The 115,343-nt window shown below is 34.9% G+C and carries 95 protein-coding genes, 1 tRNA gene and 1 riboswitch (2 of these 97 running past the window's edge); of the genes, 68 read left to right on the top strand and 28 right to left on the bottom strand.

Going from position 1 to position 115,343, the window contains the following annotated elements:
* Both BUB95_RS07025 and BUB95_RS07030 read right to left on the bottom strand, forming a co-directional pair.
* Positions 1-725: the 5' portion of a M56 family metallopeptidase gene (locus BUB95_RS07025; RefSeq protein ID WP_073084684.1), read on the bottom strand. The gene continues 1,486 nt to the left of window position 1, outside the view; the window shows 725 of its 2,211 coding nt (coding positions 1-725); its start codon is at positions 723-725; its stop codon lies off the left edge, out of view.
* A 2-nt stretch (positions 726-727) separates the two neighbouring features.
* Positions 728-1,093 carry a BlaI/MecI/CopY family transcriptional regulator gene (locus tag BUB95_RS07030; protein WP_073084686.1) on the bottom strand — a complete coding sequence of 122 codons (366 nt, stop codon included), beginning with the start codon at positions 1,091-1,093 and terminating at the stop codon, positions 728-730.
* Between the two features lie 125 nt (positions 1,094-1,218).
* On the opposite strand from BUB95_RS07030, the gene BUB95_RS07035 reads away from it, so the two are divergent.
* The gene (locus BUB95_RS07035; protein ID WP_073084688.1) at positions 1,219-2,391 is read left to right on the top strand and encodes a M28 family peptidase; all 1,173 of its coding nucleotides are present in this window, start codon (positions 1,219-1,221) and stop codon (positions 2,389-2,391) included.
* Between the two features lie 8 nt (positions 2,392-2,399).
* On the opposite strand, the gene BUB95_RS07040 is transcribed toward BUB95_RS07035, so the two are convergent.
* Both BUB95_RS07040 and BUB95_RS07045 read right to left on the bottom strand, forming a co-directional pair.
* Positions 2,400-3,650: a DoxX family protein gene (locus tag BUB95_RS07040; RefSeq protein WP_073084690.1), complete on the bottom strand. Its 1,251-nt coding sequence runs from the start codon at positions 3,648-3,650 to the stop codon at positions 2,400-2,402.
* Complete coding sequence (locus tag BUB95_RS07045) at positions 3,651-5,039, bottom strand: dipeptidase (protein ID WP_073084692.1); 1,389 nt, start codon at positions 5,037-5,039, stop codon at positions 3,651-3,653.
* A 127-nt stretch (positions 5,040-5,166) separates the two neighbouring features.
* On the opposite strand from BUB95_RS07045, the gene BUB95_RS07050 reads away from it, so the two are divergent.
* Positions 5,167-5,248: transfer RNA gene (locus BUB95_RS07050), tRNA-Leu, on the top strand.
* A 165-nt stretch (positions 5,249-5,413) separates the two neighbouring features.
* On the opposite strand, the gene BUB95_RS07055 is transcribed toward BUB95_RS07050, so the two are convergent.
* The 4 genes from BUB95_RS07055 to BUB95_RS07070 all read right to left on the bottom strand — a co-directional run bounded on the left by BUB95_RS07055 (position 5,414) and on the right by BUB95_RS07070 (position 14,301).
* Positions 5,414-8,326, bottom strand: coding sequence for an alpha-amylase family glycosyl hydrolase (locus BUB95_RS07055; RefSeq protein ID WP_073084694.1), 2,913 nt, complete (start codon positions 8,324-8,326; stop codon positions 5,414-5,416).
* A gap of 88 nt (positions 8,327-8,414) precedes the next feature.
* The gene (locus BUB95_RS07060; RefSeq protein ID WP_073084697.1) at positions 8,415-9,602 is read right to left on the bottom strand and encodes a SusE domain-containing protein; all 1,188 of its coding nucleotides are present in this window, start codon (positions 9,600-9,602) and stop codon (positions 8,415-8,417) included.
* A 20-nt stretch (positions 9,603-9,622) separates the two neighbouring features.
* Positions 9,623-11,179, bottom strand: a complete 1,557-nt coding sequence (locus BUB95_RS07065; RefSeq protein ID WP_083573328.1) for a RagB/SusD family nutrient uptake outer membrane protein — start codon at positions 11,177-11,179, stop codon at positions 9,623-9,625.
* A gap of 11 nt (positions 11,180-11,190) precedes the next feature.
* Positions 11,191-14,301: a SusC/RagA family TonB-linked outer membrane protein gene (locus BUB95_RS07070; protein ID WP_073084702.1), complete on the bottom strand. Its 3,111-nt coding sequence runs from the start codon at positions 14,299-14,301 to the stop codon at positions 11,191-11,193.
* 284 nt (positions 14,302-14,585) lie between these two features.
* Between BUB95_RS07070 and BUB95_RS07075 the strand changes: the two genes are divergently transcribed.
* From BUB95_RS07075 to BUB95_RS07125, 11 genes are all read left to right on the top strand, one after another.
* Complete coding sequence (locus BUB95_RS07075; RefSeq protein WP_073084703.1) at positions 14,586-15,626, top strand: LacI family DNA-binding transcriptional regulator; 1,041 nt, start codon at positions 14,586-14,588, stop codon at positions 15,624-15,626.
* 134 nt (positions 15,627-15,760) lie between these two features.
* Positions 15,761-17,299, top strand: a complete 1,539-nt coding sequence (locus BUB95_RS07080; protein WP_073084705.1) for an MFS transporter — start codon at positions 15,761-15,763, stop codon at positions 17,297-17,299.
* Positions 17,292-17,969, top strand: coding sequence for a beta-phosphoglucomutase (gene pgmB / locus BUB95_RS07085; protein ID WP_073084707.1), 678 nt, complete (start codon positions 17,292-17,294; stop codon positions 17,967-17,969). The genes BUB95_RS07080 and pgmB overlap by 8 nt, the downstream gene beginning before the upstream one ends.
* Positions 17,970-18,002: 33 nt before the next feature.
* Positions 18,003-20,309, top strand: a complete 2,307-nt coding sequence (locus BUB95_RS07090) for a glycoside hydrolase family 65 protein (RefSeq protein ID WP_073084709.1) — start codon at positions 18,003-18,005, stop codon at positions 20,307-20,309.
* A gap of 54 nt (positions 20,310-20,363) precedes the next feature.
* Complete coding sequence (locus tag BUB95_RS07095) at positions 20,364-22,334, top strand: glycoside hydrolase family 13 protein (protein ID WP_073084712.1); 1,971 nt, start codon at positions 20,364-20,366, stop codon at positions 22,332-22,334.
* 79 nt (positions 22,335-22,413) lie between these two features.
* Positions 22,414-23,352 (top strand): alpha/beta hydrolase, encoded by a 939-nt coding sequence (locus BUB95_RS07100; protein WP_073084714.1) that lies wholly within the window; start codon positions 22,414-22,416, stop codon positions 23,350-23,352.
* 48 nt (positions 23,353-23,400) lie between these two features.
* Complete coding sequence (locus BUB95_RS07105) at positions 23,401-25,833, top strand: TIM-barrel domain-containing protein (RefSeq protein ID WP_073084716.1); 2,433 nt, start codon at positions 23,401-23,403, stop codon at positions 25,831-25,833.
* A 7-nt stretch (positions 25,834-25,840) separates the two neighbouring features.
* Positions 25,841-27,733, top strand: coding sequence for an alpha-amylase family glycosyl hydrolase (locus tag BUB95_RS07110; protein ID WP_073084718.1), 1,893 nt, complete (start codon positions 25,841-25,843; stop codon positions 27,731-27,733).
* A gap of 7 nt (positions 27,734-27,740) precedes the next feature.
* On the top strand, positions 27,741-29,420 hold the full coding sequence (locus BUB95_RS07115) for an alpha-amylase family glycosyl hydrolase (RefSeq protein ID WP_073084721.1): 1,680 nt from the start codon (positions 27,741-27,743) through the stop codon (positions 29,418-29,420).
* 2 nt (positions 29,421-29,422) lie between these two features.
* Positions 29,423-31,549 (top strand): glycoside hydrolase family 97 protein, encoded by a 2,127-nt coding sequence (locus tag BUB95_RS07120; RefSeq protein ID WP_073084723.1) that lies wholly within the window; start codon positions 29,423-29,425, stop codon positions 31,547-31,549.
* Positions 31,550-31,682: 133 nt separating this feature from the next.
* A complete protein-coding gene (locus BUB95_RS07125) occupies positions 31,683-34,025 on the top strand; it encodes a GAF domain-containing protein (RefSeq protein ID WP_073085142.1) in 2,343 nt (780 codons plus the stop codon).
* On the opposite strand, the gene BUB95_RS07130 is transcribed toward BUB95_RS07125, so the two are convergent.
* Complete coding sequence (locus BUB95_RS07130; RefSeq protein ID WP_073084726.1) at positions 34,022-35,221, bottom strand: Pycsar system effector family protein; 1,200 nt, start codon at positions 35,219-35,221, stop codon at positions 34,022-34,024. The two genes, BUB95_RS07125 and BUB95_RS07130, sit on opposite strands and share 4 nt — an antisense overlap.
* A gap of 145 nt (positions 35,222-35,366) precedes the next feature.
* Here BUB95_RS07130 and BUB95_RS07135 point away from each other — a divergent pair, with 145 nt between their 5' ends.
* Genes BUB95_RS07135 through BUB95_RS07155 form a run of 5 tightly spaced genes read left to right on the top strand, consistent with a single transcriptional unit; the run spans position 35,367 to position 42,731 of the window.
* The gene (locus BUB95_RS07135) at positions 35,367-35,648 is read left to right on the top strand and encodes a DUF427 domain-containing protein (RefSeq protein WP_073084728.1); all 282 of its coding nucleotides are present in this window, start codon (positions 35,367-35,369) and stop codon (positions 35,646-35,648) included.
* A gap of 10 nt (positions 35,649-35,658) precedes the next feature.
* Positions 35,659-36,879 carry a bifunctional alpha/beta hydrolase/OsmC family protein gene (locus BUB95_RS07140; RefSeq protein ID WP_073084731.1) on the top strand — a complete coding sequence of 407 codons (1,221 nt, stop codon included), beginning with the start codon at positions 35,659-35,661 and terminating at the stop codon, positions 36,877-36,879.
* 6 nt (positions 36,880-36,885) lie between these two features.
* A complete protein-coding gene (egtB, locus tag BUB95_RS07145; protein ID WP_083573329.1) occupies positions 36,886-38,049 on the top strand; it encodes an ergothioneine biosynthesis protein EgtB in 1,164 nt (387 codons plus the stop codon).
* 1 nt (position 38,050) lies between these two features.
* Positions 38,051-38,989 carry an L-histidine N(alpha)-methyltransferase gene (locus tag BUB95_RS07150; protein WP_073084734.1) on the top strand — a complete coding sequence of 313 codons (939 nt, stop codon included), beginning with the start codon at positions 38,051-38,053 and terminating at the stop codon, positions 38,987-38,989.
* Positions 38,990-39,035: 46 nt separating this feature from the next.
* Positions 39,036-42,731 carry a metallophosphoesterase gene (locus BUB95_RS07155; RefSeq protein ID WP_073084737.1) on the top strand — a complete coding sequence of 1,232 codons (3,696 nt, stop codon included), beginning with the start codon at positions 39,036-39,038 and terminating at the stop codon, positions 42,729-42,731.
* Between the two features lie 3 nt (positions 42,732-42,734).
* Here BUB95_RS07155 and BUB95_RS07160 read toward each other — a convergent pair whose 3' ends face one another.
* Positions 42,735-43,580: an NHL repeat-containing protein gene (locus tag BUB95_RS07160; RefSeq protein WP_073084739.1), complete on the bottom strand. Its 846-nt coding sequence runs from the start codon at positions 43,578-43,580 to the stop codon at positions 42,735-42,737.
* 36 nt (positions 43,581-43,616) lie between these two features.
* Between BUB95_RS07160 and BUB95_RS07165 the strand changes: the two genes are divergently transcribed.
* From BUB95_RS07165 to BUB95_RS07205, 9 genes are all read left to right on the top strand, one after another.
* The gene (locus tag BUB95_RS07165; RefSeq protein ID WP_073084742.1) at positions 43,617-44,840 is read left to right on the top strand and encodes a BaiN/RdsA family NAD(P)/FAD-dependent oxidoreductase; all 1,224 of its coding nucleotides are present in this window, start codon (positions 43,617-43,619) and stop codon (positions 44,838-44,840) included.
* Between the two features lie 2 nt (positions 44,841-44,842).
* On the top strand, positions 44,843-45,247 hold the full coding sequence (locus BUB95_RS07170; protein WP_073084744.1) for a DUF4174 domain-containing protein: 405 nt from the start codon (positions 44,843-44,845) through the stop codon (positions 45,245-45,247).
* 1 nt (position 45,248) lies between these two features.
* Positions 45,249-45,794, top strand: coding sequence for a DUF1697 domain-containing protein (locus BUB95_RS07175; RefSeq protein ID WP_073084746.1), 546 nt, complete (start codon positions 45,249-45,251; stop codon positions 45,792-45,794).
* Positions 45,795-45,827: 33 nt separating this feature from the next.
* Complete coding sequence (locus BUB95_RS07180) at positions 45,828-46,913, top strand: diphosphomevalonate decarboxylase (RefSeq protein ID WP_073084748.1); 1,086 nt, start codon at positions 45,828-45,830, stop codon at positions 46,911-46,913.
* 20 nt (positions 46,914-46,933) lie between these two features.
* Positions 46,934-47,863, top strand: a complete 930-nt coding sequence (locus tag BUB95_RS07185) for a mevalonate kinase family protein (protein WP_073084750.1) — start codon at positions 46,934-46,936, stop codon at positions 47,861-47,863.
* 50 nt (positions 47,864-47,913) lie between these two features.
* Entirely contained in the window at positions 47,914-48,816 is a 903-nt protein-coding gene (locus BUB95_RS07190) for a geranylgeranylglycerol-phosphate geranylgeranyltransferase (protein WP_073084752.1), read from the top strand.
* A gap of 2 nt (positions 48,817-48,818) precedes the next feature.
* Positions 48,819-49,766, top strand: coding sequence for a carbon-nitrogen hydrolase family protein (locus BUB95_RS07195; protein WP_073084754.1), 948 nt, complete (start codon positions 48,819-48,821; stop codon positions 49,764-49,766).
* A 41-nt stretch (positions 49,767-49,807) separates the two neighbouring features.
* Complete coding sequence (locus tag BUB95_RS07200; protein ID WP_073084756.1) at positions 49,808-50,650, top strand: pseudouridine synthase; 843 nt, start codon at positions 49,808-49,810, stop codon at positions 50,648-50,650.
* A gap of 75 nt (positions 50,651-50,725) precedes the next feature.
* The gene (locus BUB95_RS07205) at positions 50,726-52,678 is read left to right on the top strand and encodes a YgiQ family radical SAM protein (RefSeq protein ID WP_073084758.1); all 1,953 of its coding nucleotides are present in this window, start codon (positions 50,726-50,728) and stop codon (positions 52,676-52,678) included.
* A gap of 796 nt (positions 52,679-53,474) precedes the next feature.
* Here BUB95_RS07205 and BUB95_RS07220 read toward each other — a convergent pair.
* A complete protein-coding gene (locus BUB95_RS07220) occupies positions 53,475-55,367 on the bottom strand; it encodes an alkyl sulfatase dimerization domain-containing protein (protein ID WP_073084765.1) in 1,893 nt (630 codons plus the stop codon).
* A 56-nt stretch (positions 55,368-55,423) separates the two neighbouring features.
* Entirely contained in the window at positions 55,424-56,038 is a 615-nt protein-coding gene (locus BUB95_RS07225) for a GAP family protein (RefSeq protein ID WP_073084768.1), read from the bottom strand.
* Between the two features lie 271 nt (positions 56,039-56,309).
* Between BUB95_RS07225 and BUB95_RS07230 the strand changes: the two genes are divergently transcribed.
* The 3 genes from BUB95_RS07230 to BUB95_RS07240 all read left to right on the top strand — a co-directional run bounded on the left by BUB95_RS07230 (position 56,310) and on the right by BUB95_RS07240 (position 60,458).
* Entirely contained in the window at positions 56,310-56,837 is a 528-nt protein-coding gene (locus BUB95_RS07230; RefSeq protein WP_073084769.1) for an inorganic diphosphatase, read from the top strand.
* 123 nt (positions 56,838-56,960) lie between these two features.
* Positions 56,961-59,354, top strand: a complete 2,394-nt coding sequence (locus BUB95_RS07235; RefSeq protein ID WP_073084770.1) for a sodium-translocating pyrophosphatase — start codon at positions 56,961-56,963, stop codon at positions 59,352-59,354.
* A gap of 123 nt (positions 59,355-59,477) precedes the next feature.
* On the top strand, positions 59,478-60,458 hold the full coding sequence (locus tag BUB95_RS07240; protein ID WP_073084771.1) for an App1 family protein: 981 nt from the start codon (positions 59,478-59,480) through the stop codon (positions 60,456-60,458).
* Positions 60,459-60,488: 30 nt separating this feature from the next.
* Here the strand turns inward: BUB95_RS07240 and BUB95_RS07245 are convergent, their stop codons facing one another.
* The 4 genes from BUB95_RS07245 to BUB95_RS07260 form a co-directional block, all read right to left on the bottom strand.
* Entirely contained in the window at positions 60,489-61,103 is a 615-nt protein-coding gene (locus BUB95_RS07245; RefSeq protein ID WP_073084773.1) for a deoxynucleoside kinase, read from the bottom strand.
* A 3-nt stretch (positions 61,104-61,106) separates the two neighbouring features.
* Positions 61,107-61,892 (bottom strand): hypothetical protein, encoded by a 786-nt coding sequence (locus tag BUB95_RS07250; protein WP_073084775.1) that lies wholly within the window; start codon positions 61,890-61,892, stop codon positions 61,107-61,109.
* A gap of 158 nt (positions 61,893-62,050) precedes the next feature.
* Positions 62,051-62,734 carry a response regulator transcription factor gene (locus BUB95_RS07255; RefSeq protein WP_073084777.1) on the bottom strand — a complete coding sequence of 228 codons (684 nt, stop codon included), beginning with the start codon at positions 62,732-62,734 and terminating at the stop codon, positions 62,051-62,053.
* A complete protein-coding gene (locus BUB95_RS07260; protein WP_073084780.1) occupies positions 62,727-64,268 on the bottom strand; it encodes a sensor histidine kinase in 1,542 nt (513 codons plus the stop codon). The genes BUB95_RS07255 and BUB95_RS07260 overlap by 8 nt, the downstream gene beginning before the upstream one ends.
* A gap of 124 nt (positions 64,269-64,392) precedes the next feature.
* Here BUB95_RS07260 and BUB95_RS07265 point away from each other — a divergent pair, with 124 nt between their 5' ends.
* The 6 genes from BUB95_RS07265 (at position 64,393) to BUB95_RS07290 (ending at position 71,996) form a co-directional block, all read left to right on the top strand.
* Complete coding sequence (locus BUB95_RS07265) at positions 64,393-64,764, top strand: hypothetical protein (RefSeq protein WP_073084782.1); 372 nt, start codon at positions 64,393-64,395, stop codon at positions 64,762-64,764.
* Positions 64,765-64,776: 12 nt separating this feature from the next.
* A complete protein-coding gene (locus BUB95_RS07270) occupies positions 64,777-65,634 on the top strand; it encodes a GLPGLI family protein (protein ID WP_073084784.1) in 858 nt (285 codons plus the stop codon).
* 91 nt (positions 65,635-65,725) lie between these two features.
* Entirely contained in the window at positions 65,726-66,559 is an 834-nt protein-coding gene (locus tag BUB95_RS07275) for a GLPGLI family protein (protein WP_073084786.1), read from the top strand.
* 91 nt (positions 66,560-66,650) lie between these two features.
* Positions 66,651-67,529 carry a GLPGLI family protein gene (locus BUB95_RS07280; RefSeq protein WP_073085146.1) on the top strand — a complete coding sequence of 293 codons (879 nt, stop codon included), beginning with the start codon at positions 66,651-66,653 and terminating at the stop codon, positions 67,527-67,529.
* A 43-nt stretch (positions 67,530-67,572) separates the two neighbouring features.
* Positions 67,573-70,311 carry a TonB-dependent receptor gene (locus BUB95_RS07285; RefSeq protein ID WP_073084788.1) on the top strand — a complete coding sequence of 913 codons (2,739 nt, stop codon included), beginning with the start codon at positions 67,573-67,575 and terminating at the stop codon, positions 70,309-70,311.
* 128 nt (positions 70,312-70,439) lie between these two features.
* On the top strand, positions 70,440-71,996 hold the full coding sequence (locus BUB95_RS07290) for a M20/M25/M40 family metallo-hydrolase (protein WP_073084790.1): 1,557 nt from the start codon (positions 70,440-70,442) through the stop codon (positions 71,994-71,996).
* A gap of 60 nt (positions 71,997-72,056) precedes the next feature.
* On the opposite strand, the gene metK is transcribed toward BUB95_RS07290, so the two are convergent.
* Entirely contained in the window at positions 72,057-73,313 is a 1,257-nt protein-coding gene (gene metK, locus BUB95_RS07295; protein WP_073084792.1) for a methionine adenosyltransferase, read from the bottom strand.
* A 266-nt stretch (positions 73,314-73,579) separates the two neighbouring features.
* A riboswitch (SAM riboswitch) is annotated at positions 73,580-73,704 on the top strand.
* A 200-nt stretch (positions 73,705-73,904) separates the two neighbouring features.
* Between metK and BUB95_RS07300 the strand changes: the two genes are divergently transcribed.
* From BUB95_RS07300 to BUB95_RS07320, 5 genes are all read left to right on the top strand, one after another.
* Positions 73,905-74,906 carry a homocysteine S-methyltransferase family protein gene (locus BUB95_RS07300; RefSeq protein WP_073084794.1) on the top strand — a complete coding sequence of 334 codons (1,002 nt, stop codon included), beginning with the start codon at positions 73,905-73,907 and terminating at the stop codon, positions 74,904-74,906.
* A gap of 8 nt (positions 74,907-74,914) precedes the next feature.
* Positions 74,915-77,605, top strand: coding sequence for a methionine synthase (metH, locus tag BUB95_RS07305; protein WP_073084796.1), 2,691 nt, complete (start codon positions 74,915-74,917; stop codon positions 77,603-77,605).
* Positions 77,606-77,628: 23 nt separating this feature from the next.
* Positions 77,629-78,585, top strand: a complete 957-nt coding sequence (metF, locus tag BUB95_RS07310; protein ID WP_073084798.1) for a methylenetetrahydrofolate reductase [NAD(P)H] — start codon at positions 77,629-77,631, stop codon at positions 78,583-78,585.
* A 233-nt stretch (positions 78,586-78,818) separates the two neighbouring features.
* Positions 78,819-79,910: an acyloxyacyl hydrolase gene (locus BUB95_RS07315; RefSeq protein WP_073084800.1), complete on the top strand. Its 1,092-nt coding sequence runs from the start codon at positions 78,819-78,821 to the stop codon at positions 79,908-79,910.
* On the top strand, positions 79,907-80,650 hold the full coding sequence (locus tag BUB95_RS07320) for a head GIN domain-containing protein (protein WP_073084802.1): 744 nt from the start codon (positions 79,907-79,909) through the stop codon (positions 80,648-80,650). The genes BUB95_RS07315 and BUB95_RS07320 overlap by 4 nt, the downstream gene beginning before the upstream one ends.
* Here BUB95_RS07320 and gldA read toward each other — a convergent pair.
* Positions 80,643-81,536 carry a gliding motility-associated ABC transporter ATP-binding subunit GldA gene (gene gldA / locus BUB95_RS07325; RefSeq protein WP_073084804.1) on the bottom strand — a complete coding sequence of 298 codons (894 nt, stop codon included), beginning with the start codon at positions 81,534-81,536 and terminating at the stop codon, positions 80,643-80,645. The two genes, BUB95_RS07320 and gldA, sit on opposite strands and share 8 nt — an antisense overlap.
* 264 nt (positions 81,537-81,800) lie before the next feature.
* Here gldA and BUB95_RS07330 point away from each other — a divergent pair, with 264 nt between their 5' ends.
* From BUB95_RS07330 to BUB95_RS07345, 4 genes are read left to right on the top strand one after another with little or no spacing between them, the layout of a single operon-like run.
* On the top strand, positions 81,801-82,631 hold the full coding sequence (locus tag BUB95_RS07330) for a prephenate dehydratase (RefSeq protein WP_083573330.1): 831 nt from the start codon (positions 81,801-81,803) through the stop codon (positions 82,629-82,631).
* A complete protein-coding gene (locus tag BUB95_RS07335) occupies positions 82,628-83,773 on the top strand; it encodes a pyridoxal phosphate-dependent aminotransferase (RefSeq protein WP_073084806.1) in 1,146 nt (381 codons plus the stop codon). Before BUB95_RS07330 ends, BUB95_RS07335 begins: the two co-directional genes overlap by 4 nt.
* Position 83,774: 1 nt before the next feature.
* The gene (locus tag BUB95_RS07340; protein WP_073084809.1) at positions 83,775-84,626 is read left to right on the top strand and encodes a prephenate dehydrogenase; all 852 of its coding nucleotides are present in this window, start codon (positions 83,775-83,777) and stop codon (positions 84,624-84,626) included.
* Between the two features lie 18 nt (positions 84,627-84,644).
* Entirely contained in the window at positions 84,645-85,727 is a 1,083-nt protein-coding gene (locus tag BUB95_RS07345) for a bifunctional 3-deoxy-7-phosphoheptulonate synthase/chorismate mutase type II (RefSeq protein ID WP_073084811.1), read from the top strand.
* A 72-nt stretch (positions 85,728-85,799) separates the two neighbouring features.
* Here BUB95_RS07345 and BUB95_RS07350 read toward each other — a convergent pair whose 3' ends face one another.
* Positions 85,800-86,255 carry a hypothetical protein gene (locus BUB95_RS07350; protein ID WP_073084813.1) on the bottom strand — a complete coding sequence of 152 codons (456 nt, stop codon included), beginning with the start codon at positions 86,253-86,255 and terminating at the stop codon, positions 85,800-85,802.
* Between the two features lie 85 nt (positions 86,256-86,340).
* Here BUB95_RS07350 and rsgA point away from each other — a divergent pair, with 85 nt between their 5' ends.
* The 6 genes from rsgA (at position 86,341) to rlmN (ending at position 91,607) form a co-directional block, all read left to right on the top strand.
* Positions 86,341-87,291: a ribosome small subunit-dependent GTPase A gene (gene rsgA, locus BUB95_RS07355; protein WP_073084815.1), complete on the top strand. Its 951-nt coding sequence runs from the start codon at positions 86,341-86,343 to the stop codon at positions 87,289-87,291.
* Between the two features lie 3 nt (positions 87,292-87,294).
* Positions 87,295-87,747, top strand: a complete 453-nt coding sequence (gene dtd / locus BUB95_RS07360; RefSeq protein WP_073084818.1) for a D-aminoacyl-tRNA deacylase — start codon at positions 87,295-87,297, stop codon at positions 87,745-87,747.
* A gap of 1 nt (position 87,748) precedes the next feature.
* Positions 87,749-88,075 carry a nucleotide pyrophosphohydrolase gene (locus tag BUB95_RS07365; RefSeq protein ID WP_073084820.1) on the top strand — a complete coding sequence of 109 codons (327 nt, stop codon included), beginning with the start codon at positions 87,749-87,751 and terminating at the stop codon, positions 88,073-88,075.
* Between the two features lie 25 nt (positions 88,076-88,100).
* Complete coding sequence (locus BUB95_RS07370; protein WP_073084822.1) at positions 88,101-89,327, top strand: 3-phosphoshikimate 1-carboxyvinyltransferase; 1,227 nt, start codon at positions 88,101-88,103, stop codon at positions 89,325-89,327.
* A 79-nt stretch (positions 89,328-89,406) separates the two neighbouring features.
* Positions 89,407-90,456: a tRNA preQ1(34) S-adenosylmethionine ribosyltransferase-isomerase QueA gene (gene queA / locus BUB95_RS07375; protein WP_073084825.1), complete on the top strand. Its 1,050-nt coding sequence runs from the start codon at positions 89,407-89,409 to the stop codon at positions 90,454-90,456.
* Positions 90,457-90,566: 110 nt separating this feature from the next.
* The gene (gene rlmN, locus BUB95_RS07380; RefSeq protein ID WP_073084827.1) at positions 90,567-91,607 is read left to right on the top strand and encodes a dual-specificity RNA methyltransferase RlmN; all 1,041 of its coding nucleotides are present in this window, start codon (positions 90,567-90,569) and stop codon (positions 91,605-91,607) included.
* A gap of 49 nt (positions 91,608-91,656) precedes the next feature.
* Here rlmN and BUB95_RS07385 read toward each other — a convergent pair whose 3' ends face one another.
* Positions 91,657-93,081, bottom strand: coding sequence for a T9SS type A sorting domain-containing protein (locus BUB95_RS07385; protein WP_073084829.1), 1,425 nt, complete (start codon positions 93,079-93,081; stop codon positions 91,657-91,659).
* 240 nt (positions 93,082-93,321) lie between these two features.
* On the opposite strand from BUB95_RS07385, the gene BUB95_RS07390 reads away from it, so the two are divergent.
* The 4 genes from BUB95_RS07390 (at position 93,322) to BUB95_RS07405 (ending at position 96,992) form a co-directional block, all read left to right on the top strand.
* Complete coding sequence (locus BUB95_RS07390; protein WP_073084832.1) at positions 93,322-94,299, top strand: polyprenyl synthetase family protein; 978 nt, start codon at positions 93,322-93,324, stop codon at positions 94,297-94,299.
* Positions 94,300-94,447: 148 nt separating this feature from the next.
* Complete coding sequence (locus BUB95_RS07395; RefSeq protein WP_073084835.1) at positions 94,448-95,011, top strand: RNA polymerase sigma factor; 564 nt, start codon at positions 94,448-94,450, stop codon at positions 95,009-95,011.
* Positions 94,998-95,825, top strand: coding sequence for a hypothetical protein (locus BUB95_RS07400; protein ID WP_073084837.1), 828 nt, complete (start codon positions 94,998-95,000; stop codon positions 95,823-95,825). Before BUB95_RS07395 ends, BUB95_RS07400 begins: the two co-directional genes overlap by 14 nt.
* Positions 95,826-95,885: 60 nt before the next feature.
* Entirely contained in the window at positions 95,886-96,992 is a 1,107-nt protein-coding gene (locus BUB95_RS07405; protein ID WP_073084839.1) for a hypothetical protein, read from the top strand.
* Between the two features lie 84 nt (positions 96,993-97,076).
* Here BUB95_RS07405 and BUB95_RS07410 read toward each other — a convergent pair whose 3' ends face one another.
* The 3 genes from BUB95_RS07410 to BUB95_RS07420 form a co-directional block, all read right to left on the bottom strand.
* A complete protein-coding gene (locus BUB95_RS07410) occupies positions 97,077-97,472 on the bottom strand; it encodes a VOC family protein (RefSeq protein ID WP_073084841.1) in 396 nt (131 codons plus the stop codon).
* 36 nt (positions 97,473-97,508) lie between these two features.
* Positions 97,509-97,904, bottom strand: coding sequence for a helix-turn-helix domain-containing protein (locus tag BUB95_RS07415; protein ID WP_073084844.1), 396 nt, complete (start codon positions 97,902-97,904; stop codon positions 97,509-97,511).
* 105 nt (positions 97,905-98,009) lie between these two features.
* Positions 98,010-99,326 (bottom strand): serine hydrolase, encoded by a 1,317-nt coding sequence (locus tag BUB95_RS07420; protein WP_073084846.1) that lies wholly within the window; start codon positions 99,324-99,326, stop codon positions 98,010-98,012.
* Positions 99,327-99,501: 175 nt separating this feature from the next.
* Between BUB95_RS07420 and dnaG the strand changes: the two genes are divergently transcribed.
* Complete coding sequence (dnaG, locus tag BUB95_RS07425; protein WP_073084848.1) at positions 99,502-101,469, top strand: DNA primase; 1,968 nt, start codon at positions 99,502-99,504, stop codon at positions 101,467-101,469.
* Here the strand turns inward: dnaG and BUB95_RS07430 are convergent, their stop codons facing one another.
* A complete protein-coding gene (locus BUB95_RS07430; protein WP_073084851.1) occupies positions 101,470-102,099 on the bottom strand; it encodes a response regulator in 630 nt (209 codons plus the stop codon).
* Between the two features lie 143 nt (positions 102,100-102,242).
* Complete coding sequence (gene nadE / locus BUB95_RS07435; RefSeq protein ID WP_073084853.1) at positions 102,243-103,031, bottom strand: NAD(+) synthase; 789 nt, start codon at positions 103,029-103,031, stop codon at positions 102,243-102,245.
* A 65-nt stretch (positions 103,032-103,096) separates the two neighbouring features.
* On the opposite strand from nadE, the gene gldB reads away from it, so the two are divergent.
* Positions 103,097-104,062, top strand: coding sequence for a gliding motility lipoprotein GldB (gldB, locus tag BUB95_RS07440; protein ID WP_073084855.1), 966 nt, complete (start codon positions 103,097-103,099; stop codon positions 104,060-104,062).
* Positions 104,063-104,404: a gliding motility protein GldC gene (gene gldC / locus BUB95_RS07445; protein ID WP_073084857.1), complete on the top strand. Its 342-nt coding sequence runs from the start codon at positions 104,063-104,065 to the stop codon at positions 104,402-104,404.
* Here the strand turns inward: gldC and BUB95_RS07450 are convergent.
* The gene (locus BUB95_RS07450; RefSeq protein ID WP_073084859.1) at positions 104,401-105,177 is read right to left on the bottom strand and encodes a hypothetical protein; all 777 of its coding nucleotides are present in this window, start codon (positions 105,175-105,177) and stop codon (positions 104,401-104,403) included. The genes gldC and BUB95_RS07450 overlap by 4 nt on opposite strands.
* A 269-nt stretch (positions 105,178-105,446) precedes the next feature.
* On the opposite strand from BUB95_RS07450, the gene BUB95_RS07455 reads away from it, so the two are divergent.
* On the top strand, positions 105,447-106,055 hold the full coding sequence (locus tag BUB95_RS07455; RefSeq protein ID WP_073084861.1) for a DUF4230 domain-containing protein: 609 nt from the start codon (positions 105,447-105,449) through the stop codon (positions 106,053-106,055).
* On the opposite strand, the gene BUB95_RS07460 is transcribed toward BUB95_RS07455, so the two are convergent.
* Both BUB95_RS07460 and BUB95_RS07465 read right to left on the bottom strand, forming a co-directional pair.
* Positions 106,047-106,355, bottom strand: coding sequence for a rhodanese-like domain-containing protein (locus tag BUB95_RS07460; protein WP_073084863.1), 309 nt, complete (start codon positions 106,353-106,355; stop codon positions 106,047-106,049). The two genes, BUB95_RS07455 and BUB95_RS07460, sit on opposite strands and share 9 nt — an antisense overlap.
* A gap of 6 nt (positions 106,356-106,361) precedes the next feature.
* On the bottom strand, positions 106,362-108,116 hold the full coding sequence (locus BUB95_RS07465; RefSeq protein ID WP_073084865.1) for an aromatic amino acid hydroxylase: 1,755 nt from the start codon (positions 108,114-108,116) through the stop codon (positions 106,362-106,364).
* Between the two features lie 91 nt (positions 108,117-108,207).
* Here BUB95_RS07465 and BUB95_RS07470 point away from each other — a divergent pair, with 91 nt between their 5' ends.
* The 9 genes from BUB95_RS07470 to BUB95_RS07510 all read left to right on the top strand — a co-directional run.
* Positions 108,208-108,777 (top strand): TetR/AcrR family transcriptional regulator, encoded by a 570-nt coding sequence (locus tag BUB95_RS07470; RefSeq protein WP_073084867.1) that lies wholly within the window; start codon positions 108,208-108,210, stop codon positions 108,775-108,777.
* 67 nt (positions 108,778-108,844) lie between these two features.
* Positions 108,845-109,918 (top strand): 2Fe-2S iron-sulfur cluster-binding protein, encoded by a 1,074-nt coding sequence (locus BUB95_RS07475; RefSeq protein WP_073084869.1) that lies wholly within the window; start codon positions 108,845-108,847, stop codon positions 109,916-109,918.
* A 67-nt stretch (positions 109,919-109,985) separates the two neighbouring features.
* Positions 109,986-110,942, top strand: coding sequence for a 1,2-phenylacetyl-CoA epoxidase subunit PaaA (paaA, locus tag BUB95_RS07480; RefSeq protein ID WP_073084871.1), 957 nt, complete (start codon positions 109,986-109,988; stop codon positions 110,940-110,942).
* 11 nt (positions 110,943-110,953) lie between these two features.
* On the top strand, positions 110,954-111,241 hold the full coding sequence (gene paaB / locus BUB95_RS07485) for a 1,2-phenylacetyl-CoA epoxidase subunit PaaB (protein ID WP_073084874.1): 288 nt from the start codon (positions 110,954-110,956) through the stop codon (positions 111,239-111,241).
* Positions 111,241-111,996: a 1,2-phenylacetyl-CoA epoxidase subunit PaaC gene (paaC, locus tag BUB95_RS07490; RefSeq protein WP_073084876.1), complete on the top strand. Its 756-nt coding sequence runs from the start codon at positions 111,241-111,243 to the stop codon at positions 111,994-111,996. The genes paaB and paaC overlap by 1 nt, the downstream gene beginning before the upstream one ends.
* Positions 111,997-112,103: 107 nt before the next feature.
* Positions 112,104-112,604, top strand: a complete 501-nt coding sequence (gene paaD, locus BUB95_RS07495; RefSeq protein ID WP_073084877.1) for a 1,2-phenylacetyl-CoA epoxidase subunit PaaD — start codon at positions 112,104-112,106, stop codon at positions 112,602-112,604.
* Between the two features lie 65 nt (positions 112,605-112,669).
* Positions 112,670-113,449 carry an enoyl-CoA hydratase-related protein gene (locus BUB95_RS07500; RefSeq protein WP_073084880.1) on the top strand — a complete coding sequence of 260 codons (780 nt, stop codon included), beginning with the start codon at positions 112,670-112,672 and terminating at the stop codon, positions 113,447-113,449.
* Entirely contained in the window at positions 113,450-114,385 is a 936-nt protein-coding gene (locus BUB95_RS07505; protein WP_073084882.1) for a threonine ammonia-lyase, read from the top strand.
* 9 nt (positions 114,386-114,394) lie between these two features.
* On the top strand, positions 114,395-115,343 hold the 5' portion of the coding sequence (locus tag BUB95_RS07510; RefSeq protein ID WP_073084884.1) for a 3-hydroxyacyl-CoA dehydrogenase NAD-binding domain-containing protein. 206 nt of this gene lie beyond the right edge of the window; only the first 949 of its 1,155 coding nucleotides appear in the window; it begins with the start codon at positions 114,395-114,397; its stop codon lies beyond the right edge, outside the window.

The following is a 115,343-nucleotide window of genomic DNA, read 5'->3' on the forward strand; positions in this document are numbered from 1 at the left end:
GCATTTGCAAGGCTATAGTCTTGATGTGATGAATAGGATAATAAGGTGTTTTGATAATTAGCAGGTTCAAAGCCTTTGTCTATAACGGCTTGGTCTGCTAAAAATTCGTGATTGAGTTTTATACGTTTTTTATAGAGCCAAATAAAAGGCTGAAACCAAAATACAATCTGCATTAACTCTATAAACAAAATGTCTAAACTATGCTTTTGTTTGGCATGCACTTCTTCGTGAAGAAGAACTTCTTTTGGGACTTCGTTTTTCTGGAATTTCAATTTATTCAGAAAAATAAAATTGAAAAACGTATGCGGATTTATCAGTGTTTTAAGTAGTACAAACGTAATAGACGATTGTTTTTGTTTTTCGTTAGTGTTTATGGTTTTTACAATGCTGAACAGGTTTTTAATAAACCTTAAACTGAATATAGCTACGCCTAGAATATAGACTGACCAAAGGATGCGTTCTAGCGTCCAAAATGGTGTTTCAATAATTTCTAATGATTCATTTATAGAGAAAGGTATAGCAGCATTGCTAAAGTTTAGACCATTAATAGGCTCTACATAAACATATTGTGTTATACTTAAAAGTGGAATACAAAATGCAGCAACTACTGAGGTTAGCAAATAAAAGCGCTTAAAACGATGCATGTTTTCTTTTTCTAAAAACAAAACATAGAGCACCCAAAATATAGCTAGGATGGCTGTTGATTTTAAAAGATAGATTTCCATGATTACTTTTTCTTTATTTCGTTATCAATCAACTTTTTTAAATCTTCTAATTCAGACTTCGATAAGTCTGTTTTAGTGGTAAAAAACGAAGCAAATTGTGAGGCACTGTCATTAAAAAAGTTCTTTATTAACCCGTTTACATGCTTAGAGAAATAGTCTTCTTTTTTAATTAAAGGATAATATTCGCGAGACTTCCCAAAGGTATTATAATCTACAAACCCTTTATCTGTCATACGCTTTAATAGCGTAGCTACTGTAGTGTTTGCAGGTTTTGGTTCTGGATAACTGTCCAACAAATCTTTCATAAAGGCTTTGTTTAACTTCCAGAGATATTGCATAAGTTGTTCTTCGGTTTTTGAGAGTTGCATGTTCTATATTTTCAGATTAACTTCTACAAATGTAGAAATAAAATTTAATTCTACAAGTGTAGAGTCAAAATATTTTCGTTTTTGAATTCTTATATTTGAAAAATAATGAACCCAAATCATTAGTTATGAAACGATTTTACATCACTTTATTTGCCGTAATTTTTTCGACCTTATTTGCCAATGCACAATTTGTTCAGGATGTTGTCAATGCCATAAGGCAAGATAGTTTAGAGCGAAAAGTTGCCGAATTATCCGGAGAAACGTCTTCTTTAATAAATGGCACATTGGCTACTATAACTACAAGAATACAAAGCAATAACGATTTGGCTGCAGAGTATATAAAAGACCATTTTGAAGCCTTAAGCAACATTAGTATAAACGACCAAAGTTTTAATGCCGGTGCTGGAATTGGACGAAATATTATAGCGACTCAAACAGGTACAGTAACACCAAATAACATCTATCTCATTTGTGCGCATTACGATTCTGTTGCAGAGTTTTGTGCAGATGATAACGCCACTGGAACATCAGCAGTATTAGAAATCGCAAGAATTTTATCTCAATACGAAACCGAGAATACTATTGTTTATGCCCTTTGGGATCAGGAAGAAAATGGACTCCGCGGGTCTAATTTTTATGCTGAACAAGCCAGTGCTAATGGCGATAATATTGTCGCTGTTGTAAACATGGATATGATGGGTTATCAAAATCAAACAGCAAATGATAATAATTTTGATATAGATTTAAACAATACCGTTGAATCTGGGGCCATTAAAGACGATTTGTTAGCACTACAACCAACGTATGCGCCCAATTTGAATCCTATCGTCGTACAGCCTGGAACACCAGCAAGTGACCATAAACCGTTTTGGGATGAAGGTTATGGCGCGGTTCTAGTTGGTGAATCTTGGATAACAAATGACCAAACACCTTTTTATCATATGGCAACTGATAGACTTGCGACTTTAGATATTCCCTATTATTATGAGATGGTGAAGCTTGTTGCGGCTTACACGGCCACAAAAGCCGATATTGTAAGAGTGCTATCTAATGATAAATTTAATCGAAATACATTCAGAGTTTTTCCTAATCCAGTCGTTTCAGAATTATATATAGTATCTAATTTATCTGAAACACTAGAACTGGAGTTCTATAATATTGAAGGGAAATTGGTTAAAAAGATGAATTTGAACTCCGATAGGTCAAAATTAGATGTCTCTAGTTTTTCTAGCGGCGTTTATTTTGTAAACATCAAATCTAACCTAGGAGATAGTACTTATAAGTTTGTGAAGCAATAAGTAGGATACTATTTGTTGTAAGGGCGTTCGTTTATCCAATTAAATCCACGCGAATGTAAAGGGAATTCGTTTAAATCCTTTTTCTCTAAGGTTACAAAAATGCTATCACTTTCAATTTTACCCCATAATTTAAGAAGATTAGGTTTGGGCAAATCAAACTCAAAATTAAGACTGTCTTTGATGCTGTATTGACTGTAAATAGAAATTTTATTTTCAGTGGTATCTGTTTCAAAAGTGTGTCTTACCAGCTTATCGGTCATAGTCTTTACAACAGCTTTGCCTTTCCGTTCAATTAATAGATAGCGCCAACGATGAGAATCTGTAGTCAATGGCGGAATTGTGTCATTATTTTTTATAAAGGTTTTAGTTTCCCAAATCCCATAGAGTGCAGGTCTATGATTTTGGTCACTAATATTTAGCTGCCCTAAATAACCTAATACACACCCGGCAATAAGAAGAATAGGAAGTATTATTTTCTTTATAATAGAAATAGTTTTATGATAACTTTTCGAAGTTTCAGGATGGTAAAAATCATACGCTTCGGTACTTTTATTTTTTATAAAAACGGATAAAAACCGTTTAATATCTGTCATAAAAATGATGCTTGCCATCAATATTAAATGAATTGAAAATAGCTTAACAGGTATATCGAACATCAAGTTCATCATAGCTACCTGCGTCATCACACCAATGACAATAAAAGCACCAAGTGTAGCTGTGCGTCTCCATATAAGGAGGACACCTCCAAGGATTTCCATTAGGCCAGCAAACATCCCAAAACCTTTAGAATATCCCATATACGTCCAGGCTAGTCCCATTGGCGAAAACTCACCTAAGGGCTGAAGTAATTTTACAAATGATGGTGGTTGAAACTGGATTTGAAAGACTTTTACAAATCCATATAAAAGCATAGCTAGTATTATAAAAACTCTAAGCACAACTAAGAACCAATAAAAGGCTTTATTGTATTCCTTTCTGTTAGGTTTTAGTACTGACCATGAAAAAGTTATAATTACTGCTAGAACAAAATTGACAAATAGCGTAATGTAAGCATAGGTATTATCTCCACTGCCATAACCACTTACATCAAAGTCATAAGAAAACCCTAGCAGCGACTTACCAATCCATTTAAAAGGCGTTTTAAACAAACTACTGGTAAACATCAATAGAATATAGAGTAGAAAGTATGAGAAAATAAACCTAAAAATTAGTTTACTTCTTAATGACCAAACTTCTCTATACGATTGACTTAATAGCATTTATTGTTTTAACTCTGTAAAGTATTTATAAAAATAAGGAATGGTTTCGATACCTTTTAAGTAATTCCAAATACCAAAATGCTCGTTTGGCGAATGGATTGCATCACTATCTAAACCAAATCCCATTAGTATAGTTTTGCTTTTTAATTCTTGCTCAAATAGAGATACAATTGGTATGCTTCCTCCGCTACGTTGCGGTATGGGTGTTTTTCCGAATGTTTGTTCATAGGCTTTTGCTGCAGCTTTGTAGCCAATGCTATCTATAGGTGTTACATAACCTTGACCGCCGTGATGAGGCGATACTTTTACGCGCACACCAGCAGGAGCGATGCTCTCGAAATGTATTTTGAATAGTTGGGTGATTTCTTCCCAATCTTGGTTAGGTACTAAGCGCATTGAGATTTTTGCAAAGGCTTTACTAGCGATGACTGTTTTTGCCCCTTCGCCAGTGTAACCACCCCAAATTCCGTTGACATCTAGAGTTGGTCTAATAGAATTTCGTTCGTTTGTAGTGTAACCTTCTTCGCCATAAACAGCATCGATGTCCAAGGCTTTTTTGTAGTCTTCTAAAGAGAATGGCGCTTTTGCCATTTCGGCACGTTCAGCGTCAGATAGATTTTCTACTTTATCGTAAAATCCTGGGATAGTTATATGATTATTTTCGTCATGGAGTGAGGCAATCATCTTCGTTAAAACATTAATCGGATTTGCCACAGCGCCACCATACAAACCAGAATGTAAATCGCGGTTTGGTCCGGTAACTTCAACTTCGACATAGCTTAAGCCACGGAGCCCAGTTGTAATCGATGGAACGTCCTTGGCAATCATCCCTGTATCGGAAATAAGGATAACATCGTTCTTTAATTTTTCACGATTTGCTTTTACAAAATGCGAGAGATTAACACTGCCAACTTCTTCTTCGCCTTCAATCATAAACTTAACGTTACAGGGTAACTCGCCATGAGACGTCATATATTCTAAGGCTTTTACGTGCATGTACATTTGGCCTTTATCATCGCAAGCACCTCGAGCAAAAATGGCACCTTCAGGGTGTAAATCTGTATTTTTAATTACAGGTTCAAAAGGCGGTGAGTGCCACAAATCTAATGGATCTGGCGGTTGTACATCGTAATGTCCGTAAACTAATACGGTTGGTAATTTTGGGTCTATAATTTTATCGCCATAAACAATAGGAAAACCATCGGTTTCGCAAATTTCTACATGATCGCAACCTGCTTTTTCTAGACTGGTCTTGATAACTTCTGCAGTTTGAATCGTTTGCTTTTCGTATGCAGAATCTGCACTAATAGACGGGATTTTTAAAAGCTCGATGAGCTCGTCTATAAAGCGTTGTTTATTTGAAGAAATATAAGATTGAATACCAGACATAATTTATAATTTGTGTGTCTAACAAAAATAAGAAAAGCTAAAGGACTATTTATTGTTTTAAAGCTATTTGATTATTGAAAACATTGTTTATATTTGCATCCCGATTTTAAACATAATCGGTCTTATTGCGGGCGTGGTGGAATTGGTAGACACGCTAGACTTAGGATCTAGTGCCGCGAGGTGTGGGAGTTCGAGTCTCCCCGCCCGCACAATAAAAAAGAGCTGACTTATAGAGTTGGCTCTTTTTTTTAGAAGATTTGTAATCATATCAGACGAGAAGTTTACCCTGAGCGCAGTCGAAGGGAGTCTCCCTACGCGCACAAACAAAAAAGCTTCTCATTTGAGAAGCCTTTTTCTACTATATGAACTTGACATTAAAGTTTAATAAGTTTTGAAGTGCTTATTTGGTTACTTTCATTTTTCGCTCTTAAAATATAAACGCCAGTTTTTAAACTAGAAATGTCGAACGAATCTGAGCTATTAAAATAACCTTTATACCATTTTATTAACTTGCCTGATAAATCATAAATTTCTACATCAGATATATTTGAGTTTATTTGAAATGATGTATTCGCTGGATTAGGATAAATATTAAACGTATTAAATGATACATCATTAGTACTTAATGCAGCTACCGATTGGTTGCCAAAGATTCTAAATTGTCCAGCAGGCACAGTTATAGAAGTTGTAGAACCAGGCACAGTAGTTGCGCCGGTTTCGTCCATTAAATCATACCAAGTCGTAACTCCAGCTGTAAATCCTGGATCTATATTTTGAGATACAACATCGAAATTAGCGATAATAAAAACATCATTAAGTTGCGTGTTTGGGAGGCTTGTATCAAATACTCGGATTGAAGGAGTAAAATCTGCAGAATTCGAGAAAATAGTATAATCGCCTTCAAAAACATCTTCAGTGGTTTTAAGAGCATTTAAGCGTGCCCAATCACTATAGATTTGCGAGCGCAATGCATCAGACAACCAGTTATTAGTCCATTGAGGTTGCGGTTTTGTATCTAATTTACAATCACCAGGAGCGGCATCACCTTCTGTATTTACCGTTCCATTTGTACAAGTAAATATTGAGTTTTCCATTCCTAATTCGCCAAAGTGCCATATCATCTTTGGTCCTGGAACCATTACAGAAACTGCACCTAAGGCAGACATTCTAGAAAGTGCTGTATTAAGGTCAGTGACATTATAACCACCAAAATTTTTACCGTTGATAATGTTGTTATACATTAAACGCTCTTCGTCATGACTTTCAGGGTATCCGATAACTCTTGGACCATTAAAACCAGTTCTATCTTTATGTCCCATGCGTCTTATATCCTTATTTAAATCCTGTCCCATAGTAAGCTCGTTGTAAGGACCAGTCATTTTACCCCACATCATAACACCTTTACCTTCATCAAGACGGTAATTTGCCCATTCTTTTTCTTCATTATCAGAACCTAAATGCTCAAAAATTGAATAGTGGTCTGGGTCAATTGCCCACAGATGGTCGATATATTCTTTTAAAACGTCTATTCGGTCTTGCTGGTAGTTTTGCGTACAACCAAAATCACCATCAAAAGTGCCATTTCCGCAGTTTTGTGTAAAGCCTTTTGTTAAATCCCAACGGTATCCATCTATTTTGTATTCTTCTATCCAGTAGGCAGTAACTTGCTTAACGTAATCTCTAGTTAATGTATTACTATGATCAAAATCACTACCAACATTAAAAGAATGCGTAGGAAAAATGTTAAAGTAAGGGTTTTCTGTTGATGGGCCACCCCAACCGTCGCCGTCTGGATCATCCATCCACATACGGACGAGAGGATTACGACCAAAAGCATGATTAAAAGCAATATCTAAGATAACGGCAATTCCATTTTGATGACAAACATCAACTAATTCCTTAAATTTTTCTGGTGTGCCATAAAATTTATCTAGTGCCATGTGAAAGGCTGTATTGTAACCCCAACTTTCATTACCTTCAAACTCCATAACTGGCATTAATTCAATAGCATTGACTCCAAGATTTTTGAAATAATCTATCCTGTCTATTACATCTTGGTAATTTCTGTTAGCATCAAAATCTCTAACTAATAATTCATATACAATAAGGTCTTCTTCTTTTGGTTTGTCAAAGTTCGTCACAACCCAATTGTAAGGTGTTTGTCCTGTTTGTAAAACTGTTACTTCGCGTTCTTGTCCAGTTGGATATGTAGGGAGACTAGGATAGCTTGAGGCAGGAATAAATGGGTCATCAAATGGAGATAATACAAGCGTCGAATAAGGATCTGCAGCTTTAACTAATACTGGAGAGCCACTAATAGGAGTGGTGTCGTAAACCCAATATTGATAAGTTTCAATTTGTCCTGAGGTAAGTCCTGTAATCTCTAACCAATATTTACCAGTAACAGGATCCCGTTTCATAACATCAGATGACTGAGGTTGGTAATTATTAAAACTACCAGCCACTTCTACAAAATCTTTATTAGGTGCGGTAAGAACTAATGTAGCTTTAGTTGCGTCAGTAGCATAGTAATTAATCCCATCGACTAGACCTGCTGGTAGAGCTTCTTCAATAACAGTAGGACTTACAATAACTTGAAAACTGTCAACTACACTAATATCATCATTAGCTCCCGATAGATTTCCAGTAAAGGTTACTATGCCTCCACTTGTAATATTTGTTATAGTGTCCGAGCATCTAGGGAAGCCACAATTTCCGCTGAGATTTGTGTTATCAGAAGTTCCAGTAAAAGAAATATCATATGTTACCCCAAATTGGGTATTTCCTTCGTATTCGACTTCCGTCTGAATAAATAAATCATCCCCTGAGTTAAGTAAAACAGGTGTCTGAGAAGGATTGATGAATACTATATTACTAATTCCTAAATCTTTGAAGTTATCGCCACTTTGATTACTCCCATCTTGAGATTTTATAAGGAAACCTATTGTTGCAATATCAGTATTGCTAAAAAAATCGGTTGGTATGCCAAAGTTAAAAGAATACGTACCGTCGCCATTGTTGGTAAATTTTGCAGTTTCAGGAGAATTACTAAAGTCTGTTCCAGTAGCTGTAGGGTTGTTTATCTGAGTACCATCATCGGTGATATGCCAAGCCCATAAATAGATGTCGGATACACTCCATTCCGTAACTGGATTGAACCCAGAAATAGTTAAAGTAACGTTAGTATCTGTTTCTTCAAAAAATTCTGGAGACCATGTAAAGGTTTGTCCAAAGCTTGATAGGGTTGAAGCAGATAGTAGTACAATTAGAAGTAACAATTTTTTCATTTTCAATTTTTTAAAAGAAAAGGCTATGATTATCATAGCCTTTTCTGAATTCAATTATATTACATAATTAGTTCTAATACTTCAACTATTATTCTAATGTAATAGTTAGATTAACAGTATCAATGGTTGTATAATACTGACCAGACTCTCCAACAAATCTAAAATTCAAGTCTCCATCTTCTGCATTTTCTAATTTAGAATCAATAGTATACCCTGCATCCGCAAATGAAGGATAGTTTTCTCCACTACCCCAGTCGTTATTAACAGTAAAGAATCTAAAATTAGCATCGCCATCGGTTGTATAATTAACCCAACCAGCATATACACCATCACCTTCGCACATTAATTGTACTGGTGTAGCCCAATCCCAACCAGCATCAGTAAGTCCAGCACCAACTGCCCAATATTGGTCTAAGTCACATTCTCCTTGAGGAGTAGGGCTATCCAAAGTAATTGTAAGATTATTAGCATCAATTGTTAAGAAATACTTTCCTGACGGTCCTGTAAATAAAAAGTTATTGTCACCATCCATAGCATCTTCGAACATTGGGTCTATAGTATAACCTTGGTCTATAAATCCAGGATAATTTATTCCAGAGCCCCAATCGTTATCTGTTGTAAAGAATCTAAAGTTGCCATCTCCATCTACATTATTAATTAAATCAACATTAACAGTATAAACATTTGTACCAGAGCATAATGCAGCCTGTGGAGTACCCCAGTCCCATCCTGCAAATTTGACTCCTGCTCCAACCATAAAATATTGATCAAAATCACATACAGCTGGTGCAGAGCCTGAATCTTCTGGTAGTACCACTGTTAATGCTGAAGCTGGAGAGAAGCTTTCTAGTCCGTTGTCACCAACAACTGCACGAAGTCTAAAGTTAATTGCGCCAGTGTTAGGTATATCAGTAGTTGATGGGTCAGCATCAAGACCAGCTTCTTCAGCAAAAGAAAGCATTTCGCCAATTGTAATAGCTATTTCGTTACCCGAAGTTGCCCCTACAACTTCTGCGTCTGAAAAATCTCCTGTTATAGATTTTTGTAATTGATAAGTGATATTAGTTGGTACATCAAAGTCTGCATTGCTCCATGTGAAACGTTCGGCTAAATTATTTGCCGCTTGCGGGATTAGAATATATTCTGCTTGAAATGAATTAGTAAAAACTAAATCTTGAGCCTCTTGAGCAACAAATTCTAATTCATTATCTTCTTCACATGCTGTAAAAGATAATACAGCAATAAAGGTTAATAGTATAAATTTTATTTTTTTCATTTTGTGTTATTTTAGTGTTATTAGAAACCAGGATTTTGAGTTAAGTTAGGATTAGACTGTATAGCTGTTACAGGTATAGGAAAGAGTTTGTAATCATCAGATATAGCAGTTCCATTAGGTGAACCTCCTTTCCAAGGCCACAAATAGCTTCCTCCTGTAAACATATTAAAACGAATTAAATCAGATCTTCTGTGACCTTCTAAGTTTAATTCTCTACCTCTTTCGTCTATAATAAGATCTAAAGTTAGTTCTCCCATACCAATCGGATCTGCAAAAGACCTAGTTCTTACTTGATTAACATAACTAAGTGCATCTGCCATGGTTGTGTTAGCAGCTCCTCTTAACGCTAACTCAGCATAAATTAAATAAGCGTCAGCTAACCTGTAGAAAGGAAAGTCTGTTGCAGAAAAATCTACAGGGTTACCACTTCCGTCAGAGAAAGTGTTTCTGAATTTTATAGAAGGAAAACCATCTGTCCATGTTCTATAGTCAGTCATTGTGTAATTATGACCATCAGTCCAAAATAAACTAGCTCTCATATCATTTGAAGCTTCTAATTCAGCAGCACTGTTACCAAATAATCCATACCAAGCTTCAGTCGCTCTATGGCCTGTCCAACCCTGAGCTGCACCAAATTGAGAAAGAGGCATTGTATCAGCACTTAGATTTCCATTTACGAGGTAAGTTGTATTACCAAAGCTTTGACTTGTAAGGGACTCTGCTATTAACGGAAATATGATTTCAGGGGATGCGTCATTGTCAGCTGAGAATAATCTAATAAAATTATCATCAAGAGAGTAGCCGCCTTCATTGATTACTTTGTTAACATATATAGCAGCATCATCCCATCTAGGCGTTCCTGTGTAAACTTCGGCATTTAGATACAGCTTAGTTAACAACATATCAACTACATATCGATTTGCTCTTCCATAATTACTGGTTGTTCTTATTACTGGCTCAATTGCCAATAATTCTGACTCAACGTAATCAAATAATTCTTGACGAGATGATTCTGGTAATAATTCTGATTGTCCGAAGTTTTCGTCTGTAGCAAGTACACCTTTACCAAAAACATCAATAATATTGTAATAAGCAAGGGCTCTTAAAAAACGGGTTTCGGCTACAATATTCTCTTCATCAGGAAAATCCGCGGTCTGTAAAACTTGCAAGAAGTTATTACATTGTGGAATTGTAAAATAAGCTCTGTCGTAAAACAATCTAAAAAACTTGTTATTTCTATCCCAATTAGAAGTAGTTGTTAATTGGTCAAGACCGTCATCACCCCATCTATTCTTCATACCATCGGCTGTAAAGTCTTGTAAGTTAATAATAGCTCTTAAAAAAGCCCCTTCACCAGCATCTGGGCTTACAATATCCGAACTAGCAGGTCCACTAGGTCCTGTTAACGCAAATGAAGCGTATAGTCTTGAGACTAATCCTTCAACTGCGTTAGGATCTGACGCAAGTAATTCTTCAAGTGACAACTCAACAATCGGAGCTGTCTCAAGGTCATCGCTACAGGAGTTTATCCCTAGCAAAATGACGCATAGTAAAATTAAAATTCTGTTTTTTTTCATAGTCATTTTTTTTAAAAGTCAAAGTTAAGTCCTAAAGTATAAGCTGTAGGTCTTGGATAAAAATTACCATCAATACCACCAAAATTTTCAGGATCTTGTCCAGAATAATCAGTTATTATAAATGGATTTTGAACAGCACCGTAAACACGTACTGAGCCATTTTTAATTAAATTATCAAATCTATATCCTAATGCAATATTATCACATCTTAAAAAAGAGGCATCTTCTAAATAGAAATCTGAGAATTGGATATTACCATTAACATCAGAAATTACTGGATTAGCTGAACCATCGAAGAAGTTGAGAACATTGGTTAGGTTATTTTGACTAGACAGTACGGCACTTTCTGTAAAGCCTAGGTTTAATTGTGCTAAATTATAGACATTACCTCCAACTTGTCCTCTGAATCCTGAACTAAAATCCCAATTCTTGTAATTAAAGTTAATACCAAAACCAAAAGTCCAGTTGGGAGCAATTTGCTTATAGTAGCGATCATTATCGTCTATAATATTATCTCCATTTAAATCTACAAATGCATTTGGTATAGGATTTCCTGCCGAGTCATAGACTTGTCTAAAAACATAGGCACTTCCTGCTTGTTGACCTACAGCATGTCTAAATAAATCACTACCAGTACCTCTTAAACTACCGCCAGCATTGATTTCGGTTAGGCCATTAAGATTAGTAACTTCGGTTTTGTTGTAAGATAAATTAGTATTAACACTCAAGTTAAAATTGTCTGTAGTTATAGGATTTACGTTTAGATTAAGTTCAAAACCTTCACTTTCAGTCTCTCCCACATTATCAATAAAAGCGTTGGTAAGTGCTTGTCCTGGAGGTACAGGTGTTGTAGCTAATAAATCAGTTGTATTTCTTTTATAAATATCAAAAGTACCCGTTACTAACCTATTACTAAAGAATGAGAAATCTAAACCTAAATTGTAAGTGGTTGTTTTTTCCCAGGTTAAATCTGGATTAAATGGCTGTGCGGAGTATAAAGACGAATTTGGCAAATACTGACTATTAGCATCACCTGCTAAGAACAATGGAATTGACGGGTAGAATCCAACAGATCCTGTAATGTCTTGTTGTCCCGTTTCTCCCCAACTAACTCTTAATTTTAAGTCATTAACAAATTCTGAATCTTTAAGAAATGATTCTTCATGTATTTGCCAAGCAAGAGCAGCAGCAGGGAAATAGCCCCAACGGTTGTCTTCTGTAAAAAGTGAAGACCCATCTGCTCTGAAGGAAGCTGTTAACAAATAACGGTCGCCCAAGCTAAGATTTCCTCTAACGAAGTAAGATTGAAGGTTAAGAACATTTAAGTATCTATTATTTGGGTTAGCAAGATTGAAAAAAGGTTCTCTAACACCTGTATTCAAATTGTACTGAGAACGTCTTTGGTATCCATCATTTTTAAAATTTTGATATGAGTAACCAGTTTGAACATCAAAATTGTTAATAAAGCCTGAGTCGAAAATCTTCTTGTATTGTAGATAAGCATCAAACGTTGTGTTGGTAATCCTTTGATTTTCTTCAAAATTGACACCAGGATTAAATAAAAAGTTAGTGTCAATAGAATTTAAGTCATTATTAGTAGCATCAAACCTATATGTTTCAAATGCGTTATTAGCAAACCTTTCTAAGATATTAGCATCAGAAGCATCTAAACCAAAATTAACAACAGCATTTAATTCTGGTAAGAAAGGCATTGTGTAATCAAATTCTATATTCCCCAAAAATCTTCTAACATTTTCAGGACGCTCTCTTTGCTCTAATCTAGCAAGAGGGTTTGCCTGAATTATTCTTCTAAATCCTTGATTAGGGAAGTTAGTAGGGTCAGCAACGTCATCAAACGTTGTTAAGTAATAGCCTCCAAATCTGTTATTTGAAGAAAAGTCATATACTGGTTTTGTTGGGTCAAAAGATAAGGCTTCTCCTATAGCTCCACCAGCATCAATAGCATTTTTAAATGCAAAAATAGTTTTAGCATTAAAATCTATCTTCAGATTATCATTTAAGAGTGTTGGAGTTAGTTTTGCAGATAAAGTTACTCTTTCGTAATTGTCATTTATTACTATACCTTCTGCTCTACTTAAACCTACAGATGCTCTAAATGGAATCTTATCAAATAAATTTGCTCTCGCACTAAAATTATGATTAAAACTGTTAGCAGTTCTTAATATAGCATCTCTCCAATCAGTATTATAAATATCTCTTCCATTTAAAGTTTGAGATACAGGCTGATTAGCATTTACACTTCCAGTTGGAACACCTAATTGTCCTGCTCTACCAGGATGAAATTGTTGTATAAAGCGTGTATACTCTTCACCATTCATGACATCTAGACCGTCGCCAGCAGAACTAATTGTGTAATCTGTAGAGTAATTAAATTTTACACCACTAGATGTACCTTTTTTTGTGGTAATGATAATGACACCATTAGAGGCTCGAGATCCATATATAGCTGTAGCGGAAGCATCTTTTAAAATAGAAAAACTCTCAACGTCATTAGGGTTTACTAATGTTAATGGGTTAGATACACCCGCAGGATTATCATTTCCAATCGGTACACCGTCAATTACAATTAAAGGATTATTCTGTGCATTAAGGGATGAACCACCACGTATTCTGATGTTTGGAGCAGAATCAGGAGAACCACCATTATTAGTAATTCTTACACCAGCGGCTTTACCGTTCAATAGTTGATCCGTTGAGACAATAGATCCTCTATTAAAATCTTTGGTAGAAACCACATCTACAGAACCTGTTGCGTCTTCTTTCTTTACAGACCCATAACCTATAAGTACAATCTCATCTAGTTGTGCTGCGTCTTCTTGCATCACAACGTCGATAGTTGATTGGCCATTGTAAACTATTTCTTGGTTAACAAAACCAACATAAGAAAAAACCAGAACGTCTCCATTGTTTACTTCAATAGAATATTTACCATCAAAATCTGAGGAAGTACCTGTGGTTGTTCCCTTAATAATGACATTTACTCCAGGTAATGGCATTGAGTTAGATCCATCCGTTATTGTTCCTGTAATAGTAGTTTGTGCAAATAGTGTTGCAGGTACTAGAAAAAGACATAACAAAATGGCATTTAAAAATGTTTTCATAAATTATTTTTAAGTTAATTGCTTTAGTTAATTTTAACCATATTTTCACTTCTCGGGTTAAATTTATGTAAATTTAGAGTGTCGTATGTGTTAAAAAACATGACTTCCGTCACGAAAACGTTTTCGTGTTAAAAACTTTTTAAGAAACATTAACAAAGTCTATAATTTCGCAAAAAAATACGGATTTCGCAAAAGGATGAATGTTAAATTACGATGTTTGTATTCTAAGGAAAAGAATTTATAAGCTCGATCCTAATAAATTTTAAAGTTTTAAATTAAAATTGATGAAAAGAAAAGTCACCCTAAAACAGATTGCTAAAGAGCTTGATGTTTCAATATCAACAGTTTCAAAGGCACTAAGAAATAGCGTTGAAATTAGTGAGGATACCAAACAGAAAGTTCAGGCTTTTGCAAAACTATATAATTACAAGCCCAATAATATAGCTTTAAGTCTAAAAAACAGGAAAACCAATACTATTGGTATTATAATCCCTGAAATTGTCCATCATTTCTTTTCAAAAGTAATTCGAGGTGTTGAGCTCGTCGCTAATCAGCGTGGATACAATGTAATTATTGGTCTATCTAATGAATCTTTTGCAAAAGAAGTTATTAATATGGAGATGTTAGCCAACGGGAGTATTGACGGATTTATCATCTCATTATCAAAAGAGACCTTACAGCTTCAAGACTATCATCACTTTAATGAGACAATAAATCAGGGAATGCCTATTGTAATGTTTGATAGAGTAGTAAATGAGATTCAATGTGATAAAGTTATTGTTGATGATTTTGAAGGTGCTAAAAATGCTGTAGAAAAACTTATAAAGAATGAATGTAAACATATAGCTCTCATTACTACCAAAGACTATGTTAGTGTTGGTAGGTTAAGAACACAAGGGTATTTAGAAGCCCTAAAAACTCATGGTCAAGATTTAAAAGCAGAGCTTATTCTTAAATTAGATGACAACGTAGACTACGAGGTAAACCTAGATGCACTGGAGAAAGAAATTGAGCAATTATTCAAATCCAACTCAAAAATTGATGGAATTTTTGCAGTAAATGAATTATATGCGCTAACTGCTATGCGTGTAGCTGGGCGATTGGGTTTTCGTGTTCCAGATGATATTCAAGTTATTGGTTTTACGGATGGTGTTCTGTCAAAGCATTCTACACCAAGCCTTTCTACAGTAAGTCAACATGCACAACTTATGGGCGAAAAAGCCGCAGGTCTTTTGATAGATAAGTTAGAAAATGACCATGAGGATGAAACCTATCAAACTCAGATAATAGCATCTGAACTTATCGAGCGCGAATCAACCAAGTAATGTTAATGTATTTGGCTGTTTCATATTCTTTGCTACCTTTGTAGCCATATCAAAACTAATATTTTCACTTCTCAAACGAAAAGTTTTGATAAGATAAGCTTATCAGAATAGTATTAATTTAAGACATACTATTAATGAAGAAGCGCACTTTAGGTTTTTGGGAAATTTGGAACATGAGTTTTGGTTTCCTAGGAATTCAAATGGGTTTTGCCCTACAAAATGCTAATGTCAGTCGTATTTTCCAAACTTTAGGAGCTGAAGTAGAAGATATTCCCATTCTTTGGGTTGCAGCACCTTTAACGGGTTTAATCGTTCAGCCTATCATCGGATATTTTAGTGATCGTACATGGCATCCCAAGCTTGGTCGTAGACGTCCATATTTTCTTGTTGGAGCTATATTAGCTTCATTAGCTTTATTTGTAATGCCAAATTCTCCAGTACTTTGGTTCGCTGCAGGAATGTTATGGATTATGGATGCTTCTATTAATGTTTCTATGGAGCCGTTTAGGGCATTCGTTGGAGATAATTTGCCAGAAAGTCAAAGGACTAAAGGCTTTGCTATGCAAAGTTTCTTTATAGGAATTGGTGCTTATGTGGCTTCTAAACTTCCCAACATACTTACCTATTTTGGAGTTGCAAATACAGCACCAGAAGGTGTAATACCAGATTCTGTTAAATACTCATTCTATATTGGTGGCGCAGCTTTTTTAATAGCAGTTTTATGGACTGTAATACGCTCTAAAGAATATTCCCCAGAGGAGATGAAGGTTTTTGAGGAACAAGAAGCCAAAGATAATAGTTATGTAAAAGAGGACCGTCCAGAATCATGGTTTGTGTCTAATGGAAAGTCGCACTTTATTAAAGGTATTGTGACTTTTATTGTTGGGATAGTAGCTACGTATGGCGTTTATTATTTTAGTCTGAAAAAAGACTTATATGTGCTCACAGTTGGACTGATATTATTAGGAGGAATTGTTTTAATGATATCTGGAATCATGCAAAAAGGTAAGAATTACAATAACGGTTTTGTAACTATTGTCAATGATTTTCAGTTCATGCCTAAGGTCATGAAACAATTGGCTTGGGTTCAATTTTTTTCATGGTTTTCATTGTTTTCAATGTGGATATATACTACGAGCGCTGTAACCGAGCACATATACAAAACTACTGATGCTACCTCTGTGGCATACAACACAGGAGCTAATCAAGTTGGTGAAATGTTTGCCAACTATAATATTATAGCAGCTGCTGTAGCTTTTCTATTGCCATTATTAGCCAAAAAGACTAGTAGAAAGTTTACTCACTTTATTGCCTTAGTTGCTGGTGGTTTAGGTTTGATGTCAATTTACTTTATAACTAATCCTACAACGTTTACTGTAGAGTGGTTGCCCATGATAGGTGTCGGTATTGCTTGGGCAAGTATTTTGTCAGTACCATATGCTATGCTGTCTGGTGCTTTGCCAGCTTCAAAAATGGGATATTATATGGGAGTTTTTAACTTTTTCATTGTTATACCTCAATTAGTAGCCGCATCCATTTTAGGGTTTTTAGTGTCGACATTTTTCGATAATCAACCCGTATATGCATTACTTATTGGTGGAGCATCAATGATATTAGCAGGTTTATTATCACTTACAGTTAATGATAAAGTCATAGTAGAAATTAATGAATAAAAAAGGATTCATATTCGACCTTGATGGTGTCATTGTAGACACTGCAAAATACCATTTCCTTGCATGGCGAAAACTTGCTAATGGATTAGGTATAGATTTTACTCATGAAGAAAACGAACAACTTAAAGGCGTAAGCCGTGTTCGTTCTCTCGAAAAAATATTAGAATGGGGCGGAAAAACCCTTAGTAAAGAGGAGTTTACATCTTTAATGGCAAAAAAGAACGAAGAGTATCTAGGGTACATTAGTAAAATGGATGCTTCAGAAATTCTTCCGGATGTTTCTAAAGTATTAGACTTTTTAGAAGCGAAACATCAAGCTGTGGCATTAGGCTCAGCAAGTAAGAATGCAAGACCCATTTTAGAAAAAGTGAGTTTGCTAGAAAAGTTTAATGCTATTGTAGACGGTAACGATGTTACAAAAGCAAAACCAGACCCAGAGGTCTTTCTAATAGGAGCAAAACTATTAGATATGCAACCACAGGATTGTGTGGTTTTCGAAGACTCCGTTGCTGGTGTGCAAGCTGCAAATACAGCCAATATGATATCTATTGGTATTGGAGAAAAAGATGTACTGCACGAAGCAGATTACATATTTAAAGATTTTACAGAAATGTCTCAAGAGTTTGTTGAGGCTATTATTTCTGGTAATGTGACTAAAAAAATCAATTAAAATCAGTTAATCACTGATATTATAATTAAGACAATGAATAATATTTATATACAACCAAATCCTTGGTCAATCATAGAAGAAGGTTTTGATGCTACCCGAGTAAAATCATCGGAAAGCTTAATGAGTTTGGGAAATGGAGCTATGGGGCAACGTGCCAATTTTGAGGAACATTATTCAGGAGCTACATTTCAAGGAAGTTATGTGGCTGGTGTATATTACCCAGATAAAACAAGAGTAGGTTGGTGGAAAAATGGTTACCCTGAGTATTTTGCAAAAGTACTTAACGCTCCTAATTGGATTGGTATTAATGTTCACGTTAATGGTGAGCAATTAGACCTCGCTGAATGCAAATCTGTTGAAGACTTCCGAAGAGAGTTGAATATGAAAGAAGGTTGGCTGTCTCGTAGCTTTACGGCGACGCTCAAAAATGATATTACCGTTAAGGTTAACACCAAACGTTTCTTGAGTTTAAATATTGACGAAATTGGAGCTATTGAATATAGCATTACTCCCGTTAATAGCGATGCACGCATAGATTACTCACCATATTTAGATAATGGAATTACTAATGAAGATTCTAATTGGGACGATAAGTTTTGGGATGTATTAAGTATAGATTTTGAAGACAATCAAGCATTCATAGTCTCTCGTACAATGAAAACAGACTTTTACGTCTGTACTTATATGAAAACAGAATTAGCTTTAAATAATAAACCTATTGAAGCTAAACCAGATGTAGATGCTTTTAAAGATATGATTTCGTTTAGCTATAATCAAGAAGTCGCTAAAGGAGATACATTTACAATTACCAAATATGGTGGTTACAATTCAGATAGAAATCACGATAGAAACCAACTAGTAGATGTTGCAAAAAAGACGCTTGGTCATGTTTCAGACTTAGGTTTTAATGCGCTTTTAGAACAACAAAAACAAGCTTGGGCAAATATCTGGAACATGTCTGACATTACTATAGAAGGCGATGTTGAAGCACAGCAAGGTATTCGTTTTAATATCTTTCAGTTAAATCAAACTTATTTAGGAAAAGACGCAAGATTAAATATCGGTCCAAAAGGATTTACAGGTGAGAAATACGGCGGAAGCACCTATTGGGATACAGAAGCCTATTGTATTCCGTTTTATATGGCAACAAAAGACCAAAGCGTTGCTAAAAGTTTATTAGAATATCGCTATGAGCATTTAGATAAAGCCATAGAAAATGCAGAAAAGCTAGGTTTCACTAACGGAGCAGCTTTATACCCAATGGTAACTATGAATGGTGAAGAATGCCATAACGAGTGGGAAATTACGTTTGAAGAAATACACCGAAACGGAGCTATTGCATTCGCTATTTTTAATTACCACAGATATACAGGAGATTACAGTTATATCCCTGAAAAAGGTCTTGAAGTCCTAATAGGTATTGCACGTTTCTGGCAGCAACGCGCCAATTTCTCAACGGCGAAAAACAAATATGTAATTCTTGGAGTTACAGGACCAAATGAATATGAAAACAATATCAATAACAATTGGTACACAAACTACATCGCAAAATGGTGTATTGATTATGCAATGCAAAATATTGATAAAGTGAAGTCTGAATATGCTTCAGATTATAACCGAGTAATGTCTAAAGTTAATCTTACCGAAGACGAATTGTCAAAATGGAAAGCCGTTGCTGGCAATATGTATTTTCCTTTTGATGAAGAACGAAATATCTATTTACAGCAAGATGGTTTCTTGGACAAAGAGTTAATTACCGTTTCAGATTTACCAAAATCTGAAAGACCAATTAATCAAAAATGGTCATGGGATAGAATTTTACGTTCACCATATATAAAGCAGGCGGATACCTTACAAGGTTTCTATTTCTTCGAAGACCATTTTACCGATGAAGAGTTAGAACGTCATTTCGATTTTTATGAACCTTTTACAGTTCACGAAAGCTCATTATCCCCTTGTGTACATAGTATTCAAGCGGCTAAACTTGGTCGTATGGACCAAGCATACGAGTTTTATTTAAGAACGTCTCGTTTAGATTTAGACGATTACAATCACGAAGTAGAAGAAGGATTGCACATTACGTCTATGGCAGGAACTTGGATGAGTATTGTTGAAGGTTTTGGTGGTATGCGTATTATAAATGATACCTTGTCTTTTGAACCTAAAATTCCTGAGCAATGGGAAGCGTATTCCTTTAAAGTGAATTTTAGAAACCAAATACTTAGAGTTAATGCTTGTAAAGGACATACCCACTTTGAGTTAGAAGGCGGCCATGACCTAGATATATTGGTCAACGGAAAACCAATTACAATTACAGCTAACAGCTTAGTTACAGTGTAAATAATTATAAGCCTTACAAGAAATTCTTGTGAGGCTTTTTTAATACAACTTCTTATGAAATCATCTAATTCTCACTTTCTAATCATAGTGTTTTTGTCGCTGTTAATATGTGTGTCATGTAAGGAAAACAAGACCGAAGAAACTATTGAAAACCAAACTGAAGTTGTAGACCAAAACGATATAGAACGTGTAGAGCCGCCACATTGGTGGACTGGTTTTAAAAGTGATAGTCTTCAGTTAATGATTCATCACGATAATATTGCTGATTTTTCACCAAGTATTTCGTACGAAGGCGTAACCATAGAAAAAGTTTCAACAGGCGATAACAGTAATAACTATTTGTTTATTGATTTAGATATTTCAAAAGCGAGTTCGGGGAAATTCAATATAAAATTTGAAAACGAAAATGCTAAAACCTTAGTAGCAACATACGAGTTAAAAGAACGATTAAGGCCATCTGAGGATTATGTAGGTTTTAATAGCAGTGATGCTATTTACCTTATCACACCAGACCGTTTTGCAAATGGCAATGTGGCTAACGATTCACCTTCAGGTATCGAAGGACAGCCAGAACTTTTAGAGCGTACTGTTGATAGAACAAATAGCTACGCCAGACACGGCGGCGATATTTCAGGAGTTATTCAGCATATAGATTACATTAAAAATCTTGGATTTACAGCAATTTGGCCTCAGCCTCTTTTAACAAATGATATGCAGCAAGGGTCATATCATGGATATGCCATCACAGATTTATACCAAATAGACCCGCGTTTTGGAACCAACGAAGAGTATCAGTTATTGTCTAAAAAACTACAAGAAAATGGCATGAAACTCATTATGGACCAAGTAGCAAATCATTGCGGCTTGTACCATTGGTGGATGAAGGATTTACCATTTAAAGACTGGTTAAATCTTCAACAAAATTTTGAAGAAAATAGAGAAAACTGGGGAAATTCCTTCACAACATATTCAAACCATAGACGTACAACTAATCAAGATATTTATGCCTCCGAAGCGGATAGAAAAGGAAATAACCAAGGTTGGTTTGTGGCAACCATGCCAGACTTGAATCAGCGTAATCCGTTTATGGCAAGATACATTATTCAAAATAGTATTTGGTGGATTGAAACGGCTCAGTTAGGAGGTATCCGTCAAGACACGTATCCTTACCCAGACAAACAGTTTATGAGCGATTGGGCAGGCGCGATAATGACCGAGTATCCTAATTTTAGTATTGTTGGTGAAGAATGGAGCTATAATCCGTTACTTATTGGCTATTGGCAAGAAGGCGCAAAAAATAACGATGGTTACGATTCTAACCTAAAGTCAACTATGGATTTTGCCATGCAGCAAAAAGTGGTTGAAGCCATTAAAGAAGAAGAGTCTTGGGATAAAGGCTTGGTTAAAATCTACGAAGGTTTAGCTAATGATTTTCATTATGCTAATCCAAAAGACATTATGATTTTTGAAGGCAATCATGATATGAGTCGCATTTTTACACAAATGGATGGCGACGTAACCAATACAAAAATGGCTATGGCAACGTATGCTGTTATGCCGCGTATCATTCAAATGTACTACGGAACAGAAATCTTAATGGATGATTTTGAAATTCCAGGAGACCACGGTTTAATTCGTACTGATTTTCCAGGTGGTTGGCAAGGCGATACGGTAAATGCATTTACTGGCGAAGGTTTAACGGAGGACCAAAAGGATATGCAAGCGTTTATTACCAAATTATTCAATTTTAGAAAAAATAGTAAAGCCATTCATGATGGTAAAACAATTCATTTTGCACCTTTTGTAGGAACATACTTTTTGTATAGAACTCTAGGCGATGAGACCGTTGTTTTAATCCTAAATAAAAACGAAAAGCCAATTACGATAGACCTTAATTATCAATCTGAAATGGGTTTAAAAGGAAAAACGCTAACAAATGTAATAACAGGAGAGTCTCAACTTTGGGGCGATGTTATGGAGCTAAAGGAAAAAGGTGTAACGCTTTTAACCACTAAAATGAATTAAAAATTAAAGCGTCATGCTGAACTGTCACACTGAGCGAAGTCGAAGTGTTGTTTCAGTATCACATAATTTAGAACAAAATATGAAATACATCATCTACATTTTTACATTTTTATTTTTTGCGATAAGTGTCAATGCACAAGACAACATAGAATTTAAAAAACTTGAAAACGCAGTTTTAGCTGGCGGTACTTTACTTCGTGTTGAAGCATTTCCTTCAGAAAATATAAAGCTAAGGCCAGTTGATGTTTGGTTGCCAGAAAACTATACTGCGGATAAAAAATATGCCGTGCTGTACATGCATGACGGGCAAAACTTATTTGATGCTACGACTACATGGAATAAACAAGAATGGATGGTAGACGAATGGGCGACAAAATTGATGAATAGTGGAGAAGTTAAAGATTTTATTGTAGTAGGTGTCCACAACATTCCACAAATACGCTGGCAAGATTTATACCCAGAAAAAGCAATGGATTTTATGCCAACTAAGGTTAGAGATTCATTAATAACTATAGCAAAGGAAAGTAACTTTAATGTCAATTTTAAGGGCGATGAGTATTTAAGTTTTATCGTTGATGAATTAAAACCAGTAATAGACAAACAGTTTTCTGTATTGACCAATAAAGAAAACACATTTGTTGCGGGTTCAAGTATGGGCGGCTTAATGTCTATGTATGCGGTATCAGAATATCCAGATGTTTTTGGCGGTGCTGGCTGTCTTTCAACGCATTGGCCAGGTGCAATGCCATCACCAAATAATCCGCATCCTGTAGCTATTTTTGATTATATGAAAAAAAATCTACCAGAAGCAGGAACACATAAGTTGTATTTCGATTATGGCAATAAAACCTTAGACCAATATTATCCGAAGTATGCGCCAAATGTAGATGACATTTTAAAGGAAAAAGGGTACACAGATACCGATTCTAAAAATTTGTTTTTTGAAGGTACAAACCACTCAGAGCATTCTTGGAACCAACGTTTAAACCAACCATTCGTATTCCTTTTAGGGAAGTAATTTAATTTTTTTGTCATGCTGAATTTAATTCAGCATCTCATCGTTCTTATGAAGAAATCAATATATACACTTTTAGCTCTTTTACTATTTCACTTTGGCTTTACCCAAAACCCAAACCGCGTTTATCAATCCCATAATGAAGAAAATGGCGTGTTTTCGGTAACTACTAACGACGGTAAATATATGTTTCAGTTTTATTCTGAAGATATTTTAGAAACAACATTTATACCGAATGGAGAAAATCAGAATCTAAACTCTCATGCTGTGGTTTTAAAGCCGCAAAATATTGATGCAAAATACAAGTATGTTGGTAACGTCATTTCATATTCGAGCAAATCGCTCTCAGTAAATGTAATAACCGAACCATTTCAGGTTTCCTATTCTTATCAAGGTAAACCAATCATCTCCGAAAAACGAGGCTATTACAAAAGTGCTCATCAACCCATGGAAATGGTTAAAGGCAATATCATCGCCGATGAAACCGAAAAAATAGAATTCAATCTCACGCCAGACGAAGTGTTGTATGGTGGCGGCGCACGCGCTTTGGGGATGAATCGTCGTGGACACCGTTTACCACTTTTCAACAGAGCACATTACGGCTACGAAACCGAATCTAAATTGATGAATTTCACCATGCCTATTGTAGCATCGTCTAATCAATATATGATTCATTTCGATAACGCACCAATTGGCTATCTAGATTTAGACAGCAAAAAGGATAATACACTAACTTACGAAACAGTTTCTGGACGTAAAACTTATCAAATCATAGCTGGAAATTCTTGGTACGACATCATCGAAAACTACACCAACTTAACAGGAAAACAGCCCATGTTGCCACGTTGGGCTTTAGGTAATTTCTCAAGCCGATTTGGCTACCATTCCCAAAAAGAAGTCGAAGCAACGATAGCCAAGTTTAAAGAAGAGAAAATTCCTGTAGACGCTATAATCTTAGATTTGTATTGGTTTGGTAAAGACATAAAAGGCACAATGGGTAATTTGGAAGTATTTAGAGATTCCTTCCCAGATTTTGAAGGCATGATAGCACGACTTAAAACACAAGGCGTAAAAACTATTCCTATTACAGAGCCTTTTGTATTAACCACATCCAAAAAATGGGACAAAGCTGTACAGAAAGATATTTTAGCCAAGGACTCCATTGGTAATCCTGCACGTTACGATTTTTACTTTGGTAACACAGGTATCATCGATATTTACAAACCAGAAGGCGAAGCTTGGTTTTGGGATATTTATAAAGGTTTAGCAGATAAGAGCGTTGCTGGTGTTTGGGGTGATTTAGGCGAACCAGAAGTACATCCAAATTGGGTACAGCATCATACGGGCACTGCCGCGGAAGTTCATAATATTTATGGTCACGATTGGGCTAGATTGGTATATGAAGGTTATAAAAGAGATTTCCCTAACCAACGTCCATTCATTTTAATGCGTGCAGGATATTCGGGTTCACAACGCTACGGCATGGTGCCTTGGTCTGGCGATGTTAATCGTACTTGGGGTGGATTGCAAAGTCAACCTGAAATTGCCTTACAAATGGGACTACAAGGTCTAGCTTATATGCACAGCGATTTAGGTGGTTTTGCTGGAGCAAACTTAGACGACGAGCTATATGCGCGTTGGTTACAATACGGCGTTTTTCAACCAATTTTTAGACCTCATGCACAAGAAGATGTGCCTAGTGAGCCAATTTACAGAAGCGAAAAAGCAAAGCGTTTAGCCTCTTTTGCCATAGAAATGCGCTATAGATTATTGCCTTACAATTATCATTTAATGGCTTTAAATCATATTGAAGGAACACCGTTAATGCGCCCGCTGTTCTTCGAAGAGCCAGAGAATATAGAATTATACACATACTCCAAAACCTATTTATGGGGACAAGATATTTTGGTGTCTCCTGTTTTGGAAGCAGGACTAAAAACGCAAGAGGTTTATTTTCCAAAAACTGCTAATTGGTTTAATATAGAAACTGATGAAATTATTGAAGGCGGACAAACCAAAGCCATAGAGTTACATCCTGCATATATCCCAACTTATGTGCGTGCTGGTGCTTTTATACCATTAGCTAAGACCATGCAATCTACGGAAGACTACGATGCTAATACGTTTCAACTTCAGTATTATCATGACGCATCTGTAAAAGAATCAGAACGTGAGTTTTATTTCGATGATGGAAAAACAGCAAATGCAATTGAAAAAGGAATGCATGAACTTTTAGAATTTGAAGCTGAGCAAAAAGGGGCTTGGCTAAACATCGAATTTGAAGCTGAGATAGGAGACAATTATAATTCAGAAGCAAAACAGATTTCGCTAACAATTCATAATATTCAGAAACAGCCAAAGCGAATTAAAATTGATGGCAAAAAGCTTGAAGGTAAATACAATTCAGAATATAAAACCTTAACCTTAGATGTTGTTTGGGATACGTCGAAAGAAAAAGAAATTAGAATAAAGTTGAATAAATAATTCAAGAATGAAAAAACATAAAGTAATTATAGCTACTATAATTTTAATAGGTTTTTACAGCTGTAAAAATGAAACTGAAGAGGCATCTCTGTCAAAAACTAACGTTGAAGATATCAAAACAAATATGAAGAAAAAAGAAGTCGTTTATCAAGTATTTACAAGACTCTTCGGAAACACAAACACAACAAACAAACCTTGGGGAACTATTGAAGAAAATGGCGTTGGGAAGTTTAACGATTTTACCGAAAAGGCATTAAAAGAGATAAAGGATTTAGGTGTTACTCATATTTGGTATACAGGTGTACCGCATCATGATGTCATCACAGATTACACTAAATATGGTATTTCTAACGACGACCCAGATATTGTAAAAGGTCGTGCAGGCTCGCCTTATGCCGTTAAAGATTATTACAATGTTAATCCAGATTTGGCTGAAAATGTTGAAAATCGACTTGAAGAATTTGAAGCTTTAGTAGAACGTTCGCACAATGCTGGTCTTAAAGTAATTATAGATATTGTACCTAATCATGTTGCACGAAACTATAAAAGTATTACAAATCCAGATGCTTCTACAGATTTTGGAGCTGAAGACGATACATCCGTTGCGTATCATGTTAACAACAACTTTTATTACAATCCCGGTGAAGCGTTTAAAGTACCCGAGTGGAAAAATGGATATCAACCTTTAGGAGGTGAAAATCATCCTTTAGCAGATGGTAAGTTTGAAGAAGTGCCTGCAAAATGGACAGGTAATGGTTCTAGGGCATCACAACCCGATATGTATGATTGGTACGAAACGGTGAAGGTCAATTATGGCGTTTCGCCAGATGGAAAAAAGGATTTTGATGAACTTCCCGAAGGTTATGATAATGAAGGCTACAGAAAACATTTTGAATTTTGGAGTAATAAAAATGTGCCGCATTCTTGGATAAAATTCAAAGATATCGCGTTGTATTGGACCGCTAAAGGTGTTGATGGTTTCCGATTTGATATGGCGGAGATGGTACCCGTTGAGTTTTGGAGCTATATGAACTCAGCTATTAAAATGAAAAATCCAGATGCCTTTTTATTGGCAGAAGTTTACAATCCAAGTTTATATCGTGATTATATCAAAAAAGGAAAGATGGACTATTTGTACGATAAAGTTCAATTGTATGACACTTTGAAACACGTTATGCAAGGGCATGGTAAAACAGATAATATTCCGCCAATTTTTGAGGACTTATCAGATATTGAGCATCACATGCTTCATTTTTTAGAAAACCATGACGAGCAACGTATTGCGAGCCCAGATTTTGCCGGCAATGCTGAAAAAGGAAAGCCTGCTATGGTGGTTTCTGCAACAGCAACAACAGCGCCTACGATGGTTTATTTTGGTCAAGAATTTGGAGAGCCAGGCGCAGAAGATTTAGGTTTTGGCGACCCAACCCGAACTTCGATTTTCGATTATGGAAGTGTGCCAAGTCTAGTGCGTTGGGTAAATGATAAAAATTTTGATGGCGGACAATCTACAAAAGAGGAGTTAGAGTTACGAGATTTCTACAAAAGACTACTCAACTTTACGATTAATAGCTCAGCGCTAATGGGCGAGTATTACGATATTCATTTGTATAACCGGCAGCATACTGAGTGGTATAATGACAAGGTGTTGAGTTTTGTGCGTTGGTCCGATGAAGAAAAACTGATTATTGTCTCAAATTTTAATGATGAAAACACCTATGGTTTTGACTTGCAATTACCAGAAGATTTAATTTCAAAATTAAAATTAACTGATGGTTTGTATGAAGTGGAAGACCAATTGTACGGTAATTATGCTTCAAAATTAAAAGTCGAAAACGGAAAGGCTTCAGTACGCATAGATATTAAGCCTTTAGAATCGTTTATATTAAAAATAAAATAGTAAATAAATGAAAAAATTAATCCTGGTTATAGTTGCCATTACAGCATTTAGTTGCAATAATTCAAAAACAGAATCAAATAAGTCTGAAGCTTTAACAGCAAAATCTGAGACAGAAACAGTAAGTGAAAATGTGTTTCCTTGGGAAGCAGCTAACATCTATTTTCTGTTAACCGACCGTTTTAATAACGCTGATACGTCTAACGATTTAATGTACGGAAGACAAGATGATGCCGCGGTTTTACGCGGATATAAAGGTGGCGACTTAAAAGGTGTTACTCAAAAAATTAACGAAGGCTATTTTACAGACTTGGGTATTAATGCCATTTGGATGACACCGATTGTAGAGCAAATTCACGGCAGCACAGATGAAGGTACCGGAAAAAGTTATGGCTTTCATGGGTATTGGACAAAAGACTGGACGGCTATCGATGCTAATTTAGGAACTCGAGAAGATTTAAAAGCATTGGTGGATGCCGCGCATAGCAAAGGTATACGCGTTGTTTTAGATGCTGTAATTAATCACACAGGACCAGTCACCGAAAAAGACCCTGTTTGGCCAGGCGATTGGGTACGTACAGAGCCACAATGCGAGTACACAAATTACGAAAACACCACATCGTGTACGCTCGTTAAAAATCTTCCAGACATAAGAACTGATAGTAACGAAAATGTAGAATTACCGCCACAACTTGTAGCTAAATGGAAAGCCGAAGGGCGCTATGAGCAAGAGGTAAAAGAACTTGATGCCTTTTTTGAGCGCACAGGTCATCCTCGTGCGCCGCGTTTTTACATCATGAAATGGTTAACGGATTACATTACCGACTTTGGAATTGATGGTTACCGTTGTGATACAGTAAAACATACGGAGCCATACGTGTGGCAAGAATTTAAAACCGAGTGTGATTATGCGTTTGCACAATACAAAGCTAATAATCCTGAGAAGGTTTTAGATGATACAAACTTTTATTTGGTAGGCGAAATTTATAACTATGGGATTAGTGGCGGAAAACTATTCGATTTTGGAGATAAAAAAGTGAACTTTTACGACGATAAGTTTTCGAGTCAAATAAATTTTGAATTTAAATGGAACGCCAAACAAATGCCTGCAAATGATGTATTTAAAAAGTATGATGATATCCTTCAAAATGAATTAAAAGGCTACAGCGTACTTAATTACATGTCATCTCATGACGACGGACAACCATTTGATAAAACTCGCGAAAAACCATACGAAACAGCAACCTTACTTTTCTTAACTCTAGGGGCATCTCAAGTGTACTATGGTGACGAAATTGCCAGAGAGCTTATTGTTGATGGCGCTACAGGAGATGCCAATTTACGCTCGTTAATGGATTGGGATAAAGCAACAAATAATCCTGAAACTCAAAAGATTTTAACCCATTGGCAAAAGTTAGGGCAGTTTACAGCAACACACCCAGCGGTTGGTGCTGGGAAGCATCAATTAATATCTGATGATAACGGATTGATTTTCTCTCGTGTAAGAGAAAATGATAAAATTATAGCAGGAATTAACCTTTCTAAAGGTGAAAAATCAATTAAAGTGTCTTCGATATTTGAAGACGGTACTAATTTGAAAGATTTTTATTCGGGTAAAGAGATGAAAGTTGAAAACGGTGCTGTTACTGTAGATTCCCCATTCGATATCGTATTATTAGAAGAGAAATAACGATGAAACTACAAGCCTTTTCCATAGCATTAATTGCTTTATTGTGTTTCTCCTGTAATTTGAGAAATGATAATTCAGCAAAATTAAAAGTTGAATCACCAAATGGTAAAATAGCTGTTGAGCTTGAATTAGATAAACTAGGTCAACCATTTTATCATGTACAATTCAATAATAAAACAGTTGTAGATACGTCTTATTTAGGATTTGATTTCATTGATGCAAAACCAATAAAAGACAACCTAAAAGTCATTAGCGCTAGCGTGAATAGCTTCAATGAAACCTGGGAAATGCCATGGGGCGAACAAGGAAAAGTTGAGAATAATTACAGATATCTTACTATTCAACTTGAAGAAACTGTAGCGCCAAACCGAAAAATTGCATTAACCTTTAAAGTTTACGATGACGGTATTGGCTTTAGATACGAGTTTCCAGAACAAGACGGATGGGATGAAGTTTTAATTAAAGAGGAAGAAACTCAATTCAATCTTACAGAAGACTACATGACCTTTTGGATTCCTGGCGATTGGGATATTTACGAGCACTTATACAGTACAACAAAATTATCAGAAATTGATGCGCCTCAATACGCAGAGCACGTCAATTTAGCTCAAACGTATATCCCCGAGAATGCCGTAAATACGCCTGTAACAATGGTGGGTAATGAAGGTGTGCATTTAAGCTTTCATGAAGCAGCTTTGGTGGATTACTCTGGGATGACTCTAAAAGTTGACACAGAGAATTTAAGTTTAAAAAGCCACCTAGTTGGCTCTGAAAATACCGATTACAAAGTAAAACGACAATTACCCTTCAATACACCTTGGCGTACCATTCAAATTACAGATAATGCACCAGAATTAATAGCGTCTAACCTCATTGTTAACCTTAATGAGCCAAACAAGTTAGGTGATGTCTCTTGGTTTAAGCCAATGAAATATACAGGTGTTTGGTGGGAAATGCATCTAGGTAAATCGTCTTGGGATTACGGCATGGAAATGGTTGATGGCCAATGGACAGATACAGGAAAAGCTCATGGACGCCATGGCGCAACAACAGAAAATGTAAAGCGTTTTATAGATTTTTCTGCTAAGAATAATATTGGTGGCGTTTTAGTCGAAGGATGGAATACAGGTTGGGAACGTTGGATTGGTTTTGAAGACCGCGAAGGTGTTTTCGATTTTGTAACACCTTATCCAGACTATGATTTGGATGAGGTTACCAGATATGCTAAGGAAAAAGGCGTTGAGATTATAATGCATCACGAAACTTCTGCGGCAACTGAAACCTACGAAAAACAACAAGATACGGCATATGCGCTTATGCAGAAATATGGAATGCACGCTGTTAAATCGGGTTATGTTGGTAAGATTCTACCAAAAGGCGAATACCATCACGGACAATACATGGTCAACCAATATAATAATGCAGCGATTAAAGCAGCAAAATATGAAGTTGCCGTGAACGCGCATGAGCCTATAAAGGCTACAGGACTTCGCAGAACTTACCCAAATATTATTTCTAGAGAAGGTTTGCGAGGTCAAGAGTTTAATGCGTGGGCAGAAGACGGCGGCAATCCGCCAGAGCATTTGCCAATTATTGCATTCACTAGGATGTTAGCCGGACCGATAGATTTTACGCCTGGTATTTTCAATATTAAATTCAATGAGTATAAGACACAAAATCAAGTTAATACAACTCTAGCTCAGCAATTAGCCTTGTATGTTTTGATTTATAGTCCAATACAAATGGCTGCAGATTTAGTTGAGCATTACGAAGCAAATCCAGAGCCACTTCAATTTATAAAAGATGTTGGTGTAGATTGGAGCGACACCAAAGTTTTAAATGGTGTTGTTGGCGATTATGTGACGATAGCTCGAAAAGAAAAAGATACTGGCAATTGGTTTGTTGGCGGAATTACAGACGAAAATGCCAGGGATATTGATATAGATTTTAGTTTTTTAGATAAAAACGAAGACTACGAGGTTCGTATTTATAAAGATGGAACAGATGCACATTGGGATAAAAATCCGTTAGATATTCAAATTGAAATATTGGATATTGATGCATCTTCAACTTTAAAAATTAATCTAGCTGAAGGTGGCGGTTTTGCAATCTCTTTAATAAAAAAATAAATCGTACAAAGTCCGTAACAAATTGATTGTAAGATAGTCTTATGTAAAACGACTATTTTAAATATTTGTAACTTTGCTTCTAGATAAGATTTACGCTTTGGACATTAACGATAATATAGAATCACCTTTTGTAATGAAAGTCAGTTTTAATAAACTGCTTGCTCAATACGAAAGACTTATTAATGCAGACAATCATTTTATTGCTGCAAATGCTAAGCGAGTGCTCAAAATCGCTGATGATAATCCTGTATTAAGAGATGGTTTTAGTGATACCAATTTGTTTAAGCAATATGAGACTGAGATAGAAGGAATTCTACAAGATTCCTTTAGCCCGTTGTTGACTAATAACGAAATCAAAACAGCGACTATACCTTTTCATAACTTTATATTCAATGCCTCAGAGCGTTTTAAAAGCATACTAAAAACAGCTGGGAAAGATTTTGATTTACAAATCAAAAATATGCCAGAGGACCAGACTTACATCATAGCATGTACAATAATATTAAACTTCTGTTATGGGTTTAATCTTAATTTTAAGCGCCCTTTCTTTTATGAAATCCCTGATGCTAATGGGATAATGCGTTATTACAAGATTTTGTACAATGCAGATTTTATAGAAATAATTCCAAAAAAAGATACACCAAAAATTACTCAAGAAGACTATGATGAGCTTCTGGATAATTTTGAGAACATAGAATTATGGAAATCTAAATTTCCCCCAAGTAGTTATGATTTTAAAGGCTTTATCATATCCAACATTTTTGATGTTACTGACGATCAGTCTATATCAAACATCAAGTCTACGCTTATTGGAGAAGATAAGCGTAAAGACGAAAATTTTATGGAAGACTTCCATGAAATCTTTAGATCTTTACTTGGGCTTAAAGACATAAAAGTCGGTTTCTCGATTTACAATAAAGACGAAGATACTTTTGAGCGTGTCTACGGCGTAGGTATGAGCAGTTATTTACTTGACAAATTAGAAACTGCTCAATGTACAGATGCTCTATGTAACTGGTCTTACAATAGGTTATTGAAGGAGAATAAGTACTTCTCTATATCTGATGTAAACAAAATATATGAAAGTGGAAAATCCTGCGCCCCACACATAAAAGTTTTACATTCGCAAGGTATACAGAGTGCCATATTTGCACCTATTGCTAATGATGATGGTTTGATGGGAATCTTGGAGATTGTTTCTGAACAATCTAAAGTTCTTAATAGCATCAATGCCAACAAACTTATAGATGTAATGCCATTTATTATATCGGCAGTAGAGCGCAGCAAAAGTGAAGAAGAAAATCTTATTGAAGCTATAATTCAGCAAGAATGTACGTCTATACATACCAGCGTACATTGGCGTTTTGAAAAAGAAGCGCGTAACTTTATTAAAGATCAACTTAACGGTTTAGAGCCTAACTTTAATAAAATTGCTTTTGATGGCGTGTATCCGCTTTATGGACAGATTGATATTAAAGGCTCATCAGAGGCAAGAAATACAGCAACACAAAAAGATTTAACGCTTCAGTTGAATCAGATAAAAGATATAGTTTTAGAAGCTTGTAAGTTGGAGAATCTTCCTATATATGAGCAATATACCTTTCAAATTGAAAAGTATTTGAAAGATTTAAAAACAAACTTTCAAGTGGATAGCGAGCAGCGTATTTCAGGCTTCATAAAAGAAGAGATTGAGCCTATCCTAAAACACTTACTTACCATTGAAACTTTAAAAGTTAAAATCGATGAGTATTTCAATTCTATAGACGGGCAAACTAACGCTATTTATCATTACCGTAAACAATATGATGACACTATTTCTACAATTAATAGAGAAATGGCATCGCTGTTAGACCAAAAGCAGGTTGAAGCTCAAGCCATGTATCCGCACTACTTTGAGCGTTACAAAACTGATGGTGTAGAGCATAACATGTATATAGGAGAGTCTATTACAAAAGAAGATAGTTTTAATCCTATCTATCTTTACAATTTAAGGCTTTGGCAGATGCAGGTTATGTGCGAAATGGAGAATACTTATTATCAGATGCAAATCCAATCTAAATTCCCTGTGCAATTAGATGTGGCGTCCATGATTTTAGTGTTTAGTCAACCATTATCTATTAGTTTTAGAATGGATGAAAAGCAGTTTGATGTTGATGGAACATACAACGCCAGATACGAGATTGTAAAGAAACGAGTAGACAAAGCTTTTATAAAAGGGACTAACGAGCGCGTAACTCAAAAAGGCAAAATAACAATAGTGTACTCTCAGAAAGAAGACGAAAGAGAGTACTTAAGATACGTTAGATTTTTGCAGTCTAAGAATTATCTAGATACAGATGTAGAGATAGTTGAGCTAGAAGACTTACAAGCTGTCACTGGTCTTAAAGCTATACGCGTAAGTGTATTGTATCACAGAAGTGATAATGACAAGTCTTACTACACTTATGATGATTTAATGAAAGAAATAAGCTCTTAAAGACCTGTTTCTGCCATCGCAAACGATACAGCAAATGCTATAACACTAACAACTAAGCCTACAATAAAAACAGTATAAGTAGTGCGTAACAGGTTGTACTTTCTATTTAATACTAAGCCTAAAAAATATAAATCTTTGGTTAAGGAACCGTATAGATAATCTTTGTCTTTCATCATCTCTTGCATTGCCCATTCAAACTCATCGAGTTTCATTTGATGAAAGTTTCCAAAAAACAATAAATTCACTTTTTTGTTCGCTACATCTTCTTTAGAAAATTCTCCTTTAGTCACATTAGGTCTAGTAGCCATAACCGATAATATAATAGAAGCTACTGTTGATACCATAAAAATTAAGGTAGGATAAATTAAATAGGTATTTGATGGGTTGTCTAGTTTTGGTAATAAATTAGATAGCGCTACAGAAATGATAATAGCATTTACAGAGAGTAAAATGTTAGCCTTAGTGTCTGCAATATCACTTAAAGTAATATGATTTTTTAAGGCAACCCTAAACATGGTTTCTATGCCGCGGTCAGGTAATTCAAGCTTTTCTTTTTTAAATTTTAATTCTGCTTTTTTCTGCTTTAATTTCTCGGTACTCTCCTTAATTTTATTCTGGCTTTGTATAAGATTGGCTAAGTTTTTTCCCTTTCTACTTTCCCATTTACTAGTTGCTAATGCAGAGTAGAACGTATGGTTAGTTAAAAACTTAATATTCTCTTCTATCCATTCAGATTTAGAGACTTTTTTGTTAAGAGTTAATTCCCATTCCTTTCTTAGTAATGAGGCGTAATTATCATAGTTTTTACTCGATATGTGTGCAGAATCAGCATCTCTGATAAGACCTTCGAGTCTTGTTTTTGGCTCGTATGGCATCTCAGTAGCCATTATTATTTTAGAAACAGCTTCAATATCATCTTCAGAAACAGACTTAGATTTTAAAAATTCCGTAGCAATTTTTACACTTTCATCTTCGTGTCCTTTGATGGTTTTGGTAAACCCAGTGTCGTGAAACCACGCGGCTAGAAGAAGCTGTTGTTTTTCGTTATCTGACAAGTCACCGTCTTCAGATAGTTCTTTAGCTTTGCTCACTACGCGTTGTGTATGCGCAAGATTATGATACACAAATTTGGCATCTAGATTATCGTTTAAGTAGTGAGTTACAAAGCTCTCAGCGTCTTTTATTAGTGTTTCCATAAAAAAGAATTATTCACGAATTTAAGAATTATTTATGAGCAAAAAATACCGCATTACGCTAACTTGATAAATTTCAAAGAATTTAGAAAGCATCTTTCAATATTTACGACTATAAAATCTGATTAGTAACCAACACATAAACACCATGAAGGCCATCTGGAACAATACAATTATAGCAGAAAGTAACGATACCGTTATCATAGAGGGTAACCATTATTTTCCTCACAACAGTATAAAGTCACATTATTTTAAGCCAAGTGATACGCACACCGTTTGCCCTTGGAAAGGTACTGCATCTTATTATACATTAAATGTGGAAGGCAAAGAAAATAAAGACGCAGCATGGTTTTATCCTGAAGTTTCTGAGCTTGCAAAAGGTATAAAGAATAGAGTAGCTTTTTGGCGAGGCGTAACTGTTGAAGAATAATCTAAATAATATGAAAAGTAAAAAACTTAAGATAGAAAACAGAAAAGGCTTACTTCTTAATGCGCAATTAGAATTGCCAGCTAATCAGAAGCCTAATTACTACGCTATTTTTGCCCATTGCTTTACATGTAGCAGCAGTTTAAGTGCGGTGCGCCACATAAGTAGAGCACTAACTCAAGATGGTTTTGCAGTTGTAAGGTTCGATTTTACGGGATTAGGAAGAAGTGAAGGCGAGTTTGCGGATAGTCATTTCTCGGCTAATGTAGAAGATTTAGTCGATGTGCACAGTTACATAACTCAACATTTTGAAGCGCCAAGTTTATTGGTTGGTCATTCTCTTGGAGGTGCAGCCGTATTAGTAGCAGCGTCTCAAATAGAAGAAGTCAAAGCTGTGGCAACAATAGGAGCACCAGCTGATGTAGCACATGTAAAGCATCATTTTTCGCACGGTATCGAAGCTGTAAAAGAAAAAGGTGAAGTAGAAATAAATATTGGAGGAAGACCGTTTAAAATCAATCAAGGCTTTGTTGAAGCTTTTGATAATACAGATTTACCATCTGTAGTAAGAGAAATGCGAAAACCCATATTGGTCATGCATTCACCATTTGATACAATTGTTGCTGTAGAGAATGCAAAAAAGATATACGACAGTGCTTTTCATCCAAAGAGTTTTGTATCTCTAGATAATGCCGACCATTTACTAACTCAAGAAAAGGATAGCCAATATGCGGGAGAAGTCATTGGCACTTGGGCAAAACGTTATTTTCCTAAAGTTGAAAATAGAATGTTAGACACTCAGGGCGAACAACTTGTTGGGTATCTCAACATAGTAGAAGATAATTTTACTACCTCTATACAAACCAAAAATCATACAATGATTGCTGATGAGCCAGCGAGTATTGGCGGTGCTGATTTTGGACCTTCACCCTACGAATATCTCAATGCAGCGTTAGCAGCTTGTACGGTAATGACCTTAAAACTATATGCAGAACGAAAAAAGTGGGATTTAAAAGAAGTCTTTGTGTACATATCTCATTCTCGGAAACACAGTGATGACCTAAAGATTGAAGTTGATAAACCAAAATATTTAGACCATATAAGTAAGAAATTGAAATTTGTTGGTAACTTAGATGACCAGCAAAAAGAAAGATTAAAAGAGATTGCCTCGCGCTGCCCAGTCCACAAAACTATTGCTAGCGAAGTAATTTTTGACACAACGATATTAGAGTAATAACCTGTGGAAGTATTAACAAGCCAACCAACCATAAAAAAAAAATTTTTAGAAATTAGAAAGCATACCGAAGCTATATGTAGTTCGCTTCAGAAGGATGATTTTTCAGTGCAGCCTGTAGCATTTGTATCGCCACCAAAATGGCATTTGGGACACACTACCTGGTTTTTTGAGCAATTTGTGCTTTCGGTTTATAAGGAAGACTATACCTTATTTAGCGAAGACTTTGCTTTTTATTTTAATAGTTACTATAATAATGTTGGCGAACGAATTTTGCGTGTTAATAGAGGTAATATGACGCGTCCTACTACCGATGAAGTTTATAAATATAGAACATACATCAATCATCATTTATCTGAGTTTTTATCAAACGATGTAGACCAAGGTATTTTAGATTTAGTCGAAATTGGTTTACAGCATGAACAACAACATCAAGAGCTTTTGATGTATGATATTAAATACATTTTTGGAAATCAACCCGCATTTCCTGTTTTAGATACAACTGTAGAATTAAAACCTGAAACAACTCACGATTATTTAACCATCAAAGAAGGTCTATATGAGATAGGTCACAAAGGAAAAGATTTTTGTTTTGATAATGAACAGGGATTACATAAGGTTTATATACACAATTGTGAAATTTCAAAATCCTTGGTCACCAATGGTGAATATCTAGAATTTATTGAAGCTGGTGGTTACAGCAATTTTAATCTATGGCATGCTGATGGTTGGGATTGGGTGCAAAATAATAACATACAAGCACCAATGTATTGGCATAGAACAGAACAAGGCTACAAACAATATACTCTAAAAGGGCTCAAAGATTTAAATAAAGGTTTACCTGTAAGTCACATAAGTTTCTACGAAGCCTGGGCATTTGCAGAATGGAAAGAAATGCGTCTGCCAACCGAGTTTGAGTGGGAAGTTGCATCAAAGCAACTCAATTACGGTCAGCTTTGGGAGTGGACAAATAGTGCATATTTACCATATCCAAAATATCAAAAAGCCGAAGGAGCCATCGGCGAATATAACGGTAAATTCATGGTTAATACTATGGTTATGCGTGGTGCATCTATTGCAACTCCAAAAGACCACTCCAGACCAACTTACCGAAACTTTTTTACGCCAGAAACCAGATGGCAATTCTCTGGGATAAGACTCGCCAAATAGAATGACAGATACATTTGCAAAAGACGTACTTTCAGGACTCACAGCAGAAAAAAAGTACTTGTCTTCAAAATATTTTTACGACGATAACGGAAGTCGCATATTTCAAGAGATAATGAATATGCCAGAGTATTATCTCACCGATTCAGAATTCGAAATTCTTTCAATGCAATCTAAACAAATTATAGATGCATTAAAGTTTTCAGAACCATTTAATATCATAGAGTTGGGAGCAGGAGATGGTTTTAAAACGTTCAAGCTTTTAGAGTATTTAGTCAATCAAAATATAGACTTTAAATATGTGCCAATAGATATTTCTCAGGAGGCTATCGATATTTTAACTAATCGTCTTAAACAGAGACTACCAAGTTTAAATATAAGACCTAAAGTTGGAGATTATTTCGAAATTCTAAAGGTGAATAAAGAAAGTAATTACCCAAGTTTATTGCTTTTTTTAGGCTCAAATATCGGCAACTATAAACAAGAAAGAGCAGTAGAACTGCTGGAGCTTTTTAACGAGAATATGAAAAATGGAGATAAACTTCTTATTGGTATGGATTTAAAGAAGAATCCTATTATCATCCATAATGCATATTACGATAAACATGGTATTACCAAACGCTTTAATCTCAATCTTTTATTAAGAATCAATAGAGAGTTAGATGCTGATTTTAAAATCGATGACTTCGATTTTTATTGTCATTATAATCCGGATACAGGCGAGGTGAAAAGTTATATTGTGAGTTTAAGAAATCAAAAAGTTACTATCAAAAAACTCAATAAGACCTTCGATTTTGGATATAATGAGCTTATTTGGACTGAGCTTTCAAAAAAGTATGACTTGTTAGAAATTAAACAGCTAGCCAATATGGCAAATTTTAAACTCAATAATAACTTTTTGGATTGTAAACATCTGTTTGCAGATAGTTTGTGGGAAAAATGAATTTAAAAATGTAGTATCTTCGAGATGCAAAAAACACTATAAATAAATGAAGCAATATAACACCTCATTCTTATCAGTTCTAATATTAATATTGCTTAGCAGTTGTGCAACCTTTAATCTACAAAAGGAAACATCAAAAGAAATGTTTTTTCCTGTTAACAAGGAAATTTTGCATACGTTTTATTTGTTAGGCGATGCCGGAAATTCAGAACTTGGAGAAACCGATAAAGCTATCGTAGATTTTGGTAAGGCCTTAAGCAAGGCAGATGAAAATAGTACAGCAATTTTCTTAGGTGACAATATCTATCCAGTCGGGTTTAATTCTAAAAATAAAAAGAAAGAGGAATTATCAGAACATCGAATTAAGGTTCAGACAGAAATAGCAAAAGATTTTAAAGGACGACCAATTTTTATTCCTGGTAATCACGATTGGTATAGCAAAGTGAAAGGCTTAAAAAGACAAGAGAAATTTGTTGAGGATGAGCTTGGCAAAAACACCTTTTTGCCAGAAGATGGATGCCCAATCGAAGATATAGAGATTTCAGACGATATTGTGTTGATTATAATAGATTCGCATTGGTATATTACCAATTGGGATAATCATCCGACCATAAATGATGATTGTGAAATTAAAACACGTGCAGATTTTTTAGAAGAATTAGGAAGCGAAATAAAGAAAGCTAGAGGGAAAACAACGATAATCGCTTTGCACCATCCAATGTTTAATAACGGTTCTCATGGCGGGCAATATTCGCTAAAAAGCAACTTAAAACCTGTCCCTGTTATTGGCACTCTTAAAAACTTAGCAAAAAAAACAGGAGGTATCATCAATGTAGACTTGCAAAACAAGATGTACAATGAGCTTAAAAAACGAGTGGTTAGTCTAGCACGACAAAACGATAAAGCTATTTTTGTTTCTGGGCACGAGCATAATCTTCAGTATATCGTTAACAATAATCTACCACAGATAATTAGTGGTTCTGGCTCTAAAAAAAGTGCAACACGTCTAATTGGCAATGGACAATTTGCTTATGGCGCCAATGGCTATGCTAGATTAGATGTGTTTAAAGACGGCTCGTCATTTGTGCGTTTTTACGAAGCAGAAAATGAAGATGTTGTATTTCAAACACAAGTGCTAAAACCCAATAGAGATATTGACTTAACCCAATATCCAGATACGTTTCCTCAACAAAAAACAGCGTCGATTTATACAGATGAAGAAGTAGAAAAATCTGGATTTCATAAGTTTTTATGGGGTGACAGATATAGAAAACAATTTGGAACAAAAGTTAAAGCACCTACTGTTAACTTAGATACGCTTTTTGGTGGTGTTATCCCTGTAAGAAAAGGTGGAGGAAATCAATCTAAATCTTTACGTTTAGAAGATAAGCAAGGGCGACAATATGTAATGAGAGCTTTAAAAAAACAAGCATCTCAATACCTGCAAGCCATTGTTTTTAAGGATAAATACATAGACGATAAGCTAGATGGCGGTTTTGCCGAATCGTTATTGTTAGATGTATTTACCGGAGCACACCCTTATGCGCCATTTGTTGTGGGAGATTTAGCAGATGCCATAGGCGTATACCATACAAATCCGGTTTTATATTATGTGCCTAAGCAAAAGGCTTTGGCTGGATTTAATAACGATTTTGGTGATGAGTTGTATATGATTGAAGAACATACCTCTGAAGGGCACGACGACAAAGCCAGTTTTGGTTTCCAAAACGAGCTAGAGGATACTAGAGATATGATAAAAAAGCGTCATAAAGATGAAGATATTGTTATAGACGAAGCCTCGTACATAAAGGCACGGTTATTCGACATGCTCATTGGCGATTGGGATAGGCATCAAGACCAATGGCGTTGGATAGAATTTAAAGAGAACGGAAAAAAAGTGTATCGACCATTACCAAGAGACAGAGACCAAGCATTTTCTAAAATGAGTGATGGATTTTTGCTTACTGCTGCCGTTAATCTCATTCCGACTGCTGGATTGCTTCGAGAATACGACGAAGAACTTAAAAATGTAAGACGTATCAATGTGGAGCCCTATCCGCTGGATATGGAATTAATTCAGCAATCAGATAAATCAGTCTGGGATGCCCAAGTAAAATACATTCAAGATAATATTACAGATGAGGTCATCGAAAAAGCATTTTTAAATTTTCCTCCAGAAGTAAGAGATAACGATGCCGAAGAAATTAAAAGATTATTAAAAGCGAGACGAAAAAATCTTCAAAATATTTCAGACAGGTATTACGATGTTATTAATAGATATTCGGTAATCAAAGGAACAAACAAGGATGATTGGTTTGATATTGAAAGACTGCCAGAAGGAAAAACCAAAATAACAGCGTACAGAATTAAAGATGATAAGAAGGCAGACATCTTTCACGAGCGTACATATAGTAAGGATGAAACTAAGGAAATATGGGTTTATGCCTTAGACGACGATGACGTGTTTCATGTGCATGGCGATGGCGACCGCCTTATAAAAATTAGACTTATCGGTGGGCAAAATAACGATGTCTATGATATTCAAAACGGAAAGAAAATTAAATTCTACGATTACAAATCCAAAAAGAATACCATAGTTACTAATAAGGGCACAAAAAAGCTCACTGATGATTACGAAACTAATGTTTATAATTATAAAAAGCTAAAAAACAATACGTTACAGACCTTGCCTGCTATTGGGTTTAATCCAGATGATGGCTTTAGTTTGGGTTTTGCAAGTACATTTACAAATTATGCTTTTGAGCGTAATCCTTTTTCTTCACGTCATACCATTACTGGAGGTTACTTTTTTGCCACTAGTGGTTTTGATTTTGCGTATTCTGGAGAGTTCGCAAATGTTGTAGGGTCATCTAATTTAAAGATAGATGCCAAATTTACGAGTCCTAATTTTGCTCGAAACTTTTTTGGCTTTGGAAACAGTACACCAAACTTAGAACCAGATAATGATAATATAGATTTAGATTTCAATCGTGTAAAAATTAGAACACTATCAGTTGCGCCATCTCTAGTATGGAAATCACAATATGGTTCAATGTTTCAAGTGGGAGCTACTTATGAATCTAACGAAGTTGAGCGTACGTCAGGGCGATTTTTAGAATCTATAACTGCAGCTAACGACCAAGTTTTTGATAAGCAAGACTTCTATGGAGCCTTCGCAAAGTTTGTATATGATGTTAAAGACAATGAGAACTTCCCAACTTTAGGTATGTTGTTCTCGTTGGAAACAGGTTTTAAGAATAATGTGAGTACTTCCAAAGGGTTTAGTTATCTAATCCCAGAATTAGGATTTGATTACAAATTGACCAATCGCGGTACGGTAGTTTTAGCAACAAAACTCCGAAGCCAACTAAATTTTGGTGATAATTTTGAATTTTTTCAAGCAGCAACCCTTGGGGATACAGAAAGTCTTAGAGGTTACAGAAGAGAACGTTTTGCTGGTAAACGCTCATTTGTTCAGAGTACAGATTTACGTTTTAATTTAAGACGAAAATCATCTAACTTTCTTCCGTTTAATATCGGGTTTTATGGCGGGTTTGATTACGGACGCATATGGGTAGATGATAATAGAACACTAAGTACGACTTTTAATCAAAACCAATGGAACACTTCTGTTGGAGGTGGTTTGTTTTTTAGCGCTTACAGTATGATTACAGGAAATCTTTCTGCTTTCAGTAGCGATGATGGTTTGCGATTAGCCTTTAGGTTAGGTTTTGGCTTTTAATGGTTATTCAATTGTAAACTCATACAAATTACCACCATCAACACCTAAATATTCATCGGCAATATAGAGTGTGCTGTCGTTTTTAAAAGCCACACTTTCCTTTTGAGAGTTGTAGTCAAATTTATAACGTTTGTACTCAGACTTAAAAAAAGAAGTTTTATTTAATTCATTAAAAATGTAAACCGAATTTTCGGTCAAAAGCGCAAGCATATCGCCATTATCATTAATATCTGCTGAGGTTACCCAACATTCAGATTCGTTGCAAGTGTTAAAGGTGTCTAACAATTTAGCTTTGTAGGTGCCAGCTTTAGAAGGAAGCAGGTATAAATTTGTTTTTCCTTTTTCCTTAAGCGAGCGACTTTTAGTAAAGAGATAAAGATTGTTCTCCAAAAAGAAAAATGCCTCACAGTCAAAATGGCGGTCCTTCTTTTTCGGAGGAAATTTTTTCTGTTCAGGATAGGTAAACGAAATAATTTCGGGTTTAATTGCAGTTTTTTCAGAAGCTAAGTCTGAAGCTTTTATTTTGTAAATAGAAAGTCCTTTGCTGTCGTTATCGTTATTTCCAAAATTACCAATGTAAATATTACCTCTTTTGTCCGCAGTTAAATCTTCCCAATCTCTATTTTTTTCTTCAATAGTAATTGATTTTTTAATGGTTCCTTTATAATCTAAGCCATACAAGATTGGCGCATTTCCACTGTCATTAACCATCCAAATAAGATTGTTTTTGGTGTCTGGAGCAATGCCAGAAACTTCGTTGAGTTCTAAAGGTAAATCGGCAATAACTTTGAGGTTTCCAGTGTCGCAACTAAAAAAAGGAAGTATTAAAATGAAAAGTAATTTGCGCATAGGTACTTAATTATTTAGGCTTAAATTTACAGCGATTTGAAAGAACAACAACATACTTACGATATTATTGTGGTTGGTGGTGGCGCTGCAGGTTTTTTTACAGCTATAAATATCGCCGAGCAGCATCCGGATAAATCTATTGCTATTCTCGAGCGCGGAAAAACAGGCTTACAAAAAGTGAAAATTTCTGGTGGTGGTCGTTGTAATGTCACGCATGCTGAGTTTATTCCTTCAGAACTCGTGCACAACTATCCAAGAGGCGAAAAAGAATTACTTGGACCTTTTCATACATTTATGACGGGTGACACCATCGCTTGGTTTGAAGAGCGTGGAATAGAGTTGAAGATTGAAGAGGATGGCCGAATGTTTCCAGTTTCAAATTCATCTCAAACTATTATAGATTGCTTTTTGTTTGAAGCAAAGAAACATGGTGTTGAGGTGTTGTATAACCATTCTGTAAAATCTATTCATGTGAATGAAAATGATTTTCAATTAGAAACCACCGAAGGTAATTTAAGTTGCCAAAAACTAATCATCGCCACAGGAAGCAATCCAAAAATATGGAATTTACTCTCAGACTTAGGGCATACTATTGTTCCGCCAGTGCCATCATTATTTACTTTTGATATTAAGGATGAGCGCATCAAAGATATTCCTGGTGTTGTAGCAAAAAACGTTACCGTAAAAGTTATTGGTGCTAATTTAGAATCTGATGGACCACTTTTAATTACACACGTTGGTATGAGTGCGCCAGCTATTTTAAAACTCTCTGCTTTTGGTGCTGTAGAATTAGCTAAACTGAATTATAACTTTAAAATTAGTATCAATTTTATTCAGCAAGACACAGATGATTGTATAGATAGTTTGAAGGCAGTAAAGCTAGATTTGGCGAAGAAATTGGTTTATAATTCACCACAATTCGATTTACCAAAACGCCTTTGGAAAAAGTTGGTTTTAGCTGCAAATATTAATGAAGATTCACGCTGGGCAGATTTAAATAAAACACAGTTAGAAGCTTTGGCTGAGCAGCTGACCAATGCTATTTTTCAAGTCACTGGTAAAAGTACATTTAAAGAAGAATTTGTCACAGCTGGCGGCGTAGATTTAAAAGAAATTAACTTCAAAACCTTTGAGAGTAGACGTATTCCTAATCTGTTCTTTGCTGGGGAAGTTATTAATGTAGATGCGGTTACTGGTGGATTTAATTTTCAAAATGCGTGGACAAGTGCTTATATTGTTTCTCAATCAATTAATAGCTGACTATGAAATATGTTGTATTAACGCTCCTTTTTTCTAGTTGTCTTTTTGCTCAAGACACTAATGCGCATCTCTGGAAAGAGCGCGTTATCATTATTTCTGGTAATGAAGCTGCCCGCGATACTATTGATGCTCAATTTCATCGTTTTGAAAGCCAATTAAAAGAATTAAGAGACAGAAAATTGGTAATCTACAGATGCATAAATAAATTCTGTGTCTACTACGATTCAAAATCAAAACCAAAAATGTTTAATCGTGAAGAAACCTCAGAAAACTTCAGCATTAGTTTATTTGGTTTAGATGGTGGAAAGAAATTTTCTTCAACTGAAGTTATTGAGTCCAATGTGATTTTTAACCTCGTAGATAGCATGCCAATGCGAAGACAAGAACTGAGAAATAAACAAAATTGACATGAGTGTTTTTGTTGTTTTACTTAGAGGTATCAATGTTGGTGGTCATAGAAAAGTGCCAATGGCTGAGTTACGAGAATTACTTGCAAATTCTGGTTATGCCAATGTGCAAACTTACATTCAAAGCGGAAATGTGGTTTTACAATCTACTTTAAATTCTGAAGACATAAAGCTTCATGTAGAAGAAATTATCTTAAATCATTTTGGTTTTGAAGTTACCGTTTTGGTAAAAACGTATGCTGAATTAAAAGCCATTTTCGATTTTTGTCCATTTCAAATTGAAGAAAAAGAGAAAAGCTATTTTATGATGTTGGATGCTGCTCCAAATGCTGAAGGATTTGACGAAGTTTCAAATTTAGAATACAGTGGCGAGAAAGTTTACATCACTGAAAAGTGTATTTATTTCTTTAGCACTAATGGTTACGGACGCACAAAATTCAACTCCAACTTCTTTGAACGAAGGCTAAAAGTGAATGCTACAGCTAGAAATCATAAAACCATGCTAAAATTATTAGCAATAGCAAAAGAAGCAGAAACTAAGCTCTAGAATTTACCTATTTTTGCATCAGAATTTAAACGAATGACAGAGCAAGATTTTATTCTTAAAGACTATAAAACCAAAGTTGAAAGCGGAAAAGTAAAATGGGAATCGCCAAGTAATATTGCCTTAGTGAAATATTGGGGTAAGCGCGAAAATCAAATCCCTGAAAATCCTTCAATCAGTTTTACCTTAAGTAATTGCAAGACCATTACAACGTTGTCTTATCAGAAAAAAGAAGGCAATGATTTCAGTTTTAATGTAATTTTTGAAGGCGAAAATAATGAAGCCTTCAAACCAAAAATTCAAACCTTTTTTGAGCGTATTCAAACATATGTTCCGTTTTTGAGAGACTATCATTTCACGATTGAAACATCAAATACTTTCCCTCATAGTTCTGGTATTGCGTCTTCCGCTTCAGGAATGAGTGCTTTGGCACTTTGTTTAATGAGTATTGAAGAAGATTTAAGAACAGACCATTCAGACCATTCGGAAGACTATTTTAGCCAAAAAGCATCCTTTTTAGCGCGTTTGGGCTCAGGAAGTGCTTGCAGAAGTATTGAAGGCGAATTGGTAGTTTGGGGAAATAATGAGTCAACAGAAAGTTCAGATTTATTCGGTGTGCGATTTACGGAAGACACTCATTCCAATTTTCGCGACTATCAAGACGCCATCTTACTTGTAGATAAAGGCGAAAAGCAGGTAAGTAGTACTGTTGGTCACAAGCTCATGTTTGGTCATCCGTTTGCCGAAAAACGTTTTGAACAAGCGCACGAAAATCTTTCAGAATTAAAAGATGTGCTCATTTCAGGAAATTTTAAACGATTCATAGAAATCGTGGAAAGCGAAGCCTTAACGCTGCATGCTATGATGATGACGAGTATGCCGTATTTTATTTTAATGAAGCCAAATACGCTTCAAATCATCAATAAAATATGGAAATTTAGAGCAGAAACGGGGTCTAATATTTGTTTCACTTTAGACGCAGGAGCCAATGTACATGTCTTATTTCCAAAGGCAGAGGCCGATAAAGTTTATGAATTCATTAAGACAGAGTTGGTTGCGTATTGCCAAAATGGTCACTATATTTGTGATACAGTTGGAAAAGGTGCTAAAAAACTAGTTTAAATTCCAATTGATTGATAGCTATGAAAGGTCCCCTGTTTTATTCCAAAATTTTATTATTCGGTGAATACGGAATAATTAAAGATTCTAAAGGTTTATCTATTCCTTACAACTTCTATAACGGCGCACTTAAGTTAGATGAAAATCCTTCTGAAGAAGCCAAGAAATCTAACGAAAGCTTAAAACGATTTGCTACTTATCTAAAAGGATTGGATACAGATTTGGTGAGTTTCGATTTCGATAAGTTACAAGCTGATGTAGATTCAGGTATGTATTTCGACTCATCAATACCGCAAGGTTACGGCGTTGGAAGTAGTGGTGCATTAGTAGCGGCGATTTATGATAAATATGCTTCAGACAAAATTACAGTTCTTGAAAATTTAACAAGAGAAAAATTATTAAAACTGAAGTCTATTTTCTCTGCTATGGAATCGTTTTTTCACGGAAAATCTTCCGGCTTAGATCCTTTAAACAGTTATTTAAGCCTTCCGATTTTAATTAATTCTAAAGACAATATCGAAGCTACAGGAATTCCTTCACAAAAAGCAGAAGGTAAAGGTGCTGTCTTTTTATTAGATAGTGGAATTGTTGGCGAAACAGCACCAATGGTGAGCATCTTTATGGAGAATATGAAGAATGAAGGTTTCCGCAGTATGCTTAAGGAGCAATTCATCAAACACACCGATGCTTGTGTAGATGATTTCTTAAAAGGTGATATTAAATCACTATTCAAAAACACAAAACAGCTGTCTAAGGTGGTGTTTAATAACTTTAAACCAATGATACCAAAACAGTTTCACGAACTGTGGAAAAAAGGTATCGAAACTAACGACTATTATTTAAAACTATGCGGTTCTGGCGGTGGCGGATATATCCTTGGTTTTACAGAGAATATAGATATAGCCAAAGAAGCACTTAAAGGCCAGAAACTGGAAGTGGTTTATAACTTCTGAGCAGTCATACTGAACTTGTTTCAGTATCATTTCACTCTTTTTACTAACTCATGCTATCGAGACAACAAAAACATATTTTCTTAAAGGTTTTTAGTCTCTTTTCTGTGGTCCGCGGGTACAACATTCTAATTGTAGTTATTGCTCAATATTTAGCTTCTATATACATTTTCGCACCTCACTTTCAACTTAGAGATGTACTGTTTGATGTCAACTTGCTGATGCTAGTTTTAGCGTCTTCAGCTGCAATAGCTTCAGGATATATCATCAATAATTTTTACGATTCTGAGAAAGATTTAATCAATCGCCCTAACAAAAGTATGTTAGATAGATTGGTGAGTCAAAATACCAAGTTGTCTATTTATTTTACGTTGAATTTCTTGGCAGTCATCTTTGCGAGTTATGTGTCCTTCAGAGCTGTAATTTTCTTTGCACTTTATATTTTTGCTATTTGGTTTTATTCACATAAGTTAAAGAAAATGCCAATTACGGGTAATCTAGTTTCAGCTATATTAACGGTTACGCCTTTCTTTGCTATATTCATTTACTACAGAAATTTTGAACTGGTCGTTTTCGTCCACGCCTTGTTTTTATTCCTATTGATTTCAATGCGAGAATTGACAAAAGATTTGGAAAATATTAAAGGCGATTTAGCTTTAAACTACAGAACTGTACCCGTAGTTTACGGCGAAAAAATTTCAAAATATTTATTGACAGGAGCTTTAATAATTACCTGTATTACAGCAATGATACTTGTCTTTTATTTTGAAATAGGACAGATGTATTATTTCTTCTACGCGAGTGTAATTTTATTATTTGTTTTCCTACTACTACTTTGGAAATCCAACAACAAAACACATTACTTATGGCTTCATAATATTTTGAAGTTTATAATTGTGGCGGGTGTTTTTTCAATTGTACTCATAAATATAAACCTTGTTTTAAACCGACTCTAAAAATGAATACGACTCTAAAAATAGCGATGGCGCAAATCGCTCCAGTTTGGTTAAATAAATCAGCAACACTTCAAAAAATTGAACAATCGATTGAAGATGCCGCAAAAGAAAATGCCGAACTTATTGTTTTTGGAGAAGCATTATTACCGGGTTATCCATTTTGGTTGGCCTTAACTGGTGGAGCGGAATGGAACACAGACGTCAATAAAAAGTTACATGCACATTATGTAAGCAATTCTATCTGTATTGAGAAAGGCGAATTATATTCGGTTTGTAAATTGGCAAAAGAACATAATATTGCGATTTATTTGGGCATTATGGAACGTCCTGAAGATCGCGGTGGACATAGTATTTATGCATCATTAGTTTACATAAATCCAAAAGGTAGTATAGAATCGGTACACAGAAAATTACAACCAACATACGATGAACGTCTAACTTGGGCGCCAGGCGATGGAAACGGTTTAAAGGTGCATCCATTAAAAGCGTTTACAGTTGGTGGGCTAAATTGCTGGGAAAATTGGATGCCACTTCCAAGAACAGCATTGTATGGTCAAGGTGAAAATCTCCATATCGCCGTTTGGCCAGGAAGTGACCATAATACCAAAGATATTACACGTTTTATCGCTCGAGAATCACGCTCTTTCGTGGTTTCGGTTTCGAGTTTAATGGTAAAATCAGACTTTCCTGAAAGCACGCCATATTATGACGAGATAGTAAAAAACGCACCTGATACTTTGGCTAATGGCGGAAGCTGCATAGCTGGACCAGATGGAGAATGGATTGTGGAGCCAGTTATTCGCAAAGAGGGTTTAATATTTCAAAAAATAGATTTTAATCGCGTATTAGAGGAGCGTCAAAACTTTGATGTTGTTGGACATTATTCACGACCAGATGTCACAAAATTAACAGTGAATACTGAGCGTCAAACTACTGTGGAAATTAAGTAGTTAATGTTAACTATTGTATTACCTTTGCAAAAATTTTAAGCATGTCAAAACAGCAAGATAAAAAAGGTAAAGGCAAGAGAGACGGAAAGCAATATTCTGGTGAAGGAAAGAAACCATTTTCTAAGCAAAGATATGCGCCTAAAAAAAAGAAGGCTGCACCTAAAACAACGTCCAATTCAGACGAGATTCGTTTAAATAAATACATTGCCAACTCAGGCATGTGTTCACGTCGTGAAGCTGATGAGAATATTTCTATTGGTCTTGTAACGGTAAACGGTTCTGTAATTACAGAAATGGGTTACAAGGTAAAACCGACTGATGATGTACGCTTTGATGGTCGTCGAATTAATCCAGAACCAAAAACTTACGTATTACTTAATAAACCAAAAGGTTTTGCAACGACTACTGCAGAAGGTAAAGGGCGTACAGTGATGGATTTGGTAGAAAATGCCACGTCTGCACGTATAAAGCCTATTGGGCGTTTAGGTAGAAATTCTTTGGGATTGCTGTTATTTACAAATGATGATGAGATTGTAAAAAAGTTCACCAATTCTAAAAATGGTGTGGCGCGTTTATTTCAAATTGAATTAGATAAAAATCTGAAATACGAGGATTTAAAGAAAATTCAAGACGGTTTTAAAGTTGAAGGAAAGCTAATTACTGTTGAAGAGATTAGCTATATCGAAGGCGAATCTAAAAACAAAATCGGGATAAAAATCAAGAATACTGGGAATACCATTTTGCGTACTATTTTTGATACACTTAATTACGATTTGGTAAAAATAGACTGTGTGGCGATTGGTCACCTCACCAAAAAAGATATTCCAAGAGGACACTGGAAACATCTTACTACTCAAGAAATCAATACCTTAAAAATGCTTTAATTGTAAGGCTCTAGTTTTTTAGTCAGATTTTTGTCACATTCATTTTAAGCATAAATAGCGTATTTTTGTAAAGCTATGCAAGAAGAATTAAGACTATCTAGTTGGTTGCCTACTACCCGAAAAGAGGTGAAAATCCGAGGTTGGGAAGAATTAGATGTTATTCTTTTTAGCGGTGATGCCTACGTAGACCATCCTTCTTTTGGTCCTGCGGTTATCGGTCGTATTTTAGAAAGTTTAGGCTTAAAGGTGGCTATTGTGCCACAACCGAGTGTTACAGATAATCTTCAGGACTTTACAAAATTAGGTGTGCCAAGTTTATTTTTTGGTGTTACTGGCGGTTGTATGGACCCTATGGTCAGCAATTATACTGCGAGCAAAAAACGTCGTGATAAAGATGCGTACACACCAAATGGCGATATAGGTTTTAGACCCGATTACGCAACTACGGTTTATTCAAATATTTTAAAGGAAAAATTCCCAGATACACCTATTTTAATTGGCGGTATCGAGGCTTCGCTGCGTCGTGTAACACATTACGATTATTGGAGTGATAAGCTTATGCCAACTATTTTAGAATCGTCTAAAGCAGATATGTTGGTATACGGTATGGGCGAGCAGCCACTGAGAGAAGTGGTGCGTTTGCTGCAAAAAGGCGTTCCGTTTTCAAGTTTGAAAACGATTGAGCAAACAGCGGTTTTAATAGATAAGGATGAATCTATTCCTAAGAATTCTAACTGGGAAGATGTAGAGATTGAATCTCATGAAACTTGTCTAAAAGACAAAAAGAAGTTTGCTTCAAATTTTAAAATCATAGAGCAAGAGTCAAATAAACTCAAAGCTCGACGTATTTTTCAGAAAGTAGGCAACAAAACATTGATGATTAATCCGCCATATCCAACCATGACGGAAAAAGAAATTGATGCCTCTTTCGATTTACCATACACACGACTACCGCATCCTAAATACAATAAACGTGGACCAATTCCGGCGTTTGAAATGATTAAAACCTCAATAAATATTCACCGTGGATGTTTTGGTGGTTGTAGTTTTTGTACCATATCGGCGCATCAAGGCAAATTTATTGCCAGTAGAAGTAAAGAATCCATACTTCGTGAAGTGGATAAAGTGGCGAATATGCCTGATTTTAAAGGTTATTTAAGCGACATTGGTGGACCAAGTGCCAATATGTACCAGATGAAAGGTAAGGTGCAATCTATCTGTGATAAATGCGTGGCGCCATCTTGTATTTCGCCAGTGATTTGTAGTAATCTCGATACGTCTCATAAACCATTAACTGAACTTTACCAAGCAGTAGATAAGCATCCAAAAGTTAAAAAATCTTTTATAGGTAGCGGAATTAGACACGATATGTTGGTTCCTGAATTTAACAAAAACGCAGATGCTAAAGAGTTAGACGATTATACCGAAGAGGTCATGACCAAGCATGTGTCTGGCCGACTCAAAGTAGCGCCAGAACATACTAGCGACCCAGTTTTAAAGCTGATGCGTAAGCCATCATTCTCGTATTTCCATAAGTTTAAAGAACGTTTTGATAAGATAAACATCAAGAAAGGTTTGAATCTTCAACTCATACCTTATTTTATATCAAATCATCCAGCGTGCGAAGTAGAAGATATGGCAAACTTGGCTGCCGAAACTAAAGACATGGGCTTTCAGTTAGAGCAAGTACAAGGTTTTACGCCAACGCCAATGACGGTTGCTACGGTGATATATTATAGTGGTTATCATCCATATACTTTAAAGCCAACGAAAACACCAAAAACTAAGAAAGAAAAAGACGAGCAGCATCGTTTTTTCTTTTGGTACAAGAAGGAAAACAAAGATTGGATACGAAAAACCCTAAATAAACTCAATCGTAAGGATTTACTCAACGTGTTGTTGCCAGTTGATGACAAATGGCGAAAAAACAAAAAAGCAAAACCTGCAAAGCATACGTTTGATGACGCGATACCATTTAATCAGCGTAAGAATAAAGCAAAATTTAAGCCAAAAAAGAAAAGGAGATAGAAAGGTTTTTTAAAGATTTTAAGATATTGATTAAAGTTGTTTTCCAATTATAATTATGCTTTTCTAATCATAAAATCATGCGTAATGAAATAGTATTGCCTGTTAAACCGAAACTTTTACTATCCGAAAGAAATACTTCTCTTATATATCCAATCATAATTTGAAATTTTTCTAATTTTTTTAAAACAAAAAAAAAGAAAATTCTCTTGAGTTTGAATAGCGTTCTTGCGATAATGAATCCTTCAAAAAATACCATTCAAAAGAAGAAATTAAACCCCAGTATTTTTGGCTATTACTATTGTTTTTAAAATCATAATTTAATTCTATATTATACCGTGACCTTAAATAATGATTATGATTGGCGAGAAAGAAATTTCTCCATTCTCCTAATAGTCTTTGTTTAAGAATTACATTTTCAAAAATTGAAATTTTATATTCAATGCCGATTTTTGGTCTTAATTCATAAAAATCACCCAACTCTTTATCAAACCGATAATTATTAGCAATTCCGCCAGAAATCGTCTAATTTGAATTTAGCTTTTTATTAAAGTCAAAATCTAATCCAAACCTTCGCCATTTACTATTTTGATAAGCATGTTTGTAATTGCTAATTAGATTAAATTTCCAAGTTTTTTTAGAAATTATAGTGTTTTTTAAAATAGCCTCACTAAAAAATTCTTGTTGACTAAATCCTTGTAAACAAAAACAAATAAGAACTAAATATAACGGTATTTTCAAATCTTACTTTTTTTACATTTTACGCAAATTGATATTAATGAGATAACAAAAACTACTATTATCTAGAAGAAAGATTGATGTTTGGCTTACTAAAATCAAAGTAATTCATAAATGTTTCTAATTGACTCAAATCACCTTCTGCTTTACCTTTACCTGAGTTTATAGCATCAATTACTCGACCTTTACCTAATACAAAGTCATAAACCACAGTGCTTGGTATACTTATTACCAAATTAGAATTATCAGGAACGTAGTTGTAAAATGCTGAAATTCCGTTTCGTACATGAAATCCATATTGTTCATTTCGGTCTGTAATTTTAAAACCTATTTTAAAATCGGCATTTACAGCTTTAGATGCGTCAATTTTCACTCTCAAGTTTTCTAATATTGTTCCTATTCCGAATTGCTCAATTATCACAGGATTTGCAAAATCAAATGCACCAGATTTATCTAAGGTGCCATCAAGTTCTTTAGCTCCAGATAATGCGAAATTTCTATAATAAATATTGGCTTGGTCATAACCCCAAGCTTGCATTGCTTTTCCCTTTAAATCTCTTGCTTCCTGATCTTCAGGATTTGAGCGTACAAGATGTGTGGTTATTTCCATTGCCCAACCATAATCTTTAGCTTCAATTGCTTCATTGGCTATTTTTAAAATGTTGTCTCTTCCGCCCATAGCAGAAATATAAAGCTCGGCTTTTCTTTTAAAAGATGGAGCTGCTAACTCGGTTGCATCACCAGAATACCAACCCAAATAACCATTGTAGACGTTTCTTACAACATGCTCTACACTCCCATAAAATTCTTGTAGCCAAGGGTCTTTTTTTAGGTTTTCTGGAAGCGAGACTAAGTTTACTAGTTCTTCTCTTGTAGCTCCTTGATTCATATGAAAAATGGATTGGTCGTGGGTAAATTGAATAGCATCTCTGTAATTCTGGATTCGTTCTACAATAAAATCATTTCCAACCCAAGAGCGCATGTGCGAATGGCTGTAGCTGTCGCTCTGCTTGGCATAATCTAATAAATTGTCTACGCCTTTATACCACTTTACCAAATCACGATATTTAGTTCCTCTTAATGTGTAGAGATTTGGAAATGATTCTCCTTGAATCGTCTCAGAACCATGGACATGTTTTAAATCTGGAAAAAAAACGTCTATTTCATCTTCAGCATCACCGTAAGCTTCAAATAAAACCATCTTTACTCCAGCTACTTCAGTTTGTAATTTATCTTTTACAATATCGGTAGGACGATAGAAAGAAATTTTTCCACCAGCAAAAGTTGGACCTAAACCAGCATGTACAAGGCCCTTTTCATTTTGCCCTAAATAGGAAGCTCCTCCATAAGCTGTTCGCTCCGTTAAAATTGATCCAACAACACTTGCATCATTAGCCAAATAGTCCATAAATTGATAATGAGCAAATATTTTTACATCTCCATTATCCACTTGTTCTTGAGTCACTCCCATTCCAGCAGATCCGAATGAGTGATCAGGATGTCTATGAGTATATACTACAGCCTTTACAGGAAATTGAATATTGGTTTCTTTTCTAAAATCGTTTAATATTCTTTCGGAAGCTTCATCACTTTCTCCAGGATCTACAACTATAAGTCCATTATCTCCAACTACAATTAGAGTTGAAGTCAGTTGCCAACCAGACATTAAAAAGGCTTTATCTTTTACAGGTTCGTAAATGGTCTTTGGCATCTGCTTTCCAAAAGATGTCATTCTGTTGTTAATAAATTCACTTTCTTTAGTAATTGCATAATTATCGAACCTTGCTCTTATAGGTGCTAAATTTTTTAAAATCTCTTGGTCAGCATATGGCTCTGTTTTATTAGGCACATTGTGGTCAATAACTTCTGGATTAAGAAGATTTGTATCAAATGTTTGATTTTCTTTGCATCCTAGGATTACTAATACAAGAATTAAGATATTGAGTTTTTTCATATTGGTAATTTTTTGTTTTGTTGGTAGAGTATGTTCTTTTTAAAATACATTTTTATTTATAATAATAAAAATATAAAAAAAGAGAGCACTATTATGTTTATGATATAGCCATGCGTATTTAACCAATCATTTACATTTTCTAGATATTTATGACCTTTTTTCCCTATTAAAAAATAGATTAGTAAAGGTATAAATGATATAAAAACAACAGCCACAAAAAAAGGCAACGCTTCTAAAAAGTGGTTTGAGTTATCATTTAAAAAATTCCCTACAGTAAAAGCTATTGCAATGTCTGTTGGCATAAAAGCTATAAGACCTAAACCAATTAAAAAAATTTTTCCTAAGGATGCCGTTGTAATTCCTTGCATCCATTTAGGAGGTTCAGTAATTTGATTTCGATTTACTATTGAGCGAACAATAAGAAATATAAGTAATGCAATCAATAAATATTTTATTACAGGTCTATTACTTATTGTAATCTTATGAAAATCTGTTACAGAAGTGAGCCAGTAGAAAATATAAGTGGTTAAAATCAAAGTAGATATTAAAGACACAATATAAGTCAATGAACTTTTAATAGGGTCTTTTCTAGTAATAAGTAACATGCCTACTAATATTTGAGGTCCAAGCATAACAGTCAATGCTAAAGGTAAAATTGTAATATCTGCCATTTTAAATATTAAGAATGTTTGCCAACTGATTATGCATGAAATCTTATGAAAGAAAAAAATTAGAATTAGTTGTTTTTTCACTCAATCTATATTGTAAATATAATTTATTTTACAACTCAACTTCAAACTTCTAATTTTCAATTAATCAATATTTTAATAAAATATAACGAGTGTTTTTTATTACTTAAATTATATATGGATAAATCAAAATCAATCCTTGCAATACTCAAACAATAGCGTATCTTTGCACCCCTTTTTAAAAGAGATGATTATGACAAAGACAGGCAAGTTAACCTTTGATGTATTAATAGAAATACCAAAAGGAAGTAGAAATAAATACGAATACGATTTTGAGTTAAACAAAATACGCTTTGATCGTATGTTGTTTTCTTCTATGATGTATCCTGGAGATTATGGGTTTATTCCAGAGACTTTAGCGCTAGATGGTGACCCATTAGATGTCTTAGTTTTAGGACATGAGCCAACTTTTCCAATGTGTGTTGTTGAGGTAAAGCCAATCGGTGTTTTTCATATGGCTGACGAGAAAGGACCAGATGAAAAGTTAATTTGTGTGCCGGTTACAGACCCAATCTGGAATTCTTACAAAGATATTTCGGATTTAAATCCGCATCGTAAAAAAGAAATCACACACTTTTTTCAAGTATATAAAGACCTAGAAAAGAAAAAAGTTGATGTTGGTGGATGGGGAGATGCCAAAGAAGCCTACGATATTTTCAATAAATGTGTAGACCGTTACGAGAATAGCGAGCACAAAGCCAATGGAAATTTTACGATATAATTAGTGTAATTACAACTAATATATAAGCCCTTTTGTTTGCATAGCAAAAGGGCTTTTCTATTCTATATCATTTTCTTACTTTAGCGCAGCTAAATAACAAATCAAACTAATTAAAATTATTATATGGAATCCTACATGATTTACATGCCAATTGTTTTGGCAATTCTTGGTTTAATCTACATGTTGATTAAGCGTTCTTCAATTATGAAACAAGATGCTGGAGACGGTAAAATGAAAGAGATATCAGACCACATATACGTGGGCGCTTTAGCATTCTTAAAAGCGGAATACAAATTATTAACCTTTTTTGTGATTGGGGCGAGTATAGCTTTAGCTGGAGTAGCTACGGTTGTTGAGTCTACAAGCTACTTGATTATTGTGGCTTTCATTATCGGTGCTGTGTTTTCAGCAGTTGCTGGAAATATCGGTATGCGCATTGCAACCAAGACTAATGTACGTACTACGCAAGCAGCTAAAACAAGTTTGCCAAAAGCATTAAATATTTCTTTTGGTGGTGGTACAGTAATGGGTCTTGGTGTTGCAGGTTTAGCAGTACTAGGTTTAACAGCGTTTTTTATCATTTTCTACCAAATGTTTATGGGTGGAGAATGGACAAATACTACAGACATGACTTTAGTTCTAGAAACACTTGCTGGTTTCTCTCTTGGAGCGGAGTCTATTGCGCTTTTTGCTCGTGTAGGTGGTGGTATTTATACAAAAGCAGCTGATGTTGGTGCCGATTTGGTTGGTAAGGTTGAAGCTGGTATTCCTGAGGATGACCCACGTAACCCTGCTACAATTGCAGATAACGTTGGAGATAACGTAGGTGATGTTGCGGGTATGGGAGCCGATTTATTTGGGTCTTATGTTGCAACCGTCTTAGCAGCTATGGTATTAGGGAACTATATCATTAAAGATATGGGCGGTGCTATCGAAGATGCTTTTGGTGGTATAGGAACTATTTTATTACCAATGGCAATTGCTGGAGCAGGTATTATCATTTCTATTATTGGAACGTTCTTAGTGAAGATTTCATCTAACGACGCCAAAGAAGCGCAAGTACAAAAGGCTTTAAATATTGGTAACTGGACATCCATTGGTTTAGTAGCTGTAGCATGTTTTGGTTTAGTAACTTGGATGTTACCAGAAACCATGAAAATGGAATTCTTTGGCGAAGGCTTAAAGGAAATTTCATCACTGCGCGTATTCTATGCTACCTTAGTTGGTCTTGTTGTAGGAGGTGCGATATCTTCTTTTACTGAATACTATACAGGTTTAGGTAAAAAACCAATTCTAAATATTGTACAACAATCAAGTACAGGAGCTGCAACTAACATTATTGCTGGTTTAGCAACAGGGATGATTTCTACATTTAGTTCTGTATTATTATTTGCTGCTGCGATTTGGGCGTCTTATGCATTTGCAGGATTCTACGGTGTAGCTATGGCTGCATCTGCAATGATGGCAACAACAGCGATGCAATTAGCTATTGATGCATTTGGTCCTATTGCGGATAATGCAGGTGGTATTGCTGAAATGAGTGAACAAGAGCCTATCGTAAGAGAGCGTACTGATATTTTAGATTCTGTTGGAAACACTACTGCTGCAACAGGTAAAGGTTTTGCTATTGCTTCAGCAGCATTAACAGCTCTAGCATTATTTGCAGCTTATGTGACGTTTACAGATATAGATGGAATTAACATCTTTAAAGCACCAGTTTTATCTATGCTTTTTGTTGGAGGTATGGTGCCGGTTGTGTTTTCAGCCTTAGCTATGAGTTCTGTTGGAAAAGCAGCTATGGAAATGGTAGAAGAAGTACGTCGTCAATTCAGAGAAATTCCTGGAATTATGGAAGGCACAGGAACACCAGAATACGACAAGTGTGTAGATATATCTACAAAAGCATCTTTAAAGCAAATGTTGTTACCTGGGATTTTAACTATTGGTTTCCCAATTGTTATTGTTTTAATAGGTCTTTTAATCTATCCAGATAATCATAAATTAGTCGCTGAAATGCTTGGTGGTTACATGGCAGGTGTATCTGTAAGTGGTGTACTTTGGGCGATTTTTCAAAACAATGCTGGAGGTGCATGGGATAATGCTAAAAAATCTTTCGAGGCTGGAGTAGAAATTAATGGTGTGATGACCTATAAAGGTTCTGACGCTCATAAAGCTGCTGTAACTGGAGATACAGTTGGAGATCCTTTTAAAGATACGTCAGGGCCATCGATGAACATCTTAATTAAATTAACTTGCTTGATTGGATTGGTAATAGCACCAATTTTAGGAGGCCATTCTGAAACTGCCGTTGCAACAAATCAAAATGTCGAAGTCATTAAAGAAATCTCTGTAGAAACACAAGGGGATAGAACTTTAGACGGCACCGCTACGGCTAAAGTAATTACTAAAACCACTATTGGTGATGGAGAAACATTAGTGAAAGAAAAAACATTTAAAGGTAATTTAGATGAGGTAACTAAGCAAGCTGAAGCTTACGCAAAATCTCAAAAAAATTAAGCTAGAATCGTTAGTTAGACTGTTCGGCATTTGCTGAATTTATCGAGAATAAGCTTAAATAAAACGAAATGTTTTTAAATAAACTTAAACCACGCTTTGTCGTGGTTTTTTTATATTTGGAATATGCTGAAAAGAGATCCCCTTCAAATTATCCCATTCTTAACTTATGGCACATCAAAGCATCTGTACCTGCGTGGTCGAGCTTTAGAAGATGAAGACATCGATTTATCTAAAAAAGGATGGTTTAATTTACTTGTAAATTCATGGAAACGATTTGAAACTGATGAAATTAGAAACACAGCTATTCAAATTAGTGTCGAAGGAAATGAATTCCATTTAAAAACAGATGCTGAAGGGTATTATCTTTATGATGTATCAACAGAGCTAGATTTTAAAACGGATGCTGAAGGTTGGTTATCTTACAAGGTAAAGTACAATGACAACTCTCTAAAACGACACATACAACAAGACAATTTGTTTAAAGGGCAAATGTTAGTGCCATCACAAGAAGCCAAGTTTGGAGTTATTAGTGATATTGACGATACAATTTTACATACCGGAGTAACCTCCAGATTAAAATGGAAAGTTGTGGTCAATACTTTTTTTAAAACACCTCTAAAAAGAAAGGCCTTAGAGGGCACAGCAGAGTTTTATGAGTTGTTGCATGACACTGTTAATCCTATTTTTTATGTGAGTAATAGCCCTTGGAATTTGTACCGTTATTTAGAGTTTTTTCTCAAGTCAAACGCTTTTCCAAAAGGGCCAATCTTGCTTAGAGATTTTCGTACCCCTTTTGATAAAACACCAAAATTAGAGCTCGCTCATAAGTATCATGAAGTTTTTAATATTCTAAAAACTTATCCTGATTTAAAGTTTATCCTCATTGGAGATTGTGGCGAAAAAGACGCTTATATTTATCTCGATGTCGTAGAGAAATTTCCAAACAGAATAGCGGCTATCTACCTCAGAAGTGTAGAGCATAAAAAGCGTATGAAACGCATCAAAAATCTTTTTAAAGATTATAAAGAGCTTCCAGTTTTAATTGTAGATAATAGTTCCGAAGCTATCATGCATGCAAAAGCACATGGATTTATAGAGATGTAATATTATAAATTAGCCTAGAGCTTTTGGAAATTAAAATAAACCATTTATTTCTGCATCAATTTTATTGATAATGCCTCCTAAATCTTCAGGATTAGCAACAAAATCTAAATTGTCTACATCTATAATAAGTAAGTTTCCTTTATTGTATTTGCTAATCCATGCTTCGTAGCGCTCATTAAGACGACTTAGGTAATCAATGCTGATAGAGTTTTCGTAATCACGACCACGCTTGTGAATTTGTGCTACTAAATTTTGAATACTACTTCGTAGATAAATTAAAAGGTCTGGACCCTTCACAAAAGATTCCATAAGCTCAAAAAGAGAAGAGTAATTCTCAAAATCGCGATTTGTCATAAGGCCCATGGCATGCAAGTTGGGAGCAAAAATAAAGGCATCTTCATAGATGGTTCTATCTTGTATAATACTCTTACCACTTTGCTGAATTTGATTCACTTGGCGAAATCTACTATTCAAAAAATAGACCTGTAGATTAAAACTCCAACGCTCCATTTGGTTGTAAAAATCATCCAGATAAGGATTGTCTACAACATCTTCGAGTTGTGCTTCCCACTTATAGTGTTTAGCTAGTAATTTTGTGAGCGTAGTTTTTCCTGCGCCTATATTTCCCGCAATAGCAACATGCATAATTTATTGTGATTTTAGTTGGTAGCGACGTAGCTTTTCGTCGTTGTAAATATACAAGGTTTCATTGGTTACCAAAAACTGATTTATTAACAAATCTAAACCACTAAGTGGTACTAACTCTGTCGTATTTTTTTGTAAAAGAAACAATTCATTATCAGCTTTTAACACCAAATTTGCTTTGCTAAAAGCCATTTCGGTATAGCCTTTATTTTCAATCTTATGGATGAGGCTACCAAAATAACTGTAGATGTACAGATACTTTTCTGTAAGTAGATAGCAATAGTTATAATCGCTTTTTAAATCCAAAGCCTGAGACTGGATAGGTACCGTTTTTATGCGTGTTTTGTTATTGAGATAGTCGTACAATTCCAGTAGTTGTAAGTCTTGATTAAACAACCACAAGGTATTATCATAACCAGTAGAAACTAGACTTACATTTTTGTACTCTGAAGTTGTGTTGAAGTCTACTTTGGTAATCTCTGCCAAACGATTGTCTAAAATTACCACGGTATTAAAATCATGATAAAAAAGATTTATTTTTAAAGGATTAAATGCATTTGCAGAGCTTATTTTTCCGAGTTGAAAGTTGGCATAGCTAATAGTTGTATCAGCCGTTTTTTTATAGAAACTTTCGTTTTCATCAGAATAATACAAAGTCCCGAAGGTATCTACTCCATAAACTTTATCAGCTTTTAATGTTATTTCATCTTGAAACTTAAGCGCGACTTCATTTTGAGTAAACCCAACAAAAAATGCAAGACAAAATATTGAAAATAGAAACTGTTTCATACCAAACCGAAAAGTACGAAAATTGTGCCATTAATTCTTTCTTGTCATGCTGAACTCGTTTCAGCATCTCGTTAAAACAGATAAGATTTTTTTTAATTGTTACTTCTATTAGATTTCGACTGCGCTCAATCTGACAACATAATCAATTTTAAAATAAGTTAATCCGTCAACTTATAACCAAAACCACGTACATTAAGAATCTGAATGCTTTCGTCTTGTTTTAGTTTCTTTCTAAGTTTGGAGATAAACACATCCATACTTCTAGCAGAGAAAAAATCATCTGTACCCCAAAGCTTGTTTAAAATAAGTGAGCGGTCAAGAACTGCGTTTTTATTTTTTATCAAATGAAAAAGTAAATGTGCCTCACGATGGGTAAGTTGAATAGGAGCTTCTGTTTTATAGCTTAGTAGCTGTTTCGGAAAATCGAAAGTGAAGTCTCCAAGAGCAATAATCTCTGCTGTTTTCTGAAGTTTTGCTCTACCAATAAGATTGTGAATCCTAACAATAAGCTCTTCCATACTAAAGGGCTTTTTTAAATAATCGTTGCCACCAATCGTAAAACCTTCAACTACATCCTGAGTTTGTGATTTAGCAGTTAAAAATATAATTGGAATGGTATCGTCAATCTTACGAATATCTTTTGCTAACGTAAAACCATCTTTTTTTGGCATCATAACGTCTAGAACTAAAAGTTCTGGAGACTCTGATTTATAGGTTTTAAAAGCTTTCTCTCCATCTTCACAAAGCAAGACTTCAAAATCTCGGGTTTCAAGACTTTCTTTAATAATTTGTCCTAGTGCGGCTTCGTCTTCCGCAAGTAATATTTTTGTGGGATTAGCCATTAGGAAGTTCAATTTTAAACGTGGTGAGTTTATTGTTAAGGTCTAATTGAATGGAGCCTTCATGTTTTTCTATAATACTTTTGGTGTAAAACAAACCAATGCCAAAGCCTTTTACATCATGCTTATTGCCTTTAGGAACACGATAAAATTTTTCAAAGATACGCTCTTTGCTTGCCTTTGTTAAGCTCGTGCCATTATCAGAAATATTGATATTAAAGCTATTTGTATTTGGTATTAAGTCTACGGTAATGATATCCCCACCATATTTTATAGCATTATCTAAAATGTTGTTTAATGCATTTTCAAAATGAAAAATATCTACATTAGCTATCAAGCTCTCGACCTTAAAACTTGTTTGAATAGTTTTGTCTGTATATTGCGCTTGATACCTGCTGCAAAGTGAAGTTAAAAGTGCTACAATATCTATATGCTCTTTGTTAAGTTCAAGACTCTCACTGTCTAAAGTTGCGGTTTCTAAAAGTTTTTCAACCATAACATTTAGTTTAGATAGTTGACTAGAAGACATATCAATATACTTCTTGGTTTTCTCTTTGTCTTCTATAACATTAAAGTTACTAATGCCTTCAAGAGCTACACCAATAGTAGCTATAGGTGTTTTAAACTCGTGAGTAATGTTGCTAATGAGGTCGTTTTTAACCTCTGCCAGTTGTTTTTGATTCTTGATAATCTTTAATAAATAGAATAAGCAACTTATAACAGCTAGAACTAAAAATGTTGATATTAATATTCCGCTAAAACTACGTTTTAGAACATTTAAAGTTTCGTTAGCAAAGTTTAGTTTAAGAAGACTGCCCTCTGGTAAAAATGAGGATTTAGATTCAATCTGAAGGTCATAATTGTCAAATTCATTTTTAGGCAGATTTTTTTTCATTTTTGCAAATCGAGCTTGTGTAGCACTATCTGGCACCTTTTCAAAATAAGCCAAATGGTGGTCAAGTTCAATCTTTTTTCTTTCAAAATCCTCTATAAGTAGTTTGTTAACCTCTCTTACATCTAAAGAGTCATTACTAATAGATATAAATATTTTTGTGGATAATAATTGAATTTCAGAGGCATTAATAGAAGGTTGAGTCAACTTCAAATCTCTTATAGTGCCTTTCAAAGAATCCAGGGAGATTGGATTATGTTCTTCATTATGAGCCTTCATCATAGAATCTGCACTAAATCCTCTAAATACGGATAGGCTTTTTATTTCACTTGTGTCAATGGTGTCAATGGGTTTAATCTTACCATTTTTCTCATCTATATTCTTTAGGATTTTAGTAAAGGCACTATTATCATCAAATATGTCATCTGTAGAAGTCTCAGCAAATGAGAAGCCCACACGAGTTTCTTTAGCTAAATTAGCATAATAGTCGTCTACGGCCTTATCCAAACTTACCTGCACATCATTAATCAACTGTTGCTTATTAGTAAGGTAGTTTTTGTAATTCCAATAAATTTGTATGCTTATGGTGGCAAGTATTACTAGTGTAATTGCATACAATATATATCTATAACGTTTATCATTCATGCTTCAAAAGTAGACCATATTCTTAAAGTAGACTAATCGCTTAACACACGTTAACGTTGGTTAACTCTAATGTAGAGAATAAGTTAACATATTTGTAGTGTACTAATCAAAAAACAAATACAAAATGAAAAATTTAATTACATTGATTACATTATTTATGGCAACAGCAATCTTTGCACAATCAAAAGATTTGAATGGTAAGGTTAAGCTAGATGACGTTAAAATTGAAAACGTAAGTATAAGCGTTGAAGTTGATTCTGCAGAAGACATTGAATCTACGTTTTCAATCAAAGATTTTGAAGAACTATTAGATATTACCGAAAAAGGTGAAGAATTGAGTTTTAAAATAAAATGTAATGGAAAGACCATGTCTAATGGCGTAAAGTCTAGCATGAGCTATGAAATAAAGGGAAACACTAACGACAAAAAAGAGTTTCTTAAGAACATTAAAAAACTTAGAAAAGCAGCAATTAAATATTACAAATCAAAAGAGTAAAATCATCATAAAATGAAAACAGTTATTAGAGTTTTATTCTTGAGTTTAGCACTGGTCTTTACCAGTGCTCAAGCTCAGGATTTTCAAGGAAAAGCAGTTTACAAAACAAGTCGTGCTATAGATATTAAAATAGACAGTACCAAAGTCAATGATGAGCTGCATAAGCAAATGCAAGCCATGTTGAGAAAACAATTTCAGAAAACATTTACTTTAAATTTTGATAAAGAAGCGTCTGTTTACAAAGAAGATGAGTCTTTAGCGCCACCACAAGTAGGTGGTGGAGATATTCAAGTTATGGTTATAGGCGATGGTGGAGGCGGTGACATCTTGTATAAGAATACAAAAGACAAGCGTTACACAGACCAAAAAGACGTCTACGGTAAAATATTTTTAGTAAAAGATGAGTTGAAACCTATTGAGTGGAAATTAGAATCTGAAACTAAATATATCGGAGAGTACCAATGCTTTAAAGCTACATTCTCTAGAGAGATTGAAGTAGACAATAGTACAAGTTTTAGCAGTAGTGATAACGAAAAAGACGAGAGAGATATTGAAACTGTAAAAGAAACTCAAATCGTTACCGCTTGGTATACACCACAAATTCCTGTTAATAACGGCCCAGGAAATTATTATGGATTACCAGGGCTAATATTAGAAGTTAGCACGGATAAGCAACAAATAGTTTGCACTAAGATTATTTTGAATCCCGAAAAGAAGATTGAAATTTCTGAGCCAACTAAAGGGAAAGAGATAGACCAAGAAGGTTACGATAAAATCATGGAGAAAAAACGTAAAGAGATGCTAGAACGCTTTAAGCCAAGAAAGGGAAATCGCGGTGGCGAAGCCATTGAATTAAGGATTGGAGGCTAAATAACTAGTGTTAATGTTTTGATAAACAGAATCATTATGTTTAATGATTGCTTAGATTTGTTAAACACAATAACAATTTTAGACCATCATCATGAAATCGATTTTATTAAAACTTAGCATTTTAACTCTAATTTTTAGTGTTTCACTTCAAAGTAAAGCACAAGAATTTCAAGGCAAAGCGTATTACTTTTCAAAATCTACAATGGATTTAGGAAGATGGGGAGCTAGGCTCAGCGAGGCACAAAAAAAACAGGTTATGGCGCGGATGAAAAATCGCTTAGAAAAAACCTATGTCTTAAGTTTTAACAAAACAGAATCTTTTTTTAAAGAAGATGAAAAGTTAGACGCTATGTCTGGTGCAACAGATTCTTGGGGGAAAAACTTTGCTCAAGGCGATTCTTATAAAAACGTAAAAGATAATGCTTTGGTACAGAGTCAAGAGTTTTATGGTAAGAAGTTTTTGGTAAAGGACAAATTACAAAAGATAGATTGGCAATTGGGTTCAGAAACCAAACAGATTGGGAATTACACTTGTTTTAAAGCTATGGCACTTGTTCCGTCAGATGAATTATCATGGTACAATTTTTCATGGGATAAGTTAAGAAGACAAGAACTACAAGTTGATTCTACTGGAGCGGTAAAAGAATCAGAGATAAAGATGACACAAGTAGAAGCGTGGTATACACCACAAATCCCTGTAAGTCATGGTCCTTCTGAATATTGGGGTTTACCAGGTTTGATTTTAGAAGTCAGTGCAGATAATAATACGATGTTGTGTTCCAAGATTGTAATTAATCCTAAAGAAACCATTGAGATTGAAGCGCCTAAAAGAGGTGAGGAAATCAATAAAGAAGATTACCAAGCTACAGTTATTGATAAGATGAAAGATTTTAGAAACAATCGTAGTGGGCGTCGAAGAGGTTAATTTGTTTAACTTAAGTTTAACAAAGCGCGGTTTAACTTTTTGTTATTTCACAAGTCTTAATGTTGTAACATTAAGTTTAAACAGAAAACAAATGAAATCATCTCTACTTAAAACTTTAGCATTTGCAATAGCAATACTAGCAAGTTCTTTCTCTTTTGGTCAAGCTTTTCAAGGTAAGGCATACTACCAAACAAAAACAACCATTGATATGAGTCAGTTTGGCGGTGGAAACAGACAAGTTAGTCCCGAACAAATGAAACGCTGGCAAGAAAGAATGAAAAGCTTTCTTGAAAAAGAATATATCCTAACCTTCAATAAAGAGGAATCCATATACAAAGAAGAGGAACGTCTTGAGGCACAAGGCTCAGGAGGAGGATGGGGAGGATTTGCTAGTAGTTTTACAGGTGGTCCAAAATACAAGAATGTAAAAGACAAAGAACTTATCCAAGACCAAGAGTTTTTTGGTAAGCAGTTTCTCATAAAAGACGAGCTTAAAAACTTAGAATGGAAAATGGGTTCTGAAACCAAGCAAATCGGTAATTATACTGTTTTTAAAGCTACTGCAACTAAGCCTGTTACGGGATTAGATTGGAGAAGCATGAGACGTCGCCAACCAGAAGCTACAAAGAAGGAAAAGGATTCAACCAAAGCAGATAAATCTGGAGACCCAATGGACGAAGTTGAGATTCCAAAAACTATTGAAGTCGTGGCATGGTACACACCTCAAATTCCTATAAACCAAGGTCCAGATGATTATTGGGGTTTGCCAGGTCTTATTTTAGAAGTTAACGCAGACCGTACCACAATCCTTTGTACAAAAATTATAATGAACCCTAAGGAAAAAGATAATATTAAGAAACCTGAAAAAGGAGAAGTTGTAACACAAGAAGAATACACAGAAATTACCACAAAGAAGATGCAAGAAATGAGAGATAACTGGCGAGGAAGACGAGGAGGAAGAAGAAATTAACCATTTCTGTATAACTAACCAATTTTATAACACATCATTCAAAATGAAAAAAATATTCACGCTACTAGCGTTTGTAGTAGCACTAAGCTCCTATTCGCAAGTTAAACTCTCAGGAGTAGTTAAAGACAGTATAGGTCAGCCCTTAGAGTTAGCCAATGTAATTGCAATTAACCAAGAGACTAAAGCTTTAGAATCCTATGGTATTACTGATGCTAAAGGAGAATATCGATTGTCCTTAGGTAAAAAAGGTAAATACAAAGTGCAGGTTACATACATTGGTATGAAGACTATTGATTTTATTCTCGAAACTAAGGAAGCAGATATTAAAAAGGATTTTGTGATGCAATTAGACAATGCTCTTGATGCTGTAGAATTAACTTACGAAATGCCTGTTACTATAAAAGGAGATACTATTGTCTATAATGCAGATTCCTTTAAAAATGGTACAGAACGAAAACTTGGTGATGTATTAGAAAAGCTACCTGGCGTAGAAGTTAACGAAAATGGTCAATTGGAAGTTGAAGGAAATCCCGTGCAGAAAATCACCGTAAACGGAAAGGATTTTTTTGATGGGGACACAAAACTTGCAACTCAAAATATACCATCTAACGCAGTAGATAAAATAGAGGTATTAAGAAACTTTTCTGAGGTAGGACAATTACGAAGTGTTACCAATAATCAAAATAATGTAGCGATTAATATTAAACTAAAAGAGGGAAAAGAAAACTTTTGGTTTGGAGATATTACCGTGGGTGCTGGTACTGCACCATCACCAAATGACGAATTGTATTTAGTGCAACCAAAACTATTTTACTATAGTCCAAAGTATAGTGTCAATGTTATTGGTGATATGAATAATATTGGTGAACCAGCCTTAACCAATAGAGAAGTGCGTAATTTTGGAGGAGGTTTTAGAGCACCGAGTCGTGATAGTGGTACCAGTATAGATTTAGGAAATAACGGATTACAAGGTTTAACTAGCGTTGCAAATGCGCAACGCGTTGAGTCAAAGTTATTAGCAACCAACTTTAGTTATTCACCAAACCCAGCTCTAGATTTAAGTGGTTTTATAATTTACAATACCACCAGATTAAATACAAGAGAGGAAACATTTAGACGATTTTTGGACGCTGGTGCAGGACAATTAGATGAAGAAACTGTAAGTACAGGTAAAGAAGCTTCTGATCAAGGTTTGGCAAAATTAAGTGCTAGTTATAAACCAAATCCAAATAATCAACTAGATTACGATATTTTAGGACGTTTGTCAAAAGACATTGAGAGACAATCTGAGTTTTCTTCTGTGATAGGTGAAACATCGCAATTAGCAGAGGTAACTCCATTTAGCATTAATCAAAACTTAAACTACTATTATACCTTAGATGAGAATAACATCTTCGCCCTAGAGGCAGCACATTTATTGCGTAACGAAGACCCTTTTTTAAATGCTGTTTTAAATAATGACCCAGCAAGTGATAATGATGCTTATGACGATACAGCAGTGGGTATCGGATTAGACCAAAGTTTAGATTTTTACAATTTAGGACAAAATCAATTGGTCAAAACCAATCAATTAGATGCTAAAGTTGATTATTATAATATACTTAATCCAAAAAGCAACTTAAATTTTACCTTCGGAACCATTCTAAGTCGTCAAGATTTTAATTCTAATATTTTCCAGTTTTTAGAAAACGGAAATACTCTAAATCCCACACCAAGTCTTGATGACGGCGATGGCAACCTTTTAAGAGCAGAGAATGACACGCAATATAATTTCAGTGATATTTATGCAGGCGTACGTTATAATGTAAGAGTAGGTAAATTTACGTTTAGACCAGGAGTTTCATTTCATGCCTATGGTAATCAAAATGAGCAATTTGGTGTTAAATTTGAAGATAATTTCTTTAGAGTGTTACCCGATTTTGAAGCTAGAGTACAATTTAAAAAATCCGAAAGTTTAACCCTTAACTACCGTATGTCTAATCAATTTACAGACGTAACAAATATAGCCGAAGGTTTACTTTTAAATAATAGCCCAACAAATTTATCATTCGGTAATTCAGAATTACTTAATGGACTAAGTCAAAATGTTAGTTTGTTTTATAGAAGTTTTAATTTGTTTAATAATACTCAGGTTGTAGCCAGAGTTAGTTATTCTAAAAGGGAAGACCAAATTCGTAATCGTACAAACCTAGAAAATGTCATTAGAACAAACACATTTTTTAATTCACAATTTGCTGACGAAAGTCTAACCGCATTTGGCTTATGGAATAAGCGCTTTGGTAAAATTCGTATAGGCGGTAGGGCTTCATTTAACTATAGTCTAAATAATCAGTTTATTAATGATGTGAGAGGTGTTAACGAATCTTTCAATCAAAGTTATACACCAGAATTCCGTACAAATTTTAGAGAAGCACCTAATGTAAGGTTGAGATACACCTATTCTGTAACAACTAATAATCAAGGTAATACAAGTACTGAGATTATAACCAATAGGCCGTCAGTTCGTTTTGATGCTTACATATGGGATTCTGTAACTTTTGTCACAGATTATGAGTATAACAATCAAAATTTTAATGGGAGGTCAGAATCTTTTACGACATGGAGTGCACGTTTGGGTTACAGAAAAGACAGAGATGCAAAATGGGAATATGAAATTAGAGCAAACAATATTCTCAATATTGATGCTAGAATTAATAATGGGGCAAACAATGTATTTGTAACTAATTCTGCGACTTTTCTTCAACCACGTTTTATAACATTTAGAGCTATTTATACATTGTAATATTAGTATATAAATAGTCTTAAAAGCCTATTGTACGCATAGTATGATAGGCTTTTAACTTTTATAGATTTTAGATGTGACGCAATTATTGTAATTTGTTGCTTTAACTCTTTAAAGCATTAAAATTTATGAAACGTATTATAGGCTTATTTATTCTTGTCTTCGCACTCAGCTTCTCTAATCTAATTGCTCAAGATAAAGACCCAATCATTGAAGCTATTGTAAAAGAAGCTAATGAAAATTCTCAATTAGAAAATATTGGTCATGAACTCATGGATGTTGTTGGACCTAGATTGGTAGGTACACCACAAATGCTCAATGCGCATAATTGGGCTATTGAAAAATATAAATCTTGGGGAATAAATGCTAAAAAGGAAAAATGGGGCGAGTGGCGAGGATGGGAGCGTGGTATTACGCATATAGACATGATAGAGCCGCGAGTACAATCGCTTAGAGGAACACAATTGGCTTGGAATCCTAGTACAGGTTCTAAAGGTGTTACAGCAGAGGTTATTGTACTACCAGAGAATATCAAGGACTCTATTTCATTTCAAAAATGGCTACCTAACGTAAAAGGTAAGCTGGTTTTAATATCAATGAAGCAACCTACTGGTCGTCCAGATTATAACTGGGAAGAGTTTGCAACGGAAGAATCTTTTCAAAAAATGAAAGACAAAAGAGATGCCCAAACAAAAGCGTGGCGAGAAAATATTCGTAAGACTGGTTATAATACACGTTCAATTATTCCAGTGTTAGAAAATGCAGGAGCTGCAGGAATAGTTGCAAGCTATTGGTCTAGAGGATTTGGTGTCAACAAGATATTTAGTGCGCGTACCAAGAAAATTCCAACTGTAGATTTAGAATTGGAGGATTATACCATGTTATACCGCTTAGCAGAATCTGGACATACACCAAAACTGAAAATTGTGGCAGAGTCTAAAGAATTAGGACGTGTACCTACATTTAATACTATTGCAGAAATTAAAGGTTCTGAAAAACCGGAGGAATATATAATTCTTTCTGCTCATTTCGATTCTTGGGATGGCGCTACTGGGGCAACAGACAATGGTACGGGGACTTTAGTTATGATGGAAGCTATGCGCCTATTAAAAAAGTTTTATCCAAACCCTAAACGTACTATAATTGCAGGACATTGGGGCAGTGAGGAACAAGGTTTAAATGGTTCTAGAGCATTTGTTGAAGACCATCCAGAAGTTGTAGACGGATTACAAGCGTTATTCAATCAAGATAATGGTACAGGTCGTGTAGTACGTATTTCTGGCGGTGGATTTTTAAATTCTTACGATTATTTATCACGCTGGTTATATGCTGTTCCTAATGATATTACAGAGCATATCGAAACTACATTTCCGGGACTTCCAGGTGGTGGTGGATCTGACTATGCTTCTTTTTTAGCAAAAGGTGCGCCAGCATTCAATTTAAGTGCGTTAAACTGGTCGTACTGGAATTACACATGGCATACCAATAGAGATACCTACGATAAGATTGTTTTCGATGATGTAAGAAACAATGCTATTCTTACAGCAATTTTAGCATATATGGCATCCGAAGACGCTGAGAAAACTTCTAGAGAACAGATTGTATTACCTATAAATCCAAGAACTGGAGAACAACGTACTTGGCCAGAGCCGCGTTCACCTAACCGTGATGGTGGTACAAACTAAAACAAAAAAGCCTTCTCAAGTGAGAAGGCTTTTTTTATTATTGATTAAAAGTAGCTTCAATTACAAACCAAAAGCTTCTTTCACCTTATCCACATAGTCTAATTTTTCCCATGTAAAGGTTTCAACAGTTTCAGTAACCTCTTGTCCCATTGGGTTTTTAAACGTTAGTGTCTTAACTTCTGGAGTACGTCCCATATGGCCGTAAGCTGCGGTTTCAGAATAAATAGGTGTTCTTAATTTTAAGCGTTGCTCAATAAAATAAGGACGCATATCAAAAATAGATTCTACTATTTTACTGATTTCGCCATCGGTTTTATCAACGGTTGCTGTTCCGTAAGTTTCAACATTAATACTCGTTGGTTTTGCAACACCAATAGCATAACTTACTTGTACTAAAACTTCTTTACATAAACCTGCTGCAACTAAATTTTTAGCAATATGTCTAGTGGCATAAGCTCCTGAACGGTCTACTTTACTCGGGTCTTTTCCTGAGAAAGCACCGCCACCATGAGCACCTTTTCCGCCATAAGTATCTACAATAATCTTACGACCTGTTAAGCCTGTATCACCGTGTGGCCCGCCAATAACAAAAATTCCAGTAGGGTTGATGTGATACGTAATATCATCTGTAAATAATTTTTGAATGTGAGCAGGTAATTTAGCAACCACACGCGGAATTAAAATAGTGATGATATCCGACTTAATTTTATCAAGCATAACTTGCTCGCTTTCATCAAAATCGTCATGCTGTGTCGATAAAACAATCGCATCAATACGTTGTGGCACATTATCATCGCTGTACTCGATAGTCACTTGAGATTTAGCATCAGGACGCAAATAGGTAATGTCTTTATTTTCGCGACGTAATTCTGCCAATTCTTTCAATAACCTGTGCGAAAGCTCTAAAGCCAAAGGCATATAGTTTTCGGTTTCGTCAGTGGCATAACCGAACATCATTCCTTGGTCACCTGCACCTTGATCTTCAGGCTTGGCGCGTTCTACACCTTGATTGATGTCTGGAGACTGTTCGTGTATAGCAGATAAAACGCCGCAAGAACTCCCATCAAACATATACTCACTTTTAGTATAGCCAATTTTATTAATGACATCTCTAGCAATTTGTTGTACATCTAAGTAAGTGTCAGATTTTACCTCTCCAGCTAAAACAACTTGCCCTGTTGTAACAAGTGTTTCGCAAGCCACTTTAGAGCTTTTATCAAAAGCTAAAAAATTATCAATTAAAGCATCACTGATTTGGTCTGCTACTTTGTCTGGGTGTCCTTCAGAAACACTTTCTGAAGTAAATAAATACGCCATAATTTTATTATTTTATCTTAAGATTTGACGTAATTAAGCAGGAAGTATAACACTGTCTTTAGCATTTTTTTCCAGAGGTTGCAATCAGTCAAATCATTCCTCTATTTTTATCAGGTGCAAAATTACACATTTCTAGCAAATTAAAAAGCTATAATTCTTAAAACGCTAGAGATTTTAATTCTTTAATATCAAATTTTCTTAAAAATATTTGTTTTTAAATGTTTTAAGATGAATATTTGTTCTATCAAAGTTCAAAACTTTATTGAATGTTATCAAGAAAGGTGGAGGGATTAGACCCGCTGAAACCTTAGCAACCCTTAGACTTACTAAGAAGGTGCTAAATTCTACTAGAAGTTACGAATCATTTCTCGTAATTCTAGATAGATAACCCAAATACAATTACCCATCTGTAATTGTAATTATTTCTTTATAACATAAATTTTAGAGTTGTCTCTGTTGAGGCTTAATTGACTTTAGGTTTAATTTTTTAGAGGGAATTCAATATTGTAATGTTGATTTTCCGTGAAAAGACGACTCTCGTCTTCTACATTAAAGTCGAGAGTCTGTTTTCATTTTTAGCGTAAAAGAAGAATGAGCAAAATAGAAGAAGAAATACGAAAAAGAATTTTAGTGTTAGATGGTGCCATGGGTACAATGTTGCAACGGTATAATTTTACGGAAGAAGACTTCCGAGGAGAACGTTTTAAAGACTATCCATCGCCGTTAAAAGGCAATAATGATTTACTGTCATTAACTCAACCTGAAGCCATTGCTGAAGTGCACAAAAAGTATTTCGAAGCTGGCGCGGATATTGTAGAAACCAATACCTTTTCTGGCACTACGATAGCTATGGCAGATTATAATATGGAAGATTTAGTTTATGAGCTAAATTATGAGTCTGCTAAAATTGCAAAACAGGTAGCTGAAGAATTTACAAAGCTAAATCCAAAAAAACCTCGATTTGTGGCTGGAAGTATTGGGCCAACAAACAGAACAGCGAGTATGTCTCCAGATGTAAATAGACCTGAATATCGTGCTGTAACATTTGAAGAATTAAGAGTCGCTTACAAACAGCAAGTTGAAGCGTTGATTGATGGTGGTGTGGATTTACTGTTAGTAGAAACGATATTCGATACCTTAAATGCTAAAGCTGCATTATTTGCTATTGAAGAAGTAAAGGAAGACCGAAATATTTCAATTCCAGTTATGGTTTCGGGAACAATAACAGATGCTTCAGGGCGTACTTTATCAGGGCAAACGGTTGAAGCATTTTTGACATCTGTTTCGCATATTCCATTACTCACTGTTGGATTTAATTGTGCCCTTGGAGCAGAACAGCTGAAGCCATACTTGCAGAGATTATCTAACAAAACAGAATTCTTTACATCAGCTCATCCTAATGCAGGTTTGCCAAATGCTTTTGGTGAGTACGACCAATCTCCAAAAGAGATGCAGACTTACATAGAAGATTACCTTAAGGATGGACTAATAAATATTATTGGAGGTTGTTGTGGGACCAATCCAGAACACATTAATGCCATTGCAGAAGTAGCAAAGAATTACAAACCAAGAACAATTTCTGTAACAGCTTAAGATGCTATATGAGTAAAAAGAATAAATATTTAACGCTTTCAGGTCTTGAGCCATTAGTGGTTACGCCAGAGTCTAATTTTATCAATGTTGGTGAACGTACTAATGTAACAGGCTCTCGAAAATTTCTTCGACTAATAAAAGAAGAAAAATATAGCGAAGCAATCGATGTTGCTCGTGACCAAGTTGAAGGTGGTGCACAAATTATAGATGTAAATATGGACGAAGGTATGCTTGACGGAAAGTATGCCATGGTAAAATTCTTAAACCTTATTGCGTCTGAGCCAGATATAGCGCGAGTGCCTATTATGATAGATAGTTCTAAATGGGAAATTATCGAAGCTGGTTTGCAAGTTGCACAAGGAAAATGTGTGGTGAATTCTATCAGTCTTAAAGAAGGCGAAGCTGAATTTATGCGCCAAGCAAAACTTGTAAAACGTTACGGTGCTGCAGTAATTGTTATGGCATTTGATGAAGTGGGACAGGCTGATACCTACGAGCGTAGAATTGAAATTTGTGAACGTTCTTATAGAATACTCACAGAGATTGTCAATTTTCCGCCTCAAGATATCATTTTCGACCCAAATATTTTTCCAGTCGCTACAGGTATGGAAGAACATAAACTGAATGCACTCGATTTCTTCAATGCTACAAAATGGATTCGTGAAAATCTACCTTATGCTAATGTCTCTGGAGGTGTAAGTAACGTATCATTCTCGTTTAGAGGGAATACTGTTGTTAGAGAAGCAATTAATTCAGCATTCTTATATCATGCGATTCAACATGGTATGAATTTAGGGATAGTTAATCCAACACTTTTGGAGGTTTATGACGAAATCCCCAAAGACTTATTAGAGCATGTAGAAGATGTACTTTTTAATAAAAGAGAAGATGCCACAGAGCGCCTTTTAGATTTTGCAGAAACGGTCAAAGGTCAAAAGAAAGAAGACGAAACTAAAGTTTTAGAATGGCGTAGTGCTTCACTTCAAGATAGAATTACGCATAGTTTGGTGAAAGGGATTGATGCTTTTATAGTTGAAGATGTTGAAGAAGCAAGACAGCAAGCTTCAAAACCTATCGAGGTTATTGAAGGCAACTTAATGGCAGGAATGAATGTCGTTGGAGATCTTTTTGGAAGCGGAAAGATGTTCTTACCTCAAGTAGTAAAGTCTGCTCGAGTTATGAAAAAAGCGGTGGCATATCTACAACCTTTTATTGAAGCAGAAAAAGATGGAAAGGCGGAATTTGCAGGTAAAATATTAATGGCAACTGTTAAAGGAGATGTACACGATATCGGGAAAAATATTGTGAGTGTGGTTTTGGGTTGTAACAATTACGAAATTATTGACTTGGGCGTTATGGTTCCGCCAGAAAAAATTATTGAAACCGCAAAGCAAGAAAATGTTGATATTATTGGTTTAAGTGGGCTTATAACACCATCTTTAGATGAAATGGTCTATGTGTCTAAAGCTATGGAAAAAGAGAATTTAGACATTCCTTTAATCATTGGTGGAGCTACAACATCAAAAGCACACACCTCAGTAAAAATTGCACCTAATTACAATAATACGGTGGTACATATCAATGATGCATCAAGAGCAGTAACAGTAGTTGGTAATTTATTACAGCAGGATAGTAAGATTTATAAAGAACAAATCAGAGAGGAATACGATAAGTTTAGAGAGCATTTTTTAACTCGTGGAAAACGAAAGGAATATTTGTCTATTGTAGATGCTCGTAAAAACAAATATCAAATCAATTGGGATGAGACCGAAATCGTAAAGCCAAACGAATTAGGAATTCAAGTCATTGAAGATTTTGATATTACAAGACTAGAAGACTTTATCGATTGGTCCCCATTTTTTAGAAGTTGGGATTTACATGGAAAGTTTCCAGATATTTTGAAGGATAATATCGTTGGAGAGCAAGCTTCAGAATTATTCAAAGATGCTAAAGTTCTTTTAGAAAGAATCTTTAAGGAGAAATTACTAAAAGCGAAAGCCATTTTTGGATTGTTTCCGGCAAATACAATTAATGATGATGATATTGAGGTTTCTGTCGGTCTGAGTGCAGTCGAAGACAAAGACACCCTAAAATTCCTAACACTCCGCCAGCAACTCAAAAAGCGAGAAGGTGTTCCAAATCACGCCTTAGCAGATTTCATAGCCCCAAAAGAAACAGGAAAACAAGACTATATAGGTGCATTTTGCGTTACAACAGGTTTTGGTACAGCAGAATTGGCAAAGGAGTTTGAGGAAAATAACGATGATTATAATTCTATAATGATAAAGGCGCTTGCCGACCGACTAGCTGAAGCTTTTGCCGAGTATCTTCATAAGGAAGTGCGTACAAAGCATTGGGGATATGCCGCTTCAGAAGATTTATCTAATGAAGAATTGATAAAAGAAGCTTATAAAGGCATTCGTCCGGCTCCAGGCTATCCAGCTTGTCCAGACCATCTCGAAAAGAATACAATTTGGGACTTGCTAAAAGTTGAAGAAACTATTGGTGTAAAGCTAACAGAAAGTTTAGCCATGTGGCCTGCAGCAAGCGTGAGTGGATATTACTTTGGGAATAAAAAAGCCAAATATTTTGGATTAGGAAAAATCACTAAAGATCAATTAGAAGATTACGCAACCCGAAGACAAATTAGTATTGATGAGGCCGAAAAATGGTTAAGCCCAAATTTGGCAGATAATTAGAAGAAGACTTCAAAAACATAACTATGAAAGTAACAGAACATATAAAGAATGCTAACGGTAATACACAATTTTCATTTGAAATCTTACCACCTTTAAAGGGACAGAACATTCAATCTATTTTCGATAATATAGACCCGTTAATGGAGTTTAATCCTCCTTTTATTGACGTCACCTATCATAGAGAAGAGTATACGTTTAAAGATGTGGGGAATGGGTTACTCAAAAAACAAGTCGTAAAAAAACGTCCAGGCACAGTTGGTATTTGTGCGGCTATCCAAAATAAGTATGGTGTGGATGCGATACCACATATTTTGTGCGGCGGTTTTACAAAAGAGGATACCGAGAATTTTTTAATTGATTTAGATTTTTTAGGTATAGATAATGTTATGGCTTTACGTGGAGATGCCGTAAAAACAGAAACCTATTTCACACCAGAAAAAGAAGGACATAGTTATGCAAGTGAATTGGTTTCTCAAATCTCCGAATTAAATAATGCCATCTATTTAGATGAAGAATTAAAGAATACATCACCAACTAATTTTTGTATTGGTGTTAGCGGCTATCCTGAAAAGCACATGGAAGCCCCAAGTTTAGATAGTGATATTCATTTTTTGAAAAAGAAAATAAAAAATGGAGCCGAGTACATCGTTACTCAAATGTTTTTTGACAATAAAAAGTATTTTGAGTTTGTAGATAAGTGTAGAAAGGCAGGAATTGAAGTGCCAATAATTCCTGGTTTAAAACCTATAGCTACTAAAAAACAACTCAACTTAATTCCGCATCGTTTTTATGTAGATTTACCAGAGGAATTAGTGATTGAGATTGTAAAATGCAAAGACAATGAGCAAGTAAGAGAAGTTGGTATTGAGTGGTGTATTGCGCAATCCAAAGAGCTTCAGGAAGCAGGGATACCTGTTTTGCATTACTATTCTATGGGGAGAAGTAGCAATATTAAAAAAGTGGCTTCTGCGATTTTCTAGATTTAATATTAGCTTCTTATTCATTTAACTATTAAGATAACTTTCATCTTCAATTTTGTAAAAAATTAATAAGATGAAAAGATTAGAAAAATACAAATCTGAATTTAGATTTGCTTTCCAGATGTTTTTACTGACAAGCATTTCCTTTACTTCAGCTTATCTATTGTTTTAGTAATTAAACCATTAAAATAAGCCCTCATTTTTGTTTACATTTGCGACTTTAATTCAATTTGATGCGCAAAATATTAATAGGGTTTTTATGTCTAGTCTCAGGGTTTGGTATAGCCCAAGATAAGCCAACAGATTCCTATTTAGATGTTAATTATTTTAAAGGAAATATAGCGTTACATAATAATGATATTCTTGGTTTAATATCTGGTCGACCAGATGGGGTTATTCTCAGTTGGAACAAGAAAACCTTTGGTAAAGAGGCTTGGGAGCAACGCTATAATTATCCAGATTATGGAGCTTCATTTATCTATCAAGATTTAAAAAGTGAAGCGTTAGGCAACAACTTTGGTCTTTATGCACATTATAATTTCTACTTTTTAAAGCGCAACTTAATGCTCAGAATTGGGCAAGGCCTAGCGCATACCTCAAATCCTTATGACAAAATTGAGAACCCCAAAAACATTGCTTTTGGCTCTCGATTGTTAAGTAGTACTTATTTGATGCTTAACTATAAAAAAGAGCGTTTGTTAGACCGATTTGGGCTTCAAGCAGGTTTGTCTTTTATTCACTACTCTAATGCTAATGTCAAAGCGCCAAACACAAGTATTAATACGGTAGCATTAAATCTTGGTCTCACTTATAATGTTGATGAAAGTGATGATGAGTATATAGAAAAAGAAGACACAGAAAAGTTTACGGAGTGGACAAAGTTTAATTTTGCTTTTAGAACAGGAATTAATCAGAGTGATGTTGTAGGTAGTGGTCAATATCCATTTTATATTATATCCGCATATGCAGACAAACGTTTAACTCACAAAAGTGCTTTACAGTTAGGCGTAGATGTGTTTTTTTCAAACTTTTTGAAAGAACTAATCCGTTACGAGAGCACAGCATTACTTAATAACGGTGTTACAGGAGATGAAGACTATAAACGCGTTGGGGTTTTTGCTGGTCATGAATTATTCATAAATAATTTTTCCGTAGAAGCTCAGTTAGGATATTACGTTTATTATCCTTTTAATTTTGAAACGCGAGTTTATTTTAGAGCAGGGTTGAAGCGTTATTTTGGAGAAAAGTGGTTTGCAGCAATAACCTTAAAATCGCACGGTGCAAGAGCCGAAGCTGTAGAGCTTGGGGTAGGAATTAGATTATGAAAAAAATAATATATATATGTTGTTGCTTTATTCTTTTTGCTTGCAATAGTGAGAGTGTTTCAGATTGTTTTCAAACAGCTGGGAACATCATTCAAGAAGAAGTGACTGTAAGTAATTTTGAACGTATTCTTGTAAATCGCGATATAGAACTTATTATAAAAGAAGGGCCACAAAACGTAGTTATAGAAACAGGAGATAATTTGATTAATGATGTGACAGCTGAAGTTATAGGGAATCAACTGATACTAACGGATAATAACTCATGTAACTATGTACGTGATTTTGGAATTACTAAAATATATGTAACTGCACCAAATTTAAACGAGATTAGATGCTCTACACAATTTGAAATTAAATCTGAGGGTATACTTAGTTTTGATAATTTAGATTTAGTTTCAGAAGACTTTTTTGACTCAAACAGTTTTCCTATCGGAGATTTTAGATTAGAATTAGATGTTGAAGATTTGCAAATCACCTCAAATAATATATCATTTTTCTATCTGTCTGGAAATGCTGAAAATGTAAATATTAATTTTGTAGGTGGTAATGGTCGTTTTGAAGGTGAGAACCTCATAGCACAAAACATAACAATTTTTCATCGGGGTACTAATGATATGCTAGTAAATCCGCAACAATCTTTGACGGGTCAAATTCTTTCCACTGGAAATGTAATTTCTTTTACTCAACCGCCAATGGTTGATGTACAAGAAGTGTTTAATGGAAGGCTGATTTTTAACTAGTCAACTCTCTAAATAAGCTTTCCAAACTCGCATTTTTCTGATTAAGCTGAAGTATTTTTAATTCATTATCATGCGCAAAATCAAATACATAAGAGCGCATATCTTCGGTTGTTGAAAATGTGATTTCATAAGTAAAGTCGTGCGTATTTTTTACAGATTTTACTTTTGGCAACTTTAATAAAAACGTGTCTTCCACACGATAATCAAACTCTACAACCACGATTTGCTCTTGTCCATCTCGTAAATCGTCAAGATATTTATCAGCAACAATTTCTCCCTTATTAATAATAATCACGCGGTCGCACATGGCTTCAACCTCTTGCATAATGTGCGTGGATAGAAATACAGTTTTCTCCTTACCTATTGTTTTTATAAGGTTTCTAATGTCTACCAATTGGTTTGGGTCTAATCCAGTAGTAGGTTCGTCTAATATTAAAACGTCTGGGTTGTGCAAAAGTGCATTCGCTAGACCAACACGTTGTTTGTAACCTTTAGAAAGCTGCCCTATTTTTTTATGAGCTTCGGGTGTAAGTCCTGTCATTTCTATAACCGCTTCAATCCGCTTTTTTTTCACGTTATAAACATCTGCATTAAATTTTAGATATTCTCTAACATACAAATCGGTATATAGCGGATTGTGTTCGGGTAAATAACCGACAGATTGTTGTACTTCTTTTTTGTTTTTATCGATGTCATGACCATTGACTTTTGCTTCACCTTCCGAAGGGTTGATATAAGTCGTTAGTATTTTCATCATTGTAGATTTCCCTGCGCCATTAGGACCAAGAAATCCAACAATTTCTGCAGAATTTACTGAAAAAGAAATGGAATTTAAGGCTTTCTGTTCGCCATATAATTTGGTAATATCTTTTACTTCTATCGACATCTAAAAATATTTTAGTAAAAATAAGTATTAAAAGAGAAAACGTAAGCTGCAAAAAAGTATTTCAACAATTTTGTTTTTTTAAATAATTAGTTACTTTAGCCAATGTTATAATAAACAATGAATACAAACGCAACATATTACAACTGGTTTTACTACTTTTTTAGCAAAAGAAGCGAGGCTTAGTATTTAATATTTAAAACATTTAAATTAAAAAGTCTCGATGAAAATCGAGATTTTTTTTTACCATAAATTGAAAATAGAATTTTGAAATCAGTTTTTAACATAGCCATACAAGGCATAAAAGGATCATTCCACCATAGCGTTGCTGAAAACTATTTTAATAATCCTCAGTGTTTTGAAGAATGTATGACTTTTGATGTGTTGGTAGATAGTCTTATAAACGGAAAAACTGAGGCAGCCGTTATGGCTTTAGAGAATTCTATTGCAGGCTCAATAATTCCTAATTACGCATTAATAGATGTCAACGATTTAATGATTGTAGGAGAGTATTATTTAGATATTCAGCATCATCTCATGGCTTTGCCAAATCAATCTATTGAGGAGATTAAGGAAGTACATTCGCATCCTATGGCTCTGTTACAGTGCAAAGAATTTTTTAAATCTTACCCTGAAATTAAGTTGGTAGAAGCTAAGGATACGGCAGATGTAGCTAAACAAATTTCAGAAAGACAACTCCAAGGCATTGCGGCAATTGCGAGTGAGACGGCTTCAAAATTATATGAGCTAGACATTTTACAAAAGAGCATTCAGACTATTAAGCATAATGAAACCCGTTTTGTAATTGTAAAAAGAGATAGTGATACGTTAGAAAGTGAGATTAATAAAGCTTCTCTCAAGTTTGAACTTGACCATAAAAGAGGAAGTTTAGCAGCCATACTTAATGTGCTGAGCGATTGCAAACTCAACCTTACCAAAATTCAGTCTTTACCAAAAATTAATACACCTTGGAAATATGCTTTTTTTATAGATGTTACCTTTGATGTATATTCAGATTTTGATAAAGCAAAGTCTATTGTAAATATTATGGCAGAAAATTTTAAAATTTTAGGCGAATATAAAAACGCAAAATCATGATAGAAGTAGCAGACCGACTAAAACACGTTGAGGAATATTACTTCTCAAAGAAATTAAAGGAGGTGGCTTTTTTAAAGTCTCAAGGCAAGCCAATCATCAATTTAGGTATAGGTAGTCCAGATTTAGATCCACCACTAAAAGCAATAATGGCTTTAGAGGAAAGTCTTAACCATGCCGGTGCTCATAAATATCAAAGTTACCAAGGTACTCCTGAGTTTAGAGATGCTGTAGCAGAATTTTATAAGTCACACTACAATGTTAACCTAAGTGCCAAGACAGAAGTTTTACCACTTATGGGAAGCAAAGAAGGCGTGATGCATATTTCTATGGCTTTTTTAAACCCTGGTGATGGAGTGTTAATTCCCAACCCTGGTTATCCTACGTATTCTAGTGTTACAAAGTTGCTACAAGCAGAGCCATTGTATTACGATTTGAAAGAAGCTAATAATTGGCTTCCAGATTTTATCGCTTTAGAGCGTATGGACTTAAGTAAGGTAAAGCTAATGTGGATTAATTACCCAAATATGCCAACTGGTACTAATGCACCTCATAAATTTTATGACGATATTATTGCTTTTGGTAAACGCCATGATATTCTCATAGTCAATGACAATCCATACAGTTTTATACTAAACGATAAGCCAAAAAGTATTTTGCAATACAGGCAAGCCAAAGATGTTTGTTTAGAACTAAATTCAATTAGTAAAACCTTTAATATGGCAGGCTGGCGAGCAGGAATGGTTGTAGGTAACTACGATTTTGTTAATGCTGTTTTAAAAGTGAAAAGTAATATGGATTCAGGAATGTTCTACGGCATTCAGAAGGGAGCGGTAGAAGCACTAAAGAGTTCAGAAATGTGGTTTGAGAGTTTAAACAGTATCTATCGTAAAAGACGCCAATTGGTTTGGGAATTAGCTGAAGCTCTCAATTGCACATATAATGAAGATGCCGCAGGTTTATTCGTCTGGGCAAAATTACCAGAACATGTAAAGAGTGAAGAATTTACAGATTTAGCATTAAAAGAACATAGCATATTTATAGCTCCTGGGACAGTATTTGGAACAAATGGTGAAGGTTACGTGCGGTTTTCAATTTGTGAAGAAGAAGAAATTATTAAAGAAGCAATAGCACGAGTTAAGTAGGATGAAAAATGTTGTAGTCATTGGAGTTGGATTAATTGGCGGAAGTTTTGCTTTAGATATAAAGAATAAGTTTCCTGATGTAACTATTTATGGTATAGATTCAAATAAAGAACACCTAGAAGAAGCGATTAGTCTTGGAGTTATTGATGCTGAAATATCGATAAATCAGTTATCTAAAGTAGATTTGGTTATCATTGCCATTCCTGTTGATGCTACATTAGTGTTACTTCCAGAAGTATTAGATAACGTTGCGGGAAATACAATTGTTTTTGATGTAGGCTCAACAAAAGAAGATATATGTCTGAAGGTAAAAAATCATCCTAATCGTAGAAATTATCTAGCAGTGCACCCAATTGCTGGTACAGAATTTTCGGGACCAAGTGCGGCAATAAAAGGTTTGTTTCAAAATAAAACGAACATCATTTGCGAAGTAGAAGAAACAGCCTTTAAGCTTCAAGAGAAAGCTCTAGCACTTTTTTCAGACTTAGGAATGCGAATTCGTTACATGAATCCAAAAGCCCACGACAAGCACATTGCTTATGTCTCTCATTTATCGCATATTAGTTCGTTTATGCTAGGTAAAACTGTCATTGAAAAAGAAAAAAACGAGCGCGATATTTTTGATATGGCTGGTAGTGGTTTTGAGAGTACGGTGCGTTTAGCAAAAAGTTCACCAGCAATGTGGACACCAATTTTTAAGCAGAATAAAACCAATGTTATTGAAACCTTGGACGAATATATTAACAATTTAAAACATTTTAAAAGCTTGATGGAAAAAGACGATTTTCAATCGGTCTATCAAGAAATGGAATCGACAAATTATATAAAGCAAATTCTTAACGGAATTAAATAGAAAAGGAAAAGAAAAACTATGGAAAATAAAAAAGAACTTAGAAACTGGTTAGATGCCTTTGGATTAGACCATCCATTGGTTATCGCTGGTCCATGTAGTGCTGAAACAGAAGAGCAAGTCTTAAAAATAGCACATCAATTAAAAGATAGTGATGCTACAGTATTTAGAGCAGGTATTTGGAAACCAAGAACACGACCAGGAAACTTTGAAGGTGTAGGTGCTCTTGGACTTAAATGGATGCAGCGCGCCAAAGAAGAAACAGGAATGCTTACCACTACTGAGGTAGCTAATGCCAATCATGTAGAATTAGCTTTAAAGCATGATATTGATATTTTATGGATTGGAGCCAGAACAACCGTCAGTCCATTTATCGTTCAAGATATTGCCGATGCACTTAAAGGAACAGACAAACCTGTTTTGATAAAAAATCCAGTAAATCCAGATTTGGCATTATGGTTAGGCGCCGTAGAGCGTTTTTACACTGCGGATGTTAAGAATTTAGGGGTGATTCATAGAGGTTTCTCAACATACGAAAAAACAAGATACCGTAACAATCCAGAATGGCAAGTTGCTGTAGATTTACAAAATCGCTTTCCAGATTTACCATTGATTTTAGACCCATCCCATATTGCGGGTCGAAGAGATATTATTTTTGAATTAAGCCAGACTGCTTTAGACTTAAATTACGATGGTTTAATGATAGAAACACATCACAATCCAGATAAAGCATGGAGTGATGCAGCACAACAAATCACACCAGAAACACTTATAAAATACACAGAAGACTTACGTATACGTAAAGAAGTGGGTGAGGCTGCAGAGTTTAAAAATAAGATAAACACCTTGCGTACCCAGATAGATGTGGTTGACCATCAACTTATTGAAATGTTAGGGAAACGTATGAACATTGCAGATGATATAGGGCAATTGAAGAAAGACCACAATGTTTCGGTATTACAATCTAAACGATGGAATGAGATTTTGGGTAAAATGATTCTTCAAGGCGAAGAAAAGAACCTTAGCGAGGAGTTTATTCTAAGAGTCTTTAAAGCCATTCACCAAGAGTCTATTAATCATCAAGAAAAGATTATTAATAATTAGTGTTAAAGCAAATATGCTCGCTATCAAATGGCTTATCGAAGTCAGCGAGCATTTTTTATATTTAAGTAAGACTTACTTGTTTCTTTTAAATATATATCTGGTTACAAATATACCTTGGCCGTCGTTTGTACCAGCATCACTTTCTACAGCACTTGTAACAAACATAAGTTCCCAGCCATCTTCTGCCATTGCTGTAAGTTTAGAGCTTATCACAGCGTCATTGGCAACTATATTTTGAAATCTAATCCCGCCAAGATTATAGAAGTTTAAGAGCTTAGTTTCTTCAAAATCTTTTACCCTGATGTCACCTCGTTTAGATTTGTTTCTTTCATCCTCCTTTTTATCACTGGACCTTTCTGATGTAAATTCATTATAATCTCTTTGTTCATTAGAAGATAATAATCGAGAACGCCCTAAACCATTGGGAACGATTGATTCTACACTTGTAATTACTTTATATTCTACTTGAGAATAAACTTCAATCAAAGAAAAGCATGCAATTGAAAGCAGCAACACTATTTTTTTCATAGTAAATGATATTAAAATTATTTTCATTGAATATACAATTAATATATGATTACGGTTTTTGGTAAATGTTGTTTCTTTGTAATTAATGATAGGAACCGTATACAAATCAACAGGAAGTTGGTACACCGTAAAGACACCTAATGGGAAATTCTACGAATGTCGTATTAAGGGGAAGTTTCGTATACAGGGTATTAAAAGTACAAATCCTATTGCTGTAGGAGATGTGGTTGAGTTCGATGTAGAAACTAAAAATAATACCGAAACAGGAGTTATTAAGCGCATTGAAGAACGTAAAAACTACATTGTTCGTAAATCGGTAAACCTTTCTAAGCAAACGCATATAATAGCGTCTAATGTTGACCAAGTTTTTTTGTTAGTTACTATTAATAATCCACCGACATTCTCAAGTTTTATTGACCGTTTTTTAGTAACTGCCGAGGCTTATAGTATAAAAACAGTATTGCTTTTTAATAAAATTGATGCTTATGATGAGGAAACTCTACTTGAAGTTAAATACTTAGCGAGTATCTACAGAAAAATAGGTTACGAATGTATTGGAATTTCTGCAGCAACAGGAAAAAATGTTGATAAGGTAAAAACATTAATGGAAGGAAAGACTAGCATGTTTGCAGGACATTCTGGAGTGGGGAAATCAACCTTAGTTAATGCTATTGAACCTTCACTAGACTTAAAAACTAAAGCTATATCTAACCAACATATGCAAGGACAACACACAACGACTTTTGCAGAAATGTTCGATTTAAGTTTTGATGCAAAAATTATCGATACTCCAGGTATCAAAGGTTTTGGAGTGGTTGATATGGAAAAAGAAGAAGTTGGTGATTATTTTCCTGAGTTTTTTGAGTTAAAGCAAGATTGTAAATTCAATAATTGTTTGCATTTAAAAGAGCCAAAATGCGCAGTTAAAGAAGCTTTAGAAAACGATGAGGTTTCTTATTCTAGATACAGAAGTTATCTTCAAATTTTAGAAGGAGAAGATGAGCATTACAGAACTGATAATTGGGAAGAAAATTAGACTATGAGAGTTGTGATACAACGTGTTTCCGAAGCATCAGTAATAATTAGTGAAAATGTTATAGCATCTATTAAAACAGGCCTACTTGTTTTAGTTGGTATTGAGGATGCCGATACACAAGAAGATATTGAATGGCTGTGTCGTAAGATTTCTGGATTACGAATTTTCCCAGACGAAAATGGTGTAATGAATAAAAGCATTACTGAAATTGGCGGTGATGTTATTGTTGTAAGTCAATTTACACTTCATGCGAGTACAAAAAAAGGGAATCGTCCTAGCTATATTAAGGCAGCTAACCCAGATATAGCGATTCCACTATACGAAAGCTTTAAAAATACACTTAAGACTTTCGTTAAAAAACCAATTCAATCAGGAGAGTTTGGTGCAGATATGAAAGTGATGTTGATTAATTACGGTCCTGTTACGATAATTATTGATTCAAAAAATAAAGAATAAGATGGATATAGAAAATGCTCAAAAAGCAGTAGACAGTTGGATAAAAGAACACGGTGTTCGGTATTTTAATGAGCTTACTAACTTGGCACAACTTACCGAAGAAGTTGGGGAAGTCGCACGTATTATAGCTAGGCGCTATGGCGAGCAAAGCGAAAAAGAAAGTGATAAAGACAAAGACTTAGGAGAAGAACTAGCAGATGTGGTTTTTGTTGTGCTTTGTTTAGCAAATCAAACTGGGATAGACTTACAAGCTGCATTTGATAAAAAGATGGATAAAAAAGCACAACGAGACCACGATAGGCATCACAATAACGAGAAATTGAAGTAGATTTGCCAATTATTAGCCCTAAAAAATGGATATTTCAATTCAAAAATCGTCAATCGTCAATCGTCAATCATCAATACAGATTACAGGTTCAAAAAGTGAAGCAAATCGATTATTGATATTACAAGCACTTTATCCGCAGTTACAAATTAAAAACCTATCCAATTCAGATGATTCCCAGTTAATGCAAAGGGCATTAGCATCAATAGAAAATACGGTAGATATTCATCATGCAGGTACAGCCATGCGCTTTTTAACTGCTTACTTTTCTTCAAAAGAAGGAAGAGAAGTTGTGCTTACAGGTTCAAAGCGAATGAAAGAACGACCAATAGGTATATTGGTGGACGCATTAACGACTTTGGGCGCAGATATTTCTTATTTAGAGAATGAAGGTTTTCCGCCTTTAAAAATTAAAGGCAGAAAAATCACAAAGAGTAAAGTGTCTTTAAAAGCTAGTGTGAGTAGTCAGTATATCTCTGCATTGTTACTCATAGCACCAACCTTAGAAAATGGTTTAGAACTAACACTTGATGGAAAAATCACTTCGGTGCCTTATATCAAAATGACCTTAAGTTTACTTGACCAGATTGGAGTCGAAAATTCATTCAAAGCCAATGTTATTAATGTAAGTCCTACTAAAGAAGTAAAGCCAAACACTTTGGTTGTGGAGTCAGATTGGTCTTCGGCGTCTTATTTTTACAGTATTGTGGCTTTGAGTAATGTTGGTACACAAGTTACTTTGTCTTCTTACAAAAAAGATTCACTTCAAGGAGATTCTATATTGGCAGAGATTTATACAAAATTTGGAGTCGAAACAGAATTTAAAAACAATTCAATTGTTATTAAAAAGACGTCATCGGTCAATAGTGATTCATTAACCAATTTAGATTTAAGTAATGCACCAGATATTGCGCAGACTATTGCAGTTTCTTCGTTTGGCTTAGGTTTACAATGCCAGTTGACGGGGCTTCACACTTTAAAAATAAAAGAAACAGATAGACTAGAAGCGTTAAAAGCTGAATTAACCAAGCTTGGAGCTAAGATTGAAGTTACTAATGACACGCTAACTCTTTACAGAGCCACTTCAATTATTGATGATGTACAAATAGAAACCTATAACGATCATCGTATGGCTATGGCTTTTGCGCCATTGGCTCTAAAGACTTCGATAACTATCAAAGATGCTGATGTGGTTTCAAAGTCTTATCCAGATTTTTGGAACGATTTAAAGAAAGTAGGTTTTCAAATCAATTAATTTTAAATAATTCCAAGTTTACTTGACAACCCCTATGTCGAGATTGTATATTTGCGCCTTGTAAAAATATATTATACCTATGAAATTATCACACTTCAACTTTGACCTTCCTGAAGAATTATTAGCAGAGCATCCAGCAGAGCATAGAGATGAGTCACGCTTAATGGTTTTGGATAGAGCTAATCAAACAATCGAGCATAAAATGTTTAAAGACGTTATCGATTATTTTGATGAAGGTGATGTTATGATTTTAAATAATACTAAGGTATTCCCTGCAAGACTTTATGGTAACAAAGAGAAAACAGGTGCACGTATCGAAGTCTTCTTGTTAAGAGAATTAAACCAAGATCAACGTCTTTGGGATGTTTTAGTAGATCCTGCGCGTAAAATTAGAATTGGTAATAAATTGTACTTTGGAGATGACGAAACTTTAGTAGCAGAGGTTATCGATAACACGACTTCTCGTGGCCGTACGCTTCGTTTTTTATATGATGGGAGTTATAACGACTTCAGAAATAAATTAACTGAACTTGGTGAAACACCGCTTCCAAAGTATATCAAAAGAGAGGTAGAGCCAGAAGATGAGGAGCGTTATCAAACCATATATGCTGCAAAAGAAGGAGCAGTTGCGGCACCAACAGCAGGACTTCATTTCTCTAAGCACTTATTAAAACGTCTTGAGATTAAAGGAGTAGAAAGAGCTGAGGTGACATTACATGTTGGTTTAGGAACTTTTAACCCCGTTGAGGTAGAAGATTTATCTAAGCACAAAATGGATAGTGAAGAGATAGAAATTAAACAAGCAGCTGCGGATATCATTAATAACGGCATTGCAAACAAAAAGCGCATCTGTGCTGTGGGTACTACATCTATGCGTACTATAGAAAGTTCTGTCTCTTCAAGCGGAACCTTAAACCCATATACAGGTTGGACTAATAAGTTTATTTTTCCACCTTATGATTTTAGCATTGCTAATTGTATGATTACTAATTTTCATACACCAAAATCTACATTATTAATGATGATTTCGGCTTTTGCAGGTCATGATTTTATGAAAGAAGCTTATGCTGAAGCTATCAAAGAAAAATACAAATTCTACTCTTACGGTGACGCGATGCTAATCATCTAAGAAGTATTCAATAAATTTTAAAAGCCTCTCATATCACTGGGTTCAAATAAAAGTGAAGAGAGGCTTTTTTAGTATTATGCTTTTTTGCTTTTCATTACTTTTGCAATTAAATGGAGATTAAGAAAAAAGACATACGTGCATTAACCAAAGAGCAACTCCGAAATTTTTTTGAAGAAAACGGAGATAAAGCCTTTCGAGGTAATCAAGTGTACGAATGGTTGTGGCAAAAGTCGGCACACAGTTTTGAGGATATGACCAATATATCTTTAAAGACACGTCAGATGCTCGAGGATAGTTTTGTGATAAACCATATTCGCGTAAATCAAATGCAACGTAGTGAAGATGGTACCATTAAAAATGCAGTACGTTTGCATGATGATTTAATTGTAGAGTCGGTTTTAATCCCAACAGCTACACGTACAACGGCTTGTGTTTCTTCTCAGGTAGGTTGTAGTTTAGATTGTAAGTTTTGTGCAACAGCTCGGCTAAAGCGTATGCGTAATCTTAATCCAGACGAAATTTATGACCAAGTTGTCGCTATAGATAATGAGAGCCGATTGTATCATGACCGTCCTTTAAGTAATATTGTGTTTATGGGTATGGGAGAGCCGTTGATGAACTATAATAATGTCCTCAAAGCCATTGACAAAATAACATCTGATGAAGGCTTAGGTATGTCACCAAAACGTATTGTGGTATCTACTTCAGGAGTGCCAAAGATGATTAAAAAAATGGCGGATGATGGTGTAAAATTCAAACTAGCTGTTTCTTTACACTCCGCAATAGACGAAGTGCGTACATCTATTATGCCTTTTAATGCAACGTTTCCTTTAGCTAGTTTGAGAGACGCTCTAGAGTATTGGTATGCCAAAACAAAAAACAGAATTACGTACGAGTATGTCGTTTGGGATGGAATAAATGATAAGCGAAAAGATGTAGATGCGCTCGTTGAGTTTTGCAAATTTGCGCCCAGTAAAGTCAATCTTATTGAGTATAATCCTATTGATGATGGAATATTTCAACAAGCTAATTCCAAAGCCATAGATATGTATGTTGATATTCTGGAAAAGAATAACATCACTGTTACAGTAAGAAGAAGTCGTGGGAAAGATATTGATGCCGCCTGCGGACAATTAGCAAATAAAACGTAAATAAAAAAGCTCCATGTTTGGAGCTTTTTTATTTGAAAGTGTCTAAATATTATTCCTTAATAATTTTTATAGTCTTAGTTGAATTATCCGATAAAATATTAACTAAGTAGATACCTGCGGGTATTGAAGAGATATTAATCGAATTATTGTAAATAGACTCTTTTTCATAGGATATTACTCTTCTGCCTAATAAATTAAATACATCTACTTTGTCTATTTGTAATGATGTGTTAATATTTAATATATCTTTTGTTGGATTTGGTGATACGCTCACATTTAACAATTCATTTTCCTGAGTTCCAAGTGTAGTTTCAGTTGTGAAAGTTATTGTAGTACATGTAGTTGATTGTCCAAAGCAATTATTGGCTAGTATTTCATATGTATATGTTGTATTATAATCTAAGCCAAATATATTTACAGATGTGCCAGCAGTTGTTCCTAAATCATTTCCATCAAAGATAATATTATAATCTACAGCAGTAGCAGAGGCGTTCCAAGACAATTCTACTTGTCTTGACCCGTCAGTAGCTTCTGTTGTTGGTGTGTTCATTTGATTTTGAGTCGGAGATATTGTGACTGGACAAGCTGGTGCAGAAGTTTCAGTACAGGAGTCAGTAGTAAATGTAATTACATTACAGCCTGTCGATTGACCAAAACAGTTATTAGCTCTAATCTCATATGTGTATGTTGTGTTAAAATTTAAACCAAAGATATTTATTGATGTGCTTGATGTAGTGCCCAAGTCAGTACCATCAAAAATAATGTTATAATCAACTGCAGTAGCAGAAGAATTCCATGATAACTCTACTTGTCTAGAGCCATCAGTAGCAGCAGTTGTAGGTGTATTCATTTGATTTTGAGTTGGAGATATCGTAACTGGACATGCTGGAGCAGAAGTTTCTGTACATTGAAAAACAGAAATGTTATCAATATACCATGCTACTGAAAAGTTGCCAGTCCAACGAAACCTAACTTTAGCGTTAGCTTGTCCAGCAAGTTGAAGAGTTATGTCTGTTGAAACTGTACCACCAATATATCCGTCTTCAGTATACGTAGTTACTGTTGTCCAATTAGAACCACCATCAGAAGAAACTTCAACAAATCCCGAGCCTCCAAAGTTTCCTGCAAATGCATGATTGTATTGAATTGTAACTTGTGTTAATGATGAGGCGTCGAATGTTGGGCTTTCTAATGCTACATTTTCAGCTAAGCCATTATCACTAGTGCCGTCACTATCAAAAGCTGCGTAATTACCAGCAGCTCCCAAAGTGTAAACAATGCCATTACCAGCAGCAACAAGGGCAGCATCACCGGTAGACTCAATAATCCATGAGTCGCCAGCAGAGGCGATATCATTATTTGACCAACCAGAGGGTATAGATGAGCTGGATTCAAAATCCTCTGATAAGACAACTTGTCCAAACATTAATCCTGAGGAAATGATTAATGCTAGAGTTAATGTAATTTTTTTCATAAGCTTGTGAATTAATTAATTAAGGCATTAAATATATAAAGCAGGTATACTTTTTATTGTATTTTGTTAAAGCAATCGATTAAGTGTATTTTAAATAGGTTTAAAAACGAATTATTTTAAATAATATGTTAATTAATAATAGATTTATTAGTATTTGTGAGAATTAATTAATAATAGTTTAATTTTTGACTTATTTATCTTTACAAGCTTTTTAGTAGGTTTGTCATATAAATTTTTTAGTTGAAAATAACCGAACAAATAAAACAACCCATCGCATACGAAATGGAACTTTTCGAGAAAAAGTTTCGACTTGCTATGTCGAGTAAGGTAGCGCTTCTTAATCGTATTACCCATTACATTGTTAATCGCAAGGGTAAACAAATGCGACCTATGTTTGTGTTTTTGGTGGCTAAGATGATGAACAATGGCGAAGTTAGCGAGAGGACCTACCGAGGCGCTTCGGTTATTGAGTTGATTCATACAGCCACTTTGGTACATGATGATGTGGTAGACGATAGTAACCGCCGTCGTGGTTTCTTCTCAATAAATGCGCTTTGGAAAAACAAAATTGCTGTACTTATTGGTGATTATTTACTATCAAAAGGTTTACTGCTTTCTATTGATAATAACGATTTCGATTTACTCAAAATCATTTCAGTCGCTGTTAGAGAAATGAGTGAAGGCGAATTACTTCAAATTGAAAAAGCACGTCAGCTAGATATTACTGAAGATGTGTATTACGAAATTATCCGCCAGAAAACAGCAACACTTATCGCAGCCTGTTGTAGTCTTGGGGCAGCATCTGTAAAGCCTAATAGCCCTGAAGTCGAAAACATGCGAAAGTTCGGTGAGCTAATCGGTATGGCGTTTCAGATTAAAGACGATTTGTTCGATTATGGCGAGACTAAAATTGGAAAGCCGACAGGTATAGATATTAAGGAACAAAAAATGACGCTTCCGTTAATTTATGCGCTCAACAATTCTTCAAAAAAGGAAAAGGCTTGGCTTATTAATTCTGTAAAAAACCACAACAAAGACAAGAAGCGAGTCAAAGAAGTGATTGCTTTTGTCATTGAAAAAGGAGGTTTAGATTATGCAGAAAGCAAAATGGTAGAGTTTCAAAAAGAAGCCTTAACACTATTAGGCGCTTATCCCAAATCCGAATTTAAAGCCTCATTAACCTTAATGGTGAACTACGTCATCGAAAGAAAAAAATAATTTTTTATTATCTTGAAAGTATTGATTTTATTGATGTTTCGAGAATAATTATAAGAAGTGCTCAAATATTTTTCAACCTTCAGGCAACCAAAAGCCAACCATTTGCGTCTTTATAAATAGAAGTGCAAACCATCATTGTAAAACGAGAATGAAAGTCATTCAACTTCATAATAACGAGGACAAACTCATAGCAAAAGCCGCGAAGAATAATCGTGAGGCACAGCATGTATTGTACGAGTTGCACGCGCCAAAAATGTTGAGCGTATGTCGCTATTATGTTAAAGATGTTCACCAGGCCGAAGAAGTTATGCTTAACGGATTCTTCAAAGTCTTTAAACATCTCAGGAGTTTTAAAAATGAAGGCAGTTTTGAAGGTTGGATACGACGCATTATGGTTAGAGAAGCCATAGCGTATTTACGAAGCAAAAAGCAACTAGAATTCCCTGTAGAGGAAGTAGATTTTAAACAAAACTCTACAGACAGTATTAATTCTAATATCGAAGTTGCGGAGATTCAAAGACTGATAGATAGTTTGCCAGAAGGTTACAAAATGGTGTTTGTTATGTACGCCATTGAGGGATATAAACATTATGAAATTGCGGAGATGCTTAAGATTTCTGAAGGCACATCAAAATCGCAATTATACAAAGCAAGACAATTGCTTCAGCAAAAAATAAAAGATTTAAATAAGACCGGTTATGGCACCAATTAAATTTGAAGAACAAATAAAAGACAAGTTAGAGCAGCGTACGCTTACGCCATCTGCAGAGGCTTGGTCTAAGCTTTCTCAGCAGTTAGATGCCGAAGAAAAGCGCAATAAAAAACTATCATTTTGGTGGTTTGGTATTGCAGCAAGTATAGCCGCTTTAGTTTTTGTATCGGTAAGTTATTTTAACAATGGTACGGAAAGCACAGTAGATGAAATCATTGTAAAAGAGGAGATTAAAGACGTGATTTCACCAAAAGCAGAAGATGCTATACTAAAAAATGAGAATGCAAACCAAGAAAATCAATTAGTAGTTAGTGAGAAAAATGAAGAAGTAGAAGACGATACAGAGACACCTAAAAAAGAGAAATTACAACCACGCATAACAGTAGAAGAACAGAGAAAACAAAATCAACTAGTACAGAAGCCTGCTGATAAAAAAGAGAATAGAGCAGTGGCTAAAGTTGAAAAACAAAAATTACCAGAGCTTGATAAGTTAGAATTGAAAAAAAGTTCTGTTGACGATTTATTACACACACCTGAAGTAGAATTCAATTCGGTAATTGCAGTATTACAAGACTCAAAATCTGAAAACAAAAATACAGTTACAGACCAACAAATCGATTCGCTTTTAAAGGTGGCAAACCGAGAATTATTTATGGACAAAACCATAAAAAAGAAAACCAATGTTGTTAATGCGGAAGCGCTACTTCAAGACGTTGAAGAGGCAATGGGAGAATCTTTTAGAACTCGGATTTACAAAACCTTAAAAGGCGGTTACGAAGAAGTGAAAACAAGAGTCGCCAAGCGTAACGATTAACTGAACTCATCAATCAAAAAACGAGCAGAAACCTAAATCATTAATTAAATTAAACGAACAATGACAACACTATCAAAATACGTTGTAGCACTCTTCCTATGCTTATTTGTAAGCAGTGTAAGTGCTCAAGAAACAGAACAAACTGATGTTAAAAAAGATACCATCAGCGCCTTAAAGCTTCAAAAGATAAAGAACTTAGAGCGTCTTAAAGAGGATGTAAAAATACAAGAGCGTGAATATCTTAAAGCCGAAATCGAGGCGATTAACAACCGACTAGATAACGACGAAATCACAGCCGATGAAGCAGAAAAATTAAAGAAAGAAGCTGCAAAAAAGCGCGCAGCTAATATCGAAGACCGATTAGCGATTATCGATAAAAAGATAGAGCTCGTAAAACGTAATCCTTATGCCGAAAATTTGGATGAAGACAGCACATCATTTGTTGGTTTTTTAATCGATGGTAAAGACAAAGCAGAGTTTGGTATATCTATTAAATCTGGTAAGAGGAAACCACCAAAATATGATATCCGCACCAGTAATAGAATGGTTTTTGCTATTGGATTTAATAATGCTATTGGAGATGGGCAGAATTTAGATAATACACCATACAAATTAGGAGGTTCTGGTTTTGTAGAGTTAGGCTGGGCTTGGCAAACACGCTTATTTGCAGCATCTAATTTTGCGAGATTGAATTATGGGTTTTCTTTTCAGTGGAATAAGTTTGATATAAAAAACAACCAATATTTTGTAGAAAACGGAGACCAAACCACGCTGCAAGATTTTCCATTAGACCTTAAGAATGCTAAATTTAGAGTTACTAATCTCGTATTTCCTGTACACTTAGAGTTTGGTCCATCTGAAAAGAAGGACTATGGTAACAGAATCCGTTACTTTACTGATGACCATTTTAGAGTTGGAATCGGTGGGTACGGAGGTGTAAGATTAGGCTCTATGCAAAAATTGGTTTATGAAGACGCAGAAGGTGACCGCGTAAAAGACAAGCAGAAACGTAATTTTAATGCCTCTAACTTTGTCTATGGTCTTAGTGGATATATTGGTTGGGGAGATTGGTCTATCTATGCTAAGTACGATTTAAGTCCATTGTTTAAAGACCAAGCTTTTGACCAGAATAATATTTCTCTGGGCCTACGTTGGGACCTAGACTAAATCAATCAATATTTTGAGTTTAAAAAGCCTTAATCTTGAGTTAGATTAAGGCTTTTTTTATTACACTTTTACAAAAATGTTTAGTTATAGCGTTTCTACCAATTGAATGTTGTTACCACATGTGTCATTAAAAACAGCAATTTTTACTGTTCCCATCTCAGTAGGTTTTACGCTGAATTCTACATCAAGTTCTACAAGTCTGTCGTAATCTTTTTGCACATCATCCGTATCAAACTGTGTGTAAGGATAACCAGCTTCCATCAACGCATCTTGAAAAACTTTGCATGGCTCAAAATGGTTTGGTGCTGGCTCCAATAATAACTCTGGGCCGTCTTGCCATTCTGGTGATACCAAGGTCAACCATCTGTTTCCGCCACCTAGTGGTGAATCTTTCTTTTTTAAGAAGCCTAATTTTTCGGTGTAGAACTTTAATGCTTTCTCTTGGTCTCTTACGGGAATACTAATTAGCGTTACTTTCATTTTTGATTAATTTTTGAGATTTCAATTTCAGAATTTTTAATCTAATTTATTTCTTGAAAATTGCTCTTTCTGAAATTGCAATGGAGATTTACCAATTTTTCTTTTAAATAAAGAGCTAAACGAGCCTATACTCTCAAAGCCAACAGCATAACAAGTTTCGGTAACTGAAATGCCATTTGTAAGGAGATTTTTAGATTTTTCTAGTCGTTTATCAATTAGATATTGTCTTGGCGTCTGCCCATAATATTTTTTGAAAAGTCTAAGTAAATGATATTTAGAAATTAACTCGGTCTGGGATAAGACGTCTAAATTTAAATCTGTCTCAAAATGATTTTCTATGTAATTCTTAATTCTAATTACAGAACTTATTTGAGTATCGTTAGAGTAAACGATATTACGAACTGCGTCAAGTTTCTTTCTGTAATCACTCATTAAATTTTTAGTGTCAGCTTTTGTTCTTATTATAATAAATTTAATAAAAGGTTAGGAATCCTAGAAGTAATTCAGCCGTAATGAGCTATACGTGATTTTCTAAAGTTATTTCCTAATTCCTTTCAATTTAACTCCTTTCCAACCCATTTGAACATTGAAACTACCATTTTCATTATTAACAAACTCAAACGATTCGGGTTCTTTAGGGTCGTCAAAGAAAGTATTCTCTGATTCAGCTTTTAAGGTGGCTATCTGCTCTCCATCTTGATAAACTACCAAATTTTCATTCTCTACTTTAAAAGTCAATTCCAAATTACCCATATCTGCAAATGAATACGTTCCCACATATCTCTTTAAAATGTCGGCGGGTAGTTTGATAGATTTTCTATTCAACTCTTTCGGAACATCATATGGTAGGTTTTCCAATATTTTAGAAAAATCTTCAACTGTTTTCTGAAAAGGAACTTCTTCATAATTAGCTAAAAAAATGAAATTGTAATTATATTCAAGATTTGTATATATCTCAACTCTTATTCCGTCCGAACCTCCACTTTTCTCAATTACACCTGATTCGTTTTGTAATAGCGATGCAAAAGGCTCATTTTTTATATGGTTTAAAAATTTGTTAAGGTCTGAGGCAGTTGAAAATATTCTCGCAGTTTTCAATTCATCTGATAAAACATTATCCACCTGCATAATTTGACCATCATCTTTTTCGTGGTTTTTTGCTAATTTTTTTAAGTTATTCTCTTTAAGATAGAAATGTGCTCCTGAATTTTTCATTCCCAAAGGTTGGAACACTTCGTTTGCCAAACATTGGGCAAAAGTTTTGTTAGAAACTTCTTGAATGACAAAATAAACAAGTTCATAAGCCACATTAGAATATTGTTTTTCTGTTCCAGGCTCGAATAGTAGTTTTTGCTTTTTGGCGTACTCGATTATCTGTTCTGATGACAAGTTGATTTCATCTTCTTTAACACTCTCTAAACTTCTTGGAAGTCCTGATGTGTGGTTGAGCAACATTTCTATGGTTATTTTGTCGCCGTTAGGAAAGTCTGGAATGAACTTTTTGATTGATTCACTTTTTTCGATTTTTCCATCAATCTCAAATTTTTCAATCAAGTAATGAGCCATTAACTTGGAAACAGAATGAATATCAAATTGACTTTCTTTTGTCACGTAAGTTGTACTGTTTTTATCTTGATTTAAATTGTATGCTTTATGAATAATTATTGTATCATTTTTAAAAGCAAATACAACTCCGTTGAATTTTCCAATTTTATTAAGAGCCGAGAAGTACTCATCTACTTTTTTATTCAGTTTTTCGGTTTGATGTGATGAAATACTTTTTGTTTTTTTACCCTCATTTTTGCAAGAGATTAGAAGAATTAGTAGAAGAAGTATCGTTAAAATTTGTCTCATTATTTTGATTGGTTCTAATGCATTGCAACCTTAATGATATGAAATCGTTTTAATGATTTATATCAGTCGATAACGAAGTTCGTTTTTTTTCGATAGAAAGTCAAATAACTTTTAAACATTAAATTTATACTTCGGTATTGTTTCTTAAATTTACCATCTTAATAAATTTTCAAGTTTGATTTCACAAAATTCCATAGCCCAAGTTTTTGAGACCGCTCGTGTAGAGGAGGTTATCGGTGATTTTGTACAGCTAAAAAAATCTGGAAGTAACTTCAAAGGTTTAAGCCCTTTTAGTGAGGAACGCACACCGAGTTTTATGGTGTCTCCCGTAAAACAAATTTGGAAAGATTTCTCTACAGGTAAAGGCGGTAATGCTGTGACTTTTTTAATGGAACACGAGCATTTTACCTATCCTGAAGCTATAAAGTACTTGGCCAAAAAGTACAATATTGAGATTGAGGAAACTGAGCGTACGGACGAAGAAAAAGCAAAAGCTGATACACGTGAGAGTCTGTATTTGGTCAGTGAGTATGCAAACGAATATTTTCAGAAAACCTTACACAAAACCGAAAAAGGCAAGGCTATTGGGCTGAGTTATTTTAAGGAGCGTGGTTTTACAGAGGAGACTATAAAAAAGTTTCAATTAGGTTACGCCTTAGATGAGTGGCAAGTCTTTACAGACGAAGCTTTAAAAAACGGTTACAAAATTGAGTTTTTAGAAGGTACAGGACTCACCATCGTTAAACCAGACAAGCATTTTGATAGATTTAAAGGACGCGTGATGTTCCCTATACATAGTATGAGTGGTCGCGTTCTAGGTTTTGGAGGACGTATCTTAGGTAACGATAAAAAGGCGGCAAAGTATCTCAATTCTCCTGAAAGTGAAATTTACCATAAGAGTAAAGTGTTGTACGGTTTGTACTTTGCCAAACAAACCATTGCCAAAGAAGATAATTGCTACTTGGTTGAAGGTTACACGGATGTGATTCAGTTTTACCAACGCGGTATTACAAATGTGGTGTCCTCATCGGGTACGGCTTTAACATCAGAGCAAATACGCTTGATTAAACGTTTAACGAGTAATATTACTGTGCTTTTTGATGGTGATGCTGCTGGTATGCGTGCTTCTATTCGTGGGATTGATTTAATCTTAGAGCAAGGTATGAATGTGCGTGTATGTACATTTCCTGATGGTGAAGATCCGGACAGTTTTTCAAAAAATAATACGCTTCAAGAAGTACAAGATTATTTAGCTGAAAATTCTAAGGATTTTATTCAGTTTAAGGCTTCGCTTTTATTTGAAGACACTAAAAACGACCCTATAAAGAAAGCAGAAACCATACGTGATATTGTAAATAGTATTGCTAAAATTCCTGACCAGATTAAAAAGGAGGTCTATATCCAAGAGTGTGCACGCATTATGGATATTAGTGAGTCTGTTTTATTTAGCACATTAGCACAGATAAATAAAAAAGAATCTCAAGATGCTAATAAGAAGTACAAACAAGAACAAAAAACATTTAATGTTGTAAAGGCAGAACCTAAACCAGTTGCAAAGATTAATATCCAATACGAGTTAGAACGAAAAATTATAGAAATCTTATTACTCTATGGTAATAAAACCGAAAAGTTTGAAGATTTAGTACTTAAAGAGGATGAAGTTTCTGGTGATTTAGTTTTGGAACCTGTGGTACAAGAGGCTCGTGTTTTTGAAAAAATTTATCTCGATTTGCAAGAAGACGAAATGCAGTTTAGTGATATGCATTTTAAAACCTTGTACTACTCTATAATAGATAATCTTAATCAAAATGATGCCTTTTCTACTAAGGATTTCATTAATAATTTAGATCCATCAATGGCACCTTTAGTGACAAGTATTATTATGGATAATGAAAAGTATAGTTTAGATGATTGGGCAAGAAACAATATTATTCCAAAATCTAAAGAACACATGATTCCACAATTGGTGAGTCAAACTATTTTAAGTTTACGCTGTTTTTTAATTGATCAAAAAGTGGCTGCTTTTAAAGAAGAAACTTTGAATAAAGAAATAGACACAAAATCCCTTATGGAAGATGTAAAGGATTATTTAGGTCTTAAAATGCTACTTTCAAGAAAGTTGGGTAAAGTTGTTGGAGGCTAATTAAGCCAAATCGTGATGTTTTGCTTGATGCACCAAGTCAATAACATTATTTACATTAAGTTTTTTGAATAAGCGCGCTTTATAGGTGCTTACAGTTTTTTCGTTAATGTCAAGTTCGTCAGCAATGTGTTTGTTTTTTCTGCCTATAGATAGAAGTTTGAGAACTTCTACTTCTCGTGTTGATAAACGTTTAAAGAGGCGTGTTCTGCTTTTGGATGCATCAGTGTATTTGTAATGCTTATCCATTTTTTCACTCAGGTATACTTCACCACTTCTCACTTTATTTACAGCTTTAATAATCTCGGTTGGATGTGAGTTTTTGGATAAATAACCTGAAGCCCCTGCTTTAAGCGTACTTATAGCATATATTTCCTCAGGTTGGTGGCTAAACATTATGATTTTAATGGCTTTATGCTCCTTTTTTATGGCACGTAAGGCAGTAATTCCATTAAGTTCAGGTAAATCAATTTCAGAAATAATCATGTCCACATGATTTTTTCTTATAAATTCGAAAATTTCAATTCCACTACCTAAATCTCCTACAATTTGATAGTCAGTATTTTGGTTAAAAATATATTTCAAACCCTCACGCACAACAGGATGGCTATCAACCAATAAAATCTTTATCATGATTGCATAGTTTAATAAAATTAGAATGTTTAATCCGGGTGGATTACTGAATTAATTAGCTTATTAAACAAAAATACAGAAATATTGCTAAATATCTTTAAAAATGTAAGTATTTTTAACAAAAAATAAATAATCTATAAAAATTAAATAATATTTTTAGGAATTTCGCAAATTGGAATAGGTATCATCTTGTGTTTGTTTGATCTATTGTAACGCAAATAGATTGAAAATACTTCTTTTTGGCGTCCTTCAAAGTCAGCTTCTGTTTTTCCTTCTTCATCCATTTGCATGGCCCATTCAAGTTCGGGATAAGAAGCACCAATTTGATCCTCATCACTTCTGGCATCACCAAAAAGGCCATCACTAGGAGCGGCTTTCATAATAGACTCTGGTACCTTAAGAGCTTCGCCTATAGCATAGACTTCAGATTTCAGTAAATCTGCAATAGGGCTCAAGTCTACACCACCATCACCGTATTTGGTATAGAATCCTACGCCAAAATCTTCTACTTTGTTGCCTGTGCCTGCAACTAAAAGACCCAACAATCCGGCATGATAGTACAGAGTCGTCATTCTTAAGCGAGCCCTGGTGTTAGCTAGTGCCATATCAACAGTGGCTTGTTTTCCATCTAGACTAACTTCAGTTTTAAACTCTTCAAAAACGGGTGTTAAATCTACACGTGTATCACTTACGTTTGGAAAACGGTTTTTTAATTGATTTATATGTTCTTGAGCTCTAGATACATGGCTTGGTGCTTGATGAATTGGCATTTCTATACATAAAACATCTAAACCTGTTTTAGCACAAAGCGTAGATGTTACGGCAGAGTCTATTCCGCCAGAAATACCCACAACAAAACCATTTACTTTAGCGTTAGTAGCATAATCTTTAAGCCAATTAACAATATAATCTATAACTTTTTCTGTTTGCATATTACTCAGATTTTAGGGTAAGAAGTGTACCTTTGCAAACAAAAATAACCGAAATATTTTTAAGAATGAAAATCAAACATATTCATTTATTATTTGTGGTTGCATTACTTTTTTTCTCGTGTGAAGATGAAAGTAAAGTTGAAAATGAAATCTCAAAAGTTGAAGTCGATTTCACTATCGAACGCTTTGATAAAATATTAGCGAGTACTACAGATAAGGATGAATTAGAGTCTGTAAAAGAAGTTTTTCCTTTTTTGCTTCCTAAGGAAATAGATTCTGTTTGGTTGGAGCAACTTAATAGCGATTTGCAGAAACAGATATTTACAGAAGCAGATAAAAATTATGGTGATTTTGAAAGTCATGCTCAAGGTTTAAAACACTTCTTTCAGCATTTAAAATACTATGACAATGCGGTTGAGATACCTATGGTGATTACAGCTGCCGATTATGTAGATTATAGAACCAAACTTATTTTTGAAGGTAATTTACTCATAATTAACTTAGTGAATTACTTAGGTGAAAATCATGAGTTTTACCAAAACATACCTCTATATTTTGCGGAGAATATGACGCCATCTCAAATAATCCCAGATATAGCCAATAAGTATGCGATGCGCTATGCTTACCAAAATCAGAGAAAGACATTTCTCGATGAAATGATTTATCATGGTAAGTTACTTTACTTTAAAGATATTATGATTCCTGAATTTTCTGATGCTGAAAAAATAGGATATTCTGAAGAAGATATAAAATGGGCGACTGAGAACGAAGCTCAGATATGGAGTTATTTTGTGGAGAAAGAAACCTTGTTTAGTACTGACCCAAAACTTTTAGGCAGATTTACAGTTCCTGCACCCTTTTCAAAATTCTATTTGGATATAGATAACGAAAGTCCTGGGCGATTAGGGCAATACATAGGTTGGCAAATTGTTAGAGCTTATGCAAAGCGAACGGAAAAAGATGTAATATCTTTAATGCGAACTGATAGTGACGAAATTTTTAAAGATTCTAAATACAAACCAAAGCGATAAATGAGTAAAACGATGAAATCTAAAATAGAGCTTAATGTAGAGCTTGACGAAAACCGAGTGCCAGAAAAATTAACTTGGTCTGCTCAAGACGGTGGCGTAAAAAACGAAGAAGCAAAAGCCGTGATGTTATCGGTTTGGGATAGTAATGCTCAAGAGACGCTTCGTATAGATTTATGGACAAAAGATATGCCCGTAGATGAGATGAAGCAGTTTTTTCATCAAACGCTTGTGACAATGAGTGATACATTTATGCGAGCAACGCAAGATGATAAGATGACAGCAACCATGAAAGATTTTTGCGATTATTTTGCTGAAAAATTAGAGTTGAAAAAAACTAACTAATTTGCTTGTGGTTTTGTGCCAAAACCATAACTTTCTGTAGTATAGTAAGGTATTACATTAAAATATGGAGATTTAGTGTTAATAAAATTTTTATCTAATTCTTTGTGTTTTAAAAACATAGAGCTGTTGTATATTTCCCATATTTTTAAAATGTTGGATTGACCTTTTAAGGTTTTTACATCCAATTGGTTTCTTTCTATCATACGGTCAATCTCTTTTTTAGTAGCCATTTTTCTTATTATTTTTGAGTAGTGACCACTATTAATCTCGTAATACACCCAGTAATTATATGTGCGTTTTTTTTCTTTTCTCTTTTTAAATGTTTTTTTTGCAATAGGCCTTTTGTAATTAAGCAATTCACTTATGCTTATAGAATCAAAGTGCTTATTATTTTTTCTTTCTTCTTTGTCAATTTTATCATATTCTGTTTCGTTTATGCTAGTTGTTTCTTTATCTTCTTCAAAGACAAAAACACTACTAGTATCTTTTTCTACCGATGTTATTTCAGTTATATGCGTATTGATATCAATTAAAGGCTCATTACGAAACAGAACGATAATTATGCGCTTATCAAGAAGAACTGCCTCTATCACATATCTGCCAATATCTAGGTCATAAAGAGGTATTTCTATTTTTTTGTCTTTTACCTTTATAGTTTCATCATAGTCTTTATTGAAAATATTTACTTTATAAATAGTTCGTTCTCCCTCGAGAATAAGACTGTCTTCAGCTTTGTTTAAGTAATGTTTAAGTTCTTTTGCTCTAAAATTCACATTTTGTATCAATGTAGATTTTTGACCATAAACTATGATCGATAAGAATAGAAAAGGCAGTATAATTTTTAAGTTAAACAAGAAGTTTTTTTAAGTATTGACTTAATATTAATCTATTACTTTCGTCAAAAGAGAGTAAAACTATATTCTTTTAATCTGAATGATAAATTTTTATGATGTATAGTACTCTTTTTTAGTTAATCTGCTTTAATTTATCGTTTAAATAAAAATTAAAAAGTTATATTTCTATCAATTATTCAAATTGATATATGAAAAAGTTTCTTTTCGGAATCATTCTTACCATAACCGTTTTAATGGTGTATAAGCAATGCACGTATCAGCCTAGAGTTGTTGTTAATAATACTTCGGACGTTATTCAAGAGCAACTAAAAAATGTGAGTAAGCTCGTAGTTACAGAAGGCAATTTCTCAGAGGTATTTAATTATGAAAATTCAAAAGAAATTTTTGGAGAATTTCTCACTGCAGAGAAAAAAGCATTAGTGGTTGTTAATGCTAAAGTAAATGTCTCCTACGATTTAAAGAAGTTAGAATATAAGTTAGATGAAGCTACTAAAACACTTCAGATTCTATCAATTCCAGATTACGAAATTTTTATAAATCCAGATTTACAGTATTACGACATTCAGGCAGATTTTTTAAATCCTTTTGAAGCAGAAGACTATAACGACATTAAAAAAACTATTAACGACGATTTAATGAAAAAAATAGAAGAGTCGTCCTTGGTTACCAATGCACAAAATAGACTGCTTAGCGAGTTATCCAAATTTTATATTCTTGCTAATTCTTTAGGGTGGAAATTAGAGTATAAGGGCGAACGACTAAACGCTCAAGACGATTTCGAAAAGTTATTACTCTAATGCTTTACGCATGGCAGAAATACCACCGCCATTTATAGCTTCAATACCATTTGCTTTTAAAATTTGAACGGCCTGCGCCGAACGAATTCCACTTGCACAATGCGCAATAACGTGTTTATTTAATGCCTTAACTTCTCCGATTCTGCTCTTTAATTCAGAAACCGGAATGTGAATTGCATTATCTATATGATTAGCATCGTATTCTTTTTGCGTGCGTACATCCAAAATCACAGCTTCCTTTTCTAAGTAGGTTTGAATGTTGTTACTTTTTTTTCCGAACAAAAAACTGAATAGTCCCATGATGTTTTAGTTTTCGTTTATAATTTCTATTCCGTCTGCAACGAGGTGAGCAATATTAGGTTGTTCATTTTTTTGTTGCTCTAAATAACCTAAAAGTTCAGTTTTTAAAGAAGAAAAATCAAATTTATCAGAAAGTTCTAAAAGTTCTAAGCTTAATAACCAATCCGGTTTGTGATTTGACTTTAATAAAGAAAAAATAGATTTTATATTATCTTCAGAAATAGTATCATTATTTCTTAAATCTCTTACGCTTTGATATAATTTTTCAAGCTGACGTTTAGTTTCATCCGTTTCAGGTTTAACCGTAGTATTTTCAGAAACATGATACAAATTCTCGAAAGAACGGTAATCTGCGCTTCCAGCATAAGCCGAAACAATAGAGGAGCCAACAGCTAAATCAAAAGTGCCGTCTTTTGGCGAAAATAACACCTCGTCTTTGTATTTTACGGTACAATCTTCAAACTGAATTAATATCAATTTTCCTTGTAGATTTCTAATTCCTGTAATATTTAAACCTTCAACAGTTATACCACTTTCGTATTCAAATGCAATACGTTTGTTATCATAAAAGTTATAGGCTTTTAAATCACGAGGTCCCATATCTTCAATAGCCAAATTAATCCCTTTTAATTTTCCAATAGGTGAACTAAATCCGTTAGGATGCGTTTCTGTGCCATGGCCAATGAGTTCTTTTTCACGATTTGCCAATGCTGTTGGTCCTTCGGTTTTAAAGAACACAACGTTGTTGTCTTCATCTCTAATCATTCGTGTAAACACACCAGAAATTTGTAAACCTGTATTAAGCTCAATAGTGCCGATTTTTTTGGAGTCAATCAATTTATTCAATCCGCGCCAACCACCTTTTCTAAGCGCCATAGTATTGCTAAACTCATCAAGCACTTGCATTAAGTAAGAGAAATCTGGTGTCACAAAAAGCTGAGGTTGAGGTTTCGTAATATCAAACTCAGTTTCCGCGGCTTTTATAGAATAGGGGATTTTCTTTACTTCGTCCGATAAACACCATTTACTTTCGCCTATAGAAGACAGTAAACCAGCACCATAAAGTCTTGGCTTATCTGTATTACCAATTAATCCATATTCGACAGTCCACCAATGTAGATTTCGTATTTGTGCCATTTCAGATAATGGTACTTTTTTATTTTGAAGTCTATTGACTTCCGCTTCTGCCTTATCAATATCTTCTTGCTTAGAGTCTTTAGCTTCTTTTAATATTGAGAGCCTTCGCACAGCTTCGTACATGTCATTATCATGAGACGATAAAATGGCTTTGGCTCCTATTTCCCCAAAGCGCCTGAGGTATTCAGCGTAGTCGGGATTGGCAATAATTGGCGCATGTCCGGCGGCTTCATGGATGATATCTGGTGCTGGTGTGTACTCAATATTTTCGAGCTGACGAATATCTGAGGCAATCACCAAAACTTTATAAGCCTGAAACTCCATAAAAGCGTTTGGCGGAATAAAACCATCTACTGCAACTGCAGCCCATCCTATTTCTTTTAGAATGCGGTTCATGCCATACATGCTCGGAATTTTATCGATAGAAATTCCAGTTAAATCTAAACCTTTGAGATAAGATTCATGGGCAACTTTACCTAAGTACGAAATATTTTTTCGCATAACAAAACGCCAGACAGCTTGGTTAATTGGGGTATAGTCATTGTAATTTTGAGGTTTAATAAACTGCTTCAGATGCGGAGGCAATCTTTCAATTAAAGGGTTGGTTTCAAAATTCTTGTTCATGCGTATATTTGTACTAAACGTAAAATTATTGTTTTAGAGTCAAGTTTTAAAGTAATAACTTACCAAATAACACATTCATTCTCTATTGTTAATGCAAAAAGAAACCCGAAAAGAAGAAATACTTAGAGTGGCAGCTCGATTATTTAAAAACAAAGGGTATAGTGCTGTAACTATGCGTGATTTGGCAACTGAAATGGGAATTAAAGCAGCGAGTCTTTACAATCATATTTCATCCAAGCAAGCTATCTTACAAGAAATTGTTTTAGCTATAGCTGAAGATTTTACAGCAGGAATGCATAAAATAATTGAAGCAGATTCTAATAGCATTAAGAAGTTAGAACAGATTATAGATTTGCATGTTAAAATTGCCATCGAAAATACAGATGGTCTAGCAGCACTAAACTCCGACTGGATGCATCTTGAAAGTAAGTTAGACTACTACTTAAAACTACGACAAGATTACGAGAATAATTATAGAACTATCATCGAGTCTGGTATAGCCAATAAAGAAATTAAGGCAGTAAAGCCAGATGTACTAATGTTTTCAATGTTGTCGACTCTTCGGTCATTATACTTATGGATACCAAAAAAAGGCAATGTGAACCCTAAAGAATTATCGGCATCTTTAGCTCAAATTCTCATTAAAGGAATTAACATCTAGTTAAGAATATTATTTATTAACTTTGTATCGTAAACTAACAGTTGTTAGTTTTGTATTTGAATTTAAAATGGTAGAATTTCATAAATTAGAGATTAAGGATATTTACAAGGAAACCGAAGATACATCGGTTATCACTTTTAATGTGCCTGCAGAATTGCAAAACGATTTTGACTTTCAACAAGGGCAGCATCTTACATTAAAAGCCAATATTAAAGGTGAAGATTTAAGAAGGTCATACTCTTTATGTTCAAGTCCTATTGACAAAAAATGGCAAGTTGCTGTCAAGCAGATTCCAGGTGGTAAATTCTCCACTTACATCAACGAAGAGCTTAAGCAAGGTGAAACACTAGAAGTTATGGCGCCAAGCGGCGCTTTTGGGGTAAAAGTTAATCCAAAAGAAGCGAAAAATTATTTGTTTTTTGCTGCGGGTAGTGGTATTACTCCAGTTTTGTCAATGATAAAAACACATTTAGCTTCAGAGCCAAATTCTACTTGTAAATTGTTCTATGTTAATAAGACAGCAAAATCTATTATCTTTAAAGAAGAACTAGAACAACTACGAAACACCTATTTTGGAAGATTAGAAATTTACTATTTCTTAACTAAAGAACGTCGAGATATTGAATTATTCAATGGGCGTTTTGATGACGAAAAAATGAAAGTGCTTACAAGTACTTTTATAGATATGCCAGATACAAATGAGGTATTTTTATGCGGCCCAGAGCAGATGGTAAAGTATGTAAGTCAGTATTTAATTGATGCTGGTTTGCCAAAAGAATTAGTGCATTACGAGTTATTTGTAACCGGACTTTCAGAAGAAGATATAAAGCGTGCTGAGCGCTTAGCGAAACAAGATGTTGAAGGGACAGAAGTGGTAATTGTAGATGGTGGAAAAGAATTTTTATTCACCATGACAAAAGAGTTTGATAATATTCTGGATGCGGCATTAAATGCTGGTGCCGATTTGCCATTTGCTTGTAAAGGTGGTGTTTGTAGTACCTGTAAATGCGAAGTGAAAGAGGGCGCTGTTGAAATGAAAATCAACTATGCCTTAGATGAAAAAGAAGTCAGTCAAAATCTGGTGCTTAGCTGTCAAGCGGTACCAACAACCGATAAAGTAGTTGTAGATTTTGATGTCTAGAAAATAAAATTGAAAAAGAAAAATTAACTCGCTTGTGGCCTAAAGCCAACAGCTAAAAGCTAAAACTATGAGTGAAGAACAAATTAGAAGTTTAGAGCGTCAATTTGATGAAAAGATTGCTCGTGACGAAAAAATTGAACCAAAAGATTGGATGCCAGAAAAGTATCGTCAGACGCATATTAGGCAAATGTCTCAGCACGCGCATTCTGAAATTGTAGGAATGCTACCAGAAGGCAATTGGATAACAAGAGCACCATCGCTAAGACGAAAAGTAGCATTGTTAGCTAAGGTTCAAGACGAAGCTGGTCATGGATTGTACTTGTATTCAGCAACAGAAACTTTAGGAATTTCTCGTGAAGAAATGTATGAGCAGTTACACACCGGTAAGGCAAAGTATTCAAGTATATTTAATTATCCAACATTAACTTGGGCAGATATGGGTGCTATAGGTTGGTTGGTTGATGGCGCAGCCATCATCAATCAAGTGCCATTATGTAATACGTCTTACGGACCATATGCAAGAGCTATGATTCGCGTATGTAAAGAAGAAAGTTTTCACCAAAGACAAGGTTTCGAAATCATGCTAAAATTAGCGAACGGTACACCAGAACAAAAAGAAATGGCGCAGGATGCTTTAAATCGCTGGTGGTGGCCAAGTTTAATGATGCTTGGACCAACAGATGATAAATCTGTACATACGGAGCAGTCTATGAAGTGGAAATTGAAGCGCAAAACTAACGATGAGTTGCGCCAACAATTTATAGACCAGACTGTGCCGCAAGCAGATATTTTAGGTTTAACAATTCCGGACCCAGATTTAAAATGGAACGAGGAGCGTCAAAGTTATGATTTTGGTGAAATTAATTGGGATGAATTTTGGCAAGTAGTCAAAGGTCACGGTCCAATGAACAAAGAACGAATGAAAGCTAGAGTAGGTGCCTGGGAACGTGGTGAATGGGTTAGAGATGCCGCTATGGCTCATGCAGAGAAAAAACAAGCAAGGAAAGAGAAACAAGCGGTTTAAAACTAAATATTATGTCAACTAAAAATTGGCCCCTTTGGGAAATCTTCGTTAGAAGTAAAAATGGATTAGAACACAGACATTGTGGTAGTTTACACGCTGCAGACTCTGAAATGGCGTTAGAAAATGCACGTGATGTATATACGAGACGTAATGAAGGTGTGAGTATCTGGGTTGTAGAATCCAAACACATAACTGCCTCAAATCCAGAGAACAACGGAGAGTTATTTGAGCCTGCTCAAGATAAGGTATATCGTCATCCAACATTTTATGATTTACCAGACGACGTAAAACACATGTGATGAAAAACGAAAACTTATACAATTACATATTAGGTATTGCAGACAACAGCTTAATTCTTGGACAAAGAATGGGAGAGCTTTGTGGGCATGGACCAAGTTTAGAGACAGACATCGCGTGTACTAATATCTCATTAGATTTGTTTGGACAAGTGCGCAGTTATTTTCAATATGCGAGTAAGATTGCTGGTGATGGAAGAACAGAAGACGATATCGCCATGCTTCGTAAGGAACGCGAATACAAGAATGTACTGTTAGCAGAACAACCAAATACTGATTTTGCATATACGATAGGTCGTCAATTTTTATTCGATGTTTATCATTTAGCATTTCTAAGAGAATTGCAAAAAAGTACAGACTTAACACTTTCTGCAATTGCCAATAAATGTATAAAAGAAGTAAGTTATCATGAGCGTTTTTCTTCGGATTGGGTAAAACGATTAGGAGATGGTACTGAGGAAAGTCATCAAAAAATGCAAAATGCAATTGACGACCTATGGACATACACTGACGAATTATTTCATCAGACTGAAGCAGATAAAGCAATGGTGGCAGAAGGAATTGGAGTAGACGTAACTAAGCTTAAAGAAGCGTATTATAAAAATGTAAGCGAGCTTTTAGAAGAGGCAACCTTAAAAGTTCCTGACTTAAAGTACTTTCAAAAGGGAGGAAAAGAAGGTGTTCATACAGAGCATATGGGCTATTTACTTACTGATTTACAATACATGCAACGTGCTTATCCAAATATGGAATGGTAAGAAATCTTTGATTTGTCATTCTGAACTTGTCTCAGAATCTCATTTCAAAATTAAATAACAAAATGAATCAAAATGGCACTCTGAGCTAGTCGAAGAGTCTCAATAATATGACAACAACAGAACAAAATATCGATACTATTCTTTTATCAATTTTAGAGAAAGTCTCAGACCCAGAAATACCAGTCCTTTCCATAATGGATATGGGCGTTGTGCGTTCTGCGGTTATCATTGATAATGTTGTTAAAGTTGAAATAACACCAACCTATAGTGGTTGTCCTGCAATGGACGTGATTGGAGATGATATAAAAAAAGCATTGAAAGAAGCGGGTTATAATGCTGAAGTTGATTTGATTTTACACCCAGCTTGGACAACCGATTGGATTACACCAAGAGGACGCAAAGCCTTAGAAAATTACGGAATCGCCGCACCTTTAGATGCTGAAGCTGATAAAGATGTACTATTGAATGGAAAGCGTATTGTAAAATGTCCGCAGTGTAAGTCCACTAATACGAAACTAGTAAGTCAATTTGGTTCAACAGCGTGTAAAGCACAATTTCAGTGTGATGATTGCCAAGAGCCTTTTGATTATTTTAAATGTTTGAAGTAACTTATTCTAAATCCTTAGATTGTCCTCTTGAGGGTACTTTAAGGGTGTTTTAAAGAAAAACAAATATGAGCTCAATCCTTCTTAAGGTTGAAAATAAAATAGCAACCATAACATTAAATCGACCAGAAGTGTTTAATAGCTTTAATCGTGAAATGGCTCTAAGTCTTCAAGGAATTCTCGACGATTGCGAAACTAACGAAGACGTTAGAGCTATTGTTTTAACAGGAAATGGAAAAGCTTTCTGTGCTGGTCAAGATTTAAAAGAAGTTACAAATCCAGAACTTAATCCTGGTTTCAAAAAAATACTAGAAGAACATTATAATCCTATAATTTCTCGAATCCGTAATATTGAAAAACCAATTATCGCAGCAGTTAACGGTGTTGCTGCTGGCGCGGGTGCAAATATTGCATTGGCTTGTGATGTGGTCATTGCAGATGAAAAAGCCAGTTTTATACAAGCATTTAGCTTAATTGGACTAATACCCGATAGTGCAGGAACCTTCTTTCTGCCACGTTTAATTGGTTTTCAGAAGGCTTCGGCTTTGGCTATGCTAGGCGATAAAGTATCAGCAGAAGAAGCCGAACGTATAGGTATGATTTATAAATATGTATCTTCGGAAGAATTCTCAAATACTATAGATAGTATTGCTGCTAAAATGGCAAATTTACCAACTATCGCTCTCGGACTTATAAAAAAGACATTCAATAAATCACTTACCAATAATCTCACAGAGCAACTGGCTTTAGAATCTAAAAATCAAATTGAAGCAGCAGGAAGTGAAGATTATGCAGAAGGCGTATCTGCATTTATAGAAAAACGTAAGCCAAACTTTAAAGGGAATTAATTGAACAAAGAAACCCTAATAGAAGTTCACAATAGAATAAAGCCATTTATTCACAAAACACCTGTGCTAAGCTCGAGCCTAATAAATGAAATGGTTGGAGCCGATATTGTATTTAAATGTGAGAACTTTCAAAAAATGGGAGCTTTTAAAATGCGTGGTGCAGCCAATGCGATTTTGTCTTTATCTAAAGAAGAAAGACAACGAGGCGTAGTTACACATTCTTCAGGAAATTTTGCTCAAGCGGTTTCTTTAGCGGCTCAAAAATTAAATGTTAAGGCTTATATTGTAATGCCAGAAAACGCACCACAAGTTAAAAAAGATGGTGTAAAAACATATCAAGGTGAAATTATAGAATGCGAATCTACACCTCAAGCGAGAGAAGCTACAGCAAACAGGATTAAAGAAGAAAAAGGAGCTTCCTTTTTACACCCATCTAACCAAGATGAGGTGATTTATGGCAATAGCACAGCTGCGATGGAACTATTAGACGAGCATCCAAATTTGGACGTGATTCTCACACCAGTTGGTGGTGGTGGACTCATCGCAGGTACTGCATTAGCGGCACATTATTTTTCTGATAATTGTAAAGTGATTGGAGGCGAACCAATGGAAGCAGATGATGCGTATCGTTCTTTGTTTTCTGGTAAAATAGAAACCAATAATAGTTTCCATACGGTTGCCGATGGTTTGCGTACGCATTTAGGAGACCGTAATTTTCCAATTATTCAAAAATACGTAGACAAGATTATTAGAGTAGAAGAAGATGAAATCATTAATGCAATGCAGCTCATTTGGGAACGAATGAAGATTATAATTGAGCCATCATGCGCCGTTCCATTTGCGGCGCTTCTAAAAAACAAGCAAGAATTCAAAAACAAAAAAATAGGCATTATCTTGTCTGGCGGAAATGTAGATGTCAAAAATCTACCATTTTAATAAAAAACTATGAACGTAGGAATTATAGGTTCTGGAACCATGGGAAGTGGTATTGCGCAAGTTGCTGCTACTGCTGGTTGTCAAGTGAAATTATACGATACCAATCAAGCTGCTTTAGATAAGGCTAAAGTTGCATTAGAAAAAATATTAAATCGTTTGATTGAAAAAGGTCGAATTGATGCAGGTGAAAAGAATAAGATTCAATCTAATATTAGTTATGTAAACACTCTGAAAGACTTATCAGATTCTAACTTAACAATTGAAGCGATTATCGAAAATCTCGACATAAAAAAGAAAGTCTTTTCAGAGCTCGAAACTTATGTTTCTGATAAATGTATCATAGCTTCAAATACCTCTAGTTTGTCAATAGCTTCAATAGCAGCCTCCTTACAAAAGCCAGAACGTTGCATTGGTATTCATTTTTTTAACCCGGCACCCTTAATGAAACTGGTTGAGGTGATTCCAGCTATTCAAACATCGAAAGAGGTTCTTGATAAATCTGTACAAATCATTTCCGATTGGAAAAAAGTAGTAGCCGTAGCTAAGGATACACCTGGTTTTATAGTCAATAGAGTGGCAAGACCATTCTACGGTGAAGCACTTCGGATTTATGAAGAAGGAATTGCCGACTTTGCTACTATTGATTATGCAATGAAAACCATCGGAAAATTCAGAATGGGACCATTTGAGCTCATGGATTTTATTGGTAACGATGTCAATTATACGGTTACTGAAACTGTGTTTACCGCTTTCTATTTTGACCCAAGATATAAACCATCATTTACCCAAAAGCGTTTTGCAGAAGCAGGTTATTTAGGAAGAAAGTCTGGAAAGGGATATTATGATTATTCAGAAAACGCAACGAAACCCAGCCCTGTAAAAGATGAAGTACTAGCTGAAAAAATTTTCGACCGTGTTTTAGTCATGCTCATCAACGAAGCTGCAGATGCACTATTTT

Origin of the sequence: Winogradskyella jejuensis, from assembly GCF_900129745.1 — a bacterium.
Taxonomy (GTDB): domain Bacteria; phylum Bacteroidota; class Bacteroidia; order Flavobacteriales; family Flavobacteriaceae; genus Winogradskyella; species Winogradskyella jejuensis.

Excerpts from the sequence above, each read along its gene's own strand:
- BUB95_RS07030 (WP_073084686.1), bottom strand. The coding sequence starts at position 1,093 with ATGCAACTCTCAAAAACCGAAGAACAACTTATGCAATATCTCTGGAAG.
- BUB95_RS07035 (WP_073084688.1), top strand. The coding sequence starts at position 1,219 with ATGAAACGATTTTACATCACTTTATTTGCCGTAATTTTTTCGACCTTA.
- BUB95_RS07040 (WP_073084690.1), bottom strand. The coding sequence starts at position 3,650 with ATGCTATTAAGTCAATCGTATAGAGAAGTTTGGTCATTAAGAAGTAAA.
- BUB95_RS07045 (WP_073084692.1), bottom strand. The coding sequence starts at position 5,039 with ATGTCTGGTATTCAATCTTATATTTCTTCAAATAAACAACGCTTTATA.
- BUB95_RS07055 (WP_073084694.1), bottom strand. The coding sequence starts at position 8,326 with ATGAAAAAATTGTTACTTCTAATTGTACTACTATCTGCTTCAACCCTA.
- BUB95_RS07060 (WP_073084697.1), bottom strand. The coding sequence starts at position 9,602 with ATGAAAAAAATAAAATTTATACTATTAACCTTTATTGCTGTATTATCT.
- BUB95_RS07065 (WP_083573328.1), bottom strand. The coding sequence starts at position 11,179 with ATGAAAAAAAACAGAATTTTAATTTTACTATGCGTCATTTTGCTAGGG.
- BUB95_RS07070 (WP_073084702.1), bottom strand. The coding sequence starts at position 14,301 with ATGAAAACATTTTTAAATGCCATTTTGTTATGTCTTTTTCTAGTACCT.
- BUB95_RS07075 (WP_073084703.1), top strand. The coding sequence starts at position 14,586 with ATGAAAAGAAAAGTCACCCTAAAACAGATTGCTAAAGAGCTTGATGTT.
- BUB95_RS07080 (WP_073084705.1), top strand. The coding sequence starts at position 15,761 with ATGAAGAAGCGCACTTTAGGTTTTTGGGAAATTTGGAACATGAGTTTT.
- pgmB (WP_073084707.1), top strand. The coding sequence starts at position 17,292 with ATGAATAAAAAAGGATTCATATTCGACCTTGATGGTGTCATTGTAGAC.
- BUB95_RS07090 (WP_073084709.1), top strand. The coding sequence starts at position 18,003 with ATGAATAATATTTATATACAACCAAATCCTTGGTCAATCATAGAAGAA.
- BUB95_RS07095 (WP_073084712.1), top strand. The coding sequence starts at position 20,364 with ATGAAATCATCTAATTCTCACTTTCTAATCATAGTGTTTTTGTCGCTG.
- BUB95_RS07100 (WP_073084714.1), top strand. The coding sequence starts at position 22,414 with ATGAAATACATCATCTACATTTTTACATTTTTATTTTTTGCGATAAGT.
- BUB95_RS07105 (WP_073084716.1), top strand. The coding sequence starts at position 23,401 with ATGAAGAAATCAATATATACACTTTTAGCTCTTTTACTATTTCACTTT.
- BUB95_RS07110 (WP_073084718.1), top strand. The coding sequence starts at position 25,841 with ATGAAAAAACATAAAGTAATTATAGCTACTATAATTTTAATAGGTTTT.
- BUB95_RS07115 (WP_073084721.1), top strand. The coding sequence starts at position 27,741 with ATGAAAAAATTAATCCTGGTTATAGTTGCCATTACAGCATTTAGTTGC.
- BUB95_RS07120 (WP_073084723.1), top strand. The coding sequence starts at position 29,423 with ATGAAACTACAAGCCTTTTCCATAGCATTAATTGCTTTATTGTGTTTC.
- BUB95_RS07125 (WP_073085142.1), top strand. The coding sequence starts at position 31,683 with ATGAAAGTCAGTTTTAATAAACTGCTTGCTCAATACGAAAGACTTATT.
- BUB95_RS07130 (WP_073084726.1), bottom strand. The coding sequence starts at position 35,221 with ATGGAAACACTAATAAAAGACGCTGAGAGCTTTGTAACTCACTACTTA.
- BUB95_RS07135 (WP_073084728.1), top strand. The coding sequence starts at position 35,367 with ATGAAGGCCATCTGGAACAATACAATTATAGCAGAAAGTAACGATACC.
- BUB95_RS07140 (WP_073084731.1), top strand. The coding sequence starts at position 35,659 with ATGAAAAGTAAAAAACTTAAGATAGAAAACAGAAAAGGCTTACTTCTT.
- BUB95_RS07150 (WP_073084734.1), top strand. The coding sequence starts at position 38,051 with ATGACAGATACATTTGCAAAAGACGTACTTTCAGGACTCACAGCAGAA.
- BUB95_RS07155 (WP_073084737.1), top strand. The coding sequence starts at position 39,036 with ATGAAGCAATATAACACCTCATTCTTATCAGTTCTAATATTAATATTG.
- BUB95_RS07160 (WP_073084739.1), bottom strand. The coding sequence starts at position 43,580 with ATGCGCAAATTACTTTTCATTTTAATACTTCCTTTTTTTAGTTGCGAC.
- BUB95_RS07170 (WP_073084744.1), top strand. The coding sequence starts at position 44,843 with ATGAAATATGTTGTATTAACGCTCCTTTTTTCTAGTTGTCTTTTTGCT.
- BUB95_RS07175 (WP_073084746.1), top strand. The coding sequence starts at position 45,249 with ATGAGTGTTTTTGTTGTTTTACTTAGAGGTATCAATGTTGGTGGTCAT.
- BUB95_RS07180 (WP_073084748.1), top strand. The coding sequence starts at position 45,828 with ATGACAGAGCAAGATTTTATTCTTAAAGACTATAAAACCAAAGTTGAA.
- BUB95_RS07185 (WP_073084750.1), top strand. The coding sequence starts at position 46,934 with ATGAAAGGTCCCCTGTTTTATTCCAAAATTTTATTATTCGGTGAATAC.
- BUB95_RS07190 (WP_073084752.1), top strand. The coding sequence starts at position 47,914 with ATGCTATCGAGACAACAAAAACATATTTTCTTAAAGGTTTTTAGTCTC.
- BUB95_RS07195 (WP_073084754.1), top strand. The coding sequence starts at position 48,819 with ATGAATACGACTCTAAAAATAGCGATGGCGCAAATCGCTCCAGTTTGG.
- BUB95_RS07200 (WP_073084756.1), top strand. The coding sequence starts at position 49,808 with ATGTCAAAACAGCAAGATAAAAAAGGTAAAGGCAAGAGAGACGGAAAG.
- BUB95_RS07205 (WP_073084758.1), top strand. The coding sequence starts at position 50,726 with ATGCAAGAAGAATTAAGACTATCTAGTTGGTTGCCTACTACCCGAAAA.
- BUB95_RS07220 (WP_073084765.1), bottom strand. The coding sequence starts at position 55,367 with ATGAAAAAACTCAATATCTTAATTCTTGTATTAGTAATCCTAGGATGC.
- BUB95_RS07225 (WP_073084768.1), bottom strand. The coding sequence starts at position 56,038 with ATGGCAGATATTACAATTTTACCTTTAGCATTGACTGTTATGCTTGGA.
- BUB95_RS07230 (WP_073084769.1), top strand. The coding sequence starts at position 56,310 with ATGACAAAGACAGGCAAGTTAACCTTTGATGTATTAATAGAAATACCA.
- BUB95_RS07235 (WP_073084770.1), top strand. The coding sequence starts at position 56,961 with ATGGAATCCTACATGATTTACATGCCAATTGTTTTGGCAATTCTTGGT.
- BUB95_RS07240 (WP_073084771.1), top strand. The coding sequence starts at position 59,478 with ATGCTGAAAAGAGATCCCCTTCAAATTATCCCATTCTTAACTTATGGC.
- BUB95_RS07245 (WP_073084773.1), bottom strand. The coding sequence starts at position 61,103 with ATGCATGTTGCTATTGCGGGAAATATAGGCGCAGGAAAAACTACGCTC.
- BUB95_RS07250 (WP_073084775.1), bottom strand. The coding sequence starts at position 61,892 with ATGAAACAGTTTCTATTTTCAATATTTTGTCTTGCATTTTTTGTTGGG.
- BUB95_RS07255 (WP_073084777.1), bottom strand. The coding sequence starts at position 62,734 with ATGGCTAATCCCACAAAAATATTACTTGCGGAAGACGAAGCCGCACTA.
- BUB95_RS07260 (WP_073084780.1), bottom strand. The coding sequence starts at position 64,268 with ATGAATGATAAACGTTATAGATATATATTGTATGCAATTACACTAGTA.
- BUB95_RS07265 (WP_073084782.1), top strand. The coding sequence starts at position 64,393 with ATGAAAAATTTAATTACATTGATTACATTATTTATGGCAACAGCAATC.
- BUB95_RS07270 (WP_073084784.1), top strand. The coding sequence starts at position 64,777 with ATGAAAACAGTTATTAGAGTTTTATTCTTGAGTTTAGCACTGGTCTTT.
- BUB95_RS07275 (WP_073084786.1), top strand. The coding sequence starts at position 65,726 with ATGAAATCGATTTTATTAAAACTTAGCATTTTAACTCTAATTTTTAGT.
- BUB95_RS07280 (WP_073085146.1), top strand. The coding sequence starts at position 66,651 with ATGAAATCATCTCTACTTAAAACTTTAGCATTTGCAATAGCAATACTA.
- BUB95_RS07285 (WP_073084788.1), top strand. The coding sequence starts at position 67,573 with ATGAAAAAAATATTCACGCTACTAGCGTTTGTAGTAGCACTAAGCTCC.
- BUB95_RS07290 (WP_073084790.1), top strand. The coding sequence starts at position 70,440 with ATGAAACGTATTATAGGCTTATTTATTCTTGTCTTCGCACTCAGCTTC.
- metK (WP_073084792.1), bottom strand. The coding sequence starts at position 73,313 with ATGGCGTATTTATTTACTTCAGAAAGTGTTTCTGAAGGACACCCAGAC.
- BUB95_RS07300 (WP_073084794.1), top strand. The coding sequence starts at position 73,905 with ATGAGCAAAATAGAAGAAGAAATACGAAAAAGAATTTTAGTGTTAGAT.
- metH (WP_073084796.1), top strand. The coding sequence starts at position 74,915 with ATGAGTAAAAAGAATAAATATTTAACGCTTTCAGGTCTTGAGCCATTA.
- metF (WP_073084798.1), top strand. The coding sequence starts at position 77,629 with ATGAAAGTAACAGAACATATAAAGAATGCTAACGGTAATACACAATTT.
- BUB95_RS07315 (WP_073084800.1), top strand. The coding sequence starts at position 78,819 with ATGCGCAAAATATTAATAGGGTTTTTATGTCTAGTCTCAGGGTTTGGT.
- BUB95_RS07320 (WP_073084802.1), top strand. The coding sequence starts at position 79,907 with ATGAAAAAAATAATATATATATGTTGTTGCTTTATTCTTTTTGCTTGC.
- gldA (WP_073084804.1), bottom strand. The coding sequence starts at position 81,536 with ATGTCGATAGAAGTAAAAGATATTACCAAATTATATGGCGAACAGAAA.
- BUB95_RS07335 (WP_073084806.1), top strand. The coding sequence starts at position 82,628 with ATGATAGAAGTAGCAGACCGACTAAAACACGTTGAGGAATATTACTTC.
- BUB95_RS07340 (WP_073084809.1), top strand. The coding sequence starts at position 83,775 with ATGAAAAATGTTGTAGTCATTGGAGTTGGATTAATTGGCGGAAGTTTT.
- BUB95_RS07345 (WP_073084811.1), top strand. The coding sequence starts at position 84,645 with ATGGAAAATAAAAAAGAACTTAGAAACTGGTTAGATGCCTTTGGATTA.
- BUB95_RS07350 (WP_073084813.1), bottom strand. The coding sequence starts at position 86,255 with ATGAAAAAAATAGTGTTGCTGCTTTCAATTGCATGCTTTTCTTTGATT.
- rsgA (WP_073084815.1), top strand. The coding sequence starts at position 86,341 with ATGATAGGAACCGTATACAAATCAACAGGAAGTTGGTACACCGTAAAG.
- dtd (WP_073084818.1), top strand. The coding sequence starts at position 87,295 with ATGAGAGTTGTGATACAACGTGTTTCCGAAGCATCAGTAATAATTAGT.
- BUB95_RS07365 (WP_073084820.1), top strand. The coding sequence starts at position 87,749 with ATGGATATAGAAAATGCTCAAAAAGCAGTAGACAGTTGGATAAAAGAA.
- BUB95_RS07370 (WP_073084822.1), top strand. The coding sequence starts at position 88,101 with ATGGATATTTCAATTCAAAAATCGTCAATCGTCAATCGTCAATCATCA.
- queA (WP_073084825.1), top strand. The coding sequence starts at position 89,407 with ATGAAATTATCACACTTCAACTTTGACCTTCCTGAAGAATTATTAGCA.
- rlmN (WP_073084827.1), top strand. The coding sequence starts at position 90,567 with ATGGAGATTAAGAAAAAAGACATACGTGCATTAACCAAAGAGCAACTC.
- BUB95_RS07385 (WP_073084829.1), bottom strand. The coding sequence starts at position 93,081 with ATGAAAAAAATTACATTAACTCTAGCATTAATCATTTCCTCAGGATTA.
- BUB95_RS07395 (WP_073084835.1), top strand. The coding sequence starts at position 94,448 with ATGAAAGTCATTCAACTTCATAATAACGAGGACAAACTCATAGCAAAA.
- BUB95_RS07400 (WP_073084837.1), top strand. The coding sequence starts at position 94,998 with ATGGCACCAATTAAATTTGAAGAACAAATAAAAGACAAGTTAGAGCAG.
- BUB95_RS07405 (WP_073084839.1), top strand. The coding sequence starts at position 95,886 with ATGACAACACTATCAAAATACGTTGTAGCACTCTTCCTATGCTTATTT.
- BUB95_RS07410 (WP_073084841.1), bottom strand. The coding sequence starts at position 97,472 with ATGAAAGTAACGCTAATTAGTATTCCCGTAAGAGACCAAGAGAAAGCA.
- BUB95_RS07415 (WP_073084844.1), bottom strand. The coding sequence starts at position 97,904 with ATGAGTGATTACAGAAAGAAACTTGACGCAGTTCGTAATATCGTTTAC.
- BUB95_RS07420 (WP_073084846.1), bottom strand. The coding sequence starts at position 99,326 with ATGAGACAAATTTTAACGATACTTCTTCTACTAATTCTTCTAATCTCT.
- BUB95_RS07430 (WP_073084851.1), bottom strand. The coding sequence starts at position 102,099 with ATGATAAAGATTTTATTGGTTGATAGCCATCCTGTTGTGCGTGAGGGT.
- nadE (WP_073084853.1), bottom strand. The coding sequence starts at position 103,031 with ATGCAAACAGAAAAAGTTATAGATTATATTGTTAATTGGCTTAAAGAT.
- gldB (WP_073084855.1), top strand. The coding sequence starts at position 103,097 with ATGAAAATCAAACATATTCATTTATTATTTGTGGTTGCATTACTTTTT.
- gldC (WP_073084857.1), top strand. The coding sequence starts at position 104,063 with ATGAGTAAAACGATGAAATCTAAAATAGAGCTTAATGTAGAGCTTGAC.
- BUB95_RS07455 (WP_073084861.1), top strand. The coding sequence starts at position 105,447 with ATGAAAAAGTTTCTTTTCGGAATCATTCTTACCATAACCGTTTTAATG.
- BUB95_RS07460 (WP_073084863.1), bottom strand. The coding sequence starts at position 106,355 with ATGGGACTATTCAGTTTTTTGTTCGGAAAAAAAAGTAACAACATTCAA.
- BUB95_RS07465 (WP_073084865.1), bottom strand. The coding sequence starts at position 108,116 with ATGAACAAGAATTTTGAAACCAACCCTTTAATTGAAAGATTGCCTCCG.
- BUB95_RS07470 (WP_073084867.1), top strand. The coding sequence starts at position 108,208 with ATGCAAAAAGAAACCCGAAAAGAAGAAATACTTAGAGTGGCAGCTCGA.
- BUB95_RS07475 (WP_073084869.1), top strand. The coding sequence starts at position 108,845 with ATGGTAGAATTTCATAAATTAGAGATTAAGGATATTTACAAGGAAACC.
- paaA (WP_073084871.1), top strand. The coding sequence starts at position 109,986 with ATGAGTGAAGAACAAATTAGAAGTTTAGAGCGTCAATTTGATGAAAAG.
- paaB (WP_073084874.1), top strand. The coding sequence starts at position 110,954 with ATGTCAACTAAAAATTGGCCCCTTTGGGAAATCTTCGTTAGAAGTAAA.
- paaC (WP_073084876.1), top strand. The coding sequence starts at position 111,241 with ATGAAAAACGAAAACTTATACAATTACATATTAGGTATTGCAGACAAC.
- paaD (WP_073084877.1), top strand. The coding sequence starts at position 112,104 with ATGACAACAACAGAACAAAATATCGATACTATTCTTTTATCAATTTTA.
- BUB95_RS07500 (WP_073084880.1), top strand. The coding sequence starts at position 112,670 with ATGAGCTCAATCCTTCTTAAGGTTGAAAATAAAATAGCAACCATAACA.